This is a genomic window from Treponema bryantii, from assembly GCF_900113965.1.
In the GTDB taxonomy this organism is placed as follows: domain Bacteria; phylum Spirochaetota; class Spirochaetia; order Treponematales; family Treponemataceae; genus Treponema_D; species Treponema_D bryantii_A.
Genome location: NZ_FORI01000008.1, coordinates 57,672 through 173,014, shown reverse-complemented (window position 1 = coordinate 173,014; position 115,343 = coordinate 57,672). Strand labels below are relative to the sequence as shown.

The window sequence follows — 115,343 nt, the reverse complement described above, 5'->3', positions numbered from 1 at the left end:
CAAACCATGCAATTTCTTCTATCGCAAGTCAGACAAACCTTCTTGCCATGAACGCTGCAATTGAGGCGGCGCATGCCGGTGATGCAGGTAAGGGATTTGCTGTTGTAGCAGATGAAATCCGTAAGCTTTCTGAAACTTCAACTGCACAGTCAAAGACTATCGGTGTTCAGCTGAATAATATCAAGGAATCTATTAATGAAGTTGTATCTGCATCTTCTGAAGCGAGTCTTGCCTTTGAAACTGTTTCCAGAAAGCTTGAAGATACAGACCAGCTGGTTATGCAGATTAAAGCCGCTATGGAAGAGCAGCACGAAGGTTCAAAACAGATTACCGAAGCCCTTAAGAACGTTCAGGACAGCACAGTAGAAGTACGTACTGCCTCCGCTGAAATGGAAGAGGGCAACAAGATGATTCTGGGTGAAGTAAAGGCTCTTCAGGATGCAGCTATGGCAATGAATCAGAGTATGGATGAAATGGGCGTTGGTGCCAGACATATCAATGAAACTGGTGAAACTCTTCGTGAAGTATCATCTCAGATTGCCGACTCAATTGAGAAGATAGGAAACCAGGTAGACCAGTTTAAGGTTTAGCAGAGTTTTTTCTATAATAGACTTTCGCTCTTGAATAAATTTCTTAAATCAGTTAATATATCTCACTAATATTCACAATAGAAATTATTGTGCCCAAAACAGTAAAAATTTGGCACTGGAAACAGTGCCATGGAGGATATAAATGGTCAAAATCAGACTTAAGAGATTTGGTGCTGCTAAGCGTCCATGCTACCGTGTAGTTGTTCAGGACTCACAGAAGCCACGTGACGGCGTTTGCATCGAAGAAATTGGAACTTTCCAGCCTATCGCTGAAGAAAAGGATCAGGTTTCTATCGATTTGGAACGTGCAAAGTACTGGATCAGCGTTGGTGCACAGCCTACAGACATCGTTAAGAAGTTGATGAACCGCCAGGCTGCTAAGAAGGCAGAATAGTTTACAGAGAGGCTAGGGAAATGGAAAAAGACCTGATTGAATACATCGCAAAATCATTGGTCGATGATCCGTCAGCTGTATCTGTAAATGAAACTGAAGGCGAGAAAGGCATGGTGCTCCAGCTCAGAGTGGCAGATGGAGACATCGGCAAGGTTATCGGTAAATACGGTAGAATTGCAAAAGCCATGAGAACAGTTCTGAGTGCTTCAGCAGTAAAAGACGGTAAGCGCTACAGTCTTGATATTCTTGATAACTAATTGGGAATATTGCTGATGGAAAAAGCACAACTTGTGGTTGGGTTCATTCGGGGAACTCACGGTTTTTCGGGTGAATGTAAGGTTGAGAGTACCTCTGGAGAATACGAGCATCTGCTCAATTTGAAAGAAGTTACTTTAGTGCAGGGCGACCAGCAGAGAGAAGCAAAGGTTGAATCGGTTTCTCTTGGAAATGCAGTTGCTTATGTAAAATTCGTTGGTATTGATTCTGACGAGGCTGTAATGAAATACAACCGTTGGGGAATCTCTGTACCGCGTAAATACTGCAAGCCTTTGAATAAAGACGAGTGGTATATTGAGGATTTACGAAATTGTTCCCTTATTTATGAAGGGAAAGGCGCTCCGGCAACGTTGATTGCACCAAATGGCAAATATGCTGTAGTTGGAACAATCACAGACGTTTTGGAAGGCGGCGGGGGTAACTTACTTGAAGTGTCACTCGCCGAGAGTTGTGACCGAAAGGTTCTTGTTCCTTTCAATAAAGAGTTTATTGGAAAGGTTGATATTAAGAACAAAACGGTGCAATTGATGCACCTCTGGATTCTGGAGTAATTCCATGAAATTTACTGTGCTGACCTTATTTCCAGATATCGTTAGGGCTTTTTTTGAAAACTCAATCATGGCCAAAGCGGTAGAAAAGGGAATTATTGCTTACGATTTGGTGAACATCAGAGATTTTGCGACTGATAAACACCATACCTGTGATGACGGAACGTATGGAGGCGGCGCTGGCCAGCTTATGATGCCAGAGCCACTCGGAAAGGCACTTGATAGTGTAAATGCCCGCAAGAAGTATGTAATTTACGTAACTCCAAGCGGAAAACAGCTTACACAGAAAATTGCCGAAGAACTTAGTCACAAAGACGAACTTGTATTCATCTGTGGAAGATACGAAGGTATTGACCAGAGAATCATCGATTCTTATGTTGACGCAGAAATCTCCATTGGAGATTATGTAATGTCATCTGGAGAAGTGGCTGCAACAGTTGTTATAGACACTGTTTACCGCCTTGTAGACGGAGTTATTTCTCACGAATCGCTTGAAGAAGAAAGTTATTGTGACGGACTTTTGGAGTACCCTCAGTATACTCATCCTGAAGAATGGAAGGGTATAAAGGTTCCACCGGTTTTACTTAGTGGAAATCATGAGGAAATCCGAAAGTGGCGGCTTAAAAAGCGGCTGATGAAGACAATGGCAAACAGACCGGATTTGATTCGGGATGCACGCATGAAAGGTCAGCTTACCCAAGAAGCCGAAAAGATGATTGAGGAAATAACCGAATCTTTCTTTGCTAAACATCAGAAAAAGAAAAAGGCAAAGAAGGTGCAAAACTAAAGGAGATCACTATGGATCTTATTAAGACTATTGAAGAAACACAGAAGCGTCCTGGAGCACAGGGCTTCAATGTTGGTGATACTGTAAAAGTTTACTTCAAGATTATCGAAGGTAAAACAGAGCGTATCCAGGTTTATGAAGGAATCGTTCTCTGCAAGAAGAACGAAGGTGCACGCGAGACTTTCACTGTACGTAAGATTTCTTACGGCGTTGGTGTAGAACGTGTATTCCCATATAACAGCCCACGTATCGTAAAGGTTGACGTTGTTCGCCCTGGTAAGGTACGCCGCTCTAAGCTTTACTACCTCCGCGATAAGATCGGTAAGGATGCTAAAGTTAAGACTCTGGTTGGTGGAAAGATTGCTGCTGAAATCGCTGCTCGTAACGCACGCGCTGAAGCTGCTGCTGCCGCTACAGAAGCTCAGATTAAGGAAGAGCGCAAAGAAGCTGCTGAGGCTAAGGCTAACGCTAACGCACAGTAATTTCAAATACAACACGGTGGTTGAGTGCTCGCGAAGCGAGTGTATCGAAACCTGTGTAAGCCCGCTGGCGGGCGTTGTTCTATAGCAAAGCGTTAAAAAAATTGCGAAAGCAATTTTTAGCTTTACCACTTTTAAAGGACTTCCACACTTGGAAGTCCTTTTTTATTTAACTATAATGTAAGTCATGGACTTTAATGCGGCAAATATTAATTCCACAGCGGGTGCGGCTAGGGCTGGTGCGGTTTCTAAAACAAGACCGGCCACGGCTCATAAAATACTGACCGAGGGTTCTTCTGTTCCTGTGCGCGTAACACGGGGGCTTGGCGGGGGCCGCTATGAAGGATTTGTCGCGGGCGTAAAAGTAAGCTTTACATCTGAACGCGCTTTAAAAGCCGGAGATACTTTTTCTGCTGTTGTAAACGGAAGGGATGGAAAAATCATCCTTACTCCACAGACTCAAACAGACGCGGTTTTGCAGAATCTTGATTTTCAGATGAATGAAATGACTTCCGTCCACCTTGCGTCTCTTTTACAGAGTGCAGGACTTTCTGCAGATTCTCTTTCTTCTTCTATATTACAAATGTTTACCCAGACAGGTATTAAAATTGATGCCCAGCTGATGAGTCGTATACGTAGCCTTGCACTTCGTTTTGGTGGTAAAGAAAAATCTGCCGCAGAAATCCTGGTGATGCTTGCAGAAAAAGGCCTTAGTGCAGATGAAGAAGAAATAAAACAACTTTTGCTTCAGCTTGCCGGTGAGTTATCCTGGCAGGAAGCAGATCCGGATTCAGCTGCAAATCAGAAAAATCATGAAAAACTTATAAACCGTCTTAATGGTAAGGACGGTGCGTGGTATCTTCTTCCTTTTGAGCTTGTTCAGTACGAAGGCGGTATTGCTTCGGCAGATGGGCTAAAGTCTGTTCTTGGTGGTGGAAATCTTCGTCTTCTTTTTGATTCTGGAAAAATGCTCAAGCTTATGAATCTGGACTGTATATATAGAAATAAACGCTATGTTTTTTCTCTGGATTATGAAGGCGGTAAATGCCGCAATGTACGTTTTAATACAGAAGACGGCAGAGACTCTGAAAATCAGATTGTTGAAAAATTAAAAAGGTTGTTTCTTACAGCTTATATGCCTGTTCCGGCTATTTTGTATGCACCTTTATGTGATATTGAAGGAAATGCTAGCGGGCTGGAAAGTATTTATACTTTCGGGGGTGTGGTATGAGCGGAAATCAGAAAAAGCGTGCCGTGGCCTTAAAGTACCCCGAGGGCGTTGAAGCTCCGATTATTATGGCTAAGGGAGAAGGCCGCAATGCCCAGATTATGATTGAAGAGGCAGAGAAAAACGGTATTCACATTGCTGAGGATGCGGTTCTTGTGGATCTTCTTGGGATGAGCGAGGTTGGTTCTGTAGTTCCCGAAGCTGCATGGAAGGCTCTTGCGGTAATCTTTTCTTTTATTCTTTCTGATGGCGAAGGTAGCGCAGGTAGCAGGAGGTCTGATGAACACTAAGCAGACCGGAAAAGACGGCGAAAACCGTGCCACTCAATATCTTATCTCTAAAGGATTTGCAATAATTGAGCGTAACTGGCGGACAAAGGGCGGAGAAATTGATATAATAGCATATAAGAATGATACAATTGTGTTTGTGGAGGTAAAAACGCTTCCAAACGGCACAACTGATATGATTCAGAGGGAGTTAAATTATCAGAAACGTCAAAGAATCATAAAAACATCTAAACGTTTTCTGTTAAATCATCGACAATATAGTAAGTGTTATATCAGATATGATGTAATAGTTATTGATATGCCAGGCCTGGAGCCCGTATATCATATTGAAAATGCATTTACAGAATAGAGATGGGAGATTCTATGATTTCTGGTGGAAAATCTACAGGGGCAGCAACTCTTGTTCTTGAGCGGACCGAAACAGTTGATCTGCCTCCAAGAATACTGGAGTTAAGGGAAAAAATTCAAAATCAGGAATATCTGGATAATGCAATTCAGAGAATTGCACAGGTTATAAGTAATCATCTGATTGATGATCCTGATGAATTGAAATTCCGGGATTAATTATGGATAGACGTCGCAATAGAAAACATTCGAATAACTGGAATAATCAGAAAAGAAACGAGCAGTCTCGTGAAAACAAACAGAAATCTTTTCAGTTTAACAAGGCTTTGTATGAAGATCAGGATGCTGAGAGACAGAGACTTGCTGCAATTCAGAATGTTAAGGCTCGTGAAATTATCTGTCCTAAATGTGGACAGCCAATTACAGACATTGCCAGCGCTATTGCCGATAAGTCTACCGGAGAACCTCTCCATTTTGACTGCGTTTTAAATCAGGTAAAACAGTCAGAGCCTACAGGCGAAAACGAAAAAGTTGCATATATTGGTCAGGGACGCTTTGCTGTCCTTCAGTATGAAAATATCAGAGACCAGCGTCATTTTAAAATCAAGAAAATAATTGAGTGGGAAAACCGAGAAGATCAGTCTCAGTGGCGCGAAGAACTCAGCGGACTGTACAGTAAGATCAATTAATTTCCCCATGTATATAACAGTTCTTTGCAAGGTGGTAGATAACTTTGGTGATATTGGTGTCGCCTGGAGACTTTGCCGCCGTCTGGCAAAAATTCAATCTAAATATAAAATATGCCTCGTAGTAGATGATTTAGAATCTTTCTCTAAAATCGAGAGTTCCGTCATTGCGAGCGAAGCGAAGCAATTCATTTCTATAGACGGTATAGAAATTTTCCCCTGGCATGAGGATGATTTTTGCCACGAAGTTTTCAGCCAGAATGATGGGGAGCGTCTTTCTTTAATTCTTGAACTTTTTCAGTGTGGCCGCCCGGACTGGATGGAAAAAATCTTATTTGAAGAAAAACTCAATCGCACGGCTCAGATTATCATGATTGATTATCTTACCGCAGAAAAATATGCCGAAGATTTTCACTGCCTGCAGTCGCTTACCCGTAGTGCAAAAGTGCAGAAAGTAAACTTTATGCCTGGCTTTACCGAGCGTACCGGCGGTCTTGTTATAGAAGATGAGTGGCTTGAGCTTCCTGTTCGCAAGGCAGACGGACCTGTGCTGGTATTCACTTATGAAAATGATTGGCGGGAACTTGCTGAAGCTCTTACAGATTATTGTGCCGGTGGTGAACAAAAAATTCTTGTGGCTCAGGGGCGCGGCAAGGAAAGTTTTATGTCTGCAGTGAAAGCTTGTGGTGCGGACAAATATATAGAAGAACTTCCATATCTTAATCAGACAGAATGGGATAAGGTAATGAAGGGCTGTTCTGCCCTGGTTATTCGCGGTGAAGAGTCTATGTCTCGTGCCTGCCTCTCGGGTCTTCCTTTTATCTGGCATGCGTATCCACAAAGCGATGAATATCAACTTGTGAAGGTGAAGGCCCTGCTGGAAAGAATGCGACCGCATTTTGATGAAAGAGATTTTGAAGTCGTCTCAAAGGCCTGGTTGGATATAAATGGTGAGACATGGATTGCTTCGCCTGCGGCTCGCAATGACGGCACGTCTTCGTCATTGCGAGGAGCGGAGCGACGCGGCAATCCATATTCAGACTTTTTCTCAGCGCTTCCCCGTCTGGTGCCAGGCTTTCAGGACTTTGCTGCTTCTCTCAGAAAAAATGGCGACCTGGCTTACAACTTAATGACATACATTGAAAAACTTGCTATAATATAGAAACTATTTTTGTAAATTCTTTTTTAGAGGTTTTATATTATGTTAATGACATCACAGTTAAAAGTTGGAACAGCCTTCATGTATGAAGGTAATGCTCTTATCGTTCAGAAGATGCTCGGACAGCGTTCAGGACGTGCCGGAATGGTAACTAGCTTCCGTGTTAAGAACCTTGTAACAAACTCTACAATGGACCTTGGTATTGATGCTGGAGAAAAGTTTGACGAGGTTGATCTTGAATCACACGTAACAAAGCTTTCTTATGTAGACGGCGACACATTTGTATTCATGGATCAGGATACATACGAGCAGTTCGAACTCGCTAAGGAAGACCTTGGTGACTACGCAGGATACATCACTCCAGATGATGACCTCGAAGTAAACCTTACATTCTACGAAGGAAAACCAGTAGGTATCGATCTTCCAGTACGTGTTACACGTACAGTAACTTACTGTGAACCAGGTGTTAAGGGTGATACTTCTGGAAAGTCTTTGAAGCCTGCTACACTTGATACAGGAATCGAAGTTCGCGTTCCATTGTTCATCAACACAGACGACAAGATCGTAATCGATACACGCGACGGTTCATTCCTCGAAAGAGCTAAGAATTAGCCTACAATCGAAAATCAGTCTATAAAACGAAAAGACCGCAGACATCTGCGGTCTTTATTTTTTTTAAATTTGCTTAATAGGGCAGTGCGTGGTAGAATAAATATAATATCACTTTAAAAGTTTAATCATATTAAAAAAAATCATTTAAAAATAACAGTTATTACTCTTAATACAAATTGGAGAATTGTATGAAACATATAAGTTGTTATGCGATTGTGATTTTGTTGTCTTTAACATTGCTTGGCTGTGGTAAACAAACTGCGTACACAGCTGCCGGAAAAGGTCCTTTGCCAGATAAAAATGTAAGTGGCCCGATTTTAAATGTTTCGCTTGATGCAACAATTGATACTCTGGATCAGCAGATATCAGTTTATGCAACTTCATTTGAGTTAATCGGAAATATGATTGACGGCCTTATGCAGATGGCAGATGATGGATCTGTTAAATACGCTGTTTGTAAGGAAATGAAGGTTTCTGATGATGGTCTTCATTATACCTTCAAACTCCGTGATGACGTATTCTGGTCTAATGGTGACCCTGTAACTGCACAGGACTTTGTTTACGGCTGGCAGCGTGGTGTTGACCCTGCTACCGAATCTGAATATGCATTTATGTTCAGCGATATTGCGCAGATTAAGAATGCTACTGCCATTCAGGCTGGACAGATGGAACCTAATCAGCTTGGTGTTCGTGCTACAGATAATTATACTTTTGAAGTTGAACTTCAGACTCCTGTTTCGTATTTTGATCAGCTGCTTTATTTCTGTACCTTCTATCCTGCAAATCAGAAGTTTATAGAAGCTTGTGGTGACAAGTATGCTACAAGCCCAGAGACTTGTCTTGCAAATGGTGCCTTCCTTCTTACTGATTATAAGGTTGGTGCTACATCAATTTCGTTTATAAAAAATACAGCATATTATGATGCGTCTAAGGTTAAACTTGGCGGTATTCACTATGAGGTTATTAACAGTGGTGAAGAAGCTTTGAGAAAATATCAGAGCGGTCAGCTGGACTTTGTTGAGCTTTCAGGTGATGCTGTTGTGAAAATGCAGGGCTCTCCAGAATTTAAACCTGTAGATTCGGGATTCTTGTACTTCCTTTCATTTAATTTTGATGATAAATATTTTGGCAATAAAAATCTGCGACTTGCCATTGCAAATGGTTTTGATAGAGAGGTTGTTGTAAAAGATATGGCTGATGGTTCTGCAGCCGCTTATGGTGCAGTTCCTAGAGGATTTGCTTTCTCTCAGTCTGGACAGGACTTTACTCCTCCTGGAGTTGAGTTCCCGAACCTTTGTGCCTACAATCCAACCTTCGCAAGAGAATGTTATGACAAAGCAAAACGAGAACTTGGTGTAAGAAATCTTGAAATTGAATTACTTACAACTGACGCAGAAACTCAGGTTATCTGCTGTAATTCTATGAAGCGGCAGCTTGAAAGAAATCTTCCTGGTTTGAAAATCAATTTAAGGGTTGTTGAGAAAAAGGAACGCCGAAAGATTATGAGTGCCGGCGACTTCCAATTTGGTCTTAATAACTGGGGACCTGACTATGCAGACCCTATGACATATCTTGCAATGTGGGTAACAGGAAACTCAAATAACATGGGTAACTATTTTAATCCAACCTACAATGCTGTAATTGCAGACTGTACAGATGGAGAACTTTGTACAAAGATTGCAGAACGCTGGACTGCTATGAAAGAAGCAGAAACTATGGTTATGGAAGATGCTGCAATTTCGCCGGTTTATCAGAAATGTAATGCAAACCTTATCAAGAGTAACGTAAAGGGAGTTGCCTTCCATGCGGTTGCTATCAATAAGATTTATAAGAATACTACAAAATAGGAACTAAGAGAGGTAAAGATTATGGATGATGTAAAGAAGAAAAAATATGGGCATCTTGCTACACAGTTCTCATTATATATTCTTGCTATTCTTGCGGTATTCTTTGTAATTCTGAATATCTTTATTGTAAAGAGTGTAAAATCTTCTTCTCAAAGAGATTATTCAGATTTTAGTGAAAAGGTAATTGCAGAAGATGCAGGAAAAATTCAGCACTGGAATGAAGTTCTTGTAAATGACCTTAGAATCTATTCTGATAACGATGTTACAAAGGCTGGTAATACAACAAATATTATCAACTGGCTTTTGACACATGAGAATATCAGAAACTCACTTTTTAATTATGTAATGTTCTGTACACCGGATGGAGTAGGTTATGCCAGTGACGGAAAAATCCTTACAGTAATTTCAAAGCCATTCTTCCGTTCGATTATGAAGGATAAAAAGAAGGTTTATGTTTCTGATATCGACTTCCAGGTAGACGGTTCTGTCTGCTATTACATTGCACGACCTGCTTACAATGCAGCCGGAAGTCTTATTGGTGTTTTTGCCGGCGCGGTAAAGCTTGATGAAATTGATAAGATGGTTGGTGAACTTTCCATGGGACAGGACGGAAAAGCTATTCTTGTAGGTTCAAATGGTGTGCTTATTTCGCATATCCGTGGTATGAGCAAATATATGGACCTTACTTATAGTGATAAAGCCGGATATTCTGGACTTGATGATATTGCGGCACAGGCTTGTGCAGGAAAGTCTGGTGAAGGATATTTCCGTGATCCTAAAGGCGTTTTGACCTTTGCTTCTTATGTTCCGGTTCAGGGAACTCCATGGTCTGCAATTCTTACAATTCCACAGTCTCAGATTGAAGCTGTAGGAAACAGAATGATGAGTCTGATTATTGTAATTACTTCGTTGATTGGAATAATCATTTCTATTGTTTGTTCTTTGATGTTGATTGTAGCCATTAAGCCTCTTAAGGTTGTACAGGAATCTATTCATGAGATTGCTTCGGGTGAAGCAGACCTTACTCAGCATATTGAAATTAAGGCTAATAATGAAATTGGTTCGCTTGGAGAAGGCTTCAATGCATTCATGGAAAAACTCCGCATGATTGTAAGCGGCGTTAAGGATTCTGAGGAAATGCTTGGTGATGTAAACCTTGGACTTCAGAAACGTATTGAAGAAAACGGTAACTCAATCGAAGCTATTATTCAGGATTTGAAAGATATTGGTACTCATGTTCAGAACCAGGCAGACAGCGTTTCTCAGACTGTAAGTGCGGTTGAAGAGATTTCTAAGAATATTGAGTCTCTTGAAAAGATGATTGAAACTCAGTCGAGTGGTGTAGTAGAAGCCAGTGCGGCTGTAGAAGAGATGATTGGTAATATCAGTAGTGTAAACAATTCTGTAGGCTTTATGGCTTCTTCTTTCGATTCTCTTGCTCAGAATACAGAAGAGGGTATTCAGCGTCAGAATGATGTAAACCAGCGTATTCATGGAATTGAAGATCAGTCTAAGGCACTTCAGGCTGCCAACAAGACAATCAGTGATATTGCCGCTCAGACAAACCTTCTTGCTATGAATGCTGCTATTGAGGCGGCTCATGCGGGTGAGGCTGGTAAGGGATTCTCTGTCGTTGCAGATGAAATCCGTAAGCTTTCAGAAACTTCAAGTGCTCAATCTAAGACTATTCGTGAAGAGCTTAAGAAGATTGAAGGTTCTATCAATGATGTAGCTTCTGTATCTCAGGCTTCTACAGAGGCCTTTGTTTCTGTAAGTAATTCTATTACGCAGACCCAGCAGCTGGTTCTCCAGATTAAGGGTGCAATGGAAGAACAGCAGGAAGGTTCTAAGCAGATTGGCGATGCCCTCAAGCTTATGAATGATAACACAAGTGAGGTTAGGGCTGCTTCTCATGAAATGGCTGAAGGAAATAAATCTATCCTTGATGAAATTGATCACCTTAGAAATACTACTGGTGAGATTCGTCAGAGTATGGATAAGATTTCTCAGAGTGCCGGTGAAATCCGCGAATCCAGCGATGCGCTTTCTGAAATTGCAAACAGTGTAGAAGCTGCGGTTGGCCAGATCGGTGGTCAGATTAATCTGTTTACTGTATAAGCAGATTTACAGGTTAAATGATAAAGCCCGGATTATCCGGGCTTTTTTTTATTTAAGGATTAGATTAATAATCCTTCTTCTCTGTCTTACGTCTCTTGTTAAGAAGCTTTCTCTCGAGAGTAGTCTTCTTCTGGTGGAGGGTAGCAGAAGGTTTTTCGAAGTATTCACGCTTTTTGTATTCGCGGATAATGCCTTCTTTTTCAACCATGCGCTTAAAGCGTTTGATTGCCTTTTCAAGGTTTTCTGAATCATCAACCATGATTGTTGCCATACTGTATTCACCTCCTTTTTTCGGGGATTCCGTCTATATAAAATAATGTAAAAAATAATATAAACTAAATGAGATTTTAAATCAAGAGATGCATCGTGCTATTTTAGAATTATCCTGTTTTAATTATAACATTTTTTTATAATTTTATTTGTTGACAAATGAGATTTCTATGTTAGTATTTAGGTAAAGCGCTTTACCTAAAAGGCTTTATATGTGAGGCAACAGCCTTGCATTATTTTTGAGATTTTAGTAAAGCGCTTTACTAAAAAGTAATGTTTAGTTTTGGAGGCTGAAACTATATGAAAACCATTTCCAGCAGAGTAAAGAAATCTCTCCCTCTATATCTGCTTTTGTTGCCATCAGCATTGCTCTTGTTCTGCTTCGCTTATCTTCCGCTTGGTGGGTTAGTTATGGCTTTTAAGAATTATTCTCCTGCTGTGGGAATTATTAAAAGTCCTTGGGTTGGATTTGCAAACTTTATCAAATTCTTTAAATCTTACCAGTTTGTATTAACAATAAAAAATACTCTTGTACTGAGCGTCTACGGAATTTTGATTGGTTTTCCTCTGGCAATTATGCTTGCCCTTATGTGTAATCAGTTGAGAAACGGGCTTTTTAAGAAGACTTTCCAGGTTGTAACTTATCTTCCTCATTTTATTTCAACAATGGTAATGTGCGGTTTGATTCTGCTTTTCCTTTCACCAAGTAATGGTCTTTTTGCAAATATTGCAAAACTGATTGGCATTAAGTTTCCAAATCTTATGGCAGATCCTAAAGCCTTTAAGCATATTTATGTCTGGAGTGATGTATGGCAGCACCTTGGCTGGGACAGTATCATCTATCTTGCAGCTCTTTCAAACATCGATCCAACTTATTATGAAGCTGCTACTATTGATGGGGCAGGAACCTTCCAGCAGATCCGTCATATTGATATTCCACTTATTCTTCCAACTGCAATGATTCTTCTGATTATGCGTGCCGGAAGTATTCTTGGGGTAGGATTCGAAAAGGTTTATCTTCTTCAGAATGTGCAGAATGCGATGTCGAGTGAAATCATATCTACTTATGTTTATAAGATGGGACTTCAGGGCGGACAGTACAGTCTTTCAACAGCTGTAGGTCTTTTTAATACTCTGGTTAATGTTGTTGTACTTCTTTTTGTTAATTTCATTTCCAAAAAGACAACGGAGACAAGTCTTTTATAGTCTTATAGTAAAGCGCTTTACTATAAGTGTACAGGAGTTATTTATGAGTATTAAAGATACAAAGAAACTGACACCAACAGATTTATTGTTCTACATAATTTCTATTCTGATCATTATTATAATTGCTTATCCATTATGGTTTGTAATCATTGCTTCGTTTTCTAACCCTGTTGATATTACAAACGGGGAAGTGTGGTTTCTTCCTAAGAAATGGGACTTTGGCGGCTACAGAGAATTATTTAAGCAGAAGCAGATCTGGACAAGTTACCTTAATACAATCATCTATACTTTGGTGGGAACTTTTATTGCACTGGCTGTAAATATTCCTGCCGGTTATGCAATGTCTCGTAAGGATCTTGTTGGCCGTAAATGGATTAATATTTTTTATCTGATTCCTATGTTTGTAAGTGGCGGATTGATTCCAACATATTTTATTGTAAAAGGCTTTGGACTTCTGGATTCCTTCTGGGTAATGGTTCTTCCGTTTTCAGTTTCAACCTATAACATCATTGTTGCAAAAACCTTTTTCCGTTCTTCACTGCCTGAATCTCTGTGGGATGCAGCTCAGATTGATGGCTGTGGAACAATAAGATATTTCTTTCAGTTTGCACTTCCTCTTTCTAAATCAGTTCTTGCAGTAATTGGCTTGTGGACTGCGGTTGGATTATGGAACTCATGGTTCAATGCCCTTATCTATCTTAATAAGGAAACTCTGCAGCCACTTCAGCTTTTGCTTAGAAGAATCCTGATCAGTAACTTGTCGTTATTGGGAGCTGCAACAGGTTCTATGGCTCAGGAACTCAGAAGACTTTCGGACATGATGAAATATGCGGCTATTGTTATTTCAACACTTCCGATTATGTGTCTCTATCCGTTCCTGCAAAAGTATTTCAATAAAGGTGTCATGATTGGCGCCATAAAAGAATAAACGCATATAGTAAAAAACAGGAGGCTATTATGCACAAAAGTTCAAAACTAGGTTTGGTGATTGGAGCAGTTCTTGCAACATCACTCTTGGCAGTAAGCTGCGGTGGAAAAGCCGCTGGTTCAAAAGGAAAGGACAGTAATTCTTTTGAAGTTGCAACAGTAAGATGGGCAGACTGGGGTGAAGCATATCACACAGGTTTCCCTGATGCAGCAGCAAAAGAAGCTGGCATTGATCTTAAGTGGCGTACGATCTTGAATTCAGATTGGGCTGATAAGAAAGCAGTAACTCTTGCGGGTGGCGACTTACCGGATGCCTTCCTCGGAGAAATCTGTTTCAGTGAGGCAGAGGTTCTTTCTAACAAAGGTCTCTTTATTCCTCTTGAATCTTATATTGATGAATACATGCCTAACTTCAAAAAGATTCTTGAAAAAGACAGTACAATGAAAGCACTGGCTACATCTTCAGACGGTCATATTTATGGTCTTCCTGCAAAGAAGGCTTTGCGTCTTAATGTATGGAACCAGATGTTTATTAATAAAACCTGGCTTGACCGTCTTGGTCTTGAAGTGCCTCAGACATATAAAGAATTTGAAGCAGTATTGAAAGCCTTCAAAGAAAAGGATGCAAATGGAAACGGCGATCCTAATGATGAAATTCCATTTGGTCAGGGATATGCAAACTCTGTAATGTTCTTCTGTCTTCCTTTTGGAACTACAATCGGAACAGACAATACTTATCAGATGGCTGTAAGAAATGACAAGCCTGTATTCCTTCCTACAACAGAGCAGTACAAAAACGGTGTTGCATGGATGCATGATTGTTATACAAAAGGTCTCATTGATCCGGAGCTTTTCACAGAAGACGGTTCAATGCGTGATGCAAAACTTATGAGCGAAACTCCAATTGTTGGTTGTGCTCCTGGATGGACTGCAGACTCTACATTTGGTCCTAATGCAGATCAGTATATTGCTCTTCCAGCTTTGGCAGGTCCAGACGGAAACCGTTATATTTCTTCTGACCCTGATCACGCAGGTTTCTCACGCTATGAGTTCCTTATTACTAAGAACTGTAAGAATCCTGGAAAACTTCTTTCTTGGGCAGATAAGTTCTATACAGAAGATGCTTCTATTCAGAACTTCTATGGTTCATTCGGAATTGGTACAGAAAAGAATTCTGATGGAACATATACAGTTCTTGAACCACGCGACGGAATGTCTGCAGATACTTATGCATGGGTAAGCTCACTCAGAGACTTTGGTCCAAAATATGTAGGAGATGATTTTAATGCAAAGGTAAAATATGCAGGAAGCAATGGAGATGCTGCAAAGCTTGTACTTAATGAAACTATGAAAAAATATGCAGTTCCAGCATTCCCTAACGTAAGTTATACCGTAAGCCAGCTGAATGACATGCTTACTCTTTACACAGATTTGTCTTCTTATGTTTCAACATATCAGGCAACCTGGGTAACAGATGGTGGTATTGAAAGTCAGTGGAATGAATATATTACGACCTTGAATCGCATGGGTCTGGATAAATTCTTAAAGATTCAGACTGATGCTTATAACACATATAAGAGCAACCAGTAGTAAAACGTATTAAAAAGAGTTTCTTTTTAGTTTCCGAAGCCACACCTCCGGTTTCGGAAACTTTTTCAAAACAATTAATTTGGAGCACATGATGAAAGCCACTTATAGAATTAATACGGAATCTAAAGCAAATAACAACAATACTTTTTGTTTTGACAAACTCAGAATAACACTTCTTACATCTCGCCTTGTACGTCTTGAATGGAGTGAAGAAAAAATCTTTTCAGATGAGCCGACTCAAAAAGTTTGGTTCCGTGGTTTTTGTGATGTACCCCACACACGTCGAGAAAAAAATGGAGTTACCTTAATTCAGACGGAACATCTTAGTGTTGAAGTACAAGAAAAAAATACACTGCGGGAATCTGTAAAAATCATCTTAAAAGAAAGACCGGATTCAAATATTCCGTCTTTCTTAATGCCGGATACCTGGTGTTATGGAGATGAAATAAAAACTCTGAAAGGAACTGCCAGAACCCTTGATAATGCAAATGGGGAAATAGAACTTGAAGAAGGAATTATTTCCAGAGCAGGCTTTACTGTGCTTGATGACAGTAAGAGCTGTCTGATCGCAGCCGAGGGCGAACTGTTGCAGCGCAAAGATCCAGATGCAATAGATATTTACTTTTTTGGCTATGGAAAGAACTATAAAGAGTGTCTGAAAGATTTTCTTACTCTTACGGGCCGCCCGCCATTACTGCCACGTTATGCCTTGGGAAACTGGTGGAGCCGCTATCACAGATATACTCAGAACGAATACAAGGAACTTGTTGAGCGTTTTGAAAAAGAAAACATTCCTCTTGCAGTTGCTGTAATTGATATGGACTGGCACATTACAGAAATTGATAAGTCCATTGGAAGCGGCTGGACCGGTTATACCTGGAATAAAGAATTCTTTCCTGAACCGGAAGAGTTTCTTTCTTGGCTTCATGAACATAAGCTGAAGGTTTCGCTCAATGTACATCCTGCAGAAGGGGTGGGCCGTCATGAAGATGCGTACGAAGCAATGAAAAAAGCTCTCAATCTTCCTGTAGATGGAAAGTCTGTTGAGTTTGATATTACTGATCCAAAATTTACAGAAGCATATTTTAGCTGCCTGCATGAACCTCTTGAAAAACAGGGAGTTGATTTCTGGTGGATTGACTGGCAGCAAGGCTTTACAACAAAGCTTCCGGGCGTTGATCCTCTGTGGGTATTAAATCATTATCATTTTCTTGATAACGCAAAAAATGGACACAGACCTCTGATTCTTTCGCGCTATGCGGGACCGGGAAGTCACCGCTATCCTGTAGGCTTTTCAGGCGACTCAATTATTTCGTGGAAGTCTCTTGAGTTTCAGCCTTATTTTACAGCAAATGCAAGTAATATTGGTTATGGCTGGTGGAGTCATGATATTGGCGGTCATATGCTTGGTGCATACGATGAAGAGCTTCAGGTAAGATGGATTCAGTTTGGAGTATTTTCTCCGGTAATGCGTTTACATTGCTCGGCGAGTCCGTTCAATCATAAAGAGCCATGGAAGTACAAGGCTGATGCAAGCAAAATTGTCACAAGATTTATGCAGCTGCGTCATCGTATGATTCCATATCTTTATACAATGAACTATCTGTATTCTGTGAACGGGGAGCCTCTGCTCCAGCCAATGTATTATTATTATCCAGATGAACGTGAAGCTTATAATGTTCCAAACCAGTATTTCTTTGGAACGGAATTAATCTGTGCACCTGTTACAAAACCTAAGGATGCAAAGTTGAACCGTTCTGAAGTTTCGGTATGGCTGCCTCAGGGAAGTTTCACAGATGTGTTTACTGGAGTTACTTATGAGGGAGGAAGAAAGCTTACACTTTACCGTTCGTTAGATGATATTCCGGTTCTTATTAAGAGCGGCGGAATAGTTCCTCTTGCCGGAAAGGATGAACTTAAAAATCATAATAAACTTCCTGAAACTCTGGACATTTATTCTGCTGCTGGTTGTGGTGAGTTTACTTTGTATGAGGATGATGGAGAGAGTCTTTCGTACCTGGAAGGAAAAGCTGTAAATACAAAGATGACAATTCAGAGTGGGGAGAAAATTGTTTTTACAATTGACTCTCCTGCCGGGGATACAGAACTTTTGCCAGGGGTGCGAAAATATAATCTTCATATTTTGAATTGTAATAACCTTGAGTCTGCAGTCATTCTCAAAAATGGAAAGAATACTGACGTTAAGAATAATCTTTCTTTTACTTATGATTATGTAAAACGTGAAGCGGTTGTAAGTTTTGAGGGTGGGGTAAATGAAAAAATCCAGGTGACATTAACCTGTTCTAAAACTGATACAAAGATTCTTGCTCGAAAGAAAAAGCGGCTTTTTGATTTGCTTGATTCAATGGAATGTGAGTTCCTGGAAAAAGAAAGAATTTTTGAAGCAGCAGAAAAGGCTGGCTTTGATGCTCTGAAAGTTGGACAGAGTCTGCTGAATAAGAAAATTAATCCTGCAGTTATAGAAGCTGTCCTTGAACTGCTTTAGCGGAGATTTCTGGCAGTGGCACTGTTGCACTTAAAATTTGTGTTATAGTGTGATATAGTGAATTTATTCAGGTTTGATTATGGTAACTATAAACGATATTGCAAAAGAAGCGGGCGTAAGTATTTCTACAGTTTCTAATGTTATTCATGGAGTAAAAACTCATGTGTCTCCGGAAACTGCAGAAAGAATTATGAAGATTATCGAAAAGAAACAGTACAAACCGAATATGTCTGCCAGAGCTCTTGCTACAAAGAATTCCAGAATTATTGGAATGCTGAGCCATGTAGAAAAACAGGATTTTTCCTGTTTACCTGAAGATCCTTTTTTGGGAATGCTCTTTAGAAGTGTAGAGATGGAGCTGAGTGCCAGAAATTATTATCTGATGATAAAAACTGTGAGCACAGAAGAAGAGCTTTTGGATCTTCATAAAAACTGGAACTTTGCGGGAATTATCATTCATGGTGTATTTGAAGGTAGCTTCTTTAATCAGCTTACAAAAATCACTATTCCCTGTGTACTCGTAGACAGTTATATCAAACATAACCGCTTTTTGAATGTGGGACTTGAAGACTTTAAGGGCGGCTATACTGCTACTTCCTATCTGATTGAAAAGGGCCACAAAAACATTGCCTTTGCTTCTCCTGATATTTTTGAAACTGGTGTTGTCGCAGAAAGATTTGCCGGCTATAAAGCAGCCTTAAAGGATGCGGGAATTGAGTTTAATCCTGATAATGTATTTCAGGTTTCTACACTTGATAGCGGCTGGTCAATTGGTGAAAAGATTGCACTGCGTCCGGATATTACGGGTGTTTTTGCTACTGCAGATTTTCTTGCTATGGGAATTATTTCTGCTTTGCAGAGTAAAAATATTAGAGTACCGGAAGATAAATCTGTTATTGGATTTGATGATTTATATGCGAGCCAGCTGTTTAATCCGCCTCTTACAACAATCCGTCAGGATGTCAAACTTAAAGGAAGCATTGCAGTAAAGACTCTTGTTGATTTAATAGAGGGGCGTGAAATCAGCGAAAATACGGTTCTTCCTGTTGATCTTGTTGAGCGAGAATCAGTAAAACAAATCTAAAAAAAATTAAAAAATTTGTAAAAATTCTGATTTTACTTATTGACATAAATCACCGTTTCATATAATATAACAAACATCACGCGGGCGTAGCGAAGCTGGTTATCGCGCTGGCCTGTCACGCCGGAGATCGCGGGTTCGAGCCCCGCCGCTCGCGCTAAGCCTTCCGATTATCGGAAGGCCTTTTTTTTGATAAGTGCAATGACACGGGTTTAACGGGCAATAGCGCAGTTGGTAGCGCGCGACGTTCGGGACGTTGAGGTCGCTGGTTCAAATCCAGTTTGCCCGATTACGAAAAAGAATAAAAAAAGCTTTCCGTAAAGGAAAGCTTTTTTGTTTTTTATGCAAAATACTGCGGGTACTTCTTTTTGATTTCATCTTCCTGTATGTGCTTGCGGGAAAGATGTTTGTCTAATGCTTTGCGGGCGCCGGCTGGATCTTTTGCCTTGAAGGCTTCTAGAATTTCTTCGTGCTCTTTTACAATGCGCTCTGCATTAAACGAGTGAAGGGTGAGCTCACGGATTCTGTCGTAGTGAATGCTCATCAGTCTTACCATATAGTGACACTGCATCTTGTTTGTAATCTTATACATTATTTCATGGAAGGCATTGTCCAGTTCCATAATCTTATCCAGATTATTCTTTTCATAGTAGAAACGCTGAAGAGTAACGTTTTCTTCCATTTCCTGAATATCGGCTTCTGTAGCCTGTGCACATGCCATTTCTGTAATTGCAGATTCAATTGTTGAACGGACAAATACAGCTTCATCAACATGAGCCATATCAATAAGGCTTACATGGCTTCCTCTCTGTGGAAGGATTTCAATTATTTTAGTAGAAGAAAGTTCCTGCATAGCTTCGTGAACAGGAGTTCGTGAAAGATTCAGTTCGTTAGCAATATCCTGTTCGCTGATCATGCTGCCTGGAGCAAGTTCAAGGTTTACAATATTTTCCTTGATTACACGAAGTGCATATTCTCTGTTTGTTTCTTTTTCATGCTTTTCTGTGTTTTTCATATATCCCTCCATAATAAAGTTTAGTTTAATTACCGTCAATAATGCTTTTTTCTTATGAAATAACAACATTTTTCTTGACTTTTAGTAATTATGCATTATCATACTAATTATACAAGCGTACTAGTATGCAAGTAGTACTTGTGTAGATTATAACACACAATCTAAAAAAGCAGGTAATAAAATGTTTAAGAAAAAAGAAAAAATTGATAAAGCAGTCAGGGCTGCAAGCTTCAAAAAGTACATGCGTAAGTACTGGCAGTTCTATGCATTACTTCTTATTCCAATCCTTTACTATATCATCTTCCGTTATGTTCCTATGGCTGGAAACGTTATTGCTTTCCGTCGTTACAGGGCAGGCGGTAGTCTTTTTGGTGATAAATGGAGCGGTCTGAAGTATTTTAAGCAGTTTATTGGTGATAAAACTTTCTGGCGTGCCTTCAGAAATACTCTGGTTCTTAATGTCTCTTATCTTGCAGTGCGATTCCCTTTGACTTTGATTTTTGCTCTTCTTTTGAATGAAATAAAGGCTCTGTGGTGGAAGAAGTTCGTACAGACAGTTTCTTATCTGCCTCACTTTATTTCTATGGTAATCGTTACCGGTATGATTCGTGAGCTTGTTTCTACAAGCGGTCCGCTCAACCAGATGATTGCACATTTTGGCGGTGAAAAGATTTCTTTCATTGCTTTTCCTCAGTACTTCAATCCGATTTTTGTAATTTCCGGTGTATGGCAGGCTTTAGGATGGGGAACTATCCTTTATCTTGCTGCTATTGCGGGAATCAATCCTTCATTATATGAAGCTGCCGAAGTTGATGGTGCTAATCACTTCCAGCGTGTGTGGCATGTAACTATTCCGTGTATTCTGCCAACTATTACAACCTTGCTTATTCTTGATATCGGAGGCCTTGTTGGTTCGGGCGGTGCCTTTGAAAAAGTATTCCTTTTGTATAACCCAATGACATACGAAACAGCAGATATTATTTCTACCTTTGTATTCCGAATGGGTCTTGGTTCCGGTAACTACAGCTATGCTACTGCCGTAGGTTTGTTTGAAGCCGTTTTGAATCTTTGTCTGCTTACAATAGCAAATAAGATTTCAAAGAAAGTTTCTGGCTCAGGCTTGTGGTAATGGAGGATTAAGATGGCTGAGAAAACTGGCGTAAAAGTAAAAGAATCAACAGGATATATCGTTTTTAAGTGGTTTAATACGGCAATTATGATTCTGGTTTGTGCTGCAACTTTGTATCCTTTTTTGTATCTGGTAGCACAGTCTTTTTCTTCTGAAGAAGCAATTACTTTGGGAAAGGTTAGCATTTTACCAGTTGGCTTTAATTTAGAAACTTATAAGTCTGTATTTGAAAAAGGTGAATTCATGCATTCTTATAAGAACACAGTTGTTTATTCCATTCTTGGAACAATACTTTCACTTGTGTTCAGCTGCTGTATGGCGTATCCGCTTTCTAAAAAAGAATTGAAAGGATACAAGCTTCTTACAAAGTTTGTAATCTTTACAATGTACTTTGGTGGTGGTTTGATCCCGAACTACGTTCTTATGATGAAACTTCATCTTGTAAATCATGTAGCAGGCTTTATTATTCCATCTCTGCTTAGTACTTATTATATCATCCTTATGAAATCATTCTTTGCTGAAACTCCACATGAACTGGAGGAGGCTGGAGAGCTTGATGGTTTAAGTCCAATTGGTATTTTTGTGCGTATTGTATTGCCGCTTTCTATGCCAATTATTGCAACTATGATTTTGTTCAACGCTGTTGGTTACTGGAACAACTGGTATAATGCATTCCTTTATCTTGATAAAAAAGAAATGTGGCCGGTTGCATATTATCTTAAGACTGTTATTTCCGGTGCTTCTACATCTGCTGATCCTGGAGAGGCTAGCGCAGAAAAGATGCAGATTGCTGCAAATATCAGGTCTTGTTCTATGGTTCTTATGGCATTGCCGATTATTTGTATTTACCCGTTCATCTCGAAATACTACGTAGAGGGTATGATGCTCGGTGGTGTAAAAGAGTGATATAGAAAAGTTTTTATCAAAAGGAGGATAAAACTATGAAAAAGGTTGTAACTTTAACTGTTGCAATTATGTGTGTAGCAGCTATGTTTGCTGCTCCTTGGTCAAAAAAGGCAAAGGGTAAGAAAGCCGAAGCTTCTGGTTATACTTTCGGTGAGGAAAAAACATTCCGCTCTGAGAAGCCAGTAACTTACTCTATTTCTTTCAGTGATGCCGCATGGTATGCAATGCAGGATACCTGGAAAACAGAAGGTATTTTCAAGGATATTGAAAATGTAACAAATGTTCACCTTGACATAACTTCTTACGATTCTGGTGACTACGAACAGAAGATTAACCTTGCCATCAATGCTGGAAAACCAACTTATATCATTCCAAAGGTTTATACAGAAGATAAATATGTTGCTGGAGGCGGTGTAGTTGCTGTATCTGATTATGTTCAGTATATGCCTAACTTCCTTGCATTCGTAAAGAAATATAATATGGAGCCGGATCTGGCTACAATTACACAGAGTGATGGAAAATTCTACCGCTTGCCAGGTATGCACGAAGCTGCTCTTCAGGACTATACACTTATGGTTCGTGAAGATATTTTCAAGGCTGCAGGTTATGATATTCGTGAACTTGAGAAGACATGGACATGGGAAAGCCTTCTTGATGTACTCCTTGGTGTAAAGAAGTACATGGTTTCACAGGGTATGTGTAAAGAATCTGACTACATCTGGTCTGACCTCTGGTGTGGTGAAGGTGTTGTAAATGGTGGTAACCTTCTTAAATTGATGGGTGCTTCTTACAATGTACTTTCTGGTTGGGCTATTGATGGTTCAAACGGTGGTATTAAATATGACTACAAGAAGAAGGAATTCTACTCTTCTTCTATCAGTGAAGATTTCAAGAAATTCATTACTGTAGCTAACAGCTTTATTAAGGCAGGAATTCTTGATCCAGAAACATTCACACAGTCAAATGATACAGCTCATAACAAGTTCTACAGTGGAAAGACAGTAATTATGTCTACAAACCGCTCTATGATGTCTAACGATATCGCAGGTGTTCAGAAGATTCTTGGCGACAAGGCAAAGTGCTATGTAACAGCATATCCTTCAGGAACAAACAAGAACCTTGCAGAAACTTCACGTCTTGAATGTGGTGTTATGATTTCTCAGAGAGCTCTCGATGAACTTGGAGAAAAAGAATTCATTAAACTTATGCGCTTTGTAGACTGGATGTTCTATTCTAAAGAAGCTTACACACTCTGTAAGTGGGGTCCACAGGGCAAGACTTGGGATTACGCTACTGTTAATGGAAAACAGGTTAAAAAGCTTCTTCCAGGCTTTAAGTGTGGTGGTCTTGGTCTTTCTGGTTCAGATGATGATGTTGATATCCGCCTTAAGTGGGGATACGCTGGTGGTAACTATTTCTATGGTCACTCAACAGCTGAATCAACAGATGCTTTCACTCCAGAGGTACAGGATCTGTATGCACGCTATGCAAAATACAAGACAGTTGCTGTTGTAGATCCAAAGGCTAAGCCATCTGAGGATGAACGTGAACAGTTGAATCTTTGGGCAACTCCACTCACTGATAACATCAATGCTTGGACACTCAAATTCGTAACTGGACAGAAGGATATCAATAAGGATTGGAACGAATATGTTTCAAGCTGTAAGAATCTTAATATAGACAAGATTGTAAAACTTACAAACGATATCTATAAGAAACAGAACAAGTAGTATGATTATATGGTGGTTTCGATACAGCCTTCGGCTTACTCAACCACCGTGTAAAAAACGAACGGTGGTTAAGGGTCTGCGAAGCGGATTTATCGAAACCACCGTTTTTTTTATATCTGCGAGTTCCTGCGCTGTTTTGGCGTAATTCCCCTGATTTTTTTGTAAGTGCGGATAAAGTGGCTGGCATCGGTAAAGCCTGTTTCCTGACTGATGTAGTCCAGGGTTTTGTCTGTGTAAAGGAGAAGGGTATCTGCCTTACAGATTCTTATAAACTCGATATATTCTTTGCAGGTTTTTCCAAACTGGGTCTTAAACTGCTTTGCAAAGTTTGAGTAGCACATACCGCATTTGGAAGCAAGATCTTCTATGCTGATATTTTCAGATGAATGCTTGTCGATGTATTCGAGTACAGAAAAGTCTTTTGTAGAGAACTGATCAAAGGTGGTTTTTGAAGAAAACTGAAAACCGTGACGTAACCAGATTCTCATAACTTCCGTGATAATAAGACTTATCATAGAAGCAACCTTTATATCGTAGCCAAACTGGCGGTTATTTGTTTCCCAGATACAATATTCAAAATACATTTTTACCGGATTAAAGCGAAGGTCTCTTGCCGTAAGAAGATTAGATGCTTCTGAAGCAGAGTTTGCCCGGTCCAGAAGCTTAGGAAGCTTTGGAGAACCCGGAGTTGTATTTGAGAGAATCATATCATCGAACTTAATGACATAGAAAAATGGTTTGTCTGGATATTCCTCTTTTACAGGATAGTCCAGAAAGGCATGAATCTGTTTTGGGTGGAAGATAATCATATCTCCGGGATTCATGGTGTACTGTTTGCCATCAACTTCTGCATACAGAACGCCGCTTACAAGATAAACCATCTCTGTAAAATAATGCCAGTGAGGTTTAACATACTTCCAGTCTCCGGAAAAGGCTTGAAAAGGTGCATTAAGACTGTCGCTGTATTCGAATAAGTCGTCCATGTATCCTCCGTAGAGATTTGTACAATTATATTCCCCTTTTTTTATAGCATGGAATTGCAAGTAATGCTAGTGTAAAATTGAGGTTTTTATGAAAGAAAAAACTGCTTTTTCTTGGGTATGGTCGTACGTACGAAAATATCGTTTTGGAATGGCTGCAGGCCTTTTTTTGAGTGTTATTGTTGCAGCAATGAATATGGTAAACCCTCTTGTTACCGGTTCTATCGTAGATAAGGTAATTAAGGGCGGACAGCATGAGCTCTTGTTCAAATTGATTGCAATTATGCTTGGTGTAGTAGTAGGAAAATCAATTTTCAGATACAGCTATCAGGTAATTTTTGAACATTGTTCACAAAATGTAATCTTAAAGATGCGTGAAGATCTGTATGCGCATATCCAGAAACTGGATTTTTCATGGTATGATAATGCGCCTTCCGGAAACGTAATGACTCTGCTTACATCTGACCTGGATAAGGTTCGTCACTTTGTTGCATGGGTTTTATATCAGATTCTTGAGAACAGTCTCATATATATTTTTTCAATTATTACACTGGCTTCAATTAACTGGAAGCTTACACTTGCCTTCCTTGTTATTGCTCCTCCGGTTCTTCTGCTTGTTAAAAAATTCAAGGTACATATCAGACCGGCTCATATGCGTGTTCGCGACCAGTTTGCGGTATTAAATACACGTGTAGGTGAGAACATTGAAGGTAACCGTGTAGTAAAAGCTTTTGTGCGCGAGAACTATGAGACAGAACGTTTTGAAAAAGAAAATGAAGGCTATCGTGATGTTTCTGTAGCCAATGCAGATATGCGCGTAAAGTTTATGCCTTGGATTGATGCTTTGTGTCAGGTGCTTCCGGTAATTCTTATTTTGTTCGGTGGCTATCTTGTAATCAATAATGAAATGACAATTGGTCAGTTGGTAACTTTTAACGGCCTTATGTGGGCCTTTATTCAGCCAATCAATATGTTCGGAAACCTTGTTGATAATACACAGAACTTTGGAGCTTCTGCCGACAGACTTTTTGAACTTTATAAAGCAGAACCAAAAATCAAAAACACAACTGAAGCAGAAAATTCAGCAGAAGGCACTGTAGAGAAAACTTCTATTGAGGGACGTGTTGAATTCAGAAATGTCTGCTTTGCATATAACGAAACTCCTGTAATCAAGGACATGAGTTTTGTGATTGAGCCGGGAACTACAGTTGGTATTCTTGGCCCAACAGGAAGCGGTAAATCTACAATTGCAAACCTTATGTGCCGCTACTACGATGCAGATTCAGGACAGATTCTGATTGACGGAAAGGATGTCCGCGAATATAACCTGCAGGAGCTGCGCCGCAATGTTGGTATTACAATGCAGGAAGCCTTCCTTTTCAGTGATACTGTAGAAGGAAATATTGCTTTTGCAAAAACAGATGCTTCTTTTGAAGATGTAGAAAATGCTGCTGAACTTGCCCGTGTTAAGGAATTCATTGGAGACCTTACCGACGGCTATGACACAATTGTAGGTGAGCGTGGAGTAGGCTTGAGTGGAGGACAGAAACAGCGTATTGCACTGGCACGTCTTTTCCTTGCAGATCCTAAGATTATGATTCTTGATGACACTACAAGTGCTGTAGATAACGATACGGAATATAAAATTCGTCAGTCTATAAAGAGCCGCAGTGAAGGACACACAGCTTTCATTATCAGCCACAGAGTTTCTTCATTTGAAAACTGTGATGTAATTCTTGTAATTCAGGATGGCCAGATTATTGATAAGGGAAGTCACCAGGAACTTATTTCCCGTGACGGATATTACCACGATGTATGGGCTGAACAGGCTGGTAAATAGGTAACAGAGGTATTATATGGCAAGAAATAAATTCGATGCAGATGAAGAAATAGAACAGAAGTTTAATCCTCATATTGTTATGAGGCTTGCAAAATGGATTAAGCCTTATACAAAGTGGATGGTACTTTCGTGTGTGATTATGCTGGTGTCATCAGCAATCTCGCTTACCAGCCCGTACCTTACAAGAATGGCAATTGATAAGGCAATTCCAAATGCAGACTACCGTATGTTAGTTATTATTTCTGCGGCTCTGCTTCTTTCAACTCTGGTTGTAAGAATTCTTTTGGCTCAGAAACTCAGAATTATGACACGCGTTGCTCAGAAGATTATTGTAAATATCAGACGTGACGTGTTTATAAAACTTCAGTCTCTGCCATTCAGCTATTTTGACAGCAGACCTCACGGAAAGATTCTTATCCGCGTTGTAAACTATGTAAACTCACTTTCAGATCTTCTTTCAAATGGTATTATTCAGCTGATTTCAGATCTGTTTACTCTGATTGTAATTATTGGCTTTATGATTGCAATTGATGTAAAGCTTACTCTGGTCTGTATGGCTGTGCTTCCAATTCTGTTTATCATTCTTATTTCAATGAAGAAAAAGCAGCATGAAGCATGGAAGCAGGAGAGCTATAAGCGTTCTAACCTTACTGCCTATCTTTCTGAAAGTCTTAACGGAATGAAGGTAACTCAGAGCTTTGCACGTGAAGAAGTTAATCAGGGAATCTTTAATGAGCTTTGTAATAAGTGTAAGACAGTTTGGATTCGCGCGGTAAATATTAATAACATTATCTGGCCTTCTGTAGATATTCTTTCAACTTTGGGTGTTACACTTGTTTATCTTGCAGGTATCAACTGGCTTGGTGAAACAGTAACTATCGGTACTCTTGTTGCTTTTGCCGGTTACATCTGGCGTTTCTGGCAGCCAATTCAGAACCTTGGAAACTTCTATAATTCCATGGTAACTACAGGTGCTTATATTGAACGCATTTTTGAACTGCTTGATGAAGATGATGCAATTTCAGATAAGCCTGGAGCAAGAGAACTTCCTCCAATCCGCGGTCATGTTCAGTTTGATCACGTTGATTTTAGTTATGAGCCGGGCAATCCTATTTTGAAGGATGTTGATTTTACAATTACTCCTGGTATGACAGTTGCCATTGTTGGACCAACAGGTGCCGGAAAAACAACAATTGTAAATCTTTTAAGCCGTTTCTATAATGCAGAAAAGGGTAAGATTCTGATTGATGGCATTGATATTCAGGAGCTTATGATAAAGTCAATTCGTAAGCAGGTTGGTGTAATGCTCCAGGACAGTTTCCTTTTCAGCGGTACAATTATGGAAAATATCCGCTATGGTCGTCTTGATGCAACAGATGAAGAATGTATGGCTGCGGCAAAGGCTGTACAGGCTCACGAGTTCATTTCTGCCTTTCCGGAAGGCTATAACAAAGTGCTCACTGCAAATGGTGGTGGCTTGAGCCAGGGACAGAAGCAGCTTATAAGCTTTGCCCGTGTATTGCTCAGCGATCCTCGAATTCTGATTCTTGATGAAGCAACTTCTTCGGTTGATACACATACAGAAAAGGCTTTGCAGCAGGGACTTGGAGAACTTTTGAAAGGACGCACAAGCTTTATCATTGCGCACCGTCTTTCAACCATCCGTAATGCAGATGTAATCTTCTTTGTTGATCACGGAGAAATTGTTGAACGCGGAAATCATAATGAACTTCTTGCTTTGAACGGTCATTATGCAAAGATGGTGAGTGGCGTTTTTGCGTGATATGTGATAAAATATTGTTATTATGAACGTTAAAGATTTTCGTGCCAAAGCCTATACAAGAAATGCTGAGGGAGTTCCCGTTCCAGTTGAAGAGACTTCCTCAGAGAAAAAATCAGAAAACACTTTTCAGAAGACTGTTTTTACAAAGGATATAAAGGCCGAAGATCTTACACAGAAGAAGAAATCTCCTTCACAAGCATTAGACAACACTGTTGATTATCTTAAAACCGGAGGCCTTCTTAAGGTTCCGGTTGAACAGACTCCAGATGGTAAAGATTCTGTATACCGCAGAGTTGCAAAATTCCTGCTGCTCATTGGTGAAGATGAAGCTGCAAAAATCCTTCCACATCTTTCAGAAACTCAGATAGAAAAAATCATTCCTGAAATTGCTTCAATAAGAACGGTAAGCAAAGAAGAAGCTGCCGTAATTATGGAGGAATTCAACGGACTTTTGAATAAGGCCCGTGAAGAGGGTGGAGTAGAAACTGCGCGCGAAATGCTTGAAAAAGCTTACGGTAAAAAACGTGCCGATGAGCTTTTGAAAAAGGCAATGCCGCTTGAAGGAAAAATCCCTTTTACCTATCTGCGTGATGCAGACAATGAGCGCGTTTATCTTTTAATCAAAGACGAAAATCCAGGCGTGCAGTCTATGGTGCTTTCTCATCTTGAACCAAAGAAGGCCGCTAAAATCATTAATCTCATGACACCGGATGAAAAGAAAGAAGTGGTTATGAGACTTGCAAAAATGGAGCCAGTGAGCCCGGATGTTCTGCGCCGCGTTGATCAGGCAATGCATGAAAAATCATTGAATCAGACAGTCGAAAAGGCTGAAAATATAGACGGAAGAAATGCTCTTGCACAGATTCTTAAGAAGATGGATGCAGGTGCCGAAAACGATATTCTGAAATATCTTTCGGAAGATGATCCGGATCTTGGACAGGACCTTAGAAGCCGACTTTTTACATTGGACGATGTTGTAAAATCAGACGACCGCTTTGTTCAGGAAAAACTCCGCGAAATGACAGAAATCGATATCGCTTATCTTATTGCCGGAAAGCCGGATGACTTCCGTGAAAAAATCCTGAGTAATATTTCTGCCGGCCGCCGTGCCGAGGTTCGCGCTCAGGAAGATATATTAAAGCCAATGCGCCGTTCAGACTGTGAGCGTATTACTTCAGAGTTCTTCAGCAAATTAAGGCGTGCATTCGAAGAGGGACATCTAATCATTAAAGACAGGAACGACGATGTGTTCATTTAATTTTACTGATTCTGCAAATATCGGAAAAGCATATAAGGACTTTGTACTGCTTGCCGTAGATGAAATAAAGGATTTTAAGGCAAAAGGTGTTTACCTTCGCCACAAAGTAACAGGACTTGAAGTTTATCATATTGTAAAAGAAGATAAAGAAAATCTTTTCGCTTATGCCTTCCGCACCGTGGATAAAACCTCGCGTGGTGTGGCTCATATTATGGAGCATTCTGTTTTATGCGGCAGTGAAAAGTATCCGCTCAAAGAACCTTTCATCACTCTTGCTTCTACTAGTCTTAATACTTTCTTAAATGCCCTTACATATCCGGATAAAACTGTTTACCCTGGAGCTTCTGTTGTCCGTTCAGATTATTTTAATATGATGGACGTTTACGGAGACGCGGTTTTCTTTCCAAAACTGGACCATGCAACTTTCATTCAGGAAGGTCACAGACTTGAAATGGATGAAAATGAAAAGCTGAGTATTCAGGGCGTTGTTTACAACGAGATGAAAGGAAATTATTCTTCTTTCCAGCCTATCGCCTTCAGCGACCTGATAAGCGCAATGTTCCCGGACAGTTATCCTGCCTTTGATTCAGGCGGAGATCCTCTGCATATTCCGGAACTTACCTATGAAGATTTCCTTGCTTTCCATCAGAAGTTTTACAGCCCTGATAACTGTCTTTTGTTTTTATATGGTGATATTCCAACAGATCAGCAGCTGGACTTTATTGATGAACGCTTTATTGGCCGTCTCATAAAAAAATATGACTGCCGCGAGGGTGGTGCAATCTGCAATATTGATGTGGACTCTAAGCTGCCTGTTATTAAAAATGAGATAAAAGAACTTCAGACTCTCAATTTTGTAAAAGAGTCCTGTTCGCTTAAGACATATGCTCCAGAAACCGGTTCAACCGGAAGCTTTGTTTCTTTGAACTGGTATGCCGGAAAAGCCGACATGGAAAAGTATTTTCTGTGTGAGGCTTTGTGTGGAAACGACAGTTCTCCGCTCGCTCGTGCTTTAAAAGACGCAAAACTTGGAGATGATGTTCAGTTCCAGAGCTTCGGCCAGTTCCGTGAGGAGTTTTTCTCTGCGGGACTCTGGGGCGTAAAGAAGGGCTGTGAAGAGAAAGTCTTTAAGCTTGTAGAAAAGACTCTAAAAGAGATTTATGAAAAGGGCCTTTCTCAGGAAGATATTGATTCTGCTGTTATGGGAATTGATTTTGCCCTTCGTGAAGTAAACCGCTACTGGGGACCTTTCTCAATTCAGCTGATGGAAAAGGCTTTGAAGGGCTGGTGCAACGGAGACTCGTGTGCAAGTCAGCTTTCGCCAATTACCTCGTTCGAAAAGGTAAAGGAAGCCTTACGTTCAGACCCTGACTACACTAAGAAACTTATCAAAAAATATTTCCTTGATCCGACAGTACAGGTGCGCTTTGTTTCTGAGCCTTCGGAAAAATATTTTGAGGAACGCGAAAAGGCAGAGGCAGCGCTTATTGAAGAACTCGGCAAATCTGTGGATAAGGCGCAGCTTAAGAAAGACCTCGACGAGCTTCACGCTTATCAGCAGCATGTAGAGACGCCGGCCGAGACGGCCTGTATTCCTACGACAAAGATTGGCGAACTCGACCGCCGTATCGACATCCCGGAAACTTCGCTGGAATTCGTAACCGGCTCGGACGGGGCGGACGTCCCGTTATTTGTGAGCCAGGAAGATACAAACGGCATTTTCTATATAGACGTACTTTTCCCGTTTGACCGTCTGGAAGCTCAGTATGTACAGCATATTCCATTCCTTGCAGATGTAATCACAAATCTTGGCTGGAACGGAAAAGGCTGGGATAAATGTACGGCACAGTCGTCATGTGTAATGGGAGATATCTGGGGCCGTACACTCTGCGGAACAGTAAACAATGTTCCGCAGTGCCAGTCAGAAGCAGAAAAATACAAACAGTATAATTTCTGCGGCCGTAACTGGATCGGGCTCATCTGCAAGGCTCTAACAGAACGCGCCGAAGAAGCGCTCGACATGCTTGCAGAAATCATCACAAAAATGGACTTTGATGATGAAAAGCATCTTGAAACTTTAATCAGTGAACTTAAGGCTGAAAAGAAAAACAGTATTGTTTCTAATGGCCGCGATTATACTCAAAAGCGAGCCCGTGCAGCCTGGAGCGAATCTCTTGCCATGAATGAAATAATGTGGGGTGTAAGTCAGCTTAATACAGTAGCAGGATATAAAAAGAAGGACGCTAAAAAGCTTCTCAAAACCTTCTCGTATATGTATCACGAATGTCTGAAAGCCGGTGGAATCATACATGTTACAGCTGATGCAGATTCCCTTAAAAAGCTTCGCCCATTACTCAATGATTTTGCAAGAAAGGCTGAAATTACAAAACTTTTACCAGGCCACACATATACTCAGGAAGAGCTTTCTCCTTATATCAGTCAGTTTGAAGAGTGCAGAAGTGAAGATGCCCAGCTGATTTCTGTTCCGAGTCAGACAGGCTATGCCGCTGCCATCACACCGGCTTCTCCATATCTTACAAAAGAAGCTGCTGCAGAAATGATTTTTACTACCTGGCTTTCAAATCATACCTTGTGGGATAAAATCAGAACTACGGGCGGTGCTTATGGCGCAAACTGCTGGGTAGACAGTCTTGAGCGACAGGTTGTGATGACAACTTACCGAGATCCTTCTCCAGATAAGTCAATCGACGTTTACCTTCAGTCTCTAAAAGACTTGTGCAGTACTCCAATTCCAAAAGATGAGGTTGAAAAAACTATTGTTTCAACTTATGGAAATGCGATTGTGCCTGCAAGTCCTAAGGATAGGGGAGCCAGAAGCTTTGAATCTATGCTTTATGGAAATCCTATGAAGTTCCGTCAGATTCGCGTTGATAATATTCTTGAAGTTACAGAGGATGATGTTGAAAAAGCCTGTGACAGACTGTTTGAAGCGTCTGTTAAGCAGTGTTCTAAGGCTATTTTCTGCAATAAATCAGACAAAACCAAAAAAATTGCTGGAAATAATATCAAAATTCCTTTATAATCAATTGAATGCATTCCATAATATGGAAAGGAGATACAGGTTATGGATAAAAAAACAAAACAGTGTGTTAAAATGCTTAGGGATCTGGTTTCGGATGTTCAGGGAGCTCCTTTTCCAGGTGGAGAGCTTAAGAGTGAGCTCTATGAAATCTGGTATGAGCATGCTCAGCGTGCAGCCGTAGAGTGCTTTGAGTACTTAAACGACAATTTCCCTGAAGAACAGAAGGAACTGAATAAGTCTATAGATAAACTCTTTAAGTAATTCTGTTTTCTTTATCAGCTTAAACAATTAAAAAGTATCTGATTTATAAAAAGGCTGTCGTTGAAACGATGTGTTTCGGATGGCTTTTTTTATTTTAAACTCTTGTTTTACATTAAGTTTTTATTCTAAATTCCGACAATATAAGAGAATAGGTTTCTTATATAAGGTTTATTTAGAATGAAGTCGAATACAAAGATATCAAATGATTATAAATTCGGATTTACAGGAGCAAAGAAAAAGCTGGGAATAAATACCTGGCGTTTTGTATTTAATGCTGTAAATACTTCAACCGGCGCAGAGCAGATGTTCTATATTGAGTTTGAAATGCTCAATCCATGGACATCAAGTGATGCTGTTCTTCTTGGCTTTAAGCCACGCGTTAATATTTCTGCAGAAGACTTACAGTATGCGCTTGCCGGTACAGATTCTGCTAAAAACCTTTCTACAGAGTCAATTGTTCAGCCTTCTTACTGTGCCGTAAGGGTAGGTTCTTTCGGAAAAGATGGCAAACAGTTATGTTCTTATTATCCTGCAAAACAGGTTAAATTCAGCAATAAACCTTTTGAAATCATAGTCGACAATAAATATTTCAATGAAAATAAAATCGGTGGTTTTATTAATGTTCCTCAGGAAGAATTAGCCGCTCATCCGGAATTGTTATGTGATGCCGGTTATGCTAAGTGGGACATTAACTATACTATCAAAAAAGATTATAAAGATGGTTATAAATCAGATTTAATCCGCTGGTTCCCTTTTGGTCTTCAGACTGTTTTCTCCGGAACTATCCATTTTGATGGAGATGAATATGCAGTAGATCCAAAACGCTGCTGCGGTTATTCAGAACGCTTCTGGGGTAAAAGCATTCCTGAGCCATTCTTCCATCTTTCTTCTGCAAATCTTACAAGTGTTATTTCCGGAAAAACTCTTTTTGAATCTTCTTTCTCTGTGCGCGGTATTTTTGATGAAAGAGTTTCTTTTGTTGGAAAATTCGAAGATATTGATATTCAGCTTTGTGCAGACGGTTCAAAACGTCAGTTCTCTGTTGTATGGGATTGTGCGCAGATGCCTGAAAATGATAATCCTGAAGAAAATCTTCTTCACTGGAGTACAAGCCTTAACAGCAAAGACTGGGTAATTGATATCGATGTATTCTGCAAAATCCGTGAGTTGAATAACCGTACAATTGAACTTCCGGAAGGTCAGAGAAAAATCCTGAGCCTTATCGAAGGCGGTTCTGGTACAGGTGAAATCAAACTCTACAAGCACATCGGCAACACCCTCGAACAGATCGAACACGCAACCTTAGCAAAGGTGTTCTGCGAGTTCGGTCATATCGAAGAGGGCGAGTTCTAATCAACCGTCATCCCGAACTTGTTTCGGGATCTATCTGCTGAAAATCAACTTTCCATCCGCTGATTTAATCTTTATAACGTCCCCGTCACTTACATTACCTGCAAGTAATTCTCGTGCCAGTGTATTTTCCACATAAGTCTGAATAGCTCGTTTTACCGGGCGCGCACCCATTGCAGGGTCGTAGCCTTTGTCGCACAGGAAGTCCATGGCGCTCTGGTCAAAGTCCAGAGTAATCTTGCGGTCTGTAAGACGGCTCTGTACGCGTTCAAGCTGCAGCTTAATGATAGACGCAATGTGCTCCTTTCCAAGCTGCTGGAACATTACAATTTCGTCGATACGGTTCAAGAACTCAGGACGGAAGGTCTGGCGCAGCAACACGTTGATTTTGTCTTTTACACTGTCACCACTTTCACCTTTTTCTGCAGCTTCAAGAATCAAATCACTTCCAAGGTTACTTGTCATTATGATGATGGTGTTCTTAAAGTCTACAACGCGGCCCTGACCGTCTGTAAGACGTCCGTCGTCAAGTACCTGAAGCAGTACATTGAAAACATCCGGGTGAGCCTTTTCAACCTCATCAAAAAGAATGACGCTGTAAGGACGACGGCGAACTGCTTCTGTAAGCTGACCACCTTCATCATAACCAACGTATCCCGGAGGCGCTCCAATAAGACGTGTCACACTGAACTTTTCCATGTACTCAGACATATCAATTCGGGTAAGTGCCTTTTCATCGTTGAACAGGAAGTCTGCAAGAGTTTTTGCAAGCTCAGTTTTACCGACACCTGTAGGTCCAATAAACATAAAGCTTCCGAGTGGTCTGTTCGGATCGTTAAGACCGCTGCGGTTACGGCGGATTGCATCGCTTACAACATTTACGGCTTCGTCCTGACCTACAACTCGTTTATGAAGAACATTTTCGAGTTCAAGATATTTCTGCTTTTCTCCCGTCATCATTTTTGCAACAGGAATACCGGTCCAGGTAGAAACTACCTTTGCAATATCTTCTTCTGTTACAGACTGACGGAGAAGCGAATCTCTGCCGCCTTCAACCCGTTCTTTTTCTGCGGCAAGTGCAGCATCCAGATCCTTCTGCAGGGCTGGGATTGTGCTGTATTTAAGTTCGGCTGCTTTTTCAAGATTTCCTTCGCGGGTAAACTTTTCTTCTTCAAAGCGGGCCTGCTCAAGCTGCTCTTTTATCTTACGGGACTTATCAATATTTTCCTTTTCATTCTGCCACTGAAGCTTCATTGCATCGCGGCGGCTGGTAATTTCTGCAAGCTCTTTTTCAAGCTTTTCAAGACGCTCGTGACTTGCCTGATCATCTTCCTTACTCAAAGACTGCTTTTCAATCTGAAGCTGAAGCATCTTTCGTTCAACCTGATCGAGTTCTGTAGGCTGGCTTTCAATTTCCATCTTAAGACGGCTTGCTGCTTCATCAACAAGATCAATTGCCTTATCCGGCATAAAGCGGGAAGTGATATAGCGGTTACTCAAGGTAGCAGCGGCAACCAGGGCTTCATCTTCAATTCTAACTCCATGATGGATTTCGTACTTTTCGCGAAGTCCACGGAGAATTGCAATTGTATCTTCTACGCTCGGCTCTGCACAGTAAACCTGCTGGAAACGGCGTTCAAGGGCTGCATCTTTTTCAATGTACTTGCGGTATTCGTCGAGAGTTGTTGCACCAATGGCACGAAGTTCACCACGGGCAAGGGCTGGTTTAAGCAGGTTCGAAGCGTCCATGCTGCCTTCTGAAGCACCTGCACCAACGAGGGTATGAAGCTCATCAATAAACAGGATAATCTGTCCTTCGCTTTTAGTAACCTCTGTGATAAGCGCCTTAAGACGCTCTTCAAACTCACCACGGAACTTGGCGCCGGCAACAAGAGAACCGAGGTCCAGCGCAAGAAGGCGTTTATTTTTCAAGCTTTCCGGAACATCGCCACTTGCGATACGGCGGGCAAGACCTTCTACAATGGCTGTCTTACCAACACCAGGTTCTCCAATAATTACCGGGTTATTCTTAGTACGGCGGCAGAGTACCTGCATAACACGACGGATTTCTTCATCACGTCCGATTACAGGATCAATCTTATCCTGTCGTGCAGCGGCGGTAAGGTCGCGGCAGTATTTCTCGAGGGAGCGTGTTTTAGCTTCCGGATCATTTGAGTCTACGGTCTGATTTCCGCGCACAGATTTAAGTGCTTCAAAAACAGAGTTATGGTTGATTCCAGAACGACGGAGAAGGTCTCCTGTACGGTCATCTGCCTCTGTCATTGCAAGAAGAATATGCTCGGTAGAAAGATACTGGTCGTGAAGCGCAGACATCTCTTTTTCAGCCTTTGCAAGCACCTTCTGCATAGGACCAGAAAAATAAACCTGAGCTGCTCCAGACACTTTAGGATTTGACGCAACAAGGTCGCGGACTTTTTTAATGAGTTCTATAGATGGAACTCCAACACGTTCAACAACAGGTGCAATGAGTCCGTCCTGCTGTTCGAGTAATGCCTCAAGCACATGCTCGGTTCCAATTTCTGAGTTATCGTTTTTATTGGCAATTGATGAAGCCTCCTGCAAGGCTTCTTGTGTTTTGATTGTAAAATTTTCGTAATTCATAATCATCACCTTCATTTATAAAATAATAATGAAAAGCGATGTCGGCAAGTTTTTTGTGAGGGGTGCAATGACAGTTAGACGCAAAAATGTTATACTCTGCTTATGACTATCAAAATTGAAAATGCTGCGTTTTCTGCAGAAATTGACACTAAAGGAGCTGAGCTCCAGAACCTTATTCGAAAAAGCGATAATATGGATATAATCTGGCACGGAGATAAATCTGTGTGGGGAAATCATGCGCCTATTTTGTTTCCTTATGTAGCACGCTGTCTTGGCGGTCATTTTATGATTGAAGGAAAGAAATGTGAATATTCCCGCAATCACGGATTTGCACGCGACCTTGAACATAAACTTGTTGAACAGACTGCTGATGGTGCGGTATTTGAGCTTACTCAGAGTGATGATACACTTTACCGTTTTCCTTACGCCTTCTGTCTTAGAACTGAATACAAACTTACAGACAAAGGTCTTAACTGGAAGCTCACTGTAAAGAACACAGGTGATAAAGCATTCCGCTTTGGAATTGGAACTCATGCTGCCTTTGATTTCAATGGACACAATGCAGAAGATTTTGTTGTTGAGTTTGAAAACAAAACTGCTCTTACAGCAGTAGACTGCACACCAGATGCATATCTTGTTGCAGATGCAAACGGAAAGGCTCCTGTTACAAAACCTTACGGCGAAAAAGAAAACGGCTTTGTTCCTGTAACTTCTGAAGGTTATGGAAACGGACATCTTTTTGCAAACAACGGAAGTAACTGGGTAGGTCTCAAAAATAAAAAGAATGGTTCTATCATTAAGATTCAGACAAGAGACTTCCCTTATGTAATGATCTGGCAGAACACTGCAGGTGCTCCTCAGTTTGTTTGTATTGAACCATGGCACGGTTTACCTGATGCAGAAAATACAGACCACCTCTGGCAGAATAAAGTTGGCATGAATGACCTTGCAGCCGGTGCAGAGTTTGTAAGCCAGCAGAATATTACTGTAGAGTAGGGTATTCAAAACATGCTTTCATACCAGCATATTTTTCATGCAGGGAATCATGCCGACATCTTAAAACATTCCGTTTTGATTCAGGTTCTTGATTCTCTGAATAAAAAAGATAAGCCTTACACATTTTTCGATACTCACAGTGGTAGTGGCCTTTATGATCTTACAGATAACAGAAGTCTTAAAACCGGTGAAGCTCAAAAAGGAATTGAAGTAATTTCAAAACTTGGCGGTGAACTTCCTCCGGCTTTAACCCGCTATCTGGATTTTGTTTCTGCTTATCTTAAAGATGAACGCTATCCGGGATCTCCTGAAATTGAAAGAAGCCTTATGCGAGAGCAGGATAATCTGATTCTTTCAGAACTTCATCCGCAGGAAATTGAAAATCTTCGCAATAATATGAAAGCGCCTCTCTATAACAAAGAAAATAATCCTGAGGTTCAGGTTCACAACAGAAGCGGCTGGGAAATGCTCAAGGCTCTTACGCCACCGGCAACAAAGCGCGGCGCAGTTCTTGTTGACCCGAGCTACGAAGAAATTTCTGATTACCAGCTTGCCGCAGATACAATCTGTGCGGTACATAAAAAATGGACTAACGGAATAATTATGCTCTGGTACCCGCTTCTTGCTCACCGCGAGGGCGAGATTGAAGCAATGCTCGACAGAATTACCGAAGGTGCGCGAGCTTTAAATCAGAATATTGAAATTGCAGATTTGCGTCTGGAAGTTTTTGATAAAGATGCTCATAAGGAAGTTTCGCTTGACGAGTTCCGCGCAAGTGAAGGAAAGAATCCTCCACGGCTTTACGGAAGCGGAATGCTTGTATTAAATACTCCGTGGAAGTTAGTAGAGGAAACTCAATCTGTAATTGATTATGTTAAAAGTGTAATCTGATTCCAGCTTCAAAAGGAAGATTCAGCATAAAGGCTGCCTTTGAATCTGGCGCACTGAGATTTTTTGAAAAGCCCGGAACAACATTCTGCTGTAAATAAAACTCAAGATAGTTATCCCAGAAAAGCCAGTTTGTTCCAAGGAAAAATCTTGCTCCGGCAGAAACTGTCCAGTCTTCAAATTTCTGTGTAAGAATACTTCCTTCGGCTCCAAAGCCTGAATACAAGTTCCAGGTGTTTTTAAGCTGAAGGTCTACTGCGTAATAATCTGCAAAACCTGTAAGACCATAGGCAAACTCAGAAAAGTTCTTGCCTGCTTCAAGTCCAAAACCTGCAGAAACCGGAATGCGGGAAAATCTGATTGTTCCTACTGCCTTACCGGTGAACTTTTCTATTTTTACAGTTTCTTCATTTATAAAGAGTCCCGGATTACCACTAAGCTGAACGCCAGCTCCTGTTGCAAAGATTTTTGATGTAAGACAAAGAACAAGCAATGCTGTTACTGCGGTTATTTTTCTGTAGTGGTTCATTAATTTTTCCTGAATAGTGAATTATTTATTATGGAAATAATCTGCAATCTTTTCAAACAGATGTTTGAAGAAAAGGTAGATTTTATAAAAGATATTCGGATTACGTAATCTCTGAAGTCTCTTGTAACCTTCCAGTAATTCAGCGTTAGTAAATTCTTTACGCTGATTGTTTTCTTCTATTTCCATTTCAAGCTGATCAACTTCTGAAAGGTTATCAATGATGTTTGCGTTTATGCTTGTCCAGCCAAGCTGAATTGCAGATTGAAGACGACGTTCCCCCGCAATAAGCTCGTATCTGCTGTTGAGGGTAATTGGATTCATTAATCCGTAGATTCTCATACTGTCTTTCAGGTCTTCAAGATTTCCCAGGTCTTTGCGGACTCGTTTTTTTATCTTGATGTCTTTGATTTGTACTAACATTAACGTTCCTACATATAATATAACAGTATCTATGCAAGTCGGCAAGCACAGCTTGCCTCTGAGCCATTCTTTCGTTGAAGCTAAAACGACCCGCTGTCGCAGCTCGTTTTTTAACGCTTCTTCTATTATAGGCTTATTCCATCAAGTAATTGTAGTCAAATTTTGAAGTTGAATTATCAATTATATCTTCTTCATCATCCTCATCATAATCTGAAATAAGAGGTGCACTCAAATCGAAGGTCAAAGGAGTTCTATCAATATCAAAAACAGTTCTCTGACCTGATTTATACATCTCTTTTTCAAGACGGATTATTGCAAGAGTTGAATTTGAAGAATTCGAATGAATAGGACAGATTTCTGTAGGCTGAGTTCCTTCAAGGTACCATTGTGTTGTTGAATGTTCGCAGGAATCTGTAAGAATCATACCGCTGTCTGCACATACAGTACATTCAATTACACCTTCAAGAGGTTTAATCCAGTTCTTGTAAGGGAGATCTGCATGTACCTTATCAAAATATTCACCCCAGGCAAAACCGGCAAGGGTAGCACCAGTAATGTTCAAACCAAGAGACTGTCCCGGTTTATCAAAACCAAACCAGAAGGCAGCAGCATAGTAAGGAGTAATACCACAAGTCCATGCATCGGCCCAGTTCTGTGTTGTACCTGTTTTACCACCGGCTGGCATTGTGTAACGCTTTCCGTTTGCATCTTTATAATCAAAGTGCCATTTCTGAGCTCCAAGAGTACCACCGTTATTTACAGTCTGTTCAAGAAGCTTAATCATTACAAATGAAGTCTGTGGAGTAATAACCTGAATCTTATCGCCCTTAGCAGCCTGTTCTTTTCTGATATCAAGTTCAGGATTCAAAATTACGTTTCCGTTTTTGTCTTCTACAGTTCTGATTGCCATTGGAGTAATTTCTTTACCGCCGTTTGCAAAAATTGCATAGGCACGTGCCATTTCAATAGGACGTACAGAACATACACCAAGACCAAGAGGATATACAGGAACAAAGCTTCGGCTTTCGAGTTCGTTCTGAGGAATTCCAAGAAGTTTTGATGCGCGGTCAATTGCAGCCTCAAAACCAATACCATCGAGAATCTTAAGAGATGGAACGTTCATAGAGCGTGTGAGCGCATACCATACAGAAACGTTTCCTTCCCATTCTCCACGGAAGTTCAAAGGAATATATGGTTTTCCGTCTGCGGTGTGGAATACAACCATACTGTCGGAAATCTGAGTTGTCGGTGTAAATTTGCGTGAGTCAATTGCGGCAGAGTAGTAGAGTGGTTTGAAGGTAGAACCCGGCTGAACCTTTGCCTGAGTTGCACGGATAAACTGATTGTCTGAATCAAACTTGCTTCCACCTACAAGAGCGTCAATGTAGCCGTTAGAGTGATCGAGGGCAACCATTGTACCTTCGATAGTTGTCTTTTCTTCATTCTGTTTAGAAATTGCAGTTGCACGGTTTACGATATTTACCTTGAGCTTTTCACTGCCTGTCATAAGGGCAATTACATCAATAACAGGATTCAACTGATTTACGTAAGTATTGTTTGCAACAATTTCTGTACGCTGCTCGCTTACCTTAAGTTCCGGAATATCAAAAAGAAGGGCGAGCATTTCTGTCATTGGAACGTAGATGTTTGTAGCAACACCGGTCTTAGAAGAATGCTCTCTCTTGTAGCGGCGGTTTGCATCATCAATGTATTTTACCATTACATCCTGAGCAATCTGCTGATGTGCAAGATTAAGAGTTGTATTTACAGTAAAGCCGGATGTATAGATATCATCAGAACCGTAAATCATTCCAGAAAGTTCACGGCGAACATATTCAGAGAACCATGGAGCCTTGTCATCACGCATCATATAAGCTGAAGTTGAAGTACGTGTATAGTCAAAGTTAGCCCAGTAATTTTCAAAAGACTCATCAGCTTCTTCCTGAGAAAGGAAGCCTGCATCAACCATTGAAGCAAGAACGTATTTCTGACGGTCCATTGCGCGGTTAGGATGATCAAAAGGATTGTAATGAGCAGGGTTCGAAAGCTGAATAACAAGGATAGCAGCTTCGGCAGGTGTGATTTCTGTTGCTCCGTGTCCAAAGTAATATTTTGAAGCAGCGTTTACACCGTAGGTACCGCCACCAAAATAGATTTTATTAAGATAGAGTTCAAGAATCTCGTTTTTAGAATAACGGCGTTCCATCTGGATTGCCCACCAGAGCTCTTTAAGCTTTCGGACAACAGACTTATCTGAACGGTCACAGTAAAGAGTACCGGCAATCTGCTGGGTGAGGGTAGAACCACCACCAAGTGAGCGGCCAGTAAGAATACCTACAACACCACGTAAAATAGCCTTAAGATTAAAGCCCGCATGAGAGAAGAATACATTGTCTTCTCGAGTGATGAGGGCGTCAATCATCTGCTGTGGAAGATTGTTATAAGCAATGATTTCGCGCTTTTCATCTGAGGCAAATTCGGTAATTACCTCACCGTTAATATCAAGCAGCTTTGTAGGAAGCGCTGTGTCAAAATCAGTTATATATTCAGAATTAATAATATTGCGTGTTTCAGATAAAGACCATCCCAAAAAAAGTCCCATGACAATAGAACCCAGAAAAAACAGCGAGATGATCACAATTCCAGATTTTTTAATCTTCATCATATTTTTCCTATTATAGTAGAAAGAATCAAAAAAGTGAATAGTTACAGTTCTGCGGAAAAAGAGGCTGAGACTTTTTTATATAACGGGGAATGCTTTGAACAAGTTGAAAAAAGTGGGACGCAGGCAAAATAAAAAAGAGGGCCCCAGGGTTGCGCCAATATTCTGGCGTAGCCAGAATGGAGCGCGATGGGACCCTGGGAGATTGCTTTTTTAGTTTTGCCGTCGCTGGGACCCGCTTTTTTCAACTTGTTCAAAGATAGGATTTTTTTAGGTTAAATAAAAAAAGGCTCGGAATAGATCCGAGCCATGCCCATCAGGCAATCGGGAACATGGGTGGGAGGGGAAAATGTTCCCGATATATTTATTATCGACCTCATCCCCCGAAATCTTTAATCGAATTATAAAAATTTTTGAAAGATTTAATTTTCTGTAATCTGAAGATCCAGCGAGAAATTTGCTGTGTAAGTTTTACCCTTAATCGCTGTAATAGAACGGATAATCTCGTAATCACCAATAGTAAACTTAATCTTGTGTTCACCTTCAGTAATTACAAATTCCTTTCCAAAAGTTGTGCATTTTACATCATCAAGAAGAACTTCTGTTCCTTCCGGTGCTGTAATGAGCAGGGTAGGCTCAAGGCTCTTCATTTCTACAGTAAGGTCAGTTGTTTTTGCGCGGTCAATGCGCACAGTGCGAACTTCGTTACGGTATGCTTCAGAGATGATGGAAATATCATGAACTCCGGTATCAAGGAGAATCTTTGAGTTATCAGAAAAAGGAACGAGCTTATCATCAATAAAAATAGTGCAAGGCTCAAGCTTCTTTTCCGGTGGAACAAGTTTAAAAGCAAGCTGACCTTTATTCATAAGGATTGGTTTTACTGTAATAGGAATAATGGCATTCAGAGTTTCTTCTGGAACACCCTTCATTACAGGCTGGAGTCTTATGAAAACTACATTCTTCGATGGTGTGATGATTGTATCAACCTTTGTAGTGTAGTTATTTGATTTTATAGAGTTTTCTTTTTTTAGAGGAATCTGAAGTACCCACGAAAGCTTACCTGGCAGTGTCTTTACATAAGCACGAGTTCCGCTGTAGTCAATCTGAGAAGCCTTAGGTGATGGACTGATACTTGAATAAACTGAACAGGCAACCGAGTCTACCCATGAGGCAACTGCTTCTGGAATTTCAAACTTAAGCTCAAGGCCTTCAATAAAAGTCTGATCTGCAGGAAGAGTAATGGCAAGTGCTTCATTGATTCCAAGCTTTGCAGTTCCTTCTGATTCTGCGGATTGCTCAACAGTAAGCTCATGCACTTTACTTACACGGAAACTTTCTGCAGAAAGCAGAGAAGTGCCCATAAGAAGAAGGAGAGAAATCAGAACTTTTGGCGTACAGTATAGTTTTTTCATTACTCTTTAATATTCAGTTTATTGCGGGGGTCTTCTGCCTTTCCGCCCTGCCTTATTTCAAAGTGCAGGTGAGGGCCGGTAGCCATACCTGTTTGTCCCACAAGTCCAATTACATCTCCTTTCTTTACATACTGGTATCTGTCTACAAATACCTTAGAAAGGTGAGCATATACGCTTGTCATTTTACCCTGATCATGACTCAGAATAATGTAGTTGCCGAATTCAGAATCGTTTTCGATATTGGCATAAACAGCACCGTCTTTTATAGCGTAAACGGGAGTTCCCTCTGCTGCCGCAAGGTCAATTCCATTGTGGTTTTTCATTTGACCAGAGAAAGGATTTTTTCTTTTTCCGAATTCTGAAGAAACCCAGTAAGAGTCATTGTCCAGCGGAAGCCGCAGTGCTGAGTCGAGAAAATATGCTCTTTCGGTAGGAGAAAAACGCTTGCTGCGTAAGAACAGATAATCTCTTCCATCTATATTATAATATATAGGATTTTTTGTTAAGGTTTGAGTGCTGTAATTTTCCTGTAAAAGTATTTCTATGGAATTAATTCCACGTTCAATCGGAATAAATATTCCGTTAACAACAGGAAGAATCAAAGTACGGCCCTTTATATCATCCTGGGCATTTTCAATCTGATTTAAAGTTGCAAGAGTTTCCTGAGTTATACAGGTGCGTGCTGCAACTCCTTGAAAAGTAAAACGTTCTGAGTTTGTATACTGGAAAAACATGATTTCCGGTTCACGGCCAGCGCTAATCAGTTTACTGTTATTTTCTACGATACTGTTATAATCTTTAAGAACTGTGTTGGCGCGGGAAGGGGAAAGACTGTCTATAACAGGCAGCTTATCTTTTTCAATTATAATTCTTGTAATACCGTCTTCCTGTGTCTGAGTCTGGGCTGAGGCGGCAAAAGAAAAAATGAGGAAAAATAAAAAAAAGTTAAAAAAACGGGGCTGTCTTTTAAAAGAGAGCCCCGCCAGGTAGTTTATCTTAAGCAAACTATTCTTCTACAATTGCTTCTGCTGGACATGAAGCTGCACATGAACCACAGCTGATACATTTTTCAGCATCGATAGCGCGAGCGCCGTCTTTTTCAGCAATTGCTCCTACCGGACAGTCCGGTTCACAAGCTCCGCAGTTTACACACTGATCGGTAATTTTAAATGCCATATTTGCTCCTATAAAACCGCTTATGCGGTAATATTTAAAATCTTTTAAAATAATACAACAATAGGCTTAATTTCGCAACTGATATTTGAATAAATCTCTGTTGTAAAGTATAATGCTCTCTATGACTAAAGAAGAAGTTGCTAAATATATCGATCACACTCTGCTGGCTCCACAGGCTGGAATCAGAGAGATTGTACTTTTATGTCAGGAAGCTAAACGTTATAACTTTGCTTCTGTATGTGTTAATCCTGTTTATGTTTCTGCAGCAGCAGATGAGCTTTCAGGTTCTGATGTAAAAGTTTGTACAGTTGTAGGATTCCCATTGGGTGCAACTACAACAAAAGATAAAATCAGTGAGTCTGTAAACGCAATTGCTAATGGTGCTGATGAAATTGATATGGTAATCAATATCGGTGCTGCTAAAGACGGACGTTTTTCAGAAGTTGGAACTGATATTCAGGGCGTTGTTGATGCTTGTAAAGACGCTGCTAAAAAAGCTGGAAGACCAGTTATCGTAAAAACAATTCTTGAAACATGTCTTCTCGACGATAACGCAATTGTAAACTGCTGTCTTTGTGCAAAAAAAGCTGGTGCTGATTTTGTTAAGACTTCAACAGGTTTTGCAAATCCAAAGGGAATTGACGGAAATCCTCTTCCAAACGGAGCAAGCGAACATCATGTAAAGCTTATGCGCGAAACTGTTGGCGATGATATGGGTGTTAAGGCTTCTGGTGGAATCAGAAGTGCAAGAACTCTTATCACAATGCTTGAAGCCGGTGCAAACAGAATTGGTACCTCAAGCGGTGCAAAAATTCTTGAAAACTGGGATGAGTCGAAAACGGTTCATAACAAGTATTAGCTGTTGTCATGCTGAACTTGTTTCAGCATCTTTTGAATAGATCCCGAAACAAGTTCGGGATGACCTTTATTTTTGAACTGGAAGTGAGAAGTACAATTTATTGTCGCTCACTTCCATTTTTATTTCACGGGCATCGTGCATAATTGAAATGTAAGACTTTACAGTTGAGCTTACGAGTGCATACTGACTCAGTGAAAGATGCATATCATTTTTATCTGCTACATACTTTATAATTTCTTCAGCAGTAAGTTTCTTTTTAGTTTTAAGAGAATCAAGAATACAGGTTCTGGTAGAGATAATTGCAATCTTATTAAGCTCAGCAGCTTCATTAATATTGCGGTTCAAAAAATCACCATGACTTGGAATACACCATTCAACATTTTCAATTTCGCAAAGCTTATCCAGCGACTCCATGTATTCAACAGGATTCAGAATGAGAGGAATCCAGTGATTGATAATTTCATTGCGCGGGAAAATATTGTCGCCAGGGAAAATTACCTTGTGGCCGTTTTTAGCAGTGATGATAACTCCAAGAGTGTTATAGCTGTGACCGCTTAATTCAATAAAAGAAAGAGTTCTGGAACCCGAAAGGTCAATTACTTCATCTTTTGTAATAAAGTGATTCAGATAGGTTGGGGAAGGCATAAAGAAGAGGGTTCTCAATTCGTGAGGTGGGTAGCCGCCCCAGAGTACTGTGCCTTGAATTATAGGTGTTTCCATTGCTCCCTGTTCGTGCTTTGCAGCCCACAGTTCACAACCTGTTTCTTCCTGTAAAAAATTATGGGCTCCGCAGTGATCAGCGTGCCCATGTGTGGTGATAATTGCTTTTAATTTAAAAGTCTGACCCTGCTGTTCAAAAAAGGCTTTGAGTACATCAAGAACGTATTCACCATCAATTTCTGTGCTGCCGGAATCAATAAGATAAACTTCGATAATAGAGTCGTTTTCAGTTGTGATTACACCCACATTTGTTGTGCTAGGAATTACATAAACTCCCGACGACAATTCAATAATTTTTGCTGTAAGGTTATCCAATTGAAAACAACTCCTTATATATTATAAAAGCCCGCTAAATGCGGGCCCTTTGTTAGAAATTCTTAGCCTTGTTGATTGCCTTAATAGTAAAGTCGTAGTTATGTTCGTTGATTACGAACTTAGCTGTATCTCCAACTTTCTTGTCGAGAATAGCGTTTCCGAACGGAGACATGTAAGAGATGATGTTGTTGTCCGGATCAGATTCCCAAGGTCCAAGAATTGTGTAAACTTCGTCTGAGTTTCCAATGTTGTCGTGCAATGTAACTTCTGTTGCGAAAGAAACAACTGCTGTTGTGCTTGTTGTTGGGTCAAAGATAACGGCGCGGTTGAGTTCTTCCTGAAGTTTAGAAAGTGTGTGCTCGAGGCGCTGTTTCTCTTCCTTAGCAGCCTGATATTCAGCGTTTTCTTTAAGGTCTCCCTTAGCCTTAGCATCAGCAAGAGCAATCTTGTTGTTTTCAAGTTTAACATTCTTGATGTCATCAATTTCTGCTTTCTTTTCAGCAAGCTTCTTTGAAGTAACAATCATACCCTTTGGCTGTGTAAGCTTTTCTTCAGATACACGGAACTTGAAGTCTGGGTACTTCTCAAGAATCTTATTGCGGGCTGTTGATTTGTATGATGGATCAATGTCTGCAATATCATCAATGAGAGTGTACATCTTCTTAACTGTGTTTTCGTCGTTAGAGAACATGTAGTTGAAGATTGTATCGTTTTCAAACAGAAGCTCAGTAGCTTTCTTATTGATCTTCTTGTTTTCTGTTGTATTTACGTGGTTGTTGATTTCACGGAATGTAAGTTCAATTACATTGATAAGAGTAATGAGCTGCTTTTCGTAAGAAATACCAGCGTTCTTGAACCATTCAAAGTCCTGACACTTCTCAAAGAAGAAGAGAACTGTTTCGCGGAAATCTTTGTATGCTTCAAAGCTTGTCTTAACGAGCTTTTGTACATCTGCTGTAAAGCCTGCGTTAATGAGCTCGTTGATAAGCTTCATATCAAGTACAGTAGGGAAGAGACGGATGTACTGTGCGTTCCAGTCTGGAAGCATCTTAATGCATTCAAGGAAGTCTGCCTTGAGGTGAGTGTTCTTAGAATCTTTGAGTTCCTTGTAAAGTTCGCGAGGATCTTCAATGCGTCCATAGATTTCTGCAAAAGTTTCTTTTACAGGGTAGAGGAAGCGTGAATCCTGAGCACTTACATAGCGTGCGATGAGGTAAGAAGCAAGAACCTGCTCTGTAATCTTTGAAATGTTCTTGAGGAAGCCTGTGAAGTAAGCATACATTTCTGCAAAGTTGTCGTTTGAGCGATCCATATCTTCATCATTGAAGAACTTCATGAAGATATCTACGCGTGCGAAGAACTGCTTCTGAGCCTTGAATTCGTTTGCAAGCTTTTCAACTGGAGTAATGCTTCCTTCGCGAACTGTGTACATATTGATGTCATTAGGATTTACACCGAATACTGGGTTTGTTTCAAGAATCTTTTTAGCAGCTGCGTTCCAAGATGTCCATTCACCAGATGTAAGAATACCAAGTTCTTTCTTTGTCTTTCCATCTTTTTCTGTAACAGTGCGTACAAGTTCGTTTTTGATTGTCTTAAGATCACAGTTGTTGTCATAGCTCTTGATGATAGTCTTAAGAGTCCATTCCTTGTCTTTTTTGATTTTTTCAGCGAGAGGAACTTTGTTTCCGCCTTCTTTTACGTAGTTAAGGGCTTTAAGAACCCAGATATGATCTTTTGCAAGTGGTTTAAGGGCTGTAACTGCCATAGAAAGTTTGATTTCATGGATTCCGGCAGCTTTACCAAAGTTGATTGTAAGAGTGTCGTTATCGAGGCTAGCGATTTTACCTACACCCCAGTTTCTGTGGAATACGAATCCGCCCTTATCAAAAGCAATGTGTTTTTCAAAGTCGTTGATAGCTTCAAATACGTTTCTGTAGCTTGCAGAAAGGTTTGAAGAACGAATGTAGTCATCAAGGTGGCTGTGAGCAGCATATTTACCGCGGAAGCAGTCTGTAATTTCTTTTCTAGCCCAAGTATCTTTTGGATCTACTTCAAGATTCTGCTTGAGGATAGTGATTGCAATGTCCCACTTCTTGTTGTCTTTATAATAATCATAAAGTTCCTGCATGAGAGTTGTAGTCTTCTGATCTCCCATCTGCTTAGAAATCTTTCTTCTGAGGTTCTGGAAGAAGTCGAACTCTTCTGGCATAAGCTGAACGAGTTTTGTCCATACTTCTTTGCAGGCATTGTAGTTATTTGCATTGATGTAGCGGAGAATTGCTTTCTTGTAGAAGCTGATTGCGCTGTCTGAATCGCCAGCTGTTTCGTAGTGCTCACCAAGGAGTTTTGCAAGGTCTGCTTCTTCAAAGTCAATGCGTACGAGCTTCTCATAAAGGTCCCAAACTTTGTCGCTGCCTTCTGCAAGGTAGCTGTCTGCGAGTGTTCTGAGAGCAAATTTATTGTTTTCGTCATCAGCAAGAATGCTTTCACAAAGATAAGTTACGATGTTTTCCTTGTGGTTCTTCTGGAAGATGTCTACAAGAGTAACAAGGGCAGAGTTATCAAGAGAGCCGTTCTGCAGGTCAAGAATACCGCAGATGTAAAGAGCGATGATGCTGTCTTTTGAGTGAGAGAGATGTTCCTGACAAACTTCATGAACCTCTTTAATAATACCTTCGCTCTTAGCCTTTTCTACGAGGTCTGCGAGCTCCTTAAGATTGTTCTGGGTGTAGTTACTGATAGTTGCACGTGTCCAAGTCTCTTCCTTCAGCATGTCCTGAATTGACTGCATTAATTCTGCCATTTTAATCTCCTTGTCTGGCTGCTGTGCTATTTAATGTACATCTCGTACACAGCAGAATCCAGAAGTTTAATTCGTAATAACACTTCATTAATCTTGGCCTGAGTCTCATTTGCCAAGTCATAATGATCCATAAGCCAGAAATAACAATTGAGCAAACGCGGAACAAGAATCTCGCTGTTGCAAGATGGATCTTTAATCTCGTTTTCCATCGCGTAAATGTCTTTTTTAAGTCTGGCAACTTCCTGAGAAGTCAGCTCTCTCTTAATGTTAAATACTCCGCCAAGAACTCCGTATACCGGAATCCAATAGAGGAGCTGCTTTCCTGAATAGCCTTTACTCTTTGTCTTTTCAATAAGACATTTAATGAGCTCTGAATCAAGAAAATCCAGGTCGATGCTGTCCGGGGCTGCAAAAAATGCTTCTCTGTACAGTACCTTTCCGAACTTATCCTCACCACAAAGGGAGAAGCAGTCTGCCAGCTCCGCAAGTACCGAAGAAAGGTTCGGGTAAATATTGTTTGCTTCTGTCAGAAACGCCCGCGCGTTTTCAAAATCTCCAAGCTTTTTATAGCAAATGCCGGTTTTCTTGTAGATTTCGGCTTTCTGGAGCGGGTCTTTTTCCTCCAGCATTTTTTTATACTCTTCCAATGCGTTCTTAAAGAACCCCTGCTGAACCGCAAAAAGAGCAGGCTCATAAGGATTGCTTTCGCGCGAAATATAGTCCTGAAAGTTTTTCCATTCCAGAAGAATGTTTTCGCTGCGTTCAAAGGAATCATCAATACCTTTCAGACGCTTTATGGAATCTATCCAGAAGATACAGCACTTGTTTGTATATACAAGTTCTATGCTTTCCAGGTCATGCTCGAAGAGAGAACTTATGATTTTTTGTGCCTCTAAAGGATTTCCCTGCTGCAAGTAGCCCAGGGCAACCTTAAGTTCAGTTTCTGTCTGAAAGTCCATAGTGTCTAAATTCTATTTTATACAAGAAAAGATTTTTAATCAATAAAAAATATGAGATTTTGTTAAAATTGGGATAAGATTTATACAGCGAAAGTATTAATCTGTCAAGCAAAAATTTTCAACTATTGTATAAATTTTTAGTTGCATTGCATTTTTATTATGATTATATAGAAAATATTGATGATTGTGGAAATATCTGTTAAAATAATTACCAAATGAAAAATCAGATTTTAGCACCGTCGCTTCTTTCTGCTGATTTTGCAGACTTGGGAAACGAGATTAAAAAAATAGAAAATAATCAGGGTGGAGCAGTTCATATTGATGTTATGGACGGCTCTTTTGTTCCGGAAATCACATATGGTGAACCTGTAATCAGATCAATCAGAAAACTTACAAAGCTGCCTTTTGATGTACACCTTATGGTGGATAAGCCGGAGCTTCATGTTGATTCGTTTGCCCTTGCCGGTGCAGACTGGATTACTTTTCATTTTGAAGCCACTTCTCATGCTCACCGCGTAATTCAGATGATTCATGAAAAGGGTAAAAAAGCTGGTGTTTCTCTTTGCCCGGGTACATCAGTTGCTGCACTGTCGGAAATCCTGCCTTGTGCCGATATTATATTAGTGATGACTGTCAATCCCGGCTGGGGCGGACAGAAGCTTATTCCTTCCTGTGTGGAGAAAGTTGCTGAACTGAAAAAATACAGAGAAGAGCATGGATTAAACTATAAGATTTCTGTGGACGGCGGAGTAAACAATGAGACTCTTGGTTCTGTAATTGACGCCGGTGCCGATATAGTTGTTTCAGGTTCCTGCTTTTTCAACGGCAGCCTTAAATGGAGTTGAGAAGATTGTTGAGAGATTTTAAGAAGTTCACTGCAGCGGCAGTGATTTGTGCATCTGTTTTTATGTATGCTGCGGCATCTGAATCCGCATCCTCTGCTTTTGTTGAAGCCTGCAAGTCTTATTCAAGAGGTGAGTGGGCTGATGCAAAATTTCAGCTTAAGAAGGCTGTCTCATATAAAGAGAATCTAAATCCGGATACATACTTTATGCTGATTATGGCAGAAGTGTATGATGGTGATAATAAGAGCGCACTTGATGACTGTAATTTCTATCTTGAGAACTTTTCAGACTCAATGTATTATTCACGCGTTTATTATCAGAAGGGTAAGCTCCTTTATTCTCTTGGAGAGTATGAAAAGTCTATCGTAGTGCTTAGTGATTTCTGTCATCGTTATGAAAAAGATGAATTATATTCTTACGCACTTTTTTATATCGGAGAATCGCTTTTTGCAGGTTATAAGTATGATGAAGCGGGTTCTGTTTACGAACGCATTGTAACAGAGTTTCCTGAGTCTCCAAAAACTCCTGCTGCACAGTACAGACTTGAAACTATTTTGCAGCGCGGAAGAGAAGAAAAGCTTTTGTATCTTCTTAAACAGACTGGAGAAGAATATCTTTCTGCAAAAGAGGAATATGAACGCCAGCTCAGACTTTATAATTCTGAGGCAATGGATTCTACAAGACAAAAGCTTACTGCGGCTCAGGCTCGTAATGAAACCCTTGAAAAACAGGTTGCAGAACTTGAACTTCAGATTGCCGCTTTGAAAAATAATCAGGCAGAGGCAGACCGTATAATTGCAGAATTAAAAGAGGCCGGTGAAAAGGATATTCCAGCTCCAGAGCCGTTTGATGAAAAGAAATATCAGTTAAAGCTTCTTAAGGAAAAAGCTCTGGAAGCTCAGAAAATGCTTGATGAAAAGAATGCAGACTCTACAACGGAGGGGAAATGAAAAAGATAATTTATGCTGCAGCTGTTGTTTGTTTATTTTTTGCTGTAGTTTCCTGTAAATCTACAAAAGCCGGAAAAAAGGCTTCTGATAAAGATAATGCTCCGGTAGAGACTGAAGCAAAGGCAGAAGAAGCTTCAGAGACAACTGCTTCTGAAGAAAAAACTTCTGATGAAGCCGGTGAGAAAAAAGATAGTGAAGCTCTGGCACGTTCAGTTTCTGAGACTGCCTCAAAGGATTTTACCGGCTGGATTAAATCTTCCAAGAAAAACTTAAATGAACGCTATGGAAAAATTCAGATTAAGACAAAATCTGGAATTGGTTCATATACACTCGCTGTTCTTAATGAAAAAGACAAGCCTATTCCTGTTGTATCTACAGCAAATGAATATGTAACAAATGCATTTTTCCTTAAGACTTCTAAAAAGATTTATAACCTTGTAACAGACAGTTCTGTCCGCTCGGCTGCAAGAAGGACAACCGGCGGCGCTATGATAATGTATGAGGTTCCTTCAGTTGCACAGATTTCTGTAGACCTTTCATGTTTTTCTTCAGACAAGAAAAAAGATTCTGATATGATTAAGGTAACTACTACAATCAAAAATATCAGCGACAGAAATGAGGATTTTACTTTTAAGGCAATTCTCGACACAGTACTTGGTGAAGCAGCTGCTTTCCATTTTTATACCTGGGAAGATATTCCTGTAAAGAGTGAAGTGCTTTACAGAACTCTGCAGAATCAGAAATGGTTTGTATCAAAAAATATGAATGCTGCAATGCAGTTGTTCTTCAGCGGAGCAGACTGTACAGCTCCGGAACTTGTTGCTCTTGCTAATTATTCAACTCTGGAAAAGAACAGCTGGGAACCTGATATGCTCAGCTACAGAGTTTTTGATACAGTTCTTTCATATAATAACTCTGCTGTATGTGCAATCTGGAAGCCAATGAAGCTTGCTCCAATGGAAGCCGGAAAACTTGTTTTCTATATTGCACTTTCCGGCGACGGTACTCCTGCTACAGGCGAAAAGTTTGTTTACAGCAAGGAATTTGAAAAGGCAGAAGAGTCTAAAGAGGATGCAGAAGATAAAAAGAATTCTGCAAACGGACTCAAGGTTATAACTCCATATTCTGTTGATGATGAAGTTGAAAATATTTCAGAAACTTCAAATGTAACTGAAATTGACTCACTGGAAACACCGGCAGAGATTCCAACTGTAGATTTTTATATCAAGAATATGCAGAAGGAGCATTTGACTCCTGAATATATACAGTCTCTGCTTGACCGCATTGAGGCTCTGGAAGAAGATTCTCCTTCATTGAACAGACAGGAACTTCTTCAGTTGAATGCTGAGCTGGATGCTATTCTAACTTATCTGAGGCAGTAGTTTTTTATGGCAAAAGATGCACTGAGCCTTGCCTGGCTTGATATGCGCAGACGCAGATTTGCTACTGCAATCAAGCGGCTTGAGGCAAAAAAAGATATTTATGATGAAAACTTTGAATATTACCTTACACTCGGAATTGCATGTCTTTATGTAGGTGATATTGGTGCGTCTTCATCATATTTTCAGCTTGCCCGCAGAATCAAACTTACTGATACAAGACTTCTTCTCGGTCAGGCTGCAATCTTTTTGCGCCGCGGTGATACAGCTCGAGCCCTTCAGTACTATCTTGAAATAAAGGAAAACGACCCGCTCAATAAAACTGCAGACAGTGCCATGGAGTTTATCCGTGTGCACGGAAATTATGATACAATTTGCCGCTGGGTAGATACCGGTCGTATTGAACAGTTCTATCCGCCGCTTGGATCAAACCCGGACCGTATTGCAGCTTTTGGAATTGCCGGCGCGGCTTTTCTGCTTGGCGTAGTTTTTACATTTATCTTTTTTCCTCGCGACAAAAATTACTCAGGTCCTCGTGCAGACCTTACAAGACTTGAGCTTTCTTCAGAAGAAAAATCAGATGCAAAAGAAAAAGACCTTTCAACACAGTCTTATGCTTTTGTTCTTTCAAATAAAGAAATCAATAAACGCTATAACAATGCGCTTCAGTATTTTCAGACTCATAGAGATAACGCCGCTCAGGTAGAAGTTAATATGATTTTGAATTCAGATGCTTCTGTATCTGTAAAGAAAAAGGCGCGGCTGTTAATGGGCTATTTTGAAATTCCGGATTTTGATACAATAACTGATGTCCCGTCTTATGCAGATGTTGCGGCAAACCCTTTACTGTATCTTGACTGCTGGGTAAACTGGGGCGGAAAAATTTCCAACGCAGTTACTTATGAAGACGGTTCTTATTCCTGTGACTTCCTTGTTGGTGACGAAAATCTTTCTAAGTATGAAGGAACTGTAAGAGTTCGCTTTAATGCAGATCCTGGTGTTGATGTGAGTAAGGCTGTAAAGATTCTTGGAAAGATAGTTCTTGAAGACGGTTCGGTTTCCCTTGCAGGCCGTGCTGTCTATAAAAGTGTTTACAATTAGTAAAACATATAAAATGCAGATTTTTTGAAAATAATTCAAAAATTTTTCTGAAAAACTGCACAAAATCGTTAGGTTTAGCCCATATTATATGTGGGAGGAAGGTGGCTAAATGGCAGCAAATGCAAATGTAACTCCGATGGATCAGTCGGAGAAAATGAAGGCTCTGGAGGCGGCTCGTCTCCAGATTGAAAAGCAGTTTGGTCAGGGCGCTATTATGAAGCTCGGTGACAAGGCTAATGCTGCGGGAATCGAAGTAATTCCATCGGGTTCTATTCTTCTTGATGAGGCTCTTGGAATTGGTGGTTATCCGCGCGGTCGTGTAATCGAGATGTATGGTCCTGAAAGCTCTGGTAAAACAACTCTTGCGCTCCATGCAATTGCCGAAGCTCAGAAGCTTGGCGGAGTAGCAGCATTCGTAGATGCAGAACATGCACTTGATCCTGTTTATGCAAAGAACCTTGGAGTAAATATTGATGAACTCTGGGTTTCTCAGCCAGATACTGGTGAGCAGGCTCTTGAAATTACAGAGAATCTTGTACGTAGTGGTGCAGTAGATGTTGTAGTAGTAGACTCTGTAGCTGCTCTTACACCTGAAAAAGAAATTGAAGGTGAAATGGGTGATGCTGTAATGGGTATGCAGGCTCGTCTTATGAGCCAGGCTTTGCGTAAGCTTACTGCAATTATTGGTAAATCAAATTGTATCGTAATCTTCATCAACCAGATTCGTATGAAGATTGGCGTTATGTTCGGAAATCCTGAAACCACTACTGGTGGACAGGCACTTAAGTTCTATTCTTCTGTTCGTCTTGAAATTCGCCGTACAGAAACTATTGACGGAAAGGGCGATGAGGATGCAATCGGAAACCGCGTTCGCGTAAAGATTGTAAAGAACAAGGTTGCGCCTCCATTCAGAAAGTGTGAACTTGATATTTACTTTGGAAAGGGAATTAATGCAAGTGCTTCACTTCTTGATTCAGCAGTAAAGCATGGAATTATTGATAAGCGTGGTGCATGGTATACAATGGGCGAAGAAAAAATCGGCCAGGGTAAGGAAAATGCAGTTTCGTTTATCGAACAGAATCCAGAGATTGCGGCTGATATTGAGAAAAAGGTTCGCGAGCTCGTATTCCCTGGTCAGGTGATTGAGAAAAAAGAAGCTAAGAAGTCTAAGAAGACCGAGGAGCCTGAGGCTCCGGCTGAGGCTTAAATAACGCGGTCATTGAGCCTGTCGAAATGACCTTGTTTATGGTGGTTTCGACAGGCTCAACCACCGTACATGGAGGTGATTTATGAAACGAGTTTTGCTCGGTTTAGGTTCAAATAAATCTTACAGTAATAAATCACCTCTCCAGCTTCTTGCCTGCGCAGGCGGGGAGCTTTGCTGTCTGATGAGTGACGTTCATTTTTCCAGTGTTTACAAAACACCGGCCATGTACGTTACTGATCAGGAAGATTTTTATAATGCGGCGGCAATCGGTTATGTTCCAGACGATACTGACGCATTTGATTTTTTACATAAAATAAACGAAATCGAGGCTAAGTATGGCCGCGACCGCGCGAAGGAAGTTCGCTTTGGTCCCCGCTCCCTCGATATAGATATAGAACTTTTTGGAGATGAAAAAATTGATGCTCCCGACCTTCAGATTCCCCATGTGAGAATGGAAGAAAGAGCATTTGTTTTGATTCCTTCTGTTGAAGTTTTAAAATATTCTGCCGATGAAATAGTTAGGGAAAAATATATAAATTGTCTTGCCGCACTGGAAAAAACGGGTGGGGCAGATGGAATCATAAAATTACAGGCTTTCCCTAAGGCGGTAGAAAATGGAACAGACAGAGAATTCAGGTAACACAGAGGTTGCTGTAAAGCATGCTTATAAGGCAGGTGAGTTTGAAGGACCTCTTGACCTGTTGTGGACTCTTATTCGCGAGAGTAAAGTAAATATTTACGATATCCCAATTGCTCAGATTACCGAACAGTATCTTGAATATCTTGATTACGCAGTACAGACAGACCTTGGAGACCTTTCCGAGTTCTATAGCTGGGCTGCAAAACTTATCTATATAAAAAGCCGTATGCTTTTGCCTGTAGAGGTTGCTTACGATGATGAGGATGAAGAAGATCCACGTCAGGAACTCGTAGACAAGCTTATTGAATACCAGAAATTTAAGAAGCTCTCTGCCCTCATGGAAGACCAGGAAGATGATTCTGAATGGAACTTTGAACGCAAGAAGATTCAGCGTGTTCTTCCTTTTGATGAGTCTGAAGAAATGTGGGAAGAAGTAGATACCTGGGAACTCCTACAGCAGATGCAGGATATCTTCAAATCAATTATGAAGCAGTATTCAAATGAAAAGATTTTGAATATGTACGAAGAGATTTCTGTAAATGAAAAAATCACTCTTATGAATGAGCTTCTTGAAGATAAAAAAGAATGTCTGTTTACTGACCTGCTTACCCGCCCGGGAAACGAAATGGACGTTATCTGCGCCTTTATGGCAATCCTTGAAGCTGTAAAATTTAAGATGATTACCATCTTCCAAAATAAGCTGTTTGGTGATATAAAAATATGCGCAAGAGAAGATAACACAGGTTATATTCCAAGCGAAGAAGAACTGACTTCAAACTAGCCTACAATCGAAAATCCGTTAAAAAATGGGCTGCGACAGCGGGCCATTTTAGGATTATCGAAAGAACGGCTCAGAGGCAAGCTGCGCTTGCCGACTAGGATAATGGATATTATGGATTTCAACAAAGAAACAGCTTTAGTCGAAACAATTTTATTTCTGGAAAGTGAACCGCTTACCGCCAAGGTTCTTTCCAACAAGGCACAGCTTTCAGAAGAGGTAGTAGAAAAGTGCCTTGAAAAATTAAAAGAAAAATACGGGGCAGAAGATTCCGGCATTGAGCTGGCAATGATTACCGGCGGCTGGTGTCTCGCTCCAAAAAAAGAGTACTGGGAAGTACTCAAAGAATTTTATGGCTCTAAACGTGAGGGCCGCCTTTCAAAATCTGCAATGGAAACCCTTGCAATTATTGCATATTCTCAACCAATTACCCGTGCCGAAATTGAACAGATTCGCGGCGTGGGCGTTGATAATATGATCCGCCTGCTTATTGATAGAAATCTCATAAAAGAAGTTGGAAAAAAAGAGGCTCCGGGACGTCCGACCCTTTTTGGTACAACAAAAGAATTCTTAAAACTCTTCCGTCTTAATTCAATTTCTGAATTGCCTAAGCTGGATGAGGATGAGCAGGAGAGGTTCGAACTTGCAAGATAACGCAGAAAAATCAGAAAAAAAAGACGAAATCAGATTACAGGCATTTCTTGCGCATTGCGGTGTTGCGAGCCGTCGCGCAAGCGAGCAGATTATTCTGGATGGACGGGTTTGTGTAAACGGCGCGGTTGTTACGGAACTTGGCACTAAGGTGCGCGACGGCGACAGCGTTACAGTGGACGGAAAAACTGTTCATCTTGAAACCCGCAAATGTTATGTCCTTTTGAATAAGCCTGCGGGCTTTGTATGTTCTGCCAGTGATGAAAAGGGCAGACAGGTAGCCGCAGATCTCTTAAAAGATTCCTACAAAGAACGACTTTACAACGTTGGCCGCCTTGATATGTATTCCAAGGGAATGATTCTTTTTACCAACGACGGCGACTTTGCTGCAAAGCTTTCTCATCCTTCAAGTCAGATTGAAAAGGAATATATTGTAGAAACCAGCCAGGATGTTAGCGAAGAAACTGCAAAGCTTCTGGAAAAAGGCCTTCGTGTTGATAATGTCTTCTATAAATGTGTGCGCTGTCAGGTGCTTAAACCACGTAAAATCAAAATCATTCTTATAGAAGGAAAGAATCGCGAAATCAGAAAGATGCTTGAAAGCCAGAATATTGGAACCCGCTCTCTGGTTCGTGTTCGAATTGGCAATGTAAATCTTGATGATTTAAAACCTGGCGATCATCGTGACCTGACACCACGTGAAGTTCAGGGGCTTTTAGATTTGTGTAAGGAGAAATAAAATGATTATAGCAATTGACGGACCTGCCGGAACTGGAAAGAGTACAATCGCAAAAATGCTTGCAGAAAAACTTGATCTTACCTTCTTGAACAGCGGAGGCTTTTACCGCACCCTTACAATGGCTGTTCTTGATGCAGGAGTTGATTATAAAGACGAGGCAGCAACTCTTGAATTCTGTAAAAAGCAGAAGATTGAATATACAAAAGAAGGTCATTTTATTCTGAACGGAACAGATGTTACAGCGCATCTTCATGATGACCGTGTTACTGCAAATGCTTCGCAGGTAAGTTCAATTGTAGAAATCCGCCATCTGGTAAATGACCTTATGCGCGAAATCACAAAATCTTTGAACATTGTGTGCGAAGGCCGCGATATGACAACAGTTGTATTCCCCAATGCAGAAGTTAAGGTTTATCTTGATGCTTCGGCAGAAGTTCGTGCTCAACGCCGCTTTGATCAGGGCGTAAGTGACATGACTTTTGAAGAAATCAAGGCCGCAATCGAAAAACGCGACGAAATGGACAAAAACAAGAAAGAAGGCTCGTTAAAGATAGCAAAAGATGCGCTATATATAGATACTTCTAACTTGACGATAGACAATGTTTGTGCGATAATAGAAAAACAAATTTCATAAATTAAAGGTTTTAGAATGGAAGAAATGGAAGTGGAAAAGGAAGTATCCCAGAACTCCAAGGGAGACTTTCAGACACAATTAGAGGAGTCCCTGAAAGAATTTAATGCACCACAGGCTGGTCAGATGGTAGAAGGTATCGTAGTACAGATTACCAACGACTATGTTTATGTTGACATTGGAGACAAATCAGAGGGATTGATCCCTACAGAGGAGTTCGCAGGCGACCTGCCGAAAGAAGGGGATAAGGTTCAGGCGTTTTTGTCAGGACACAATGCAAACGGTCCTGTATTGTCAAAGAAGAAGGCTGATTCAAAGCGCTACATGAAAGAGATTCAGTCAGCATGGAAGGATAAAACTCCTGTTGATGGAATTATCGTAAAAGTAGTGAAGAGCGGTTACGAAGTTGATCTTGGTATTGACCGTGCTGCATTCCTTCCTATCAGCCAGGCTGATGCTGAAAAGATTGAAAAGCCTGAGTCATTGATTGGTTTGAGATCTAAGTTCTATATTGAACGTCTTTATTCAGATAATAAACTTAATCCTGTAGTAAACCGCCGCAAGTATCTTGAAGAAGAAATCGATGAAAAACGCGATGCATTCTTCAACTCAGTACAGATTGGCGACACTGTAAAGGGTACAGTTAAGAGCTTTACAAGCTTTGGTGCATTCATTGATTTGGGTGGCTTTGATGGTCTTCTCCACATCAACGATATGAGCTGGGGTCACGTAGCTCGTCCTAAGGACTTTGTAAAGAAAGGTCAGGAAATCGAACTTAAGGTTATCCGCCTTGATCCAGCTGAAAAGAGAATTAATCTTTCTCTCAAGCACTTTGCTGAAGATCCTTGGATTCACTTCGAAGAGAAGTATCATGTAAATGATATCGTAAAGGGTAAGGTTACAAAGCTTACTGAGTTCGGTGCATTTGTTGAACTTGAAGAAGGTATTGAAGGTCTTGTACACATTTCTGAGTTCTCTTGGACAAAGAAAGTTAACAAGCCAGGTGATATGGTTTCTGTAGGTCAGGAAGTTGAGGCAATGATCCTTGGTTATGATATCCAGGCTGGTCGTGTTTCTCTTGGCTTTAAGCAGGCTACAGAAAATCCTTGGGATTCAATTGCAGAAAAATATGCAGTTGGAACAAAAATCAAGGGCAAGGTTGTTAAGATTACAAACATCGGCGCATTTGTTGCTCTTGAAGATGGAATTGATGCTTTCCTCCATGCTGATGATATTTCATGGACAAAGAAAGTACGTCATCCAGGCAGTGAACTTACAGTTGATCAGGAAATTGAAGCTGTAGTAATTGAATGTGATCCTGAAGCTCACAGAGTAAAGGTTGGAATCAAACAGCTTACAGACAATCCTTGGAAAGCATTTGCTGAGGAATATAAGCCAGGTTCAACACTCGAAGGTGAAATTACTTCTATTACAGATTTCGGTATCTTTGTAAAGGCTCCTAACGGAATTGAAGGTCTTGTAAACAAGGCTAACCTCAGTGACGACAAGGAAGTTCCTTTTGAAGAGGCTGTGACAAAATACAAGGTAGGCGACAAAATCAACGTATTCGTTGTTGATGTAAAGGTAGACAAGGAGCAGGTTGCATTCTCAGTACGCGAGTATAAGAGAAAGCAGCAGCGCGACGAAATCTCTCAGTATATGTCAACTTCTGGCGACGATGATGACGGAGCATATACACTTGGAGATATGTTGAAGTCTCAGAAAAATGACTAATTAGAATAGTTTGCGGTGGGAATGGAAAAGAAAGTAACTCCTTTTGCGGGGCAAAGCAGTTTTGCAAAGGAAATCAGCACGTTGGTGCAGACCCTATCTCAAAACAACGCTTCGGTGTTATTGGTTGGCGAGAAAGGGTCAGGCCGACGTCTCATCGCTCAACACATCCATTCTGCCGCAGCTAAATCTTTTGGTGCCGGTTATTTTTTCGAGATAAATTGCAGGTCTTTTACAGAAGCACAGATTATTGACAGCTTCAAAACTGTCAGTCAAATGATTTCCTACGGACAGCGTGTTACTTTATTTGTATATGCCGTAGATGTGCTTTCAAAGCCTGTGCAGTCTGCCTTTCTTGAAATGATTAAGAAACAGACTGAAAAAAATCTTAACCTGAAAATAATATGTGCAGCAGAGCGTCCGATTGAAGAATCAGTTTCATCGGATGCTTTTATATCTGAGCTTTATTCAAGGCTCAGTACGGTGGTTCTTAATGTTCCGCCGCTCCGCCAGAGAACAGAAGATATCATACCAATTGCACAGGCTTATTTAATGCGTTTCAGCAGAAAGTCTGGACTTGGATTTACTGAGTTTTCTGAAGGTGCAAAGGCAGCAATGCTTTCGAGCTTCTGGCAGGGGAATGCTGATGAGCTTATTAATGCCGTACAGCGTGCGTTTATTGTAGGAAAGCCTCCTGTAATAAATGAAAGTGATCTTGGCTTTATGCTTGGAACACCTGCTGTAGGAGAAACTGTTGAAGCTGTAGGAAAAGACGGTGGTGATAAATCGCTGAAAACTGCAGTAGATGCCTTTAAGCGTGAATACATCATAAGAATTCTTTCTGAAAACGGCTGGAACCAGACTAAGGCTGCAGCGGTTCTTGGAATACAGAGAACTTACGTTATTCGCCTTATGAATGAGCTTCATATTGACCGGCAATAAGATAATTAGAAAAAATATTTTTATAAATTGAGGTTTATATAAAATGGCAGATTATGAGGAAGTAACTGCAAGCAAAAAACTCGCAGGATTTATTGAGAAGCGCAAGACTGTATTTATTACTATTCTTATTGTTCTTGTATGTCTTCTTATTGGATATGTAGTTTGTGCTTCTATAGCAAACAATAATAAAGTAAAAGGTTTGCAGGCTATTGATGAAATTACTTTTGAGTTGACTGATAAGAGTTCTTCTCTTAGTGATTCAGAAATTACTGCAAGACTTAATACAGCAATGGAAAAAGCTTCTGCTTACACTTCAAAGGGTGGTATTGTAGGTGCTCGTGCAAATATGCTTTGTGCTGATATTGCTTATCAGCAGAAGAAATATGCAGAGTCTGCAGACTTCTGGAAGGCAGCAGCAGAAAAATCAAAGAAGTCTTATATTGCTCCTTTGTGCTACTTCAATCTTGCTGTTTGCTCTGAAGAAACAGGTAACAACGCAGATGCAACTGCTTACTATAAGCTTGCTGCAGATAACAAGAACTTTGTAATGAGAACACATGCAATGTTCAGCTACGCACGTTTGCTTGAAGCAAATGGTAACTATGCTGATGCTGCTGCTACTTATACAGAGCTCAACGATTCTTTCTCTGGAGATGCATGGGCTAATCTTGCAAAATCAAGACTCATCGCTCTTAAGAAAGACGGAAAAATCGAATAATCCATTCTGAAATTTGATATATATGAATAAGGTATTCTGTAGAAAAAGACTATTGTTTTCTTTAATTTTTACAGGATACCTTATTTTATTTAACACTGCTTGTGGGCTGGACACGTTTTATGTATTAGATGCACCTACTAATGTAGTTCATAAACCTGAACATGGTGCCATTGATTTTGCAACATCTTATTTTGAGTTTTACACAACAGATAAAGAATATGAGTCAATAAAGTTCCTTGGTACTGATGTTTATTATAAAATCTATAAATCATCAGCAAGACTTGATTCTGAAGTTAATGATCTGGAAAATCTGGCAAGCAGAGATCAGTCCTCTTCTAATGCAGCAGAAAAACTGATAACCAGTTACAGATATCAGCCATTGCGTGGTGCAGGGCATGATGATGTAAGTGTACTTATTCCATCAGATGGAAGTGATGATAAGGTATATATAAGACTCAGTGACTATACTTCTACTTATCCTGCTCAGATTACAGTTAATAACGATAATATTTACGGAAGCGGTTCACGCGTAATTCCTGTAAGAAATCTTTCTAATAAACCTTCTTTTAATTTTTCAACAATTGCAGCCGACTTAAGACCAAAATCTGGAGACGTTGATGTAAGTGACAGCGGTTCTTCATCTGATAATTACTGGTATGTAAGTTTGTTTGCACTTGCAATTGGCCAGGATTCTACTTATTCTCCAATATACAGTAATATTTTATATCTTGGTTCTGTACGTATTTCTGCAGAATAAAAAAAAGACTTCCTAATCAGGAAGTCTTTAAGTGACGCTTGGCAGAATCGAACTGTCGACCTACTGCTTAGAAGGCAGTTGCTCTATCCAGCTGAGCTAAAGCGCCGAAGTGATATTAAATATATCATAAATTGTAGTTTGAATCAAGGGGTGGTTTCGATACACTCGCTTCGCGAGCACTCAACCACCGGTGGTTGAGTAGGCCGAAGGCCGTATCGAAACCACCTTATTTTGCTCCCAGCATTTCCTTCATGGTTCGCCAGCCGAGCATTGCGCATTTTACACGGGCAGGCATGTGGGAAATGTCCTGAAGGGCAGCAGCTTCGTCGAGGCGCTCTAAATCTTCTTCTGTAACTTCACTCTTAATCATTCTGTCAAAAATATCAGCAAGAGCGAGTGCTTCGTCCTTTGTTTTTCCGATTACGAGATCTGCCATCATATCAACTGAGGCCTGGCTGATTGCACAGCCGCTTCCTGTAAAACTTGCATCTGTAATTACATTGTTTTCATCTAGCTTCATCTGAAGGGTAATCTGGTCACCGCAGCTAGGGTTTACACCTTCAAGACAGAAGGTAGGTGAGTCCATATCTGTTTTGTGTGTTGGGTTTATATTGTGTTCGTTTAAGATTTCTCTGTATAGTTCCTTTGTGTCCATATAAAATCTCCGTATTGTCGCTCGATAAATCTCGCTCTGACCTGTCTTTCGATAATCCTAAAACGACCCTTTCGGCTCGTTTTTTAACGGATTTTCGATTATAAGGTCTCCAGGCAGAAGGTCTGGTTATCGATTTTCTTCATTCCGATGTTTTTCCAGAAGATTTCTGCATTTGCGTTCTTTGCATCAAGATACACTGTTTTTGCGCCAGTTTCAATCATCAGCCTTTCCATGGCGTAAGTGCCAATTCCAAGCTGTCTGTAATCTTTGTTCACTTCAAAAAGTTCTATTGAAAGTGTGTCGCAGATTTTTCTGTAAATGCAGACAGCCTTCAAAAGACCATCTGAAGGCTTGTAGTCAAAAATCATAAACTGACAGTCTTTTAAGAGAAAAGAAAATTCACCGTCTGTGGTATATGATTTTAGAAGCGGAAAACTCTCCCAGCCTTCCATAGCCATGTAAGATTCAAAGATATGACAATCTAATATACGATAACTTAGATTCATTTTCTCCTAGTCTTTAAATCCACTCCATTCGCGGAGCTTTGCAATCTTTTCAAGGAAGCAGTCTACTTCTTCTTCGGTATTGTAAAAGTATAAGCTTGCGCGTGCTGTTGCTGTCTGACCAAGATACTGGCCAAGTGGCTGTGCACAGTGATGGCCGGCACGGATTGCAATGTGCTCTTCAGAAAGAAGTGTTGCAACATCGTGAGGATGAACTCCATCAACTGTGAAGGTTACGATTCCACAGCGCTTGTTGCCGTCTTTTGGTCCAATGATATTTATATGAGGAATGTTTTTCATTCCTTCAATAATTCTGCATGCAAGTTCAGCATCGTGCTTTTCAATGTTTTCAAGACCGATGCTCTGAATGTAACGGATAGCGGCAGCCATTCCAACTGCGTCTCCGGCACTTACAGTTCCGGCTTCAAACTTGTGAGGAACTTCTGCCCAGGTTGCTTTCTCGCGGGTAACGTATTCAATCATTTCGCCGCCGCGGAGGAAAGGATCCATTTCTTCGAGGAGGGCACGCTTACCGTAAAGAGCGCCGATTCCCATAGGACCGCAGAGCTTGTGACCGCTCATTGCAAAGAAATCTGCATTAATTTCCTGTACATCTACCTTCATATGTGGGGCAGACTGAGCTCCGTCCACTATAAAAATAGCGCCGACAGCATGAGCTGCCTCGCCAAGTTTTTTCACAGGATTAGTAACGCCTAATACATTGCTTACGTGTACAATGGAAACAATCTTTGTTCGTGGGCCGATCTTTGAAGCAATTTCTTCATCACTTATAATTCCTGTCTCTTTATCGCATTCAAGAAATACAAGTTTTGCGCCTGTCTTTTTGCAGACCATCTGCCAGGGAACAATATTTGAGTGGTGCTCCATGATTGAAACACAGATTTCGTCGCCTTCCTTAAGGTTATTGAGTCCCCAGCTGTAAGCTACAAGATTCAGGCTCTCGCTGGCATTACGGGTAAAGACGATTTCTGCGGCTTCGCGGGCATTTATGAATTTTGCAACTGTGTCGCGGGCGTTTTCGTATGCCATTGTGGCGCGCTCGCTTAAAGAATAAAGACCACGCAATGGATTTGCGTTTTCTGTAGCGTAAAAGTGTGTCATTGCATTAAGTACAATGAACGGACGCTGGGCAGTAGCCGCAGTATCAAAATATATAAGTCCCTTGTTTTCGCCGGCCTCGTTTTCATCTATTGCTTTGAAAAAAGGAAAGTCTTTTCTGTATTTATTTTCCATTGAGATACTCCAGAATCTCGTTTTTAATCTCTTCGTCTTCTATTGTTGCAGCAGCCGCAGTGACTTTTGCATTTGTGAGCAGTTCTTCTGCTGTCTTCTGGTCTATGCCACGGCTGTTCATGTAAAAGAGCATTTCGTTAGAAAGTTTTCCGATTGTAGAACCGTGTTCCGCAGAAATATCTTCTTCTCCGCAGAGAATGATTGGTGCAGCTTTGACTACTGCTTTTGGAGAAAGGAGCAGGGTTGTTTCAATTTCATTTCCAACTGAACCTGCACAGCCTTTTACCATATCAATTGTACCGCGGTAGGTCTTACTTGATTCGTCCTTTGCAGTTCCGTGAGTCTTCATGTCGCAGACTGTTTTCTTTCCCTTGTGAACTACAACCTGATTCATATCCAGGTACTGATTTTCCTGACAGATATAGGCTGTGTCAGAATAGAAAGAAGACTGGTAGCCTTCGAGGGTAGCGTGGAAGCCTGCGTCAATATGTGAGGCTCCGAGTTCAATCTGGGTAAGGCTTACCTTTGCACGTTCTCCACAAACTACAGCAGTGTCATCAATCTGATTTACTGTTTTACCGCAAAGCTGAACCTTTGAAATGTGAAGTTTTGTATCATCTTCTGCGTAAACTTTTGTGATAACGCCGGAAAGTACTTGTGGTTTCGATACGCCCTCCGGGCTACTCAACCACCCGTCATAAACGATGATGATATTAGCAGAAATTCCTGCCTTTGCATGAATAATCTGATGTGTGGCAGAGTTTGAATCCAGCTTGATTCTGATGATAAGAGGCTGGTCTGCGCTTTTTTCTATTGTATAGATTTTGCCTTCAGAAGCTGTATCGCTGATAAGTTTAGCAGCTTGGTCTCCAATAGAAAATTTAGGCTCAGAAAGCTGGGATTCAATAGATTTACCAGAACTTACTTTTATGCCTTCCGGGAGCTGAACATCAATTCCCTGTTTTTCTGAAAGGTTAAAATCATAAGAAACTGAATCCTTGTTTATCTTAAGCCAGGTCCAGGTAAGATATGGAATTGGGTTTATATCAATAGCCGCATTTTCTGCGGATGTAGTATTTGTGTTATTCATACGGCAATAATCTACCATAATTATAGGTATTTTTCTAGTATATCTAAAAAGTTTTGAACTTTGCATTTTATGGTTTATAATAGAATGTATGGATGTGACTTTAGTAGATTATCTTACAGGCTTGCCAAATATGAATTACTTCATGGGTCTTGCTTCTGAAAAAAAAGACAAGCTGGCGAAACAACAAGAAAATGCAGCAATCCTTTTTTTTGACCTTTACGGTATGAGGAAATTTAATAATGAATATGGTTTTGAACAGGGCAATGTCTTATTAAAAAGCTTTGCCGGGCTGCTTATTAACTTTTTTGGAAATACTAACTGCTGCCGTATTGGTGGTGATGATTTTGCTGCTATAACAGAAGAAGATGGAATTGAAAATAAAATTCAAAATCTCCTGGAAAATTGTAAGGCACTTGTAAAAGTTGAAGGTCAGATTGTAGAAGTTACCGTTCATATTGGTGTCTATCTTTTTAAAACAGAAGATGTAGGAATTAATCTTGCCTGTGACCGAGCAAAGCTTGCCTGCGCTCCAATCCGCCAGTCAAATGAATCTGGTCATAATTATTATGATATTACCATTTCTCAGGCAAACGAAAAACGTCAGTATATTATAGACAATCTTGATAAGGCTCTTGAAGAGCACTGGATAACTGTTTACTATCAGCCAATTGTCCGTGCCGTTAGTCGCAGAGTCTGTGATGAAGAAGCGCTTGCCCGCTGGATAGATCCGGTAAAAGGCTTTTTATCTCCTGCAGATTTTATACCTATTCTTGAAGAAGCAAAACTCATATATAAGGTGGATCTTTACATTCTTGAGCAGGTTCTCGAGAAGATGAAGTTTATGGCTTCTAAAGGCTTTTATATGATCTCTCAGTCTATTAACCTTTCGCGTTCTGACTTTGAAGTTTGCGATATTGTTGAAGAAATCTGTAAACGTATAGACAGCTCTGGAGTCCCACGTAATAAAATAAATATAGAAATTACCGAAAGCATTCTTGGTCAGGATTTTGAGTTTATGAAACTTCAGATTGACCGCTTTAAAAAGCTTGGTTTTTCTGTATGGATGGATGATTTTGGAAGCGGTTATTCTTCACTGGATGTTTTGCATCAGATTCAGTTTGATTTGATTAAGTTTGATATGAGCTTTATGCGTCAGCTGGATAAGGGCAAGAACGCAAAAATCATTCTTGCTGAATTGATGCGTATGGCTTCGGCCCTTGGAGTTGATACTGTTTGTGAAGGTGCTGAAACGGAAGAGCAGGTTCAGTTCCTCATGGAAATAGGCTGTTCAAAGATTCAGGGCTATTATTTCCAGAAGCCTATTCCGGTTGAGCAGATTTTGGAAAAATACGAAAAGGGAAATCAGATTGGTTTTGAAAATCCGGATGAAGCTCATTATTGTGAGACTATAGGTAGAATAAACCTTCACGACCTTTCTGTAATTTCCCAGAATGAAGACGGCTTTAACTCTTTCTTCAGTACTTTACCAATGGTAATTTTTGAGACAAGTGAAGATTCTGTAAAATTTACCAGATATAATCAGTCTTATCATGAGTTTTTTGAAAGATATTATGGTATCAGCCTGCAAAATGAAGCTGTTCCGATTCAAACTATTATGCAGGGGCCGGGAGCCAGTTTTATTCTGGTTTTGAGACAGGCAACAAAAGAAGGAAAAAGACTCTTTATTGATGTAAATTTGCCGGATGGTTCTGTTGCTCATTATTTTATTAGAAAAATGGAAGAAAATCCGGTAACTAAAACGAGTGCTGTTGTTGCCGCAGTTCTTTCTATAAAGGATGCAGAGCAGAGGGAAATTTACGCCAATCTTGCCCGTGCCCTGGCAAGTGACTATTTTAGCCTCTACTATGTAAATCTGGAAACTGATGAATTTATTGAGTACAAATCTATTGCTTCAAAAGAAGAGCTTTCAACAGAACGCCATGGAGATGAATTTTTCAGACGGGCAAGGTTAGATGCCTTAACTCATCTTTACGAAGAAGATGTAGATGCTTTTATAAAGGTATTTACCAAAGAGAATATTCTTAAACAGATTGAAGAAACCGGTACTTTTGTTCATGTATACAGACTGGTGAAATTCGGAATTCCTTATTATGTAAATATGAAAGCGGTTCAAATGACCACAAATAAAAAGTATCTGATAATTGGTGTCAGCAATGTTGATGCCCAGGTAAAAGAACAGAAGCTTCTTGCTCAGGTCCGCCAGAATCAGCTTGTTTATTCAAGACTTATGGCGCTTTCGGGGGACTATCTTTGCATTTATGTAATTAATCCTGAGGATAACTCTTATATTGAATTCCAGGGAAGTACGAACTTTGATTCTCTTGGTATTTCAAAAAATGGTAAGGACTTTTTTGAAGATACACAGAAGAATGCAGAACATGCTGTTGCAGAAGAGGATCGCGAAGAGTTTAAGCGCCGTCACACTAAAGAATGCATTATGAAGGATATCGAGAAAGACGGCGTATTTATCAGCAGTCATCACCTCTTGATAAATAACGAACGTGTAAAGATTTCCTTAAGATGTGTTCTTGCTCAGGAAAACGGCGAAAACCGACTTATCATGGGAATGCGAAAGGTGTAGGTGGATTGCCAGCGACGTGGCAATCCAATTCTAACAATTTCCCTTCATCTCAAGCTTAATAAGATTATTCATCTCAACGGCATATTCGAGCGGCAGCTCTTTACTTACCGGGTTTGCAAAGCCGCTTACAATCATACTGCGGGCTTCGTCCTCTGGGATTCCACGTGACATGAGATAGAAAATTGCGTCGTTTGAAATGCGGCCGATTTTTGCTTCGTGTCCTACATCACATTCGTCAGTTTTAATTACCATTGCAGGAATTGTGTCTGAACGGCTTTCTGAATCGAGCATAAGGCTTTCGCAGGAAACGCTTGTTTTACTGCCGGTTGCGTTTTTGTCGATATATACAGCTGAGCGGTAAATGGAAACTCCGCCGCCCTTAGAAATTGACTTAGTGGAAATAAGGCTTGAGGTGTTCGGCGCAAGGTGTACCATCTTGGCACCTGTGTCCAGTTCCTGGCCCGCACCGGCAAAGGTAATTCCTGTGAACTCTGATTTAGCACCGCGGCCAACCAGGTCGCTTTCCGGGTAGAGGTAGCTTACGTGGCTGCCGAAGGAACCGCTTACCCATTCAATGGAAGCTCCTTCTTCTACGCGGGCACGCTTGGTGTTGAGGTTGTACATATTCTTAGACCAGTTTTCGATGGTTGAGTAGCGCAGGTGAGCTCCTTTTTTTACAAAAAGCTCAACGGCTCCGGCGTGCAGGTTTGCTTCGTTATATTTTGGTGCAGAACAGCCTTCTATAAAGTGCAGGTCTGCGCCTTCGTCTACAATAATCAGTGTGTGTTCAAACTGTCCGGCTCCGCGGGCATTGAGGCGGAAGTAAGACTGAAGAGGGAAGGAAAGGTGAACTCCCTTTGGAACATATACAAAAGAACCTCCCGACCATACTGCTCCGTGAAGGGCTGCAAACTTGTGGTCCTTTGGAGTAATGAGAGTCATAAAGTATTCCTTTACCATAGGCCCCCATTCTGGCGATTTAAGAGCTTCTTCAAAGCCAAGATAAACTACGCCCTGTTTTGAAACTTCGTTCTGTACGTTATGGTAAACTAACTCAGAGTCGTACTGTGCGCCAACGCCGGCAAGAGATTTTCGTTCTGCTTCCGGAATGCCAAGCTTTTCAAAGGTTTCCTTAATGTCGTCAGGAACGTCTTCCCATTTGCCGCTCATTTGAGTTTTCGGGCGAACGTAGGTTGCAATGTTGTCTATGTTGAGTCCGTCGATTGAAGGGCCCCATTTTGGAACTCTTAAGTAGTTATATGTTTCGAGCGACTTGAGGCGGAATTCCCGCATCCAGTCAGGGTCGTCTTTTTCATCTGAGATTTTAGTTACAATTTCCGGGGTTAAACCTGATTCAAGACGGAAGGTGTTTTCTTCTGTCTCTTCATAGCGGAAATCGTAAAACTCTCTGTTTATATCTTCTATTGTTTGTTTATCTTCCATAAAATTATTTAATGAATTCCTCGAATCCCTTTTCGTTGATTTCCTTGAATAACTGTCCGTCTCCAGTTTTTACGATGTGGCCTTTGACCAGGATGTGGGTTTTGTCTACGGAAAGGCCTTCGAGGATCTTTGTTGTGTGGGTGATAATCAGGAGGGAGCCGTTTGTCATTTTGCGGTACTCTTCGATTCCCTTTGCAACAAAGCGAATGGCGTCTACGTCCAGGCCAGAGTCGGTTTCGTCGAGGATGGCGAAGTCTGGCTTGAGCATAAGAAGCTGAAGGATTTCAGACTTTTTGCGTTCACCGCCTGAAAAGCCTACGTTGAGATCGCGGCGTGCGTAATCCGGATTCATGCTCAAAAGCTCCATGCAGCGCTTAAGCTCCTTCTGGAACTGGAAGAGCTTTACGTGCTCGCCGGTTTTCTGCTGAATTGCTGAGCGGATAAATGCTTCGAGCGAAATGCCAGGAACCTCGAGGGGGCTCTGGAAGCTCATGAACATTCCGAGCTTTGCGCGCTTGTCGGCACTTTCTTCTGTAATGTCGGTGTCTTTGAAAAGGATTTTTCCGCCTGTGATTTTGTAAACGGGATTTCCCATCAAAGCGTTACCGAGAGAAGATTTTCCGGCACCGTTTGGTCCCATCAGAACGTGTGTTTCGCCCTGACCAATCTGTATATTGAGGTCGTTGAGAATTTGTTTTCCGTCTTCAAGACCTGCGTTTAAGTTTTGTACGTCTAATAACATGGTTATAATATAGTAAAAAAAAGCGTTATCTACAACTGTTTTCTAAAGATTTTTGCCTAGTAAATTGGTGGATTATAGGGGCAATGGATTGCCACGCCTTCGGCTCGCAATGACAGTCATTGCGAGGAGCGTAGCGACGAAGCAATCTAGATTGACAAAAAGAGAAAAAATGTCGAAAATACATGTATATGAAAACTATTAAACCTTATTTACACAAAGTTAATTATTACGAAACGGACAAGATGGGGATTACTCATCATTCAAATTATATCCGCTACATGGAAGAGGCGCGCGTTGATTTTCTGGATCAGCTTGGATGGAGCTTTATTAAGCTTGAGGAAGAGGGTATGGCGTCGCCGGTTATGTCGGTGGAGGGTGTGTACAAAAAGTCTACAACTTTCCCTCAGACTATTGAGATTATGGTAGGTATTGAAAAGCTTTCTGCGGCTAAACTCACTTTTTCGTATGAGTTTAAGTGCGAGGGCGATGTGGTTTTCCTTGGAAAGAGTACTCACTGTTTCCTTGATACCCGCGGGGTGCCGGTTCTGATTGAAAAAAGATATCCGGAGTTCTATGCGGATTTGAAGGGTATTTACGAGGCTGGACAGAAATAGATGCTGAAACAAGTTCAGCATGACGAGTTCGTTTAGCATGACGAGGGAATATGGGACGCGAGATAGAAATTAAGATTCCGTTGACGGATGAACAGTACGATAAGATTTACTATGTGATTTATGGCGATGAAAAAATTGCCGGGCTTAAAATCTGTAAGCATGGTGATGTTCCGTGCCCTGTTGAGCATATTCTGAAAACTGATTCTTATTTTTCACGCTATGCAACCAGAGAAGAAGGTCTTGCAGCCGGAGAGCCTCAGGTTATTCGTATCCGTAGTGAACGTTATGAAAAAACTGAACCTAAGGCTTTTTTCTGTATTAAGCGTAAGACTGTTGAGAATGGCGTTGAGTTGAACCGCGAGGATGAAACCTTTATTGAAAAACCGGAAGTTGTCCGCGAGCTTCTTATGTTTTCGGACTATCATCAGTTTTTTGAAAAGCGTAAGGATTCTCTTTCTGTTTACTGCGAGTCTGAAGTTTTAGCAGGCTGTGAATTCCATCTTGAACTTGAGAAGGTAAACGGCCTGAAATATATTGAAGTAGAAGTTACTGATGAACAGGATTCAGGACTTGCGGCTGATGAAGTTCGTGTTGCGCTTGCAAAGTTTATTGAATTGTTTGGGCTGGATTCTGCAAAGCGTGATTCGCGCAGTTGGATGGAGATTTTGCGGGGTGCTGTGTGAGCCGCTGTGTGATTGTTGCGGCCGGTGAGATTCACAATTACGGCTCTGCAATTTCTTTTCTTCGTAAGGATGATTATTTTATTTTCTGCGACGGAGGACTTTCTCACGCTGAAAGCCTTGGTATAAAACCAAATCTTATTGTTGGTGATTTTGATTCTTGTGATTCTGATGTCCTCTCAAAATATGAAGAGCAGTGTGAAATCATAAAACTTCCCCGTGAAAAAGATGACACCGATACACTGTATGCGGTAAAGCTTGCGGTAGAACGCGGCTATTCTGATTTTTTAATTCTCGGTGCAATGGGCGGCCGCTTTGACCATGCGCTGGGAAATATTTCTATTCTATTATATCTTGAAGGGCTTGGAAAAAATGCTGTGCTTATTGATGATTATTCTGTAATGCAGATTGCCGGAAGCAAGCCTTTGTTAATTGAAGATAATTGTTCTTATTTTTCTGTTTTAACTGTTGCGGGCGATGTTAGCGGTGTGACTATTAAAAATGCAAAGTACCCGCTGGAGAACGCCAGCCTCAGCGCAGATTTTCAGCTTGGAATCAGCAACGAAGTGCTGCCGGGAAAGGTAGCTGAGGTTAGTGTGGAGCACGGGCGGGTGCTTGTGGTAACGGTGAAATAACTCTGCATCTGTGGTGAGCTGCCTAAGAACAGGGTTAAAATCTCCTTTGATGAATAACCATAGGGTCGAAGCTGTTGAGGTCTCGCACGCCGGTTCTTGCCATGGTTGCGGCGAGTTCTCCTGTCATCTCTTTTATGCGGGCAGCAGTTGCCTCTGCGCCTTCCTTTAATAGCGGCATCAGGTGGCGGCCAACGCTTACGGCTGTTGCACCGAGGGCGAGGCACTTATATACATCCATACCGCTTTCAATTCCGCAGTCGATAAATACCGGGATTTCGCCGCGGGTAACCTGCAGAATCTCACTTAGCATCATAAGAGGCGGAACTGCATACTGCATTATTCCGTGGTGGTGCGAAAGCTGGATTCCTTTACAGCCAGCTTTAAGACATTTTTCTGCGTCTTTTGTGCTGAGAACTCCTTTTACAATAAAAGGAATTTCTGCGGCTTTCACAAAATCTGCAAGCTCTTATGTAGACTTCGGCTTCATATCAAGTCCGAGTACATTATCGTAACCTCCGCTTCCGTTGAAGGCGTGATCAATATCCATGCCGACAGCAAAACAGCCTGCCTTTTTAGCATGCTCGATTTTGCGGAATACTTCCTTATTATCAGCATGAGGCTTTATGATTTTGATTGTGGCGGCGCCTGTTGCAGTTATTTCTTCGAGCTCTTTATCTTCACCCATTCCAACCCAGTGAACCGCGTTTGCTTTGGCTGCGGCCTGAGCATATTTTACCATTCCGTTTTCAGCGGTGTTGTCCAGATGAGAAAGGGCTGCAGTCATAACCGGTGTGTCGAAGGTTCGTCCGTAGAGCTCAAGCTTTGTAGAAGGGAGGTTTGAGTCTATGTAGCGCGATTCGAGAAGCAGGGTGTCAAAATAGTCTTGGGTGATTTTGTCTGAGCTGGATGTGTATTCCATGTGGTCTCCTGATTACGGTGGTTTCGACAGGCTCAACCACCGCGGTTTTAATAAAGTCTTCCGTAGGTATAACCGCGGTCGCTGATTATTGACGCAGCCTTTATTTCAAAATAGCAGACTGCGTTTTCCTTGAGGACAAGGCTCACTTTGTTTCCGCTTCTTTTTGTCTGAACAAACGGCTGAGCACTTGCACGCAAAAGCTCCAGCTGCTCCTGACTCGGATTTGCCGGTTCTCCCATATCATGCCAGACCTTAAGCGGATTGCAGACTTCTTCATCTACAAGTTCTGTCACAAGCACATTCGGAAGTTTTTCATCTGCAGTTTTGCCTTTTGCTTTATTTTCGAGCGGGAAGGTCAAATCGAGCTTAAGTTCTTTACCGCTCATTTCTTCATCTACATTCCATGTCACGCCTGCAAAGCTTCCGTCTGTGCGCTTTACAACTACACAGTTTGGAGTTTTCAAAACGCACTTCTCGTAGTTCTTTGTAAGTTTCTTATAGAAAGCAAATGTCCAGAAAGTTGGTTTTGGAATGAGGCCGTTTGCAACAAGTCCGAAGCCTCCGTGGAATGGAGTGAAAGGAACTCCGCCTTCTTCAAAAATATCGCCGAAAGTCCAGTAAGAATAAGACTTATGATTATCGCCAAAGCATGAGAGCATAAGTGCAACATAAGCGGCATTGAGGTTCATGTCATGAACAGGGGCATTTGGAATGTATGAGGTGTTGAACTCTGTTACATTAATGTCCATTCCCTTGAATTCTTTGAAAGAGTCTACAATTCCGCGGGTTGAGTCGAGCTGTTCAAAACACTTTGTTTTTGGATGAAGTTTTGGGTAACCGTAGTGACCGTCGTAGTTAGGGAACTCGGTGGTGTAGTGGTGGCGGCTTACAAAGTCGAGCGGGCACTTATTCTTGCGTACAAACTCGAGGAAGGCTTTAATCCATTCCTTGTCTGTTCCGCCACAGACTGCCGGGCCGCCAACCTTAAAGCGCTTATCAACTTCTTTTACAGCGCGGGAAGAAACATCATAAAGTTTGAAATATTCTTCCATATTTGCGTCTTTCCAGAAGCCCGGAAGGTTCGGCTCGTTCCATACTTCAACCGGCCAGGTAACAACTTCTTCGGTGCCGTAGCGGTCCATAAGATGCTGGAGAGTTGCCTTTATAAGATTTGCCCAGCGCTCGTAGTTCTTTGGTGGAGTTGTGTTTCCTTTCCAATAGAAGATTGTGTTGTCTCCGCTTGCGAGCTGCTTTGGCATAAAGCCAAGCTCAATAAAAGGTTTGATGTGGAGTTCTTTGTAAGAATCCATTACGAGGTCTAGGTAGGTCCAGTTGTATTCTACCTGAACTTTTTTCTCATCCCAGCCTTCGTAGGCGTGCGGGCCAAACTGTGAAACGCCTTCCTGGAATTCATGGTAAATTGCCATGTCGTCGTGGAAGAGTCCGTGGCCGCGGATATGTTCAAAGCCGATTTTTTCCTGAACCAGCTTGAGCTGTTCAAAGTAGTGTTTCTGAAGGGCAAGGCCCATACGGCCGGTTCCGATACAGTAGAAGGCATTGTTGTTAAAGGTGATGTTTTCGTCACCGGTGATTTTGTAATTCATTTTAGTGTTCCTTATTGTATTGTTTTGTCTCCGATGGTTGAGTACTCGCTTAGCGAGTGTATCGAAACCATCGTATATTATAAAACTTTGGTTTCGATACGATGCTTCGCATCTACTCAACCACCGTGTTTGTGTGTATTTATTCCCACGGGTACTTCATTCCCCAGTCGCGGCGCAGGGCGTCCATTGTATCAATTAAATCTTCTGATTTTTTGAAGGTGTGGACGTCTGATTCGGTGCGGCCGGTAAGAATAAATTCTGTTGCATGAGCACATTCGTACTCGTAACCGTTTACTGCAAACGGCTCTCTGATTTCGCGGATAACTTCGTTCTCGCTTCCCCAGATGTTTTTATAAACATGAACATCAGCTTTTGTTGCCATAAAGAAATTTTCTACGGTGATAAAGCCTTTTGTTCCATATATAACTGCGTCATGAGTTCCGGTTGTTGAAGGAACATCCATTGCATCCTGGAAGCTGGTTACTATTCCGTTTTCAAAAGTAAGATTTACGCTGTTCCAGGCATCAACCCCTTTGAGCATACGGACTGCCGAGCTTTCTGCTGTGATTGGAGAGAAGTCTGCCAGCATCATGGCAAAGTAGATGTTGTAGATACCGAGATCGAGCAGTGCACCACCGGCCTGTCTTGGATCGTAGTTTCTGTCGTTCGGGTCATAAGGATTTCTGTTGCAGAAGCGTGAATCAATATTGATAATGTTTCCGATTGTACCTGCTGAAATTTCCTTTTTGATTTCTCTGATACATGGATTGAAAGCAGTCCACATTGCTTCCATAAAGAAGAGATTTTTTTCGCGGGCAAGTGAAGTCATTTTATTCAGCTGATCGCGTGAGCAGCCGGCAGGCTTTTCGCAAAGTACGTGCTTGCCGCTTTTAAGACAGCCGAGTACAGAATCCAGGTGAAATGCATGCGGATTTGCTATATAAACTGCATCTACCTCAGGATCGTTGTAAAGTTCTTCGTAGCTTCCGTAGGCTTTTTCAAAATGCCATTTGTCTGCGAACTCTTTTGCGCGTTCCAGATTTCGGCTAGCTACAGCATATAGGCGGATTTTGTCTCCGCTGATGTTTGGTAATTTTCCGTTTTTGATTCCATTCATTGCAGTTGCCATTGCGTTGGCAATGCGTCCGGGGGCAAGAATCGCCCAATTAACATAGTTTTTCATAATTTAATTATAGCATGGAATTGAAAGAAAGAATGAATAAAACTCTACATTAATTGTAATAAGAAAATTGCGGGGGCGTTACGGGGGCGGAGCCCCCGTAGAGAGGGTAGTGGAAAAGAAAAAGGGTCTGGTGGTTTGTAAAACCGCCGGACCCTTTTTCTTTGGAACGAGGGGGAGACTTCCCCCTCCCTTATGAATTAGAATCTACCTTCGTCTTTGTCCATGTCGTTGAGAACGCTGTGCTCTTTTACGTACTTAACGGCTTCGTCTACTGTTGTGAAGCAGAGGCCTACAACTGTGTCGGCACATCCGTAGTAGATTGCGATGCGGCCTGTTTCCTGGTCTGTGAGGGCAGCTACAGGGAAACATACGTTGTCTACAAAGCCTGTTGTTTCGTATGGAAGCTCTGGTGTGAGCATGTAGTTCTGGCAGCGGTATTTTACGATTGATGGTTTATCATGATCGAGAATTGCTGCAGAGAATGAGTATACATAACCGTTACAAGTGTGAACTACACCGTGGAAGAACAAGAGCCATCCTTCATCAGTTTCGATAGGAGCTGGACCTGCACCAATCTTAAGTCCCTGCCACCAAGCTCCGCCGCCTTTCTGCATTACGAGTCTGTGCTCGCCCCAGTACTTCATATCTGGAGAATAAGAAAGGAGGATATCACCGAATGGTGTGTGTCCTGAATCTGAAGGGCGTGAAAGCATTGCGAACTTTCCGTCGATCTTCTTAGGGAACAAAACAGCGTTGCGGTTGAATGGGAGGAAAGGATTTTCGAGGCGTGTGAAGTCTTTAAAATCTTTTGTACATGCAACTCCAATTGCTGCACCGTCAAAATCACCACACCACATAATGTAGTATGTATCATCTACTTTAACACAACGTGGGTCATAAGCGTAGTAAGGATCATGAGGAGTTCCATCTGGATCGTGCATGTGAATCTTCTCGCGCTGGAATTCCCAGTGGATACCGTCTTCTGAATCGCCGAGGTAGAGGAAAGGATTTCCAGTAGGATCTTCTGAACGGAAAACACCTTTAAATTTTCCTTCCCATGGAATTACTGCAGAGTTGAAAATGCGTGCCATGCCTGGGAATGGGTTTCTTCCGATAACTGGGTTTGCGTCATAGCGCCAAACTGGAAGCCAGCAGTCTTTTGGTTTGTCCTGCCATGGAATGTTAGGCAGATTTCCGCCACTAATGATTTTAGCCATAAAAAACTCCTATTGGGCATGGTGATTTTACGCCGCCCTGTTTGTGTGTTCTATGCTTATACTTTAGCGCTGCTTGTTAAGTTTGTCAAGAAAAATTAAGTAATATTAGGTAAAATATATTAGGTAAATTTAGGTTAAAAATAGATTTTTTATTAATTTAAGGAAGTTCCCTGTCGCGTTGCTGAAAAAAGCATGGTATAATGACGGCATGAAAAATTATTCAATGAAAGAAATTAAAAATATGCGTATACAGGGACGTAATGTTCCCGGCGGTATTTGCAAGGACGGCGCTGTAAGACTTTTTTGGGCTGGTGCTGCTCTTGAGCTTTGTGTTAAGGCAACTGAGGTCTGGGCTCGTATTTCCAGCGATTATGATTTTCATGAAATCTGGCTTTCGGTTCAGGTAAATGGTTATCAGACTGCCCGATTTGCAGCTCCTAAGGAACCATCGCTGATTTGTCTTGCTCATAATCTCAATCCTGAAAAGGAAAACTTTATTTCTATTATAAAAGATACCCAGCCAATGCCTGGTGATATTAAGCATGAACTTAAGATTGAAGAAATTGCATTGAATGATGATGGTGTATTCTTAGAACCTTCTCCTCATAAATGTAAGATTGAATTTATTGGAGACAGTATTACTTCGGGAGAAGGGCTTGCCGGCTGTCCTGAAGAAATGGATTGGATTTCCCTGTTTTTCTGTGGAAGTAAAACCTATGCCGTTCAGGTTGCAAAAATGCTTGATGCAGACTGGAAGTGTATCAGTCAGAGTGGCTGGGGCTTGTGCTGGGGATGGGATGGTGATGTGAAGTCTCGCATTCCTCTTTACTACAATCAAATTTGCGGTGTTCTGGACGGAGAGGCTCAGAAGGCTAGTGGAACCTGTGATGCTTTAGATTTTGCGGGTGGTTCTGATTATGTAGTTTTGAATCTTGGTACAAATGATAATTCTGGATTTTCTGTTCATGATGATGGAAAAGGTGTTGAAGGCGTTGCAGGACAGACCATTGTGGCTGAAGCAAAACGGTTCCTTGGTGAAATCAGAAAGAATAATCCTAAGGCAAAAATTATCTGGACTTGGGGAATGCTTCCTATTGATATTGTGCCTGGTTTAATTACAAAGGGTGTTGAAGAGTATAAAAAAGAGAGTGGAGATAATGCGGTTTATACGCTTGAACTTGAGAGTAATGTTGCTCTTGAAAAGTGTGATGAAGACCGTGGCTCTCGCGGACACCCTGGTTCTTTGACTCACAAAATGGCCGCGCTAAAAATTGTTGATTTTATCCGCGGACTGAATTAACAGAATCTCTTATAACAAGGCTGCCACTTACAAGATGGCGGCCTTTTATATATGGGCGCCCTGTAATTTTATTGATAATCAGTTCGGCTGCAACCTTTGTGGAATCTTCCGGTCTAATAAAAACTGTTGTGAGTTCTACTGGTGTTTCTTTCTGAGGAAGATAATTATCAAAGCCTGTTACAGAAATATCCTTTGGAACTTTATAGCCGTTTTCTTCTAGAACAGTTATGAGGTTCGCGGCAGTTTCATCGCAGTTGCAGACAAAAGCTGTAGGCATATTTTTTGCAGAAGGAAGATTGATTTTTATAAGTTTTCCGTTGTTGTCTCTGTCATTGATGATGTCGTCGGCTGAGCAGGAAAGCTTGTTTTCAAGCATTGCTTTCTGGAAGCCCATAAAACGGTCTGAAATGGAAGTGGTTGCTCCAAAGTTTCCAACAAATCTGATATTCTTATGTCCCTGTGAAATTACGTAATCTGTCATAAGGTAAGAGCAGAAGTAGTTGTCGTTTGATACACTATCGAACGGTAGTTTTGCTGAGTAAAAATCAAAAAGAATAAAGTTCTGATATGAGGTATTAAGCGCTTCCAGATAAGAATCGCTTGTCTGGCCGAGAATTATAAGTCCGTCTACTTTATTGTCTTTAAGAATACGTGGCAGTGTGCAGGCCTGTTCGTCTTCATCTGTAAGAAGTTCCATTATGCTGTAAAAGCCATGGCTTAAAAGCTCTGTAGAAAGTGCGTTGAAAATGTGCCAGTAGTAAGAAACGTTTGGAGAGAAAAATCGTGAAGGTATGAGGATTCCAATATTGCCAGTCTGAGTCTGAGAACCATTGCCGGAAGTGGACAGGGTAGTTTTCTTTACCTGGTAGCCCATTTTTTCAGCAATGTCTTTAATCTGCTGGCGAAGTTCATCGCCAACTCCGTCTTTATCTGCGAGAGCCTTAGAAACTGTAACTGTGCTTATGTTGAGCCTTGCTGCAATATCTGATAAACGAACTTTCTTCTTTTGTGCCATAAACTAAATTATAACTTAATTTACTTAAAAAATAAACATTAAATTACCATTTCATTTTATCGCACAAAGTGATTGAGTCGTGGCGTTTTCCTTCTGTTTCAAAAATGATGATTTCATTATTTCCGTTCTTGAGAAGAGGACCTGGAATGTATAAAGTTTTCTGCGGGCCAATTTCCCAGAAGCGGCCGATATTAAAGCCGTTTACAAATACACAGCCTTTTCCCCAGCCTGCAAAATCAAGGTAAGTGTCTGAATAAACGCCTTCTTTCAGAGAGAGGTTAAAGTTGAATCTGAAGAAAGCGGGATTTTCGGGGTGGTTCGATGCGGTGGCGGTGTTGCCCGGTGTGTTGGCTGTTCCGGCCTGTGTCCACTTTCCCTTTGTCTTAAGCTCTGTCATCTGTGTTTCGTCCAGAGGCAGGGTGAAGATATCCCAGTTATAGTGACCGTGTGTATTAATCAGAACTTCTTCGTAAATACCTTTTTTCTGTTCCTCAAGTTTGTGGCCAAAATTTACGCGGCCCATGTTTTCTACGAGGAAGTCCAGTTGAGCGCCAGGCTCGCTTCCGATTTTCCAGTTTTTGCCTTCTTTAAAAGTTAGCGGCCAGTGGCCTTTCTGTTCGCTGCAGATTTCTTTATCAAAGGCGGTAAATACTTTTTTGCCGTTAGAGAAAGCGTGAACACGGTCTGCACATTTTTTGAAAATCAGTTCCTTTGCGGCTACGTCTTCTTTCATCTTTGTGCGGTACAAAATATAGCCGGTTGCTTGTCCTGCTTCTTCCATAGAAATAGGGCAAACAGAATGAAGAGGCTGAGAAATAAGTTCAAGGTTTTCAAAAAGATCTGCCTTTTCGTTCCAGCTGATTTTACCAAAAGCACGGCTTTCGATTTTTGTAGAGAACTCAATATCTGGAACAGCAGCGTCGCCTTTTCGGTTCTTTATGATGTTGCGGAATGCAAAATATTTTTTTGTCAGCTTTCCGTCTTCGCTAAGCGGTGCGTCATAATCATAAGAAGTTGTATCTGGAGTGAGCTTACCGTAATAGTTAGAGCCGTTCATAAAACCAAAGTTTGTACCGCCGTGGAACATGTAGATGTTTATGTTGTGGCCGTTTTTTACAACGTAATCATAATCAAGCTTGTTAATAGGAAGTTTTGAAGCCTTCTTCTTTTTGTTTCCCCACGCATCAAACCAACCTGCCCAGAACTCCATATTCATAAGTGGAAGATTTTCCGGCATCATCTTTTTCATGTTCTTAAACTGCCATTCACAGCCCGAACCAAAGTTTCCGGTTGGAAGAGCTCCTTCAAGCTGGCCTGCAGTAAAGATGTCTTTGAACCACGGACCATCAGAAGTTACAAACGGAACTGTAATTCCAAGCTTTCTCATAAGGTCTGCAAGGTACTGAAGATATGCGGTGTCATCACCATAATAGCCGTACTCATTTTCAACCTGGAAAAGAATAATTTTTCCGCCGTTATCAATCTGATATGGAACAAGCTTTGGAATGAGTTCGTTGTAATATTCGGTAATGTGTTTGAGATAAGGCTCATAAGAACAACGAAGTTTCATTCCAGGTTCTGCTAAAAGCCATGAAGGAAGACCACCGAGTTCCCACTCTGCGCAGATATAAGGAGCAGGGCGAACAATCAGATAAAGACCGAGCTCCTGAGCAATTTCTATAAACTTACAAAAATCATGAATGCCATTCCATTCAAAAACGCCTTTCTTTGGCTCATGAAAATTCCATGGGATATAAGTTTCAACTGTATTGCAGCCCATGTTCTTCAGTTTCTCAAGACGGTCACGCCAGTACTCTGGTACTACACGGAAATAATGAATTGCGCCCGAAAGAATCTGAAGCGGTTCGCCGTTTACATAAAATTTGTCTTTAATTTCTACCTTACTCATGATAGTAATACTATCACATTGAAATAAAAAAACAAGAAAAATTATTATTTTTTTTTACTTTTTTTTGTAACTTCTTTTTGGGGTGGTGGTTATATTAGTGAACACCAAAGCAATACTCGATGTAGAAAATACCTCCATAATAAAGACTGCCGTTTTCCTCCTTTCCCGGCAGTCTTTTTTTTTGATATAATAAAACTTATGAATAAAGACTGGTCAGAAAAAAATAAAAAAATGCAGGCACTCATTTCAAAGGAAGCTACCTTTGCAGAAGGAATAAAACTGCTGCTTGAACTGCGTGCCGAGCTTTTTGAACAGATTTCTTTCATTGTGAAAACCTTTCCATCGGTGGCTTTTTATCAACTACCTTTCGGAGACGGCGAGGGGAACCATTGCACAACCCTTGCGTGGTCCCTCTGGCATACTTTCCGCATTGAAGATATTGTTTCTCACGAACTGATTTTGAAAAATAAGCAGATTCTTTTTGATGGAGAGTGGCTTGAAAGAACAGGAAGTGTGATTATCACAACCGGCAACGAACTTGCTGGTGACATACTGATTGAGTTTTCAAAGAAGCTTGATATCAAGGCAACTTATGATTACTGCAAGACTGTGATGGATTCTACAAATGAGATGTTGGAGCATTTGAAGTTTGAAGACTTGAAAAAAACGTTTACAGGTGAGGATAGAGAAAGACTTGTCGAAAGTAAATGTGTAAGTTCTGACGAGCGTGCGTCGTGGCTGATAGATTACTGGTGCAGTAAAAATATCAAAGGTTTAATTCAAATGCCGTTCTCCCGTCACTGGATTATGCATGTGGAAGCAATGCGGCGTATCAAAAATAAACTGTGTCAGCATGCAAAGAAAGGTGTAGATCAGATTGCCTACTGCGGACTTTCGTGTGGTCACTGCTTTTTGACTTCGTGGTGCGGTTCCTGCAGAACAATTTACAATACCTGTTCCTATGCAACCTGTTCTCCAGACGGCGTGTGCCCTAACGTTGCCTGCTGCAAAGAAAAAGGCCTGGACGGCTGCTACGAATGCGATGAACTTTATAATTGTAAAAAAGGATTTTACTCTCTTGGTAAAGATACAAACGCCATCAGAGCAATGGCTCTGTTCATTCAAAAATACGGTAAAAAAGAATTGCTTCGTGTTATGGACACCCTGCACAAAAACAAGAAGTTCGAAAAAATCCAGGAAGTCCTCGGTGATGATGTTGAAGAAGGCTTGAAGATTATGGAAGAGTGGAGAGGGAAATAATTCCTTTTTTAGTATTCTCCCATATCAATCTTTTTTGTAAGCACAGCTGCCCAGTCGTGACCTGTTTTTTCAGTAAGCTCAGGATTCTGCTGATGATGAATATTGAAGAGAATTCCATTTTCTCCTGTACGATCAGAAAGATGTTCGTCGTCAATATGGGCGCCAATAATTTCAAGACAGAGAAGCACATGGTCATCGTCCGGTGCAATTTCTTTTTCCCAAACATATTTGCTTTCAAGATTCATAAAACATTCTTCAACAAGCGGTGCATTTACCCAGCTTGCCTTGCCAGGAGTGAGTCCAGAGGCAGTAATCTCATCAACCTCAAACTGATTATTTTTAATGGTAGCCATGCATTTTGTAAAAATCTCTGCCGACATAAAATTGATTACAGCGTCCCCGGTTTCTTTAAGTGATTTATAAAAATGACCGTTTTTGTTTACGCTTGCAAGAATTGCATAATAGCCGTTTCCCTTATTTGCACAGGTAAAAGTCGCCCAGGATTGCATGCAGGCATTAGGCATTCCGTTTGATTTATACGTTGTAACCAGAAGCAGCGGAGATGGAACTGTCATAACAAATTCCTTCCAATTGAAACCAAAATTGTGCGAGTAGTCGGCATAAGTGCCTTTTAAGTTTTCAGGCATATCTTTATAGTGATGTTTCATGGTGGGCTCCTTTTTTTAACTATTTTATCATATTTTTTCCGAAGAAGAAAAGTTATGTTATAATATTATATTGTAGGATATTAATTAAGTATAATGACAAAAATAGAATACGTAACATCAACTGATAAAGCCTTCTGGTACTCACTCGATAAGCATCTTCCGGAAAATGAATTCGAAAACAAAGTTCAACGCAAACAAGGCTATGTGCTTTTTGCAGACGGTAAGCCTGTAGGACTCCTGCGATACAATTTATTCTGGGACAATATGCCTTTCTGCACCATGCTTTTTGTTGACTGGGCGGAACAGCATAAGGGCTACGGTCAGCAATTGTTAGCACACTGGGAAGAGGACATGAAAGCCCAGGGCTATGGCATGGTTCTTACTTCAACTCAGGTTGATGAATCAGCCCAGCACTTTTACAGAAAGAACGGCTACAAAGATTGCGGTAGTCTTGTGATGAATATTCCAGGCTTTGAACAGCCGATGGAAATGTTTATGAGCAAGGCATTGTAGAAGGGAACCTTTTTCCGGTAAATATATTGATTATGAAATTAATTTGACTACAGACAAAAAAGGACAAAACTGAACAATAATTGACAAGAATTCTTGCGTGACTCCGCGTAGAATAAAATCATCAAAGGAGGAAAACTGTGGAATGGCTTACTAGCATTCGCAAAGCAATCGATTACATGGAATCGCATTTGGAAGACGACATTTCTGCGCAGGATGTTGCCGACCAGGTGTTTATGTCCTCATTCTTTTTTCAGAAGGGATTTTCGCTGATGACAGGGTACGGGCTTGGTGAATATATCAGAAACCGAAGACTATACCTTGCGGCGCTGGACCTTCAGAAAACTGATGAAAAAATAATCGACATTGCTTTCCGTTACTGTTATGAAACTCCCGAAAGTTTTACAAAAGCTTTTTCGCGCTTTCACGGTGTGAGTCCATCACAGGTGCGCGAGGGCTCTCCGGTAAAACCATTTCTTCCTCTGAAAATTGAGATTTCTATTCATGGAGGTAATCAGATGGATTACAAAATTAAAACTATGGCTGGCTTTAAGGTAATTGGTTTTGCACGCGAGTTTGACGGCGAAACTTCTTATGTTGAGATTCCAAAGTTCTGGGATGAGATTCGTGAAAAATATGCTGCTCGTGTCTGGAGTGGCGAAGCTCCGTCTAACAACTACGAAAAAGCAATCGCCGAAAACAACATCGGTGAGTACGGAGTTTGTGTTGATGACATTGGCGAAGGTAAGTTCCGATATTTTGTTGCGGGAATTTATAAGGGCGGCGAGGTTCCTGAGGGTATGTCTGTTTTCGAGCTTCCTGATTTTGACTGGGCAATCTTCGACTGCTTCGGTCCATGCCCGAAAGCACTTCAGAATGTAAACACAAAAATCTGGAAAGAGTGGCTGCCTGGAAATCCAGATTTTGAGTTCCCGGGCCGCGCAAACATCGAGTGGTATGGCGACGGAGATCCGTCCGCTTCAGATTATCACAGTGCAATCTGGATTCCGGTTAAGAAGAAGTAGGGGTATCCCGAGTTTGACTATCTTTCGGTAGTTAAACTCGGGCCAAACTTTTGGACTTTCCTACTATAAGGCACATTATAGATAACCGCCACCTGGGCAGATATTTTTCCTAGGAGAGAAAAATGAAGTTTGAAGAACTGGATATAATCTGGCAGAAAATCTTTGAGATGGAATGGGAATCTGTCTGCCATCAAAGTAAAGCCATTGCGGCTGTAATTGTTGATGAAGGCGGCAATATCATTTCAGTTGGAAGAAATAAAATCGGCGAAACTGAAATACCAAACCCGCGCGTTTCTCATGCCGAAGTCGAAGCTGTCAGAAATCTGAACATCACTAAATATCCTAATGTAAAATCTTATACTCTTTATGCCGCTCTTGAGCCGTGCCCTATGTGTCTTGGAACTTTAGTTATGGGCGGTATAAGAAAGCTGATTATTGGCGCTCACGACGACCATGGCGGGGCAGTGGAGCTTTTAGACAAAAGCCGCTTCCTTGCGTCCAAGCATGTTGAGGTTGTCTGGATGCCTTCAATCTATGGAGAGGTTCAGCGAGGCCTGCAGGCGATTAAGGAACTTCTTTATAATCAAGATAAGGCAAAACTTGAAAGCATGCTGGCTGATTTTTCCGTGTACAACGCACGCGGTGTAAATGCTGCAAAGAAACTTTTTGATGACGGCTGGTTTGAAAACAAAACTCCGGACCAGTATTCAATCGAATGTATCTTTAACGAACTAAGCAGATTATGCATTGCGGACTGAATTTCAGTTTATTGAATAATCTGATTTTTTAGAATATCATTTAAACATGTACCCGTATTATAAACGCTGATATGGTAACAGAAATCAGAGTTACAAAATGATATTTATGAACTCTTACTGAATCTCGATGTCTGTTAAATCCACACCGAGCCCGGTAAGAGTTTCTTTAATCTCTTCTGGATATACAAAAATATCCGGCTCATAGCCGACACCTTCGCCTTTCCATTTTCCATCATCTGGAATGCCACAAATAATAGTAGGAATCCAGCCATAAACATTACCGCTCTTTTTTGCTTTACATTCACCGTATCTTTGCATACCGCCGGTAAAAGTTCCGACAGTTGTAATGTCCAGCTTATTTATGTATTTTCCGGCAATCATCCACATTTCGGCGGCAGAAAAACTGTATTTATCCTGAAGAATGTAAATCTTTCCTTTGTAGTTTTTATTGATGAGTGATTCAAAAAACTGAACCTGCTGCATCTGTCCGCCACCTTGATTCGAACGCGGGTCCAGAACTATAAAATCATAATTACAAGCCTTTGAAGCAGCCCTTGGAAATTCTTTCCAGTAAGGATTATTAAAATCTTTTGTACTTTCTGCACAACTATTAAAGCGGATGTAATAAGCGTTTGAGGTTGGTTTTTCAAAATAGGTGACTATAGGATCAATACTTTTTTTACATTTTTCATCAGTAACAAGATTCTTGAACTCCCATCTGGCAAAACCTTTTTCACCCCTGTCAATAGTAATAGAAAAATGATAGTCGTAAACATATTTATCAAGCAGGGCAAACAAATCTCCAATGGTCTGGCATTCGTCAATCATTTTGAGTTTAAAGCCTTTTTCTTTCATCTCAGTAAAACCAATGTAGGTAGTTCTGATCATATTAGAAACTGCAGACTTCTCTTTTTTTGTAAGCGAGTAAAAAGAAAGGTCGTATTGTTTAGAAGCATAACCGGCTTCCCAGGTATTAGCCTCTGTAATCGGTCCTTCAGCGAAACCCCACCAGGAATTATTATCGCTTCCCCATGACAAATTGTATTTGATATTATCTGGATCTATAAGTTCATATGTAAAAGTTTTTTCAGATTGAGGTGCAACATGGAGTTCTTCTTTTGTATCGCCCTGAAAAACTGTAAGCCATACTTCCATATCTGTTGTATTTATAAGTTTTGTTTCGAATGCAAAAACGCTGCTGAAAAGCAGGCTGGTAATAAAACTGATTGTAAAGATTTTCTTTGATGTACGCATTTTTATCCTCTCTTAATTTATTATATGATACACATTCCTGAAATACAAGATTTCTAAAATGAAATTAAAGACGTTCTTTAACAGATATCTTCTATATATTATTTATTTGTATAAAGTCTAAAAATTTGCTAAAATCACGATTATGGTAATAGCTTCTATTGATTTGAAAAACGGACATGTCGTTCAGCTTAAGAACGGCAAGGAACTGGTTTTGCAGCGTGATGACGCAGATGCACTTATCAGCCAGTTTGACATGTATGGCGAAGTTGCAGTTATTGATCTTGATGCAGCTCTCGGAAATGTTGATGCAAAGGGTAACACAGTTAATACCCCGCTTTTGAAATCACTTCTCCATCATGGAAACGTTCGTACCGGCGGTGGAATCCGCACAGTTAAACGCGCCCGCGAGCTTATCAGTCTTGGCGCAGAAAAAGTTATTATCGGTTCAAGCGCATGGAAAACTAATCCTCAGCCTGGCGAGTCAGTTCTTAATGAAGATTTCTTGAACGAACTGGCTGCTGCAATCGGTAAAGATAGAATCATAATCTCTGTAGATGCAATCAACGGAAAAATTGCTGTAAAGGGCTGGACCGAAACTGTTGATATCCCTCTGATTGAAGGAGCAAAGCAGGCAGAAAAATTCTGTTCTGAACTTCTTTTTACTTGTGTTGAAAAAGAAGGCTGCATGCAGGGAACTAACATGGACTATGTACGCGAGCTTCGCAGTGCTGTCCATTGCCGCGTTGTTGCTGCCGGCGGTATCTCTTCTGTTGAAGAAATTAAAGAGCTTGAAAAGCTTCATTGTGATGTACAGCTTGGTATGGCTCTTTATACAAATAAAGTAAATCTTACAGATTCTTTTGTTGCCTGCCTTGATTTTGAAAAGTCACCGCTCATTCCTGTAATTGCACAGAGTGTAAATGGCGACGTTCTTATGCAGGCTTATGCAAACGAAGAAGCAATCCGTAAGAGTTTTGAATGCGGTAAGCTTACCTTCTGGAGTCGTTCCCGCAACGAGCTTTGGACAAAGGGTGACACAAGCGGAAACTTCCTTCAGTTGGTTCGCATGCGTGCTGACTGTGACCGCGACTGTATTCTTGCAACTGTACTTCCTACAGGACCTTCGTGCCATACCGGCAGCTGGACCTGTTTTACAACTGACCCTGGCGAAAAATCAAGCATGGGCAGACTTTATAATATTATTGCAGACCGTTTTGCAAATCCTAAACCAGGTAGTTATACAGCTACTCTTGATGCTAAGCGTGTACGTGAAAAGGTTGAAGAAGAAGCCGAAGAGCTTTGTGAGGCAGACGGCCGCGACGAGGTTATCTGGGAAGCAGCAGACCTCCTGTATTTTGTAAATGTACTTATGTACAAGGAAGGCGTGACCTGGAAAGATGTATACGACGAACTTGATAGACGTCACAAGGAGAAATAGGTGGTTTCGATACGCTGCTTCGCAGCTACTCAACCACCGGTGAAAAACGGAACATACGGTGGTTGAGTAGGCGAAGCCGTATCGAAACCACCAGTGAAAAATGGAGATTTAATTATGATTAATATACAAAAATACGCCGACGTAGAGCCCGACTTTTTTAAGGGCCGTGCATTTGGTGAATCAAATGAAGTAGTAAATTCTGTTCTTGAAGAAGTTCAGAAAAGAGGGGATGCAGCACTTCGTCTTTATGGACAGAAGTTTGATGTTGCAGTTCCTGCAAACTTTGAAGTTCCACAGGAAGAACTCAAAGCTGCTGCTGAAAAACTTAGAATTGAAAAGCGCGATGTTTACGACGCTATTGTATATTCACACGACCTTGCACTTCGCTTTGCAAAACTTCAGAAAAAATCATTTAAGGATTTTGAAGAAGAACTTGAGCCAGGTCTCTTTACAGGTCAGAAAACAATCCCTGTTGATATTGCAGGCTGTTACGTTCCAGCTGGACGTTTCCCTCTCGTATCAACTGTAATTATGACTGTTACTCCAGCCGTTGCCGCAGGTGTTCCAAATGTAATTATGTGTACACCTCCACGTGTTCACCCGGAAGACAAAGTTGCAGCCGGAAAAACTGGAAGCGGAATTCCTGGAAAAGCTTTTGTTGGCGGTAAGCCTTATGCTGATGAAGGAATTATGGCTGCAGCTTATATCTGTGGTGTAAATCATCTTTATGCAGTAGGTGGTTCTCAGGCAATTGGTGCAATGGCTTATGGTACAGAAAGTGTTCCTAAGGTTGATGTTATTGTTGGACCAGGAAATAAATATGTAGCTTCTGCAAAGAAGGCAGTTTATGGAAATGTAGGAATTGATATGATTGCAGGTCCTACAGAAGTTCTTATTATTGCTGATAAGTCTGCCAATCCTGAATGGGTTGCCGCAGATCTTCTTGCACAGGCAGAACACGATGTTGTTGCTCAGCCAGTTCTTGTAACTGATGATATTGATTTTGCTTCTAAGGTAAGTGAGTCAATCGAAACTCAGCTTGAAACAATGACAACTAAGGCTGTTGCACGCCAGAGTATTGATACTTACGGTAAAATCATTATCGTAAACAAACTTGAAGACTCAATTGAAATTGCAAATATGAAAGCTCCAGAGCACCTTGAAATTGCTATGGATAAGTGTGCTCTTCGCGATAAGATTGAAAAGGCTGTTCATAATTACGGCTCACTGTTCATTGGACACTATTCAGCAGAAGTTCTTGGAGATTATGCTGCAGGCTTGAACCACACACTTCCAACTTCTGGTGCCGCTCACTATACAGGCGGACTCAGTGTAAGAATGTTCCTTAAAACAGTAACAACTCTTAGAGCAGAAAAAGGAAAGCCTGGAACTCTTAAATCTTCAGCAGCTGCCGGTTATCTTGGAGATTCAGAAGGTCTTGCAGGACACGCACGCGCTGCACGCATCAGAGGTGAAAAATGATTCTTGATATAACAAAGCTTGGTGAAGAAGTTCTCCGTCAGAAGGCAGAACCTATTGCCGAAGTAAATGATGAAATCAGAAAGCTCGCAGAAGATATGCTTGAGACTATGGTTGATGCAGATGGCGTTGGCCTTGCAGCTCCTCAGATTGGCAAGAGCATCAGAATGTTTGTTGCAATGGCAGACGATGATGTAAAGCGTGTTTTCATTAATCCTCAGATTATTAAAACTTCAGAAGAAGTAAGTGATTATGAGGAAGGCTGTCTTAGTATTCCTCAGGTATACGAATCTATCACAAGACCAACTCGCGTAACAATTCAGGCTTTGAATGAAAAGGGACGTCCGTTTACTCTTGAAGCAGACGGTCTTCTTGCCCGCATTATTCAACATGAGTATGACCATCTTGATGGTATTCTTTATATAGACCGCGGCGATAAAGACTTTGCAGAAAAAACTGAAGCTCAGTTCAAAAAACGTGCAGAGCGTGCCGCTCAGAAAGCTAAAGAAAAAGAAGCCAAGGCCCGCAAGATTGCAGCAAAGCTTGCAGCTAAGGAAGCCAAAAAGGCAAAATAAAGGCGGACTACAGTGATTAGAGTTTTGTTTGCAGGAAGCCCGGAAGCGGCTAAAAAAACACTTGAGATTCTCACAAACGCTCAGAAAGAAAACGGCTTTGAGATTGCAGGTGTTCTTTCGAATCCGCCTTCTGCAAAAGGACGTCATAAGGATCTTATTCCAACTTCAGTTGCTGCTTATGCCGAAAGCTGTGGAATTCCAGTTCTTACTCCAGAACATCTTGATGGAGCCGCACGTGAAGCAGTGCGTCCTTTGAATGCGGATCTTCTTGTTTGCTTTGCCTATGGTCATATTTTTGGCCCAAAGTTTCTGGAGCTTTTTCCGCTTGGTGGAATCAATCTTCATCCTTCTCTTTTACCAAAATACCGTGGATGTACTCCGGTGCCTGCCGCAATTCTTAACTGTGATAAACAGACAGCTGTTACAATTCAGACTCTCGGACTTAAAATGGACGAGGGTGATATTCTTGCACAGACAGTTGTAGATCTCAATGGTACAGAAACTGGTGAATCACTTTTGAACTACAGTGCAGAGGAGGGTGCAAAGCTCATCCTTGAAGTTATTAAAAAATGCGTTGCCAGTGGAAAACTTCCAGAAGGAAAGCCACAGTCTGGTGAAGCTTCCTATACAGGAATTATCACAAAAGAAGATGGCCGCATTAAATGGAACGAAAGTGCAAAAGTGATTGAAGCAAAAATCCGTGCATACTATCCGGAGCCTGGCTGCTGGTGTATGGAAAACGGTGCTCCTTTAAGAATTCTTGAAGCAAGGCTTTTTACGGGAGATGCTTCGGTTACAGGTGGTGCAGACGGAGTTCCCGGTACGGTCTTGGCATTTTCAAAGCCGGACGGTATTCTTATAAAAACAGGGGAAGGAATTCTTTCTGTAAGAAAGCTTCAGCGCCAGGGCAAGAACGCCATGGACTATAAGAGCTTTATGAATGGAGCCAGAAACTTTATTGGCACTGTTCTTGAATAATTAGTATAAATCGAAATATCAGAATAAAAATAGAGGAAAATATGGACGACAACAAAGATTACGAAACAGAAACTAAATCTTCTAAAATCAAAAATATCTTTAAGAATAAAAAGAAACCTAACCTTAAGGTAAACTTTTCTGAATCTTATGATAACTTCCAGACAAGCATTCCGGCTTTTCTTGGAATCTGTCTTTGTGCGTTTGCCCTTATGTGTTTTGCAGCCTTTGCAATCTTCTTTATGAATGTTAAGGGGCCGGAAAAAGTTCTTGTTCCTAATGTAGTAGGAAAAAATCTTGAAGATGCACTTCTTGAAATGCAGGTAAAAGAGCTTTATCCAAAAATCAGCCTTCGTTATTCAGATATTCCTGGAGATGAAGGAACTATTCTTGATCAGTCTCCAGATGCAGGTGCAATTGTAAAAGGCTACAGTCGTGTTTCTCTTGTTGTAAGCCGTGGTGTAATTGTTGATAAGGTTGATGAATATACTGGCATGAACATTGAAGATCTTCGCATGAAGCTTCAGACTCTTTTCGCCGGTCAGACAAAGCCTCTCATCGTACTCGCAGAACCTGAATACAAACCAGATGTTTCTGATGCCGGAACAATCCTTGAACAGGATCCACCTGCTGGAACAAAGATTTCTGAACCTGTTACTGTACAGCTTGTTGTAAGCCGTGGTCCAAACTACGAAAATACAAAGGCTCCATATCTTATTGGTCAGAGTGTTAATGACCTTCTTCAGATTATTACAAGAAGCAAGCTCGTATTTGATATTACTTCTCATAAGGCTGCTGGTGATGAAAAGCCTGGTACTGTTGTTGATCAGCAGGCATTTGACAGCGAGTTTGTTCCAAATTATACACGTGTAACACTTGAAATGGCATTGCCTTCTGGTGAATACAACGACAATATTTATGGAATCTATCAGGAGAAGGTTGCAGATTATCCATATCCTGTACCAATGAAGATTGAAGCTTATCCTGCAGAGGGCGACTCTTATACTCTGCTTAGCTTCAACCATCCGGGTGGAAATGTAACTGTGCCTTATGCAGTTCCAAAGGGAACAACTCTTGAACTTACAGTAGTAAATAAAGTTGTGTCTAAAAAGACAGTAAACTAAGGATTAATCATGAACCAACCGCTGGTATGTATGACGCTTACAGGCAAGACTCTTGAAGAGAATCTTAAGCTTGTAAAAAAATACGAAAAGTATATTGATCTTGTTGAGCTTCGTGTTGATCATCTTAATGAAGATGAACAGTTATATGCGCGTCGTTTTCCAGCGATGATATATCAGCCTTGTATTCTTACAATCCGCCGCGATATTGACGGCGGTCAGTTTACAGGCGGTGACTTTGCACGTACAAATCTTTTTGCACGTGCCCTCGCTTTTGCAAATCCAGATAAATCAAAGAACTTTGCCTTTGTAGATTTCGAAGAAGATTTTCATATTCCAAGTATTCAGGATGCGGCTATGGCTTTTGGTGTTCGCATTATCCGAAGCTGTCACAGCATGAAAGAACCGATTCTGAATATCCGTGAACGCTGCGATATAATGCGTAAAACCGGTTATGAAATTCCAAAGATTGCTTTTATGCCGCATTCTCTTTCTGATGTTCTTAATCTTCTGAAAGAAGGTGAGGCAATGACTCAGTACGAGCATATTCTTTGTGCAATGGGACCGGAAGGTTTTCCTTCTCGCGTTCTTGCAAGTCGTACTAATTCTTTCCTTACTTATGTTTCACCGGAAGAAGTAATCGAAAATACAAAAGCAATCGGTCATATTGATCCTGTTACAATTAATGAAATGTATCACTTCAAATCAATTAATCAGGAAACTGCACTTTACGGAATTGCAGGCTGGCCGCTCTTAAAAACTTCAAGCCCTGCGATTCACAATAAAGGGTATGAAGAAAAGAAGATTAATGCAGTTTATATTCCATACCGCTCTCAATTAATTTCTGATACTTTGACTTTTTGTGAAGGTGCTGGCGTAAAAGGACTTTCTGTTACAATTCCTCATAAAGAATCTGTAATGTATTATATCAATGAGCAGTCTCCTGAAGTTGCTCAGATTGGCGCCTGCAATACTCTTGTCAGAAAGAATAATAAATGGCTTGGATATAATACAGATGCTCCGGGCTTCCGCAGAGCTTTGGAAGAATTCCTGGGTCCTGTAAAAATTAAACATAAGAAGGTTGCTGTAATTGGAGCCGGTGGTGCTGCAAAGGCAATCGTTTATGTTCTTAAGCAGATGGGCGCACGTGTTTGTATTTTCAACAGAACTGTAGAAGCCGCAATGCAGCTTGCAGATAAATATGGATTTAATTACTGCCAGCTCGATGCACACTGTGCCGCAAAGCTTGATGAGTATTCTAATCTTATTGTTCAGACTACTTCGGTTGGTATGAATTCTGAAGGTCCTTCTAATGCAGAAAATGACCCGATTTATTTTTATGATTTCCGTGGTAATGAACTTCTTTTTGATATTATATATGAACCGTCTACAACACCGGTTATGAGAAGGGCAGAACTTTCTGGCTGTCGTGTTTGTAACGGATATAAAATGCTTGAATATCAGGCTTATGAACAGTTTAAGCTGTTTACGGGCCGTAGTTATGAGTGAGGATAAAAATGTCTCTTTCACAGTCAGAACAGAAAACATTGGTTGCAAACACTGCCGTTGATACTCTTATTGAAAAAGGACTTATTTTCAGCGGCATGAAGATTGGTCTTGGTACTGGTTCAACAGCAATGCCTGCAGTAAAACGTCTTGCAGAACGTATTGCAGACGGAACCCTCAAGGATGTAAAAGCTGTAGTAACAAGCTTTCAGACACAGAATGCCTGCCAGGATTATGGTATTCCTGTTTATACAATGAATGATAAGGTAATCGGCGGACAGCTTGATCTTGCAATTGATGGTGCTGATGAAGTTGATCCTGACTGTAACTGTATTAAAGGCGGTGGAGCTGCTCACGTTCGCGAAAAGATTGTTGAATATAACGCAAAGATTTTCGTTGTAATTGCAGATTCTTCTAAGTCTGTTCAGTCTATCGGAACTAAGTTCCCTGTTCCTGTTGAAATTATCGGTGATGCCCGTGTGCCTGTAATGAACGCTCTTGCTTCTCTTGGAGCAACTGCTGTTCTTCGTGAAGGTGTGCGCAAAGCTGGTCCAGTTATTACAGATAATGGAAATCAGATTCTTGACTGTACCTGGAAAGAACCAATTAATGTTCCTGAAATGGAAGCAAAAATCAATTCGATTGTCGGTGTAGTAGAAACTGGTCTCTTTACTCAGAATAAGCCGATTGTTTTCATTTCAAAAGAAGATGGTTCTGTAGAAATCAGAAACCTTAAATAAACGGAAACGTTCAGCGAATGTTTCCACCGTTCCCGCAGGAATCTGCACGTCATTACTGTCAGAAGCTCATCTCGCTTATAGAAAAGGGGGAGGTTGAGCTTGTTCAGTGCGGAAGATTAAGTGAGGAACGGAAAGGTCAGGGTGTTATGATTGGCGCCCTGGTCTGCTGGCAGAAATCTGAAAAAACTGGTCGCCGTGTTGTTTTATATGCTGTAAGTGGAAACAATAAACAGCTGAAAATTACACGACCATCATATAGTCCTTTCGTTGAAAAATCTATTTTTGTTCCTTCAATCGTTTCATCAGATAAAATTGATTCAGCTCTCGAAGAAAATGATCTTGAAATTCACAAACTTACAGAGCAGATAAACAAACTAACGTTAGTTAATAAAACTTCAGAAGAGCGAAAACAATTAATAAATCAGAGAACCCGACTAACTGACGAATCTCTGAAAAAAGTATTTAACTTATATAAATTCAAACAGTATGACGGTAAATCAATTTCTCTTAATAAGATTATTACGCAGCACGGTAATCATCTGCCGCCAACTGGAACTGGTGATTGTTGTGCTCCAAAGCTTTTAAGTTATGCTTTTGCTCATGGTCTGGAACCCGTAAGTATGGATGAAGTTTATTACGGTTGTGATACGAAAAATAAACAGAATGGAGTTTCCTATCCGCCGTGCGACGAAAGATGCGGCTTTATTCTTCCTTCAATTCTGGGACTGGAAATTCTATATCGTGATAATGATATTGTAGTTGTAAATAAACCAAGCGGACTTCTGTCTGTACCTGGAAAAGGCGAGGAAAAACAGGATTGTGTTGAAGCACGTGTTTGCCGACTCTTTCCAGAAGCTCCAAAACAATGTGCTGCTCACAGACTTGATATGGAAACATCGGGCATTTTAATCTGTGCACTTAATGCAGAAGCTCACAGAAAATTAAACGAACAGTTTGCTTCAGGCCTTATACATAAAAAATATATAGCTCTTCTTGATGGAGTTTTACACGGAAAACCGGAAGGAAGAACCGAACTCCCATTCCGCCTGGATCCAGATAACCGTCCACATCAGATTTACGACAAAATAAACGGCAAACTCGGAATTACTGAGTGGAGAAAGATTGGTGTAGAGCAGGTAAACTCCCCGGTCACTGAGCAGAGTCGAAGTGACCGTCCGCGAAAGTTTACCCGCATCGAATTCTCTCCGCTCACCGGCCGCACCCACCAGCTCCGTCTTGCCGCCAGCTGTCCCGTAGAACTTGGCGGTCTTGGTATCCCAATTGCAGGTGACTCTCTGTATGGAACCTGCAAAAAAGGCGAACGTCTCATGCTGCATGCTAAAGAAATCACCTTCAGACAGCCGGTAAGCGGCGAACTTATTCATATCATCTGCGAGCCACCATTTTAATCACATTAGAAAAAGATAAAAATCTTGTTATGGTAATATAACCAGAATCGTGGTATTATTAATTATGATTATATTTGATTTTGATGGAACTCTTGCAGATACCATTTCACTTGGCCTTTCAATAATTAATGATTATGCAGATCATTTTAAGTATTCAAAAATTAAAAGAGAAGAACATGAAGATTTTTCTGCAATAGAAGTTGTACAGAATATCGGAATTAAGATGTGGAAATTTCCGTACCTTGTATGGCTCTTAAGGAAAAAGATTTATGAGCGATCTGCTGAAATCCAAATCTTTCCCGGAGTAAAAGAGATTCTTGATGATTTGAAGAACTCTGGTTTTAAGCTTGGTATTATCACATCAAATTCAGAAGATAATGTTACTGATTTCTTAAAACGAAATTCATTAGAGTCTTATTTTTCTTATGTGAAAACCGGAGTACCAACATTTGGAAAAAGACATGCTCTCGTAAAAGCAAAAAAACAGTTGAAGCAGGACTTTGTTTATGTAGGAGACGAAATCCGTGATATTGAAGCTTGCAGACACGCTCAGATTCCCGTTGTTTCCATAACCTGGGGATTAAACTCTGCTGCATCTCTGGAAAAAATGAATCCTGGAATGGTGGCAAAAGATTCAACAGAAGCATTAAGCCTTATTCATAAAACTGCAGAGCAGTATTTAAAACACAATTAATAAACAGGAGTTATAAATGAAAAAGAATTTTGGTAAACAGACTTTTATGTATCCTATGCCGGTATTAATCATTGCTACTTATGATGAAAATGGAAATCCAGATGCAATGAATGCTGCATGGGGTGGAATCCACGATACAAATCAGATTGGAATCTGTCTCGATAAAAGTCATAAAACAACAAAGAACATTGCTGCACGTAAAGCCTTTACTGTAAGTATGGCAGATGCCGTTCATGTAAAGGAATGTGATTATTTTGGAATTGTAAGCGGAAATACAGAGCCAGATAAAATCAAGAAAGCAGACTTTACAGTAACAAAATCAGAATTTGTAGATGCTCCTGTAATCAATGAACTTCCAATGGTACTCGAGTGTGAACTTGTTCAGATGAGTGATGACAGCGATTATATTGTTGGTAATATTATTAATATTTCTGCAGATGAATCAGTTCTTACAGATGGTAAAATTGATGCTGCAAAATTAAAGCCTATCTGCTACGACCCGGTTGCACATAATTATAATGTACTTGGAGAAGTAGTAGGAAAGGCTTTTTCAGACGGTAAAGAACTTAAATAATTATTAATTACGCAAAGCTTTGTACAGACTGATAAGTGCGAGTGAAATCAGAAGGCCGCCAATGATATCTGTAAACCAGTGAACTCCACTTAAAAGTCTGCATACAACTGTCACCCACATAAATATAATTAAACATATTTTTTCAAGTGTTGCAGTTTTTGGATTTTTTATATATTTTCCGGCAAGTGGAATTGCAGTTCCAAAGACTGTAAGAATCAGCATTGTGTGAGTTGAAGGGTAGGAAGCTTCAAGTCCTTCGTCAGTAATTATTGGACGGTAATTTATTGCAAGCTTTTCAAAAAGTACATAAAGAATAATTACAATTGCGTAAATAATTCCTACCATAAGGATTTCTCTATCAACTTTAAATAAACTTTTACGCTTAATAAGCTGAATAAATCCATCTATAGCATAACGGGCAGCTGTTGCAATGGCTACTATTCCTAAACATTGAGTGAGTCTATAACAGAAATCATTAGTCCCCAAAAGCTGGAATACAGCTGTATTCAGATTTGCAAAACCAATCAGTGAGGCTTCAGCACCCACTGGCTGAACATCAACAAACTTTACAAGCACTGTAAAAATAATAAAACAGATGCCCCAGAAAATAGCGCTGCAATACTTTTTCATAATAATCTCCTACTCAGGCTTTTACACCAATCTGTTCACCCATTTTAACAGGAGTTTCAATTCCTGCTATTGAGTTTGATAATATTTCATCCTTAATTTTTGCAGAATCTTTTTTCAGTAAAACAATGATAGTTGATCCACCGTATTCAAAAAAGCCTTTTTCTTTTCCGCGTACAGCAGTGCCTTCGCCTTCCAGATTGACTATTCTGCCAACGAGCATTGCACCAACTTCCATTTGAATAAGTTTTCCAAAAACAGGGTTTTCTATTACTGTATACTCACGACAGTTTTCTGTAAAGACCGGCAGAGTTTCAAGTGCAATTGGACGCACGGTATGAAGAACTCCGGGAATAAAAATATTGGCACCTTTTTTTCCAGAATCAACATAGGCATATCTGTGATAGTGATTTACACAAAGACGGAATACAAGACAAAGTCCGTCTTCAAATTCTGAGGCAAGCTGGGGATCCCGTAAAAGACGTTCTACAGTGTATGCAGACTGCTTTACGGGAATTACAGTATCTTTTTGAATATTCCATACAGAAAGAAGTCCGTCGCACGGTGCGCAAAGATGTTCTGGTTCCGTGTCAAAAACACGTTTGCCAGCTTTAATTTTTCTTCTGAAAAACTCGTTAAAGGATTTGATGTATTCTAATTCATAGTCATCCAGAACAATATTATTTTTACGGGCAAAGCTGTTAATCAAAAAGGAGGAAAGACGGGAGTCAAGGAAGACTCCGCTAAGCTTAGAAACAGCTCGTGTGCTAAGCAATTTTAGAAAGAGTCTTCCGCAGACTGTTTTATATAAAAAGGTAAGAGAATCCATTTATTGACGTTTCATTACAATAAAAACAAATCCCAGAATGAGTGCTTCAATTGTACCGATTGCAATCATAATCAGAACTCCCCTTGTTGTAGGCTTTTTAATTCTGATATCAGCAAAAAAAAGATAGCCTACAATAAACAGGAAAATGAAATATAAAAGAGTCAAATCTGCACTGCAGAAAATATGAATCAAAAGAATTGTAGGGAATACCAGAGCCGCACTTGTTACAGGAAGTCCGACATAAGTTTTATTTACTCCGCCACCTTCTGTCTTCTGACGTTCTTCTTCAAGCACATTAAAATATGCAAGGCGAATCATTGCCGCAAGAGAGTAGAATACAGCGATAATTGTAAGAATAACCTTTATGACAGTAGACTTATCTTCAAGGTGCAGAAATTTAAATTGTGGGAAAATTGAAAATTCGATGCTGCTTCTAAGCATTGCAATTCCGATACAAGCAGGAAGAACACCAAAAGCTACAAGATCAGAAAGAGAGTCAATCTGAATGCCAAACTGCTTCATCTGTTCTGTACGGTTCTTCTTTGTTCGTGCAACCTTTCCATCAAATGCATCGCAAAGTCCACAGAACATAAGAAAGAACATTCCAAGATATGGATGTCCAATGTCATTAAGACAAAGCATAATTCCGCTTGTTGCAGAAAGAAGTGAAAGGTAGGTTAGAACTACAGTGTAATCATAAAATCCAATCATATTAATTCCTCATTTCTTCGGTGATAACGGATAATTATATATCCAAATATTACAGTAATAATACTGATAATGCTACATGTATAGAAAGAAATACCACGACTTAAAATTGCAAGTGAATAGGCAGCTTCATCACTAAGAAGCATTGTGTATCCAATGTACATAAGGAACTCAGAAATTCCTACAGCACCCGGAACAGGGATAAAGTTTGAACCCATTACAACATAAGTCTGGATTGCAAATACTCGAAGTCCGTCGCCAATATTTCCGTGAATTGCAAAATAACAGAAAACTGTAACAAGAATCTGAGAGGCTCTCTGTAAAAGATTCAGAAAATAAGTTTTGATAAGCAGCTTCTTTTTTCCGGCAAGAGTAACCACACATTCATTGTAGTTTTCAATTACAGTATCAAGTCTTGAATGGAGCTTGTCTGCAGCGGTCTTCATATGAAGTTTTCTTAAAATTGAAATTATTATATTTGCAGTCTTTATAAGAATACTCTGTTTTTTCAAAAGAATGATGAAGAAGATGGACATCAAAATCATCATTGCAATGCCAATCAAAATCAGAATTTTACCTGGCAGTTCAAAACTCAGAAATACGCCTGGAAAACAGATTAAGGAAAGAATACTCAGCGTAAAGATTGCCAGTGTGTACATTGTAAGATTTAAGATTAATGAGACTGTAACGGCAACTCCAGAGATTCCGTCTTTATGCATAAAATATGCGCTTGCAGGCTGGCCGCCGGTTGCAGAAGGTGTGATGGAAGAAAAGTAAATGTCTGCGGCGGCGTAGAGAAAGCCTCTTCGTTTTTTAGCAGGGTATCCCAGAGTACGTAGAATCAGAACAAGAGAACGGCCTTCAAAGAAGATAAATCCAAACATGCACAGTGCGGCAGGAACAAGCCAGATAGGAGAGGCTTCTTCAATATCCTGCCAGAGTTCGGAGAGAGAAAGTCCACTATTGTAGAAGAGGGCATAGATTGTCAGTACAGAAAGACAAAATGTAATGACTGCCCACAGAATTTTCTTCTTCATAAATGAATTGTTATAATATCATATTATGAAGAAGGTGTGAACTATTCTGTTAAAAAAGCTATATCGATGAAAAATGCTATACCTTGAACTTCTCTACAGATTCACCAAGGAGACCAAGGTTTTCGGTATTCTGATGTGTAAGGTCATTAACATTGTTAATAGCCTTGTTGATAGTTTCAATACCGATAGCCATTTCTTCAATACTAGCAGTCATTTCGTCAGTGATGCGGCTAAGGCTCTCCATCTTTTCTGTAGCAGAGTCAGTTTCCATCTGCATTACATCACCACCGTCTTTAACGTGTGCTGTAATATCATTAATCTGACGCATTGCAGTAAGAATCTGAGTACCACCTTCACTCTGTTCCTGCATAGCATTAAGAATTGTTGTTTCCTGTTCAGAAACCTTCTGAGTAAAGTCAAAGATCTGATTAAAGATTTCCTGCATCTGTCTTGTAGACTCAGTAACAACATTGATGGTTTCAATAACTTCCTTAAGGTTAGTTGTAATCTTCTTACCCTGATTGTTAGAATCTTCGGCAAGCTTACGGATTTCATCTGCAACGACACTGAATCCCTTACCTAAGTCACCGGCATGGGCAGCCTCAATTGCGGCATTCATCGCAAGAAGGTTTGTCTGACTCGCGATGTTCTGAATAACCTTACTGGCATCAAGAAGAATCTTAGACTGTTCCTGAATCTTAACAGTTGCCTGTACAGTGCTTTCAATACTTGTACGGCCGGCATTAGAAGAATTTTCAAGTTCAGTAATAGTTCCGCTGTTTTTATTAAGAATGCTGGTTACCGAATTGATGTTAGCAACCATCTCTTCAACGGCAGAAGAAGATTCAATAACGCTTGAACTCTGAGACTGAATTGTAGAAATTAAATCTGTAACGCTAGTCTGAATCTTCTGCATAGAAGTTGCAGCGTCTACTACGTTTTCACTCTGTAACTTAACACGTCGGTTTACACTTTCAATGTTAGAGGTAATTTCGTTAGCAGAAGCTGCAGTTTCAGTCATGTTGTCGCCAAGTTCGCGTCCATCTACACTCATGCGGTCCGCAAGGTCTTTTACCTGCTTAATCGAATCCTGAATCTTTTCGATTGTCTGATTAAAGAAGGTATACATCTGACCAAGTTCGTTGTTGGTGTGAATCTTCATGCGGACTGTTAAGTCTCCGTCACCCTGAGCAATGTTCTTCATTGCAACAACACCCTTGTACATTTCTTTAGAAACTTTTCGGATGATGAAGTAAGTAAGGAGGATAACGATTATAAGAGTGATTGAAAAAAGTACAGAAACAAAGAATGTGATTGTTGAGACTATAGAGAATACTTCTTTTTCCGGAACGTTTACACCCAGGAACCAGACTTCGTCAGCACCATCTACAGTAAGAGGCTGATAAAGTTTAATGATAGAAGTTCCATTTTCATTTTTCTTAAAATCAAAAGGTTCAAGAGTCTTAGTTGCATTTGCAAAAAGATTTGAAGTTTTTGGATTAACGAAATCTTCGCAAACTTCACCTTCGTTTTCAGAGTTTTTAGTTACCGCTGTAAGACCTGTATGAGCAATCAAAGAAAGATAACCAGATTGATAAACCTTTGCTGTTTTTAGAATTGTTGAAAGTGAACTCAGTGACATATCAACACCAAGCATACCGACAATTTCATTTTTCTTGTTATGAATAGGGAAGGCAACACCACAAACCCACATCATCTGGCCGCCAACTTCGTATGGATTCGGCTGAATCAGAATACCGCGGTTTGCTTTCATAGGCTCTTCGTACCAGAAACTGCCTTCATAATCTGTTAAGGCAATACAACTGATTTCCTTACCATCATTAGTCCAGTAAGGAATAAGCCGTCCTGTTTCATCATAAGTTTCATCATAATTAGCAAATTCTGCGTCACGCCCATCGAGCATATTTGCCTTAAAAATACAGTAAGAATCGATAAGCCCCGGATTTAATTCAAGAGTGTGCTTAAGAAGATTGTTAATGTAATCTCGTCGTTCGTCTTCAGGAATGTCTTCATAACCTTCGATAGAAGCCTGAAGAGTTTTTGCAATATTAAATTCTGAAACAAGAATTTTTGCAGCGCTTTCACTATATTTTGCAGCCGATGCTTCAAGATATTTTGAAGAAAGATCTGAAAGGACATCCTGAATAGTTTTGGTGATTGCAAGAGAACAGATAGTTAAGAGGATAAACAATACACAACCAATAGGAATGGAAAGCTGGCGTCGAACACTTTTATTAATGAAATTAAGACCTGCCATATAAACTCCCATAAAAAGTCAACGAACAAGTCGACTTTCTATAATACTTAATTCATGGCAGTCAAAGCTTCTTCTGCAAGTGACATTGGTTTGTATTTGCCAATCATCTTTTGTGCATCAAAATCTTTTTTGTCGCTGAGCATTGCCCAGACGATTTCTGCCATCTTTCTTGCAGCGGCTACAATTGATTTTCCGCTGCCTTTATTTGTTTTCATATATTCATAACGCTGCATCATTCTCCAGTTTGAAGTATCTTTGCAACGACGAATTCCCAACACTAACTGTACAAAACAGGTTCTCAATTCTTGAGGGCCGCGTTTTGTAATCTTTCCATGATGAATGGTCTCATTCGAATCCTGTACCCAGGGAACAAGTCCACAGAAGGCCGCATATTTCTTTGCTGTCGCAAATCTTGATATGTCTTCTGTATAAGCTCTGATTGTCCATGCCGTGATTTTTCCACAGCCACGGATTGTCAGAAGCCGGTTTACCATCTCATCGTCTTTTGTCAGTTCAACCAGCTGTTTTTCAATTATCTTTACGCTTTCTTCAATTCGTTCTATAATTTCAAACATCAGTTTTACTGATTGTGCTTCGAGCACGTAGTCGTTATTCGACTCAAGGGTGTCCAGAATTCTCTGGCGCCCTTTTTTACTTTGCAGGCTTCTAAGCTCGTCAGAAAGCCCTAAACTCACAAGTAATGCGTGAATTTCGTTCTTCTGACCGACAGTTGAACGTACAAGTCTTTCTCTTGATTTCAACAAACGTCTGATATTCTCTGTCTCTTTTCCACAAAGATAGCTTTCTGGAAGCATATCCTTTGAAAGAAATTCTGAAATCGTTGAAGCATCATGCTTATCAGTTTTCTTGGTAGACTCGTTGATTACCCTGAACTTCAGGGTGTTGATGACAGTGACTTCAGCACCAGCCTTCTCAACCTGATTCTTGAAGTATCTCGTATTCCCTGTAGACTCAACTCCAACTTTTACATCAGCACCAGTCGCTTTGTATCTGCTTATTCTCGCAAGAAACTCTGCATACCCGTCTGGTGATGTCGGATACTGTTTAATCTGATCTAGAGATTCAGATTCTTCTTCGGTACGCACATGAACAGTAAACTGTGTTTTGTGCAAATCAACGCCAATAAAAAATGTCATGATGACCTCCGTCTGATTCTATCGCGGAAAGTCTAATCGGTAGTGTGTTCCAATCTCCCATTCAGTCTCAATGGACTATAGTATGATGCGGCAAAAGCTCTTCATTCTCCTTGACAAGGATCTTAGTCCTTAGCATATATGACGAACAGATGCCTGGGTTCCGCTGAATCACTTCAGCGTATCACATTACCGCTTGTTCGTTTACCTTTTTATCATGCCTCCTTGCCGTCATTGTATATCTAGTGTATGGGTGGATTTTGCAGTTGTCAAACTAAATTTTTTTATTAGATTGACAACAATAAAATCGTATGCGATTATAAATATATGGTACTTTATTTTTCTGCTACTGGTAATACAGAATATGCTGCAAAAGAAATTGCAAAAATTGTTGGTGATGAAAGTCTAAATCTTCTTCAGAAAATCCGAACTTCAGATTATTCAGAAATTCATTCTGAAAAGCCCTTTGTAATCTGCGCTCCAATTTATGTCTGCGAGATGCCATATTTTATGAGCCGTTTTTTGAAACGTGTAAAACTTACAGGGGCCCGCGAAGTTTATTTTGTCTTTACAAGTGGAGGCTACAGCGGTTGTGCCAGTGTGCTTGCCCATTCCTTGTGTCGTAAAAAAGGTTTGATCTACAAGGGCAGTGCAGATATCATAATGCCAAGAAATTACATTGCCAGTGATATGTACCCGATGCAGGATACTCCGACAATCCGTGCAAAAATAGAAGGGGCAAAAAAGCTGATAGAACAGACTGCAGCAATTATTAAAGAAGGCGGAAAATTAAAATCACGCCACGTCTTCCTTTTTGAAACTCTGATTATTGTACCTTTTGTTCCTGTCTGGATTAAACTGAAACTTACAACAAAAGCCTTTTATGTAAAAGATTCATGTCTGGGTTGTGGAAAATGCGCTAAAGTGTGCCCGTTAAACAATATTAATATAGTAGAAAACAAACCCGAATGGGGAAAAAAATGTACCCACTGCATGGCCTGCATCTGTAACTGCCCGAAAGACAGTATAGAATACGGCACTATTACAGTGGGTAAAGAAAGATATCTATTTAAGAAGTTTATTTAACAAATTCTTTCTTAAGGAACTCAAGGTCGAGCTCTGGGTAGAGAACGTGTGCGCCGAGGAGCTTGTTTACGCGCTCACGAGCTGCAGCAACTGTATCGTCAGAAATCTCAATCTTACCCTTAGCTGGCTTTCCTTCTTTTGTTACGCCAGGCTTTGTGTTCTTAAGAACGAAGTCGATGATATCAGCAACTTCTTTCATATCAGCTTCATTCATACCAAGAGTTGTGAGACCAGGTGTACCGATACGGATACCAGATGTCCACCAGGCACCGTTCTTGTCGTATGGAAGAGCGTTAGCGTTAGCAGTTACACCGCACTTAAAGAGGGCAGCTTCTGCCTGTTTTCCAGTAAGACCGTAAACAGTTACATCACAGAGCATAAGGTGGTTGTCTGTTCCGCCAGTCTGGAGTGGAATGTTGTGTGACTTACAGCCTTCTGCAAGAGCCTGTGCATTCTTTACAACCTGCTGAGCCCAAGCCTGGTAAGCTGGAGTGCGAGCCTCTTTGAAAGCGATTGCCTTTGCAGCCATAACATGTCCGAGAGGTCCACCGAGTACCATTGGACATCCCTTGTTTACGTAGTCTGCAAATTCTTTCTTACAAAGAATCATAGCACCACGAGGTCCGCGCAAAGTTTTATGAGTTGTAGTTGTTACGATGTCTGCCCATTTTACTGGATCGTAGTCGCCAGTGAATACTTTTCCGGCAACGAGACCTGCGAAGTGAGCCATATCTACCATTAATACTGCTCCACACTTGTCTGCAATTTCGCGGAAGCGCTTGAAGTTGATCTTGCGAGGATAAGCAGAGAAACCTGTCAAAAGAATGAGAGGTTTTACTTCCATAGCCTGTTTTTCAATTGCGTCGTAATCGAGGAGACCAGTTTCCTTATCAACTCCGTATGGATGTGACTCAAACATGCGGGCAGAAACGTTCATTTTATATCCGTGAGTAAGGTGACCACCACAAGAGTAGTCCAGACCCATAAGCTTCTGATTTCCGAACTTCTTGCGGAGAGCATCGAACTGCTCGTCTGTAAGGTCGTTCAAAGATTTTACACCGAGTTCTTCAAGAGTAGGTGTTTCAACTTTTGCAGAAAGGATTGCCCAGTAAGCAACGAGGTTAGTATCTGCACCAGAGTGAGGCTGAACGTAAGCATAGTCAGCACCAAAAAGAGCCTCAGCTTCGCGGGCAGCAGTGTTTTCAACAGCGTCGATATTTACACAGCCACCATAGTAGCGGTGCTCAGGATATCCTTCAGCATATTTATCAGTAAGAAGATTTCCCATAGCAGCCTGAACGTTGAGCGAACAATAGTTTTCGCTGGCAACCAGTTTAAGGTGGCTTCTCTGATTTTCAAGCTCGTTTACAATACTTGCGGCGATATCTGGACCTACCGCAGCAACCTGCTGAAGATTTGCAACATAAGCTGTCATAGCGGCATTTGGCTTACCGTTTGTGGCAGCAAGATAATTTTCCAATGGTGTTGGCATATTTTTCCTCGCAATTGTGATTTTAATTATATTGAAGTATTTTAGCGAAAATAAAGGGGTTTGGGAATAGGTAGAAAGGAATTGGAAGTTAAGAGGGAGGAGCCTCTCCCTGCGCGCAAGCCTCCTCGGCCGGCTGCGCCGGCCTGCGGTGTCTCGCGCTACCCACCCAGCGGGGGGCATCCCCCGCAACGCCCCCCCCGGCATAATAGAATGAATGGACAAATTACCCGTACAGAATTACCCTGCTTAAAAAGCTTTGCGACCTACAAAAATAGTGAAATTGCATTCTTTGTAGGTTGCAAAAGAAGAAAATCGGTATTTTCAACCTACAAAATTGGTGTAAATAGCTGTTTTGTAGGTTACAAATGCAGAAACTACAGTGTTTCTGACCTACAAAAACTTCAAAAGTGACTTTTTTGTAGGTCAGAATTTAAGAAATAATGGTTATTGAAAGTCATTACGACCTACAAAAATTGCAAATTAAGTGTTTTAGTAGGTCATAAAAGAAATAAATCATAGATTTATCGGTGTTTATGACCTACAAAAGCAACATAGTAGTGAAATTAGTAGGTCGACAAATGCAAAATCAGAATAACATAAGTTAATCTTTTGACGAAAACAGTTCTTTTCTTCTATAATAATATTATGTACACAATTCCATCTGCATTTAAAGACTTTATCGCTCCAGACTGTGACCGGGCGGCTTTTATTCAGAATTATCTGGAGAAGGCGGGGCTTGAAGCACCAATAATGCAGATGGAAGGAAAAAATCATATATACGTAAAGTTCCCGCAGAATCATTATAACCCGATGTTCCGCATAAAAACCGTGATTGCGCATTATGACAGATTTCCGGGGAGCCCGGGGGCGAATGATAACTCCGCAGCCGTTTTCTGCTTGATGGAGTGGGCAAAGTCGGTGGTTTCGACAGGCTCAACCACCGGAGGTCAATACTTTCACAACATCCGCCTAATTTTCACCGACGGCGAAGAACTCGGCGCGGCGGGCGGCGTCGTAGAACAGGGCGCATTCCCTTTGGCCCAGGTGTTCCGCCGCCTCGGCATTACAAACGATGACATCTATGTATTCGACTGCATGGGGCGCGGCGACGTTCCGATTCTTGCACAGACAATCCTGCCGCACAAAACGCCAGGTAAGTTCGTAAAGGAATTCTCCGCACTTGAACAGCGCGCCGCAAATCTTCTGCACGCCTCGGCAAATGGCCGCTGGTTCAGCCTGCCTGTAAGCTACTCAGACAACGCAAGCTTTATCGCCAATGGTATACCCGCCGTCGCAATTACCATGCTGCCCTCAGCAGAAGTAACTGCTGCAACACAGGGGCTTCAGCCACAGACCTGGCAGCTGCTTCACACACCTCAGGACAACCTTGCGTCTCTCACTCCGCAAAGTTTTGAAATCTTCTATAATATTCTGAACAATCTTGCCGCCATGAAAATTCTGGCATAGGAGAAGCGGGTGCAGAAGCTTTCAGATTTCTACCAGTCTGTTTTTGACTGCAAAACCTATAAGATTTCTCTGGATGCCGGCTGCACCTGTCCGAACCGCGACGGAACAAAGGGGGTGGGCGGTTGTATTTTCTGTTCCCAAAATGGAAGCGGAGATTTTGCAGCTGGCCGTTCCCTGCCAATTACACAACAAGTCGAAAACGCAAAAGAGCTCGTTTTATCAAAAATCCGCGGCCGCACCGGCGAGCGGCGCGGAAAGTACATTGCATACTTTCAGAATTTTACTTCGACTTACGGCGACCCGCAGCAACTGCTCGGAAAATATCACGAAGCCCTTTCCTGCAAAGATGTAGCCGGACTTGCCGTTGCCACCCGCCCGGATTGTTTGAACTCCCAGATTCTTTCAGGCCTTGCTGACATCTCAAAAAATCATTTTGTTCAGATAGAACTCGGTCTTCAAACTAGCAACGAGCAGACCGGCCGCTTCATCAACCGCTGCTACACCAATGAAGATTATATTGATGCGGTGGCACGCATTCACGAAGCGGCTCCAAAAATACACATTGTAACGCACTTAATTTTCGGCCTCCCCAGTGAAACCGAAGAAGACATTCTGAACTCCGTTCGCTTCGTGGTTTCCGTGTCATTGTCGGGCTTGACCCGACAATCTTCGTTCGGCATCAAAATTACCAGCCTTTACATTCTTAAAGACACACCTCTCGCAGCAATGTACGAAGCCGGTAAATATCAACCCCTCACAAAAGAAGCCTATTTTTCACTCCTGCAGAAAGCCCTTCCTCTCCTCCCACCAAACTGCATAGTCCACCGTCTCACCGGCGACCCTCCGAAATCTCTTCTCATAGCTCCTGCCTGGACAACAGACAAAAAACGAATCATTAATGCACTCAGGGGGCTTTTGTTGCAAAGTTGAATTTTTTTGAATAAAATGTTTATAAATAAACGAAGAATTAAATAAAATACAGAGGAATAAATAAAATGAAAAAAATAAACAGTGTTTTGATTATGATTTCTTTTTTACAGCTTTTTTGTTCTTGTGTTTCTGGAAACACAGTCAAAAAAAGTTCTTTACCAAAAGCGCCTCTTAAAATATATATTCATGATAATGCTTATAAAGCAGGTGATATTGCCGTAAAGAAAATAGAAGTAGAGGGAAAAACATATGACAAAACAGAAGAAATATTTGTAACAGGTCCAGAAGGCGCTGTAGTTATAGGTAAACAATATCCAAATTCAGGTGATAAAGGAGTTTTTATAGACGGTCGCACAGTAACCTTAAGTCCTTTTGTAATGGGTAAGTATGAAGTAACACAAGAACTATATTCTGCTGTCATGAGAGATCAGTATATAACTTTTGAAAATCAAACATATAAACTACAAGAGATCCCTTTTTATTGTAAGGGAGAAAAATATCCATTAGCAGATGGGGAAATCCAACAATATCGACCTGCAGATGGAATTGGATGGCCAATGGCTGTATATTTTTGTAATGTCTTAAGCGAAAAAACAGGATTAAAAAAGGCATACAAAATAAAAATTAAATCTATTCGCTGGTGGGGAGAGGGTGGCAAGATTATTATTATGGATGCAGATGTTTCTCTTGTTCCTAATGCAGATGGTTATCGATTGCCAACACAGGCAGAGTGGGAATTTGCTGCAAGAGGTGGAGATCAGTCAAAGCCGGAATGGAATTATAGCTACAGCGGAAAAAATATGTCTGATTCTTTTTTTGATGGTAAGTATTATACTTCGAATATAGATTCTGCATTAGATGATGTAGGCTGGTATAATGCAAATATTTTAAATGGAACAACAACTAAGTATGTATTTGCAGAAGGAAAAAAGGGCTGGGGAACTCATGAAGTCGGTAAAAAAAATCCAAATTCGCTTGGATTTTATGATATGTCTGGTAATGTAACTGAATGGGTGTATGATTTTTATATAGAAAATATTCCAGCAGAGAATGTAATAAATCCTACAGGACCTTTAACAGGTTCTAAGTATGTCTCTAGGGGAGGAGGATTTTATAGTACTGCATCCGGTTGTACCGTCTGGGGGCAGATTAAAAATCAAGTTGGCAATGGAGCTGGAGCTACATGGGACGGTTTTCGTTTAGTTAGATCCATTCAGTAAGTTGCTTACGGTGGTTGAGCCAAGAATACGGTGGTTGAGCTTGTCGAAACCACCTAAACCTCTTGACTTTACTAAAATCTCATAATAAAATTTATTAATAACATTTTTGGGTGGGATCAAAATGTCAGAAAAAAAGACAGGTCTGTCGGCACGTATTGCCGCTATGCAGGCTGCAGAAGAAGCTGCAGCTAAAAAATCATCAACTGAAAAAAAATCAACAACTGCTAAAACTACTGCAAAGGCTCCTGCAAAAACAGCCGCAAAGCCAGCCGCAAAACCCGCAGCAACTAAGACAGCCGCAGCTAAAGCTCCGGCTAAGGCTACTGCGTCTAAAACTGCCGCTGCCAAGACTGCTGCTGCAAAAACAACTGCCGTAAAGGCAACAGCTGCAAAAGCCTCTGCCGCTCCAGTAAAAGCTGCTGCAAAGAAAACTCCATCCAAAACGACAACTGCCGCTAAGACAACAACTGCAGCACCAGCAAAGTCAGCTGCTACAACAAAGTCTGCAACTGCCGCACCAGCTAAAACAGCTTCCGCAAAGCCAAAAGCTGCAGCATCAAAATCATCAAAAGCTCCTGCTTCACCAGCAGTATACGATGAAGACTCAATCCAGCACCTCGAAGGTCTTGAGCATATCCGCCTCAGACCTGGTATGTACATTGGTTCTCTTGGAGACGGTGCTAACGAAAATGACGGTATCTATATTCTTCTTAAGGAAGGAATTGATAACTCTGTCGACGAGTTCTCTCAGGGCTTTGGTAAAAAAATCGATATTGAAATTAAAGACGGCCGCGTAAAGATTCGTGACTACGGACGCGGTATTCCTCTTGGAAAACTTGAAGACTGTGTAAGCAATGTAAACACAGGTGCTAAATATAACAACAACGTATTCAAACAGGCCATCGGTATGAACGGTGTCGGAATCAAAGCAACCAATGCTCTTTCTTCTTACTTCCGTGCAGCATCAATCCGCGATGGAAAAATGGCCGTAGTAGAATTTGCAAAAGGTGAAAAACTCAGCGGAAAAACCGGTGCTGCAAAGCCTGGAGTTCCAAACGGAACTTATCTTGAGTTTGAACCTGATACAGAACTTTTCGGAAAATACAACTTCAACATGGAGTATGTAGAAAAGAGACTCTGGAATTATGCATATCTTAATCCGGGACTCCTTCTCAAATGTAATGGTCAGGAATACATCAGTCAGAATGGTATTCAGGATCTTCTTGAACATGAAATGGACGGAAAAGCCCTTTATAAAATCTTCAGCTATAAGGGCGAGAATCTTGAATTTGTAATTACTCATACAAACAGTCTTGATAAATTTGTTTACTCATTTGTAAACGGTCAGAGTACAGAAGATGGTGGTACACATGTTACTTCCTTCCTCGACGGTGTTACAAAAGGTGTAAACTCGTTCTTCAAAAAAGAGTATGATGAAAAAGATGTATGCGGTGGACTTATCTGTGCACTCAAAATTGGTCTTGATAATCCAATGTTTACATCTCAGACAAAGAACAAACTTGGTAACGTAGAAATCCGTGCTCCAATCATCAAAGAAGTTCAGACTGCAATTGATGACTGGCTCCGTCATAATCCTGATGTTGCCGGCGCGCTCGAAGATAAGATTATCAAAAATCAGAAGGCTCGCAACGAAATCAACAGCGTAACTGAAAAGCAGATTCGTGAAGCAGAAAAATCTGTAATGCTCAAAATCAAAAAACTTAAGGACTGCCGCTACCATCTTCAGGATGGAGAGAAGGGCGCTAACTCTATGATTTTCATTACCGAGGGAGATTCTGCGACTGGTTCTATGGTAGGAAGCCGCGACGTTTCTTACCAGGCAATTTTCTCTCTGCGTGGTAAGCCGGAAAATATGTACGGCCGCAAAAAGTCTGCGCTGTTCGAAAACGAGGAATTGAAAAACCTTACCTTCAGTCTTGGTGTTCAGAAAGATATCGAAGGACTTCGCTACGACAAAATCATCATCGCAACCGATGCCGATAACGATGGTTTCCATATCAGAAATCTTGTAATGACTTATCTCCTGCTTTTCTTTGAAGAGCTGGTTCTGACAGGTCACGTTTATATTCTTGAAACTCCGCTTTTCCGTGTGCGCAATAAGACAAAAACTGTTTACTGCTACAGTGAAGAAAGCCGCGATAAAGAAGTTGCCAAGATGGGAAAATCTGCTGAGGTAACACGATTCAAGGGACTTGGAGAAATCAACCCTAGCGAGTTTGGTCAGTTCATTTTTCCTCGTAAAGAAGGCGAGAGTGAAGACAAGGGAATGCACCTTACTCAGGTTACAATCCAGACACTCAAGAATGTTCCTCAGGTTCTCAAGTTCTACATGGGCAACAACACTCCGGAACGCCGCGAGTTCATTGTCCACAATTTGGCTAAAGAAATCGATGCATAAGTAATACCCCGTCATGCCGAACTTGTTTCGGCATCTATTAATCAGATCCTGAAACAAGTTCAGGATGACGTTTTTTTTATTATTACTTCAGAACTTCACTCTAGTTTAATTAAACGCTTTATGTTATAATAATGCTTTCATAATCGTTTAGTGAGGTGTCTTATGGATTTAAAAGGACGCAATTTTCTTACATTAAAAGATTTCTCACCGGCAGAAATTACCGGACTTCTTGACCTTGCCGCAGATTTGAAGGAAAAGAAAAAGAAGGGCATTCCTGTGGATATTCACCGCGGAAAAAACATCGCCCTCATTTTCGAAAAGACAAGTACTCGTACCCGCTGTGCCTTTGAAGTTGCTGCACATGACCTTGGAATCTGCACAACATATCTTGCAGAAGGCAGTCAGATTGGAAAGAAGGAAAGCATTGCTGATACAGCCCGCGTACTTGGCCGAATGTTCGACGGAATTGAATATCGTGGTTTTGAACAGACACTTGTAGAAGACCTCGCTAAATATTCCGGTGTAGTTGTATGGAACGGACTTACAAACGAATATCACCCAACACAGATGCTCGCTGATATGCTTACAATCCGTGAGCATTTTGGAAAACTTCAGGGACTCAAACTTGTATATTTTGGAGACGCACGCTATAACATTGGTAACTCACTTTGTATTACCTGTTCAAAGCTTGGACTTAATCTTACTCTCTGTGCACCGGAAAAATATTTCCCTAACAAGGCACTTGTAGAAGAGTGTGCAAAGTGGAATAAAGAAAGCGGCGGTTCAATCACTCTCGAAAGTGATGTAGATAAGGCAGCAAAAGATGCAGATATTATTTATACTGATGTTTGGGTAAGCATGGGTGAGCCTGATGAAATCTGGGCAGAGCGCATTAGCGACCTTAAACCATATCAGGTAAATGCAGAAGTTATGAAGAAGGCAAAGCCAACTGCAATCTTCATGCATGACCTTCCATCCTTCCATGATTTGAATACAAAGATTGGAAAAGAAATTGGAGAAAAGTTTGGCCTCACCGCCATGGAAGTTACAGACGAAGTTTTCGAAAGCAAACAGTCGG

At 40.8% G+C, this 115,343-nt stretch carries 103 protein-coding genes, 3 tRNA genes and 2 pseudogenes (2 of these 108 cut by a window edge); 73 read left to right on the top strand and 35 right to left on the bottom strand.

The window, feature by feature from the left end:
* The 15 genes and pseudogenes from BM161_RS11410 to BM161_RS11340 all read left to right on the top strand — a co-directional run.
* Nucleotides 1-590, top strand: the final stretch of a protein-coding gene (locus BM161_RS11410) for a methyl-accepting chemotaxis protein (protein ID WP_074932797.1). Its footprint begins 1,483 nt before the window's first position; 590 of the gene's 2,073 nt are visible here — the last part of the coding sequence; its start codon lies beyond the left edge, outside the window; its stop codon occupies nt 588-590.
* A gap of 142 nt (nt 591-732) precedes the next feature.
* On the top strand, nt 733-984 hold the full coding sequence (gene rpsP, locus BM161_RS11405) for a 30S ribosomal protein S16 (RefSeq protein WP_074932796.1): 252 nt from the start codon (nt 733-735) through the stop codon (nt 982-984).
* 20 nt (nt 985-1,004) lie between these two features.
* The gene (locus BM161_RS11400) at nt 1,005-1,241 is read left to right on the top strand and encodes a KH domain-containing protein (protein WP_022933403.1); all 237 of its coding nucleotides are present in this window, start codon (nt 1,005-1,007) and stop codon (nt 1,239-1,241) included.
* Between the two features lie 15 nt (nt 1,242-1,256).
* Nucleotides 1,257-1,811, top strand: coding sequence for a ribosome maturation factor RimM (gene rimM, locus BM161_RS11395; RefSeq protein WP_074932794.1), 555 nt, complete (start codon nt 1,257-1,259; stop codon nt 1,809-1,811).
* A gap of 4 nt (nt 1,812-1,815) precedes the next feature.
* Nucleotides 1,816-2,595, top strand: a complete 780-nt coding sequence (gene trmD, locus BM161_RS11390; protein ID WP_074932792.1) for a tRNA (guanosine(37)-N1)-methyltransferase TrmD — start codon at nt 1,816-1,818, stop codon at nt 2,593-2,595.
* Between the two features lie 11 nt (nt 2,596-2,606).
* Nucleotides 2,607-2,954: pseudogene (rplS, locus tag BM161_RS11385) on the top strand (50S ribosomal protein L19); the annotation flags it as partial.
* A gap of 307 nt (nt 2,955-3,261) precedes the next feature.
* Nucleotides 3,262-4,305 carry a hypothetical protein gene (locus BM161_RS11380; protein WP_074932787.1) on the top strand — a complete coding sequence of 348 codons (1,044 nt, stop codon included), beginning with the start codon at nt 3,262-3,264 and terminating at the stop codon, nt 4,303-4,305.
* Entirely contained in the window at nt 4,302-4,592 is a 291-nt protein-coding gene (locus BM161_RS11375; protein ID WP_074932786.1) for an EscU/YscU/HrcU family type III secretion system export apparatus switch protein, read from the top strand. The genes BM161_RS11380 and BM161_RS11375 overlap by 4 nt, the downstream gene beginning before the upstream one ends.
* Nucleotides 4,582-4,938, top strand: a complete 357-nt coding sequence (locus tag BM161_RS11370) for a YraN family protein (protein WP_074932783.1) — start codon at nt 4,582-4,584, stop codon at nt 4,936-4,938. Before BM161_RS11375 ends, BM161_RS11370 begins: the two co-directional genes overlap by 11 nt.
* 14 nt (nt 4,939-4,952) lie before the next feature.
* Nucleotides 4,953-5,153: a hypothetical protein gene (locus tag BM161_RS11365; RefSeq protein WP_074932865.1), complete on the top strand. Its 201-nt coding sequence runs from the start codon at nt 4,953-4,955 to the stop codon at nt 5,151-5,153.
* Nucleotides 5,154-5,155: 2 nt separating this feature from the next.
* Entirely contained in the window at nt 5,156-5,623 is a 468-nt protein-coding gene (locus BM161_RS11360) for a hypothetical protein (protein ID WP_074932782.1), read from the top strand.
* 7 nt (nt 5,624-5,630) lie between these two features.
* A complete protein-coding gene (gene earP / locus BM161_RS11355; protein WP_074932780.1) occupies nt 5,631-6,782 on the top strand; it encodes an elongation factor P maturation arginine rhamnosyltransferase EarP in 1,152 nt (383 codons plus the stop codon).
* Between the two features lie 45 nt (nt 6,783-6,827).
* A complete protein-coding gene (gene efp, locus BM161_RS11350; protein WP_244882816.1) occupies nt 6,828-7,391 on the top strand; it encodes an elongation factor P in 564 nt (187 codons plus the stop codon).
* A 188-nt stretch (nt 7,392-7,579) separates the two neighbouring features.
* A complete protein-coding gene (locus BM161_RS11345) occupies nt 7,580-9,238 on the top strand; it encodes a peptide ABC transporter substrate-binding protein (RefSeq protein ID WP_074932777.1) in 1,659 nt (552 codons plus the stop codon).
* Nucleotides 9,239-9,259: 21 nt separating this feature from the next.
* Nucleotides 9,260-11,356, top strand: a complete 2,097-nt coding sequence (locus tag BM161_RS11340) for a methyl-accepting chemotaxis protein (protein WP_074932776.1) — start codon at nt 9,260-9,262, stop codon at nt 11,354-11,356.
* A 64-nt stretch (nt 11,357-11,420) separates the two neighbouring features.
* On the opposite strand, the gene rpsU is transcribed toward BM161_RS11340, so the two are convergent.
* On the bottom strand, nt 11,421-11,627 hold the full coding sequence (gene rpsU, locus BM161_RS11335) for a 30S ribosomal protein S21 (protein ID WP_022931060.1): 207 nt from the start codon (nt 11,625-11,627) through the stop codon (nt 11,421-11,423).
* 299 nt (nt 11,628-11,926) lie between these two features.
* Here rpsU and BM161_RS11330 point away from each other — a divergent pair, with 299 nt between their 5' ends.
* The 7 genes from BM161_RS11330 (at nt 11,927) to BM161_RS11300 (ending at nt 19,225) form a co-directional block, all read left to right on the top strand.
* The gene (locus BM161_RS11330; RefSeq protein WP_074932774.1) at nt 11,927-12,832 is read left to right on the top strand and encodes an ABC transporter permease; all 906 of its coding nucleotides are present in this window, start codon (nt 11,927-11,929) and stop codon (nt 12,830-12,832) included.
* A 43-nt stretch (nt 12,833-12,875) separates the two neighbouring features.
* Nucleotides 12,876-13,760 carry a carbohydrate ABC transporter permease gene (locus BM161_RS11325; RefSeq protein WP_074932772.1) on the top strand — a complete coding sequence of 295 codons (885 nt, stop codon included), beginning with the start codon at nt 12,876-12,878 and terminating at the stop codon, nt 13,758-13,760.
* Nucleotides 13,761-13,789: 29 nt separating this feature from the next.
* Nucleotides 13,790-15,349 carry a type 2 periplasmic-binding domain-containing protein gene (locus BM161_RS11320; protein WP_074932771.1) on the top strand — a complete coding sequence of 520 codons (1,560 nt, stop codon included), beginning with the start codon at nt 13,790-13,792 and terminating at the stop codon, nt 15,347-15,349.
* A gap of 91 nt (nt 15,350-15,440) precedes the next feature.
* Nucleotides 15,441-17,855 carry a glycoside hydrolase family 31 protein gene (locus tag BM161_RS11315; RefSeq protein ID WP_074932769.1) on the top strand — a complete coding sequence of 805 codons (2,415 nt, stop codon included), beginning with the start codon at nt 15,441-15,443 and terminating at the stop codon, nt 17,853-17,855.
* A 79-nt stretch (nt 17,856-17,934) separates the two neighbouring features.
* Complete coding sequence (locus tag BM161_RS11310) at nt 17,935-18,939, top strand: LacI family DNA-binding transcriptional regulator (RefSeq protein ID WP_074932767.1); 1,005 nt, start codon at nt 17,935-17,937, stop codon at nt 18,937-18,939.
* Nucleotides 18,940-19,019: 80 nt separating this feature from the next.
* A tRNA-Asp gene (locus BM161_RS11305) sits at nt 19,020-19,093 on the top strand.
* A gap of 59 nt (nt 19,094-19,152) precedes the next feature.
* A tRNA-Pro gene (locus tag BM161_RS11300) sits at nt 19,153-19,225 on the top strand.
* A 51-nt stretch (nt 19,226-19,276) separates the two neighbouring features.
* Here BM161_RS11300 and BM161_RS11295 read toward each other — a convergent pair.
* Nucleotides 19,277-19,951 carry a GntR family transcriptional regulator gene (locus tag BM161_RS11295; RefSeq protein ID WP_074932766.1) on the bottom strand — a complete coding sequence of 225 codons (675 nt, stop codon included), beginning with the start codon at nt 19,949-19,951 and terminating at the stop codon, nt 19,277-19,279.
* Nucleotides 19,952-20,132: 181 nt separating this feature from the next.
* Between BM161_RS11295 and BM161_RS11290 the strand changes: the two genes are divergently transcribed.
* The 3 genes from BM161_RS11290 to BM161_RS11280 are packed head-to-tail and all read left to right on the top strand — an operon-like array spanning nt 20,133 to nt 23,716.
* Nucleotides 20,133-21,080 carry an ABC transporter permease gene (locus BM161_RS11290; protein ID WP_074932763.1) on the top strand — a complete coding sequence of 316 codons (948 nt, stop codon included), beginning with the start codon at nt 20,133-20,135 and terminating at the stop codon, nt 21,078-21,080.
* A 12-nt stretch (nt 21,081-21,092) separates the two neighbouring features.
* Nucleotides 21,093-21,986: a carbohydrate ABC transporter permease gene (locus tag BM161_RS11285; protein ID WP_074932761.1), complete on the top strand. Its 894-nt coding sequence runs from the start codon at nt 21,093-21,095 to the stop codon at nt 21,984-21,986.
* A gap of 35 nt (nt 21,987-22,021) precedes the next feature.
* A complete protein-coding gene (locus tag BM161_RS11280; RefSeq protein WP_074932759.1) occupies nt 22,022-23,716 on the top strand; it encodes an extracellular solute-binding protein in 1,695 nt (564 codons plus the stop codon).
* A 110-nt stretch (nt 23,717-23,826) separates the two neighbouring features.
* Here BM161_RS11280 and BM161_RS11275 read toward each other — a convergent pair whose 3' ends face one another.
* Nucleotides 23,827-24,699 (bottom strand): AraC family transcriptional regulator, encoded by an 873-nt coding sequence (locus tag BM161_RS11275; RefSeq protein ID WP_074932757.1) that lies wholly within the window; start codon nt 24,697-24,699, stop codon nt 23,827-23,829.
* 88 nt (nt 24,700-24,787) lie between these two features.
* Between BM161_RS11275 and BM161_RS11270 the strand changes: the two genes are divergently transcribed.
* The 6 genes from BM161_RS11270 to BM161_RS11245 all read left to right on the top strand — a co-directional run bounded on the left by BM161_RS11270 (nt 24,788) and on the right by BM161_RS11245 (nt 34,234).
* Entirely contained in the window at nt 24,788-26,536 is a 1,749-nt protein-coding gene (locus BM161_RS11270) for an ABC transporter ATP-binding protein (RefSeq protein ID WP_074932755.1), read from the top strand.
* 16 nt (nt 26,537-26,552) lie between these two features.
* A complete protein-coding gene (locus tag BM161_RS11265) occupies nt 26,553-28,319 on the top strand; it encodes an ABC transporter ATP-binding protein (protein ID WP_074932754.1) in 1,767 nt (588 codons plus the stop codon).
* Between the two features lie 22 nt (nt 28,320-28,341).
* A complete protein-coding gene (locus BM161_RS11260; RefSeq protein ID WP_074932752.1) occupies nt 28,342-29,577 on the top strand; it encodes a flagellar motor switch protein FliG in 1,236 nt (411 codons plus the stop codon).
* Nucleotides 29,564-32,620 (top strand): insulinase family protein, encoded by a 3,057-nt coding sequence (locus BM161_RS11255; protein WP_074932751.1) that lies wholly within the window; start codon nt 29,564-29,566, stop codon nt 32,618-32,620. Before BM161_RS11260 ends, BM161_RS11255 begins: the two co-directional genes overlap by 14 nt.
* A gap of 42 nt (nt 32,621-32,662) precedes the next feature.
* Nucleotides 32,663-32,881 carry a hypothetical protein gene (locus tag BM161_RS11250; protein ID WP_074639848.1) on the top strand — a complete coding sequence of 73 codons (219 nt, stop codon included), beginning with the start codon at nt 32,663-32,665 and terminating at the stop codon, nt 32,879-32,881.
* A gap of 177 nt (nt 32,882-33,058) precedes the next feature.
* Nucleotides 33,059-34,234: a hypothetical protein gene (locus BM161_RS11245; RefSeq protein WP_074932749.1), complete on the top strand. Its 1,176-nt coding sequence runs from the start codon at nt 33,059-33,061 to the stop codon at nt 34,232-34,234.
* 30 nt (nt 34,235-34,264) lie between these two features.
* Here BM161_RS11245 and clpB read toward each other — a convergent pair whose 3' ends face one another.
* Nucleotides 34,265-36,853 (bottom strand): ATP-dependent chaperone ClpB, encoded by a 2,589-nt coding sequence (clpB, locus tag BM161_RS11240; protein ID WP_074932747.1) that lies wholly within the window; start codon nt 36,851-36,853, stop codon nt 34,265-34,267.
* Nucleotides 36,854-36,955: 102 nt separating this feature from the next.
* Between clpB and BM161_RS11235 the strand changes: the two genes are divergently transcribed.
* On the top strand, nt 36,956-37,849 hold the full coding sequence (locus BM161_RS11235; protein ID WP_074932746.1) for an aldose epimerase family protein: 894 nt from the start codon (nt 36,956-36,958) through the stop codon (nt 37,847-37,849).
* Nucleotides 37,850-37,861: 12 nt separating this feature from the next.
* Nucleotides 37,862-38,740 carry a 23S rRNA (adenine(2030)-N(6))-methyltransferase RlmJ gene (locus BM161_RS11230; protein WP_074932744.1) on the top strand — a complete coding sequence of 293 codons (879 nt, stop codon included), beginning with the start codon at nt 37,862-37,864 and terminating at the stop codon, nt 38,738-38,740.
* Here the strand turns inward: BM161_RS11230 and BM161_RS11225 are convergent.
* The 6 genes from BM161_RS11225 to BM161_RS11200 form a co-directional block, all read right to left on the bottom strand.
* The gene (locus BM161_RS11225) at nt 38,724-39,266 is read right to left on the bottom strand and encodes a hypothetical protein (protein WP_074932743.1); all 543 of its coding nucleotides are present in this window, start codon (nt 39,264-39,266) and stop codon (nt 38,724-38,726) included. The genes BM161_RS11230 and BM161_RS11225 overlap by 17 nt on opposite strands.
* A 21-nt stretch (nt 39,267-39,287) precedes the next feature.
* Entirely contained in the window at nt 39,288-39,686 is a 399-nt protein-coding gene (locus BM161_RS11220; RefSeq protein ID WP_074932742.1) for a ParB N-terminal domain-containing protein, read from the bottom strand.
* 133 nt (nt 39,687-39,819) lie between these two features.
* The gene (locus BM161_RS11215) at nt 39,820-42,351 is read right to left on the bottom strand and encodes a penicillin-binding protein 1A (protein ID WP_074932740.1); all 2,532 of its coding nucleotides are present in this window, start codon (nt 42,349-42,351) and stop codon (nt 39,820-39,822) included.
* Nucleotides 42,352-42,770: 419 nt separating this feature from the next.
* Nucleotides 42,771-43,763, bottom strand: coding sequence for a hypothetical protein (locus BM161_RS11210; RefSeq protein ID WP_074932738.1), 993 nt, complete (start codon nt 43,761-43,763; stop codon nt 42,771-42,773).
* Nucleotides 43,763-44,767, bottom strand: coding sequence for a M23 family metallopeptidase (locus BM161_RS11205; protein WP_074932737.1), 1,005 nt, complete (start codon nt 44,765-44,767; stop codon nt 43,763-43,765). The genes BM161_RS11210 and BM161_RS11205 overlap by 1 nt, the downstream gene beginning before the upstream one ends.
* A gap of 1 nt (nt 44,768) precedes the next feature.
* Nucleotides 44,769-44,939: a DUF362 domain-containing protein gene (locus BM161_RS11200; RefSeq protein WP_022931029.1), complete on the bottom strand. Its 171-nt coding sequence runs from the start codon at nt 44,937-44,939 to the stop codon at nt 44,769-44,771.
* Nucleotides 44,940-45,060: 121 nt separating this feature from the next.
* On the opposite strand from BM161_RS11200, the gene deoC reads away from it, so the two are divergent.
* Entirely contained in the window at nt 45,061-45,798 is a 738-nt protein-coding gene (gene deoC, locus BM161_RS11195) for a deoxyribose-phosphate aldolase (RefSeq protein WP_074932735.1), read from the top strand.
* 66 nt (nt 45,799-45,864) lie between these two features.
* Here the strand turns inward: deoC and BM161_RS11190 are convergent, their stop codons facing one another.
* The 3 genes from BM161_RS11190 to BM161_RS11180 are packed head-to-tail and all read right to left on the bottom strand — an operon-like array spanning nt 45,865 to nt 50,598.
* A complete protein-coding gene (locus tag BM161_RS11190; RefSeq protein ID WP_074932733.1) occupies nt 45,865-46,833 on the bottom strand; it encodes an MBL fold metallo-hydrolase in 969 nt (322 codons plus the stop codon).
* Nucleotides 46,834-46,885: 52 nt separating this feature from the next.
* Complete coding sequence (gene greA / locus BM161_RS11185; RefSeq protein WP_074932731.1) at nt 46,886-49,639, bottom strand: transcription elongation factor GreA; 2,754 nt, start codon at nt 49,637-49,639, stop codon at nt 46,886-46,888.
* 26 nt (nt 49,640-49,665) lie between these two features.
* Nucleotides 49,666-50,598 (bottom strand): hypothetical protein, encoded by a 933-nt coding sequence (locus BM161_RS11180; protein ID WP_074932729.1) that lies wholly within the window; start codon nt 50,596-50,598, stop codon nt 49,666-49,668.
* A 215-nt stretch (nt 50,599-50,813) separates the two neighbouring features.
* Between BM161_RS11180 and rpe the strand changes: the two genes are divergently transcribed.
* From rpe to BM161_RS11115, 14 genes are all read left to right on the top strand, one after another.
* Entirely contained in the window at nt 50,814-51,443 is a 630-nt protein-coding gene (gene rpe / locus BM161_RS11175; protein ID WP_074932727.1) for a ribulose-phosphate 3-epimerase, read from the top strand.
* 5 nt (nt 51,444-51,448) lie between these two features.
* Entirely contained in the window at nt 51,449-52,393 is a 945-nt protein-coding gene (locus BM161_RS11170) for a tetratricopeptide repeat protein (protein WP_074932725.1), read from the top strand.
* Entirely contained in the window at nt 52,390-53,775 is a 1,386-nt protein-coding gene (locus tag BM161_RS11165; protein WP_074932724.1) for a hypothetical protein, read from the top strand. The genes BM161_RS11170 and BM161_RS11165 overlap by 4 nt, the downstream gene beginning before the upstream one ends.
* A 6-nt stretch (nt 53,776-53,781) precedes the next feature.
* Complete coding sequence (locus BM161_RS11160; protein WP_074932722.1) at nt 53,782-54,873, top strand: tetratricopeptide repeat protein; 1,092 nt, start codon at nt 53,782-53,784, stop codon at nt 54,871-54,873.
* Nucleotides 54,874-54,982: 109 nt separating this feature from the next.
* Nucleotides 54,983-56,080: a recombinase RecA gene (gene recA / locus BM161_RS11155; protein WP_074932720.1), complete on the top strand. Its 1,098-nt coding sequence runs from the start codon at nt 54,983-54,985 to the stop codon at nt 56,078-56,080.
* Nucleotides 56,081-56,162: 82 nt separating this feature from the next.
* The gene (gene folK / locus BM161_RS11150) at nt 56,163-56,720 is read left to right on the top strand and encodes a 2-amino-4-hydroxy-6-hydroxymethyldihydropteridine diphosphokinase (RefSeq protein WP_074932719.1); all 558 of its coding nucleotides are present in this window, start codon (nt 56,163-56,165) and stop codon (nt 56,718-56,720) included.
* Nucleotides 56,695-57,501 (top strand): segregation and condensation protein A, encoded by an 807-nt coding sequence (locus BM161_RS11145; RefSeq protein ID WP_074932717.1) that lies wholly within the window; start codon nt 56,695-56,697, stop codon nt 57,499-57,501. Before folK ends, BM161_RS11145 begins: the two co-directional genes overlap by 26 nt.
* Nucleotides 57,502-57,612: 111 nt before the next feature.
* A complete protein-coding gene (gene scpB / locus BM161_RS11140) occupies nt 57,613-58,152 on the top strand; it encodes an SMC-Scp complex subunit ScpB (RefSeq protein WP_074932863.1) in 540 nt (179 codons plus the stop codon).
* The gene (locus BM161_RS11135) at nt 58,121-58,888 is read left to right on the top strand and encodes a pseudouridine synthase (RefSeq protein ID WP_425319052.1); all 768 of its coding nucleotides are present in this window, start codon (nt 58,121-58,123) and stop codon (nt 58,886-58,888) included. Before scpB ends, BM161_RS11135 begins: the two co-directional genes overlap by 32 nt.
* 1 nt (nt 58,889) lies before the next feature.
* The gene (gene cmk, locus BM161_RS14555) at nt 58,890-59,522 is read left to right on the top strand and encodes a (d)CMP kinase (RefSeq protein WP_425319051.1); all 633 of its coding nucleotides are present in this window, start codon (nt 58,890-58,892) and stop codon (nt 59,520-59,522) included.
* Between the two features lie 24 nt (nt 59,523-59,546).
* On the top strand, nt 59,547-61,253 hold the full coding sequence (gene rpsA, locus BM161_RS11130; protein WP_425319050.1) for a 30S ribosomal protein S1: 1,707 nt from the start codon (nt 59,547-59,549) through the stop codon (nt 61,251-61,253).
* 21 nt (nt 61,254-61,274) lie between these two features.
* On the top strand, nt 61,275-62,192 hold the full coding sequence (locus BM161_RS11125) for a sigma 54-interacting transcriptional regulator (RefSeq protein WP_074932713.1): 918 nt from the start codon (nt 61,275-61,277) through the stop codon (nt 62,190-62,192).
* Between the two features lie 43 nt (nt 62,193-62,235).
* Nucleotides 62,236-62,910, top strand: a complete 675-nt coding sequence (locus tag BM161_RS11120; RefSeq protein ID WP_074932711.1) for a tetratricopeptide repeat protein — start codon at nt 62,236-62,238, stop codon at nt 62,908-62,910.
* Nucleotides 62,911-62,932: 22 nt separating this feature from the next.
* On the top strand, nt 62,933-63,667 hold the full coding sequence (locus BM161_RS11115) for a hypothetical protein (RefSeq protein WP_143090552.1): 735 nt from the start codon (nt 62,933-62,935) through the stop codon (nt 63,665-63,667).
* 32 nt (nt 63,668-63,699) lie between these two features.
* Here the strand turns inward: BM161_RS11115 and BM161_RS11110 are convergent.
* The 5 genes from BM161_RS11110 to BM161_RS11090 all read right to left on the bottom strand — a co-directional run bounded on the left by BM161_RS11110 (nt 63,700) and on the right by BM161_RS11090 (nt 67,169).
* Nucleotides 63,700-63,773 (bottom strand) — tRNA-Arg (locus BM161_RS11110).
* 120 nt (nt 63,774-63,893) lie between these two features.
* A complete protein-coding gene (gene sufU / locus BM161_RS11105; RefSeq protein ID WP_074932707.1) occupies nt 63,894-64,322 on the bottom strand; it encodes a Fe-S cluster assembly sulfur transfer protein SufU in 429 nt (142 codons plus the stop codon).
* A gap of 98 nt (nt 64,323-64,420) precedes the next feature.
* Nucleotides 64,421-64,828, bottom strand: coding sequence for a GNAT family N-acetyltransferase (locus BM161_RS11100; protein WP_143090551.1), 408 nt, complete (start codon nt 64,826-64,828; stop codon nt 64,421-64,423).
* A 6-nt stretch (nt 64,829-64,834) separates the two neighbouring features.
* Nucleotides 64,835-66,079 carry an aminotransferase class V-fold PLP-dependent enzyme gene (locus BM161_RS11095; RefSeq protein WP_074932703.1) on the bottom strand — a complete coding sequence of 415 codons (1,245 nt, stop codon included), beginning with the start codon at nt 66,077-66,079 and terminating at the stop codon, nt 64,835-64,837.
* Nucleotides 66,069-67,169 (bottom strand): SufB/SufD family protein, encoded by a 1,101-nt coding sequence (locus BM161_RS11090; RefSeq protein WP_074932862.1) that lies wholly within the window; start codon nt 67,167-67,169, stop codon nt 66,069-66,071. Before BM161_RS11090 ends, BM161_RS11095 begins: the two co-directional genes overlap by 11 nt.
* A gap of 88 nt (nt 67,170-67,257) precedes the next feature.
* On the opposite strand from BM161_RS11090, the gene BM161_RS11085 reads away from it, so the two are divergent.
* Entirely contained in the window at nt 67,258-69,771 is a 2,514-nt protein-coding gene (locus BM161_RS11085; RefSeq protein ID WP_074932701.1) for a putative bifunctional diguanylate cyclase/phosphodiesterase, read from the top strand.
* 30 nt (nt 69,772-69,801) lie between these two features.
* Here BM161_RS11085 and sufB read toward each other — a convergent pair whose 3' ends face one another.
* Both sufB and sufC read right to left on the bottom strand, forming a co-directional pair.
* Complete coding sequence (sufB, locus tag BM161_RS11080; RefSeq protein ID WP_074932700.1) at nt 69,802-71,214, bottom strand: Fe-S cluster assembly protein SufB; 1,413 nt, start codon at nt 71,212-71,214, stop codon at nt 69,802-69,804.
* Nucleotides 71,215-71,218: 4 nt separating this feature from the next.
* Nucleotides 71,219-71,956: a Fe-S cluster assembly ATPase SufC gene (gene sufC / locus BM161_RS11075; RefSeq protein WP_074932698.1), complete on the bottom strand. Its 738-nt coding sequence runs from the start codon at nt 71,954-71,956 to the stop codon at nt 71,219-71,221.
* A gap of 188 nt (nt 71,957-72,144) precedes the next feature.
* On the opposite strand from sufC, the gene BM161_RS11070 reads away from it, so the two are divergent.
* The 3 genes from BM161_RS11070 to BM161_RS11060 are packed head-to-tail and all read left to right on the top strand — an operon-like array spanning nt 72,145 to nt 73,885.
* On the top strand, nt 72,145-72,570 hold the full coding sequence (locus BM161_RS11070; RefSeq protein ID WP_074932860.1) for an acyl-CoA thioesterase: 426 nt from the start codon (nt 72,145-72,147) through the stop codon (nt 72,568-72,570).
* 50 nt (nt 72,571-72,620) lie between these two features.
* Entirely contained in the window at nt 72,621-73,253 is a 633-nt protein-coding gene (locus tag BM161_RS11065) for a hypothetical protein (RefSeq protein WP_074932697.1), read from the top strand.
* Entirely contained in the window at nt 73,250-73,885 is a 636-nt protein-coding gene (locus BM161_RS11060) for a thiamine diphosphokinase (protein ID WP_074932695.1), read from the top strand. Before BM161_RS11065 ends, BM161_RS11060 begins: the two co-directional genes overlap by 4 nt.
* Before the next feature lie 34 nt (nt 73,886-73,919).
* Here BM161_RS11060 and BM161_RS11055 read toward each other — a convergent pair.
* The 4 genes and pseudogenes from BM161_RS11055 to BM161_RS11040 form a co-directional block, all read right to left on the bottom strand.
* Nucleotides 73,920-74,804, bottom strand: a pseudogene (locus BM161_RS11055) (alpha-hydroxy acid oxidase).
* 47 nt (nt 74,805-74,851) lie between these two features.
* Nucleotides 74,852-76,408 (bottom strand): GH39 family glycosyl hydrolase, encoded by a 1,557-nt coding sequence (locus BM161_RS11050; protein WP_074932693.1) that lies wholly within the window; start codon nt 76,406-76,408, stop codon nt 74,852-74,854.
* A 139-nt stretch (nt 76,409-76,547) separates the two neighbouring features.
* Entirely contained in the window at nt 76,548-77,591 is a 1,044-nt protein-coding gene (locus BM161_RS11045; RefSeq protein WP_083425783.1) for a Gfo/Idh/MocA family protein, read from the bottom strand.
* Between the two features lie 197 nt (nt 77,592-77,788).
* On the bottom strand, nt 77,789-78,808 hold the full coding sequence (locus BM161_RS11040) for a glycoside hydrolase family 130 protein (protein WP_074932690.1): 1,020 nt from the start codon (nt 78,806-78,808) through the stop codon (nt 77,789-77,791).
* A 208-nt stretch (nt 78,809-79,016) separates the two neighbouring features.
* On the opposite strand from BM161_RS11040, the gene BM161_RS11035 reads away from it, so the two are divergent.
* Entirely contained in the window at nt 79,017-80,108 is a 1,092-nt protein-coding gene (locus BM161_RS11035; RefSeq protein ID WP_143090550.1) for an SGNH/GDSL hydrolase family protein, read from the top strand.
* On the opposite strand, the gene BM161_RS11030 is transcribed toward BM161_RS11035, so the two are convergent.
* Both BM161_RS11030 and BM161_RS11025 read right to left on the bottom strand, forming a co-directional pair.
* Nucleotides 80,089-81,123, bottom strand: a complete 1,035-nt coding sequence (locus BM161_RS11030; RefSeq protein ID WP_074932686.1) for a LacI family DNA-binding transcriptional regulator — start codon at nt 81,121-81,123, stop codon at nt 80,089-80,091. The two genes, BM161_RS11035 and BM161_RS11030, sit on opposite strands and share 20 nt — an antisense overlap.
* Nucleotides 81,124-81,166: 43 nt before the next feature.
* Nucleotides 81,167-83,032, bottom strand: a complete 1,866-nt coding sequence (locus BM161_RS11025) for a glycoside hydrolase family 35 protein (RefSeq protein ID WP_074932684.1) — start codon at nt 83,030-83,032, stop codon at nt 81,167-81,169.
* Nucleotides 83,033-83,230: 198 nt separating this feature from the next.
* On the opposite strand from BM161_RS11025, the gene BM161_RS11020 reads away from it, so the two are divergent.
* Entirely contained in the window at nt 83,231-84,292 is a 1,062-nt protein-coding gene (locus BM161_RS11020; RefSeq protein WP_074932682.1) for a DUF3795 domain-containing protein, read from the top strand.
* A gap of 8 nt (nt 84,293-84,300) precedes the next feature.
* Here the strand turns inward: BM161_RS11020 and BM161_RS11015 are convergent, their stop codons facing one another.
* Entirely contained in the window at nt 84,301-84,960 is a 660-nt protein-coding gene (locus BM161_RS11015; protein WP_083425782.1) for a flavin reductase family protein, read from the bottom strand.
* Nucleotides 84,961-85,053: 93 nt separating this feature from the next.
* On the opposite strand from BM161_RS11015, the gene BM161_RS11010 reads away from it, so the two are divergent.
* From BM161_RS11010 to BM161_RS11000, 3 genes are all read left to right on the top strand, one after another.
* The gene (locus tag BM161_RS11010; protein ID WP_074932680.1) at nt 85,054-85,473 is read left to right on the top strand and encodes a GNAT family N-acetyltransferase; all 420 of its coding nucleotides are present in this window, start codon (nt 85,054-85,056) and stop codon (nt 85,471-85,473) included.
* Between the two features lie 137 nt (nt 85,474-85,610).
* Nucleotides 85,611-86,495: an AraC family transcriptional regulator gene (locus tag BM161_RS11005; protein ID WP_074932678.1), complete on the top strand. Its 885-nt coding sequence runs from the start codon at nt 85,611-85,613 to the stop codon at nt 86,493-86,495.
* A 122-nt stretch (nt 86,496-86,617) separates the two neighbouring features.
* A complete protein-coding gene (locus BM161_RS11000) occupies nt 86,618-87,253 on the top strand; it encodes a nucleoside deaminase (RefSeq protein WP_074932677.1) in 636 nt (211 codons plus the stop codon).
* A gap of 114 nt (nt 87,254-87,367) precedes the next feature.
* Here the strand turns inward: BM161_RS11000 and BM161_RS10995 are convergent, their stop codons facing one another.
* Complete coding sequence (locus tag BM161_RS10995; protein ID WP_074932675.1) at nt 87,368-88,507, bottom strand: hypothetical protein; 1,140 nt, start codon at nt 88,505-88,507, stop codon at nt 87,368-87,370.
* A gap of 142 nt (nt 88,508-88,649) precedes the next feature.
* Between BM161_RS10995 and hisIE the strand changes: the two genes are divergently transcribed.
* From hisIE to BM161_RS10945, 10 genes are all read left to right on the top strand, one after another.
* A complete protein-coding gene (hisIE, locus tag BM161_RS10990; protein ID WP_074932673.1) occupies nt 88,650-89,945 on the top strand; it encodes a bifunctional phosphoribosyl-AMP cyclohydrolase/phosphoribosyl-ATP diphosphatase HisIE in 1,296 nt (431 codons plus the stop codon).
* 114 nt (nt 89,946-90,059) lie between these two features.
* A complete protein-coding gene (gene hisD / locus BM161_RS10985; protein WP_074932672.1) occupies nt 90,060-91,427 on the top strand; it encodes a histidinol dehydrogenase in 1,368 nt (455 codons plus the stop codon).
* A complete protein-coding gene (def, locus tag BM161_RS10980; protein ID WP_074932670.1) occupies nt 91,424-91,999 on the top strand; it encodes a peptide deformylase in 576 nt (191 codons plus the stop codon). Before hisD ends, def begins: the two co-directional genes overlap by 4 nt.
* Nucleotides 92,000-92,011: 12 nt before the next feature.
* Nucleotides 92,012-92,977: a methionyl-tRNA formyltransferase gene (gene fmt, locus BM161_RS10975; RefSeq protein WP_342351353.1), complete on the top strand. Its 966-nt coding sequence runs from the start codon at nt 92,012-92,014 to the stop codon at nt 92,975-92,977.
* Between the two features lie 41 nt (nt 92,978-93,018).
* On the top strand, nt 93,019-94,098 hold the full coding sequence (locus tag BM161_RS10970; protein ID WP_083425781.1) for a PASTA domain-containing protein: 1,080 nt from the start codon (nt 93,019-93,021) through the stop codon (nt 94,096-94,098).
* Between the two features lie 30 nt (nt 94,099-94,128).
* Nucleotides 94,129-95,604: a shikimate dehydrogenase gene (gene aroE / locus BM161_RS10965; RefSeq protein ID WP_244882812.1), complete on the top strand. Its 1,476-nt coding sequence runs from the start codon at nt 94,129-94,131 to the stop codon at nt 95,602-95,604.
* Nucleotides 95,605-95,612: 8 nt separating this feature from the next.
* Nucleotides 95,613-96,341, top strand: coding sequence for a ribose-5-phosphate isomerase RpiA (rpiA, locus tag BM161_RS10960; RefSeq protein WP_083425780.1), 729 nt, complete (start codon nt 95,613-95,615; stop codon nt 96,339-96,341).
* 17 nt (nt 96,342-96,358) lie between these two features.
* Nucleotides 96,359-97,750 (top strand): RluA family pseudouridine synthase, encoded by a 1,392-nt coding sequence (locus BM161_RS10955; protein WP_074932667.1) that lies wholly within the window; start codon nt 96,359-96,361, stop codon nt 97,748-97,750.
* Between the two features lie 64 nt (nt 97,751-97,814).
* Entirely contained in the window at nt 97,815-98,444 is a 630-nt protein-coding gene (locus BM161_RS10950) for an HAD-IA family hydrolase (protein ID WP_074932666.1), read from the top strand.
* Between the two features lie 16 nt (nt 98,445-98,460).
* Nucleotides 98,461-99,018, top strand: coding sequence for a flavin reductase family protein (locus tag BM161_RS10945; protein WP_074932665.1), 558 nt, complete (start codon nt 98,461-98,463; stop codon nt 99,016-99,018).
* A 3-nt stretch (nt 99,019-99,021) separates the two neighbouring features.
* Here BM161_RS10945 and BM161_RS10940 read toward each other — a convergent pair whose 3' ends face one another.
* The 6 genes from BM161_RS10940 to BM161_RS10915 all read right to left on the bottom strand — a co-directional run bounded on the left by BM161_RS10940 (nt 99,022) and on the right by BM161_RS10915 (nt 105,654).
* Complete coding sequence (locus tag BM161_RS10940; protein WP_083425779.1) at nt 99,022-99,648, bottom strand: phosphatase PAP2 family protein; 627 nt, start codon at nt 99,646-99,648, stop codon at nt 99,022-99,024.
* 13 nt (nt 99,649-99,661) lie between these two features.
* Nucleotides 99,662-100,420 (bottom strand): phosphatidylserine decarboxylase, encoded by a 759-nt coding sequence (locus tag BM161_RS10935; protein ID WP_218150253.1) that lies wholly within the window; start codon nt 100,418-100,420, stop codon nt 99,662-99,664.
* A 54-nt stretch (nt 100,421-100,474) separates the two neighbouring features.
* Nucleotides 100,475-101,185, bottom strand: coding sequence for a CDP-alcohol phosphatidyltransferase family protein (locus BM161_RS10930; RefSeq protein WP_074932661.1), 711 nt, complete (start codon nt 101,183-101,185; stop codon nt 100,475-100,477).
* Nucleotides 101,182-102,219: a lysylphosphatidylglycerol synthase transmembrane domain-containing protein gene (locus BM161_RS10925; protein WP_074932658.1), complete on the bottom strand. Its 1,038-nt coding sequence runs from the start codon at nt 102,217-102,219 to the stop codon at nt 101,182-101,184. The genes BM161_RS10930 and BM161_RS10925 overlap by 4 nt, the downstream gene beginning before the upstream one ends.
* 76 nt (nt 102,220-102,295) lie before the next feature.
* Nucleotides 102,296-104,497: a methyl-accepting chemotaxis protein gene (locus BM161_RS10920; protein ID WP_143090549.1), complete on the bottom strand. Its 2,202-nt coding sequence runs from the start codon at nt 104,495-104,497 to the stop codon at nt 102,296-102,298.
* A gap of 47 nt (nt 104,498-104,544) precedes the next feature.
* Nucleotides 104,545-105,654 (bottom strand): IS110 family RNA-guided transposase, encoded by a 1,110-nt coding sequence (locus BM161_RS10915; RefSeq protein ID WP_074932655.1) that lies wholly within the window; start codon nt 105,652-105,654, stop codon nt 104,545-104,547.
* Between the two features lie 324 nt (nt 105,655-105,978).
* On the opposite strand from BM161_RS10915, the gene BM161_RS10910 reads away from it, so the two are divergent.
* Nucleotides 105,979-106,737: an EFR1 family ferrodoxin gene (locus BM161_RS10910; protein WP_074932654.1), complete on the top strand. Its 759-nt coding sequence runs from the start codon at nt 105,979-105,981 to the stop codon at nt 106,735-106,737.
* Here BM161_RS10910 and BM161_RS10905 read toward each other — a convergent pair.
* Nucleotides 106,730-108,229 (bottom strand): glycine hydroxymethyltransferase, encoded by a 1,500-nt coding sequence (locus tag BM161_RS10905; protein WP_074932653.1) that lies wholly within the window; start codon nt 108,227-108,229, stop codon nt 106,730-106,732. The two genes, BM161_RS10910 and BM161_RS10905, sit on opposite strands and share 8 nt — an antisense overlap.
* A gap of 645 nt (nt 108,230-108,874) precedes the next feature.
* Between BM161_RS10905 and BM161_RS10900 the strand changes: the two genes are divergently transcribed.
* The 5 genes from BM161_RS10900 to argF all read left to right on the top strand — a co-directional run.
* Nucleotides 108,875-109,696, top strand: a complete 822-nt coding sequence (locus BM161_RS10900) for a M28 family peptidase (protein ID WP_074932651.1) — start codon at nt 108,875-108,877, stop codon at nt 109,694-109,696.
* Nucleotides 109,697-109,705: 9 nt separating this feature from the next.
* Nucleotides 109,706-110,626 carry a tRNA modification radical SAM protein MnmL/YtqA gene (gene mnmL / locus BM161_RS10895; RefSeq protein WP_074932649.1) on the top strand — a complete coding sequence of 307 codons (921 nt, stop codon included), beginning with the start codon at nt 109,706-109,708 and terminating at the stop codon, nt 110,624-110,626.
* Between the two features lie 65 nt (nt 110,627-110,691).
* The gene (locus BM161_RS10890) at nt 110,692-111,846 is read left to right on the top strand and encodes a formylglycine-generating enzyme family protein (protein WP_074932648.1); all 1,155 of its coding nucleotides are present in this window, start codon (nt 110,692-110,694) and stop codon (nt 111,844-111,846) included.
* Nucleotides 111,847-111,967: 121 nt separating this feature from the next.
* Nucleotides 111,968-114,265, top strand: a complete 2,298-nt coding sequence (locus BM161_RS10880; protein WP_244882810.1) for a toprim domain-containing protein — start codon at nt 111,968-111,970, stop codon at nt 114,263-114,265.
* A 162-nt stretch (nt 114,266-114,427) separates the two neighbouring features.
* On the top strand, nt 114,428-115,343 hold the 5' portion of the coding sequence (gene argF / locus BM161_RS10875; RefSeq protein ID WP_074932645.1) for an ornithine carbamoyltransferase. Its footprint extends 77 nt past the window's final position; the window shows 916 of its 993 coding nt (coding positions 1-916); its start codon is at nt 114,428-114,430; its stop codon lies beyond the right edge, outside the window.

Bases quoted from the DNA above. Each gene is read 5' to 3' on its own strand.
- rpsP (WP_074932796.1), top strand. From the start codon at position 733: ATGGTCAAAATCAGACTTAAGAGATTTGGTGCTGCTAAGCGTCCATGC.
- BM161_RS11400 (WP_022933403.1), top strand. From the start codon at position 1,005: ATGGAAAAAGACCTGATTGAATACATCGCAAAATCATTGGTCGATGAT.
- rimM (WP_074932794.1), top strand. From the start codon at position 1,257: ATGGAAAAAGCACAACTTGTGGTTGGGTTCATTCGGGGAACTCACGGT.
- trmD (WP_074932792.1), top strand. From the start codon at position 1,816: ATGAAATTTACTGTGCTGACCTTATTTCCAGATATCGTTAGGGCTTTT.
- BM161_RS11380 (WP_074932787.1), top strand. From the start codon at position 3,262: ATGGACTTTAATGCGGCAAATATTAATTCCACAGCGGGTGCGGCTAGG.
- BM161_RS11375 (WP_074932786.1), top strand. From the start codon at position 4,302: ATGAGCGGAAATCAGAAAAAGCGTGCCGTGGCCTTAAAGTACCCCGAG.
- BM161_RS11370 (WP_074932783.1), top strand. From the start codon at position 4,582: ATGAACACTAAGCAGACCGGAAAAGACGGCGAAAACCGTGCCACTCAA.
- BM161_RS11365 (WP_074932865.1), top strand. From the start codon at position 4,953: ATGATTTCTGGTGGAAAATCTACAGGGGCAGCAACTCTTGTTCTTGAG.
- BM161_RS11360 (WP_074932782.1), top strand. From the start codon at position 5,156: ATGGATAGACGTCGCAATAGAAAACATTCGAATAACTGGAATAATCAG.
- earP (WP_074932780.1), top strand. From the start codon at position 5,631: ATGTATATAACAGTTCTTTGCAAGGTGGTAGATAACTTTGGTGATATT.
- efp (WP_244882816.1), top strand. From the start codon at position 6,828: ATGACATCACAGTTAAAAGTTGGAACAGCCTTCATGTATGAAGGTAAT.
- BM161_RS11345 (WP_074932777.1), top strand. From the start codon at position 7,580: ATGAAACATATAAGTTGTTATGCGATTGTGATTTTGTTGTCTTTAACA.
- BM161_RS11340 (WP_074932776.1), top strand. From the start codon at position 9,260: ATGGATGATGTAAAGAAGAAAAAATATGGGCATCTTGCTACACAGTTC.
- rpsU (WP_022931060.1), bottom strand. From the start codon at position 11,627: ATGGCAACAATCATGGTTGATGATTCAGAAAACCTTGAAAAGGCAATC.
- BM161_RS11330 (WP_074932774.1), top strand. From the start codon at position 11,927: ATGAAAACCATTTCCAGCAGAGTAAAGAAATCTCTCCCTCTATATCTG.
- BM161_RS11325 (WP_074932772.1), top strand. From the start codon at position 12,876: ATGAGTATTAAAGATACAAAGAAACTGACACCAACAGATTTATTGTTC.
- BM161_RS11320 (WP_074932771.1), top strand. From the start codon at position 13,790: ATGCACAAAAGTTCAAAACTAGGTTTGGTGATTGGAGCAGTTCTTGCA.
- BM161_RS11315 (WP_074932769.1), top strand. From the start codon at position 15,441: ATGAAAGCCACTTATAGAATTAATACGGAATCTAAAGCAAATAACAAC.
- BM161_RS11310 (WP_074932767.1), top strand. From the start codon at position 17,935: ATGGTAACTATAAACGATATTGCAAAAGAAGCGGGCGTAAGTATTTCT.
- BM161_RS11295 (WP_074932766.1), bottom strand. From the start codon at position 19,951: ATGAAAAACACAGAAAAGCATGAAAAAGAAACAAACAGAGAATATGCA.
- BM161_RS11290 (WP_074932763.1), top strand. From the start codon at position 20,133: ATGTTTAAGAAAAAAGAAAAAATTGATAAAGCAGTCAGGGCTGCAAGC.
- BM161_RS11285 (WP_074932761.1), top strand. From the start codon at position 21,093: ATGGCTGAGAAAACTGGCGTAAAAGTAAAAGAATCAACAGGATATATC.
- BM161_RS11280 (WP_074932759.1), top strand. From the start codon at position 22,022: ATGAAAAAGGTTGTAACTTTAACTGTTGCAATTATGTGTGTAGCAGCT.
- BM161_RS11275 (WP_074932757.1), bottom strand. From the start codon at position 24,699: ATGGACGACTTATTCGAATACAGCGACAGTCTTAATGCACCTTTTCAA.
- BM161_RS11270 (WP_074932755.1), top strand. From the start codon at position 24,788: ATGAAAGAAAAAACTGCTTTTTCTTGGGTATGGTCGTACGTACGAAAA.
- BM161_RS11265 (WP_074932754.1), top strand. From the start codon at position 26,553: ATGGCAAGAAATAAATTCGATGCAGATGAAGAAATAGAACAGAAGTTT.
- BM161_RS11260 (WP_074932752.1), top strand. From the start codon at position 28,342: ATGAACGTTAAAGATTTTCGTGCCAAAGCCTATACAAGAAATGCTGAG.
- BM161_RS11255 (WP_074932751.1), top strand. From the start codon at position 29,564: ATGTGTTCATTTAATTTTACTGATTCTGCAAATATCGGAAAAGCATAT.
- BM161_RS11250 (WP_074639848.1), top strand. From the start codon at position 32,663: ATGGATAAAAAAACAAAACAGTGTGTTAAAATGCTTAGGGATCTGGTT.
- BM161_RS11245 (WP_074932749.1), top strand. From the start codon at position 33,059: ATGAAGTCGAATACAAAGATATCAAATGATTATAAATTCGGATTTACA.
- clpB (WP_074932747.1), bottom strand. From the start codon at position 36,853: ATGAATTACGAAAATTTTACAATCAAAACACAAGAAGCCTTGCAGGAG.
- BM161_RS11235 (WP_074932746.1), top strand. From the start codon at position 36,956: ATGACTATCAAAATTGAAAATGCTGCGTTTTCTGCAGAAATTGACACT.
- BM161_RS11230 (WP_074932744.1), top strand. From the start codon at position 37,862: ATGCTTTCATACCAGCATATTTTTCATGCAGGGAATCATGCCGACATC.
- BM161_RS11225 (WP_074932743.1), bottom strand. From the start codon at position 39,266: ATGAACCACTACAGAAAAATAACCGCAGTAACAGCATTGCTTGTTCTT.
- BM161_RS11220 (WP_074932742.1), bottom strand. From the start codon at position 39,686: ATGTTAGTACAAATCAAAGACATCAAGATAAAAAAACGAGTCCGCAAA.
- BM161_RS11215 (WP_074932740.1), bottom strand. From the start codon at position 42,351: ATGATGAAGATTAAAAAATCTGGAATTGTGATCATCTCGCTGTTTTTT.
- BM161_RS11210 (WP_074932738.1), bottom strand. From the start codon at position 43,763: ATGAAAAAACTATACTGTACGCCAAAAGTTCTGATTTCTCTCCTTCTT.
- BM161_RS11200 (WP_022931029.1), bottom strand. From the start codon at position 44,939: ATGGCATTTAAAATTACCGATCAGTGTGTAAACTGCGGAGCTTGTGAA.
- deoC (WP_074932735.1), top strand. From the start codon at position 45,061: ATGACTAAAGAAGAAGTTGCTAAATATATCGATCACACTCTGCTGGCT.
- greA (WP_074932731.1), bottom strand. From the start codon at position 49,639: ATGGCAGAATTAATGCAGTCAATTCAGGACATGCTGAAGGAAGAGACT.
- BM161_RS11180 (WP_074932729.1), bottom strand. From the start codon at position 50,598: ATGGACTTTCAGACAGAAACTGAACTTAAGGTTGCCCTGGGCTACTTG.
- rpe (WP_074932727.1), top strand. From the start codon at position 50,814: ATGAAAAATCAGATTTTAGCACCGTCGCTTCTTTCTGCTGATTTTGCA.
- BM161_RS11165 (WP_074932724.1), top strand. From the start codon at position 52,390: ATGAAAAAGATAATTTATGCTGCAGCTGTTGTTTGTTTATTTTTTGCT.
- BM161_RS11160 (WP_074932722.1), top strand. From the start codon at position 53,782: ATGGCAAAAGATGCACTGAGCCTTGCCTGGCTTGATATGCGCAGACGC.
- recA (WP_074932720.1), top strand. From the start codon at position 54,983: ATGGCAGCAAATGCAAATGTAACTCCGATGGATCAGTCGGAGAAAATG.
- folK (WP_074932719.1), top strand. From the start codon at position 56,163: ATGAAACGAGTTTTGCTCGGTTTAGGTTCAAATAAATCTTACAGTAAT.
- BM161_RS11145 (WP_074932717.1), top strand. From the start codon at position 56,695: ATGGAACAGACAGAGAATTCAGGTAACACAGAGGTTGCTGTAAAGCAT.
- scpB (WP_074932863.1), top strand. From the start codon at position 57,613: ATGGATTTCAACAAAGAAACAGCTTTAGTCGAAACAATTTTATTTCTG.
- BM161_RS11135 (WP_425319052.1), top strand. From the start codon at position 58,121: ATGAGCAGGAGAGGTTCGAACTTGCAAGATAACGCAGAAAAATCAGAA.
- cmk (WP_425319051.1), top strand. From the start codon at position 58,890: ATGATTATAGCAATTGACGGACCTGCCGGAACTGGAAAGAGTACAATC.
- rpsA (WP_425319050.1), top strand. From the start codon at position 59,547: ATGGAAGTGGAAAAGGAAGTATCCCAGAACTCCAAGGGAGACTTTCAG.
- BM161_RS11125 (WP_074932713.1), top strand. From the start codon at position 61,275: ATGGAAAAGAAAGTAACTCCTTTTGCGGGGCAAAGCAGTTTTGCAAAG.
- BM161_RS11120 (WP_074932711.1), top strand. From the start codon at position 62,236: ATGGCAGATTATGAGGAAGTAACTGCAAGCAAAAAACTCGCAGGATTT.
- BM161_RS11115 (WP_143090552.1), top strand. From the start codon at position 62,933: ATGAATAAGGTATTCTGTAGAAAAAGACTATTGTTTTCTTTAATTTTT.
- sufU (WP_074932707.1), bottom strand. From the start codon at position 64,322: ATGGACACAAAGGAACTATACAGAGAAATCTTAAACGAACACAATATA.
- BM161_RS11100 (WP_143090551.1), bottom strand. From the start codon at position 64,828: ATGAATCTAAGTTATCGTATATTAGATTGTCATATCTTTGAATCTTAC.
- BM161_RS11095 (WP_074932703.1), bottom strand. From the start codon at position 66,079: ATGGAAAATAAATACAGAAAAGACTTTCCTTTTTTCAAAGCAATAGAT.
- BM161_RS11090 (WP_074932862.1), bottom strand. From the start codon at position 67,169: ATGAATAACACAAATACTACATCCGCAGAAAATGCGGCTATTGATATA.
- BM161_RS11085 (WP_074932701.1), top strand. From the start codon at position 67,258: ATGGATGTGACTTTAGTAGATTATCTTACAGGCTTGCCAAATATGAAT.
- sufB (WP_074932700.1), bottom strand. From the start codon at position 71,214: ATGGAAGATAAACAAACAATAGAAGATATAAACAGAGAGTTTTACGAT.
- sufC (WP_074932698.1), bottom strand. From the start codon at position 71,956: ATGTTATTAGACGTACAAAACTTAAACGCAGGTCTTGAAGACGGAAAA.
- BM161_RS11070 (WP_074932860.1), top strand. From the start codon at position 72,145: ATGAAAACTATTAAACCTTATTTACACAAAGTTAATTATTACGAAACG.
- BM161_RS11065 (WP_074932697.1), top strand. From the start codon at position 72,621: ATGGGACGCGAGATAGAAATTAAGATTCCGTTGACGGATGAACAGTAC.
- BM161_RS11050 (WP_074932693.1), bottom strand. From the start codon at position 76,408: ATGAATTACAAAATCACCGGTGACGAAAACATCACCTTTAACAACAAT.
- BM161_RS11045 (WP_083425783.1), bottom strand. From the start codon at position 77,591: ATGAAAAACTATGTTAATTGGGCGATTCTTGCCCCCGGACGCATTGCC.
- BM161_RS11040 (WP_074932690.1), bottom strand. From the start codon at position 78,808: ATGGCTAAAATCATTAGTGGCGGAAATCTGCCTAACATTCCATGGCAG.
- BM161_RS11035 (WP_143090550.1), top strand. From the start codon at position 79,017: ATGAAAAATTATTCAATGAAAGAAATTAAAAATATGCGTATACAGGGA.
- BM161_RS11030 (WP_074932686.1), bottom strand. From the start codon at position 81,123: ATGGCACAAAAGAAGAAAGTTCGTTTATCAGATATTGCAGCAAGGCTC.
- BM161_RS11025 (WP_074932684.1), bottom strand. From the start codon at position 83,032: ATGAGTAAGGTAGAAATTAAAGACAAATTTTATGTAAACGGCGAACCG.
- BM161_RS11020 (WP_074932682.1), top strand. From the start codon at position 83,231: ATGAATAAAGACTGGTCAGAAAAAAATAAAAAAATGCAGGCACTCATT.
- BM161_RS11015 (WP_083425782.1), bottom strand. From the start codon at position 84,960: ATGAAACATCACTATAAAGATATGCCTGAAAACTTAAAAGGCACTTAT.
- BM161_RS11010 (WP_074932680.1), top strand. From the start codon at position 85,054: ATGACAAAAATAGAATACGTAACATCAACTGATAAAGCCTTCTGGTAC.
- BM161_RS11000 (WP_074932677.1), top strand. From the start codon at position 86,618: ATGAAGTTTGAAGAACTGGATATAATCTGGCAGAAAATCTTTGAGATG.
- BM161_RS10995 (WP_074932675.1), bottom strand. From the start codon at position 88,507: ATGCGTACATCAAAGAAAATCTTTACAATCAGTTTTATTACCAGCCTG.
- hisIE (WP_074932673.1), top strand. From the start codon at position 88,650: ATGGTAATAGCTTCTATTGATTTGAAAAACGGACATGTCGTTCAGCTT.
- hisD (WP_074932672.1), top strand. From the start codon at position 90,060: ATGATTAATATACAAAAATACGCCGACGTAGAGCCCGACTTTTTTAAG.
- def (WP_074932670.1), top strand. From the start codon at position 91,424: ATGATTCTTGATATAACAAAGCTTGGTGAAGAAGTTCTCCGTCAGAAG.
- BM161_RS10970 (WP_083425781.1), top strand. From the start codon at position 93,019: ATGGACGACAACAAAGATTACGAAACAGAAACTAAATCTTCTAAAATC.
- aroE (WP_244882812.1), top strand. From the start codon at position 94,129: ATGACGCTTACAGGCAAGACTCTTGAAGAGAATCTTAAGCTTGTAAAA.
- rpiA (WP_083425780.1), top strand. From the start codon at position 95,613: ATGTCTCTTTCACAGTCAGAACAGAAAACATTGGTTGCAAACACTGCC.
- BM161_RS10955 (WP_074932667.1), top strand. From the start codon at position 96,359: ATGTTTCCACCGTTCCCGCAGGAATCTGCACGTCATTACTGTCAGAAG.
- BM161_RS10950 (WP_074932666.1), top strand. From the start codon at position 97,815: ATGATTATATTTGATTTTGATGGAACTCTTGCAGATACCATTTCACTT.
- BM161_RS10945 (WP_074932665.1), top strand. From the start codon at position 98,461: ATGAAAAAGAATTTTGGTAAACAGACTTTTATGTATCCTATGCCGGTA.
- BM161_RS10940 (WP_083425779.1), bottom strand. From the start codon at position 99,648: ATGAAAAAGTATTGCAGCGCTATTTTCTGGGGCATCTGTTTTATTATT.
- BM161_RS10930 (WP_074932661.1), bottom strand. From the start codon at position 101,185: ATGATTGGATTTTATGATTACACTGTAGTTCTAACCTACCTTTCACTT.
- BM161_RS10925 (WP_074932658.1), bottom strand. From the start codon at position 102,219: ATGAAGAAGAAAATTCTGTGGGCAGTCATTACATTTTGTCTTTCTGTA.
- BM161_RS10920 (WP_143090549.1), bottom strand. From the start codon at position 104,497: ATGGCAGGTCTTAATTTCATTAATAAAAGTGTTCGACGCCAGCTTTCC.
- BM161_RS10915 (WP_074932655.1), bottom strand. From the start codon at position 105,654: ATGACATTTTTTATTGGCGTTGATTTGCACAAAACACAGTTTACTGTT.
- BM161_RS10910 (WP_074932654.1), top strand. From the start codon at position 105,979: ATGGTACTTTATTTTTCTGCTACTGGTAATACAGAATATGCTGCAAAA.
- BM161_RS10905 (WP_074932653.1), bottom strand. From the start codon at position 108,229: ATGCCAACACCATTGGAAAATTATCTTGCTGCCACAAACGGTAAGCCA.
- BM161_RS10900 (WP_074932651.1), top strand. From the start codon at position 108,875: ATGTACACAATTCCATCTGCATTTAAAGACTTTATCGCTCCAGACTGT.
- BM161_RS10890 (WP_074932648.1), top strand. From the start codon at position 110,692: ATGAAAAAAATAAACAGTGTTTTGATTATGATTTCTTTTTTACAGCTT.
- BM161_RS10880 (WP_244882810.1), top strand. From the start codon at position 111,968: ATGTCAGAAAAAAAGACAGGTCTGTCGGCACGTATTGCCGCTATGCAG.